Here is a 109,913-nt window from a genome sequence, read left to right as displayed (position 1 = left end):
AACCCCGGCGGGCACCGCATCGACAAGCGCCATTGCGATCCGTCCTCCCCCGAGAAGGCGTTCAAAGTCGGGGTCTTTCGCTGGCACTCCACCGTTGGCGCCCGCCATCTGCGCATTTCCGATGAGAACGAGTCGGTTGCCAAGAAGCGCGCGGCGCGTGCCCTCAACGATGAGCCCCTTGTCCTCCAGACGATCCATCCATGTCATATTGGCCGAGATAAACACATCTGCCGGAGCCCCCTGTTCGATCTGCCGAGCGAGCGCCGAAGATCCCGCATAACTCAGCACCACGTCGGTAGAGGTCCGGTCTTCATAGAGAACTTCAATCTCATCAAGTGCGGATTTCAAACTCGCCGCCGCGAAAATGACCGCTCCTTCGCCACCGGCATTCGCCGCCGAAGTGGTCGAGGGCGTGATCGTAAGGAACACGATAGACACAGACGCCACGCGTCTGGCTTGCGTGAACACGCCTCGCATAGCTGCAATCGCTTCAGTTAGGCCCATAGGATTGTCTCTTCGCGGATGAAGTAATCGAAAATTAAGAATGCTTTGCGCGAACATAACAAGAGCTGCGCTGCCTCCGAAAGGCACAAATCACGACACCGCAAACGCTCGAATCGTCATCGTCTCAAAACCCGACAAAAACCTTCCACCTCTGCATTGCAGCAATTCGCATGTCAGAAAAGTAGACAAAGCGGACGTTATCGCCCAGAAAATAAGCGCGTTAGCGCCACACACCCCCGACATCCATAAAATCTTCATGTGAATTCCTCGTGTAATCAGGTTACGTTGCGGCAAGTGCACAGTTGAGAACGAAGGCAATGTTTCGCTTTGCTCGCGTCTGGTTTTGAGTGGTAGGGGTTCAATCAGGAGCCTCGTGTTGAGAGTAAATCCGGGTTTGGAGACCTAATTATATGACGTACACATCGAGATCTTTCCCCACGGATTCTAAGCGGATTTCAGCGCCTGTTACGAAAAAGTCCGGACTGTATCGCGATTTTGGGAAGCGTATCTTAGACATCCTTCTCGTGATTGCTTCTCTCCCCATCACATTGCCCGTCATCGCCATCGTCGCTTTGTTGGTCAAAATGGATGGCGGTCCCGCTTTCTATTCACAGCGCCGTATCGGCAAAAACGGTGAGAGCTTTGAGTTCTACAAACTGCGGTCGATGCATGTGAACGCAGACGCGATCTTGATCAAAATGTGTCAGGAAGATCCTGAGATTGCCCATGAATGGACGACCTATCAAAAGCTCCGCAACGACCCGCGGATTACGAAAGTCGGCAACTTCATCCGCAAGACATCGATTGACGAACTTCCTCAACTTCTGAATGTCTTCCGTGGTCAGATGAGCATTGTCGGCCCCCGCCCGTTTCTCCCGAGCCAACAGTTGCTGTATGAAACCGCCAATGGGTCCGCATATTTCGAAATGCGCCCGGGCCTGACCGGTCCCTGGCAGGTCTCCGGACGTGGTGAGACAAGCTTTGTCGAGCGTGTGAACTTTGACAACGAGTATTACCACAAGATGGGCCTCTGGGCAGACTTCACACTCATTTTCCAAACCGTCTGGGTCGTCGTAAAACCGAACGGCCACTGAGCCCCCGCGACTGCTGAAAGCAGCGCCAAACCAGATACAAAAACGTCCCCAGTCCGCACACTGGGGGCGTTTCTCCATTCAGTCGCATGGGAACGCAACGACCGTCAGGAATGCGTGTCCTCGCGAGGCGGTTTGACGAGGGATTCGAGGGTGTAGACCAGAATCGCCATGCCGATTGCGCCCATAGTCGCAACACCAAGGAACACGATGAGGTCCACGGCTCCGCCGATGTCGGAAATGCCGGAATGCGTCATGGTCATCACGAACCACACGGCGAGAACCGCACCGACAGGCATGGAGACTTGCGCCCAAAGGAATTTGCGCCAACTCACAGAACGATCTCGGATCAGCACAAAGGCGTAGGCGAGCGTCACAAGCGCCGCCACCACGACCATCGCCCAGAAGAGACCTCGCCCGAAGATTTCCTCGAAAACAGCGATCAATGTTTCAAATGTCATGTCTTTCATCGGTGTTCCTCCTCAAGCCTTGCCACGCAACATGGCGTTATACGTCGCCTTGAGAGCGACCTCTTTCATCAGCCAAGAAATCCACAACTCTTCGAGTGGCGGTATGATGCCGGGGAAGGAGGGGGTCAGGTTGTTCTGATAATCAAACTCGACGAGCATCGCGCGGCCGATCTTTGTGATCATCGGACAGGAGGTGTAGCCGTTGTAGGTTTCCGAAGGCGACTTGCCCGCGATGGCGGAAACGATCTGGTCTTCGACCACGGGCACCTGCCATTTCACAGAGGCCGCCGTTTTCCCCTTTGGAACCCCTGCCACATCGCCAAGCGCCCAAACCTCCGGATAGCGGAGGTGCTGTAGCGTGGACATGTCGCATTCGACCCATCCCTGATCCGTCCACTTATCCGCCCAGGAGAGACCCGACTGACGGATCACCTCGGGCGCACGTTGGGGCGGGATGAGGTGGATGTAATCATAGTCCATTTCCTGATCGCCGTCAGGCGACGCGAAGGTCACACGTTTCGCGCCCGCGTCAATGGATTTCACTGTCTGACAGTAGATCGGATCAATGCCGCGATCCCCGAAGAGCATGCGCACCTTCTCAGAGACAATCGGCACGCCGAAAAGCGAGGTCTGCGGTGCGACATAGCTGATTTCCGCTTTGCCGCGGGTGCCTGCACGCCGCAGGCGATCATCAATCAGAAAGGTGTGTTTGAGTGGCGCGCCGGCGCACTTCATTTCGGTCGCCGGACGGGTGAACACGCCGTGACCGCCCTCCTCAATAAATTTCGACGCGGCTTTCCAAGTCGCGGCGGCATATTGCGGTCCGGCGTAGAGCGCTCCGATCCCATTGTTGCCGACCATATCGAGTGAGAAACCGTCAATCGCATCATGGTCCAGAACCAGCCCCGGGGCCACGACGAGGAAATCGTAGGAGAGCGTCTGGCCACTCTCTGTCGCTACGGTTTTCGCGACGGGGTCGATGGCAGCGGCCTTCTCCTGAATGAGCGCAACGCCTTTCGGCAGCCAGTCAGTCGTGGCGGACAGCACATAGTCAGCGGGCTTCAGACCAGCAGCGACCAAGGTCAGCCCTGGTTGGTAGAGATGCTCTTTTCGCGGATCAATGAGCGTGATCTGCGCACCTTCGAGGCGATCCATCAACCGGTTCGCGAGGGCCGTCCCCCCTGCGCCCGCGCCGATGATAACAATCTTCGCGTTGGTCTTGAGGCCCGCTGCCTGAACCGCGCTGGACGTCGCCGCAAGCGCCGTTGCACCCGCTGCGAGGCCGAGAAATCCGCGGCGACCGATGGTCGGGGGATTGGGTGAATTCATGTCTTCCTCCATATATTATTATGCATATTTTTGCATATATTTAGGTAGATTTACCCGCGCGAATACCGGCGGACAAAGGTTGGAAATGAGGGCTTCGGAGATGCGGAACTGTCTCCCCGAAGCCCGAGCACCTGAAGGGACTCAGAGCAGGTTTACGGCGCACGTGGTCGAATGGTGCCGCAAACCGGAGTGATCAGGCGGTGTCGTCGTGCTCATCCGTGAGACGCGCGTCCTCACGCATCTCGAGCCACATGGCGTTCAGAACGGCGAACATGGCCGCGAGTGGAAGGCCGAGAAGCCAGGCAAAATACCACATTGTGACCTCCTTTCTTTAGTAGCTGTTGGCGTTCTTGCTGATGTCGTCCTCGGTGACCTTGCCCCAGAGCACTTTGTAGACCCATGAGGTGTAGGCGAGGATGAGCGGCATGAAGATCACGGCACAGACCAGCATAATGAACAGCGTCAGGTGAGAGCTGGAGCTATCCCAAACTGTCAGCGAGCTATTCGGATCGACTGTCGACGGCAGGATGAACGGGAACATCGTCAGGCCGACCGAGGAGATGATCCCAGTGATGCCGAGTTTGGACCACAGGAGCGTGGAAACTTCACGCCCTACGCGCAGCCCTCTCACAGCCATTGCGATCCCGACAAATGCCATGACCGGCGCGATTGCGATCCAAGGACGGTCGCCGTAGGCCGACAGCCACGAGCCGCCGCGCATCACGTCGGAATAGAGCGGGTTGCTCGGTCCGTCTTTCACGATCTCGCCCACGATCTGATACCCGTCGATCCCGAGCGCGAGCCAGAGACCAGCGAGCGCATAGCCACCTGCGGCCACCAGACCGGCGGTCGTGCCGATCTTACGAGCACGTGCCTGAATCGCCCCCTCGGTTTTCAGACCGAGCCACGCGGCACCGTGCATCAGGAGCATGGAGAGTGATACGACACCCGCGAGCAGAGCGAAGGGATTGAGTAGAAGCAGAAGCTTCATGATCGCGTTCCCATCATAGCGCGGCATGAGCATGTCCGGCGTCAGGTGGAATGGCACGCCTTGGAGCACGTTGCCAACAGCCACACCAAAGACGAGCGCCGGAACCGCACCGCCCACAAAGAGCGCCCAGTCCCAGTTCCGCCGCCACCGCGCGCCTTCGCGTTTGGAGCGGTATTTGAACCCGACCGGACGCAGGATCAGCGCGGCGAGCACAAGGAACATAGCGAGGTAAAAGCCGGAGAACGACACCGCGTAAAGTGGTGGCCACGCAGCAAAGATCGCGCCGCCCCCGAGAATGAACCACACCTGGTTCCCTTCCCAGACCGGCCCAATGGTGTTGATCACCACGCGGCGCTCCGTATCGGTTTTTCCGACAAAGGGAAGGAGCGCCCCTACCCCCATGTCAAACCCGTCGGTGAGGGCGAACCCGATGAGCAGCACACCAAGGAGCAACCACCAGATCACACGCAGGATTTCGAAGCTGATAAGTTCATGCAAGATCATGTCAGTTACTCCGCAGGTTCGGCCGCAAAGGGCCCTTTGCCGTCATGGGTGCGCAGGCGGTGGGAATGGCGCTCCATCCATGTGTCCGTTTCCTCGACGTCCATGTAGGGGCCCTTTTTGATGTATTTGATCATCAGACCCATCTCGACGATGAAGAGCACGGTGTAGAAGATCACGAAGCCCGCGAGCGTGATCAGAAGATCGGTGATCGAGAGATGCGATGCCGAAAGCGCCGTCGGAAGCACGCCGTCGACTGTCCAAGGCTGACGTCCGAATTCGGCGACAAACCAGCCGAGTTCTGCGGCAATCCAGGGGGCCGGAATGATGATCACCGCCGCCCGCAATGCCCAGCGCGGGAACTGCATTCCTTTGAACGAGGCGCGGTAGAAGAAGTAGACCATCACCGCGATAAAGCTGAACCCGAGACCGACCATGATCCGGAATGCCCAGAAGAGCGGACCGACGCCCGGGATCGTGTCCTCGGCAGCCATTGCGATCTGCTCTTCGGTCGCGTCACGCGGATCTTCCACATAGCGCTTGAGCAGCATGGCAAAACCGAGATCTTCGGAGTGATCCTCAAACGTCGCGCGCACGTCGGCAGACGTTGCATCACGTTGTTCGCGGATCGTCATGAGCGCGTCATAAGCGATGATGCCAGACCGTATACGGTCATCGGCCTCTGCAACCAGATCCTCAATTCCGGGGATTTCCTGCGTGAGAGAGCGCGTGCCGATCAGCCCCATGACATAAGGGATGTGCACGGCATAGTGCGTCTCGCGGGCTTCCTTGTCTGGAATACCGACGAGCGTGAACGAAGCAGGTGCTTCGTGCGTTTCCCACATGCCCTCGATGGCGGCGAGTTTCATCCGCTGCGTGTGCGAGGCGGAGTAGCCGCTTTCGTCACCGAGGATGACAACAGAGAGGGCGGAGGCGAGACCGAAGGCCGACGCAATCGCGATCGAGCGCCGCGCCAACTCGATATGTCGGCCTTTCAGGAGATACCAAGCGGAGACACCCAGAACGAACACAGACGCCGTCACGTAACCGGCAGACACAGTGTGAACGAATTTGGCCTGCGCGACCTCGTTGAAAACCACTTCAAAAAAGTTCGTCATCTCCATACGCATGGTGTCCGGATTGAATTCAGCCCCCACAGGGTTCTGCATCCACCCGTTCGCGATCAAAATCCAAAGCGCCGAAAAGTTCGATCCGATGGCGACCAGCCACGTGACGATTAGGTGGGCGACGCGTGAGAGTTTGTCCCACCCGAAGAACATGAGGCCTACGAACGTCGCCTCCATGAAGAAGGCCATCAAACCCTCAATGGCGAGCGGCGCGCCGAAGATGTCTCCGACGTAGTGGCTATAGTAGGACCAGTTCATCCCGAACTGGAATTCCATCGTGATCCCGGTGGCGACACCGAGCACAAAGTTGATCCCGAACAGGGTGGCCCAGAATTTCGTCATCTGCCGCCAGATCGGGCGGCCAGTCATGACATAGACTGTCTCCATGATCGCGACGATGATCGACAGACCAAGCGTCAGCGGCACGAAGAGGAAATGGTACATGGCTGTCATTGCGAATTGCAGACGCGACAGCTCGACTACTCCGAATTCCATTTTCCTTTTGCTCCAGTTGCGCGAAAACATATTTCGCAAATGTATGTTTTGGTCAGATAGCGCGTGCGAAACGCGCGCACTTTGACCGAAATCAATAAAAGATATATTTCAGATAAGTCTTATTTGGATTGCGACATGACGTCCCTTTCGAGGACGTAGCAATCACTTGCCCGTGATAGCTATGCGCCGAGCGTCACGATCCGGTCCGCAGCGCCGTGTTCTTCCGCCCGATGTGCGGCCATCAGCACCGCGGTTGAGGGTAGTGCAGAGCGCAGTCCCGCCAACACCTTGGCCGCCGTCCCGTGATCCAGCCCCTCTGTTGGCTCATCGAGCAAGAGAACCTTTGGCTGCATCAGAATCGCCCGTGCGAGTACCAGTCGACGTGCCTCGCCACCCGAGAGCCCTGCCCCGCGTGGACCGAGCTTTGCCGCGAGACCGCCTTTTGCCTCAAGCACCTCGTGCAAACTTACAGCCTCCAGCGCCGCCCAAAGCGCGGCATCTTCGGCTTCCGGCGCGGCGAGACGCAGGTTCTCTGCGACAGTTCCCTGAATGAGAGAGGCGCGCTGGCTCACGAGTGCGAGTGTGCCTTGCGGGTAAGACGTCACGTCCTGATCATTCAGCCTTACGGTTCCTTCGATGGGCAACAAAGCCCCAGTCGCGAGCAAAAGGACTGTACTTTTGCCGACGCCGGACGGCCCCTTGAGAGCGACCCACTCGCCCTGTTCGATGTTCAGATCAAATGCGCTGAGCACAGGCTGCGCCCGCCCGGTCCGAGAAAAGCTAACCTGATCGAAGGAGAGCCGCGCAGGCTCCGTCAACGCACTGTGCCTTACCTCCTGCGGAACCTCATCTCCGAGCATCTCCTCCACACGCCGTGCCGCGCCAGACATGCGACCGATCTCGGAGACGGCCCGCCGCAGGGGCGCGAGCGTTTCCATCAATGCCAGAGCCGCAAAGAACCCGATGGCTGCACGTGCAGGCGTCAACGACCCAGACTCCACCATCGCGCCCCCGATCCAAAGGGCAGCCGTCGCGGCGATCGCGCTGACTGCCATCATCAACGCACCAACTTCGCGCTCAATACGATCCGTCAGTCGCGCAAACGCCTGCCGCCGGACCTCCGCCTCGGCCACCATGGCCTTTTGGGTCGAGAGCACACCGTAGACGGAAAGATCCTCTCGCGCGCTCACCAGATCGATGAACCGGCTCTTGAACGCCTGCCCCGCAGCCTCGGTCTTCCGCGACGTTTCCGCCGCGCGCCGTACGCCCCAGAGAAACACACCACCGCCGCCCACGACAAAGATCAGGAAAACTGCGACACCTACGGCAGGCGCGACCAGCCAAGACAGGAAGATCAGTGCCAAAACTTGCGTCGCAAGGCCCGCGATCAAAGGAATGAACAGCCGGATGGGCACTCCGTCGAGCGCGTCGACATCGGCGATGATCCGGTTTAGGGCCTGCGCGCCCCGCAGTCGCAAAAGGCGATCATGGCTGCGTCCGGACAGGCCGGACAGCAACCCGACGCGCAGTTTTGTCAACGCTCGTAAAGTCGCGTCATGCGTTAAAAGGCGTTCACCATACCGCGTTGCAGTGCGCCCGATGGCGAGGAACCGCACCATCGCGGAGGGCCGAAACACGTCGAACACGGCGCCGACGCCCGCCAGTCCGGCAGCAGAGGCCGCGACGATGAACCAGCCGGACAGCCCCAAAAGAGCGGCTCCCATCGCCAGCACGAACATCGAGAGACCCAAGCCTCGCAACAGCGCCACGCGCTCCCCCTCGACCATCCTTCGGAATATTCGCCAGAGCCGCGTCATGGGCTCACCTCAATGACTTGGTCCATATGCGCGATCAGGTCGGGATCATGTGTCGCGATGATAAGTGTCGTGCCTTGGTTCGAAAGTTGTAACAGACCGTCAGTGACGAGCTGTGCCGTCTCCCGATCAAGGTCCGCCGTCGGCTCATCCGCGAGCAGGACATCAGGCCGCGCCGCGAGTGCGCGCGCGAGCATCACACGCCGCGCTTCCCCTCCGGAAATCCCGCCGCCCGTTTCACCGAGCAGGGTGAGATCGCCTTTTGGCAATCCCTCCAGAACGGGACCAAGTGCGGCGGCATCAATCACATCCGAAGACAGATCCTCGCCAAACGCCACATTGTATCGAAGAGATCGCCCTAGAAACATCGGAGCCTGCGGCATCCAACCGAGCCGCGCGCGCCACGCGTCTGCCGTGTCCTCCGAGAGCCCCTGCCCAGCGACCTGAATCGTGCCGGAGGAAGGCAAATCCAAGCCTGCCAAAAGTCGAAGCAACGACGTCTTCCCAGCACCGGAGGGTCCGACGAGCGCAACCTTCGCACCTGCATCAATCTGTGCGTCAGGGTAGCCTATCTCGCGCATACCCCGCTGCACCGCCAATCCCTGCCACGCGAAAGTCGCCGCGCCAGGCAGAACTGGCGCAGGCGCGCCAGAACCCAGCATGGTTTGCCGTTCTTCGGCATCCCAGTCTGCGAGCTCTCCGACGACTGCGAGTGCCGACGCCTTGTCGTGCCACGCGGCCGACAGATCCCGAAGCGGTTGGAAATAGTCGGGGGCAAGAAGAAGGAGAAAGATGCCTGCCCACGGCGTGATGGCGCCACCATAGGCGCCCCAAGACAGCTCACCCAAAAGCGAGAACCCGACCCAGACCGCGACCATCGCCACCCCAAGCGCGGCAAAGAGTTCGAGCACGGTGGAGGACAGGAACGCAATTTTCAGGACCGCCATGGTGCGCGCGCTCAAGTCATCCGCCGCCGTTTCAAACTGTGCGACCAAGCGTGGGGCCGCGCCGAGAAGCTTGATGTCAGCAAGTGCCGCAAGCCGGTCCACAAGCAAATCCCCAAGCGAACCGATCTCTTTCATCTGGCGCTCCGAGGCGTCTTTCGCGGCAAAGCCCACCAAAGCCATGAACAGCGGGATAAGCGGCCCTGCAATGAGAAACACCACCCCGACGGCCCAAGAGTGCCAGAACGCGAGAAACAGGATCACGAACGGCACCGTTTTCACCCGCATCATCGCGGGAGCATAGCGCGTCAGATACGGCAAAAGAGAATCAAGCTTTTCGCCCGCGAGCGCCGCGAGTGCACCGGGTCCGCCTATGGCAGACGTGCCGAGCGCCACAGCTTCCCGTTCCAGAATGTCTGTGCGGGTCTGCGTGATGATCGACTGACCCGCGCGGAACAAAAGTCCTTCGGAGATCGTGTTCAGACCGATACGCAGCAACGCGAAGGCAAGAAAGCTCAGCGCCGTGAGCGGGATGGTAAACGCCCCATCTCCGGTGAGCAGGCGCGCAAAGCCAGCGGCGACACAGGCGGCCTGAGGCACCCACAAAAGCGCGGACAAAGCAGAGAACCAAGATGCCAAGCGAATAGCACGCCTTTCCCGCGACAAAAGCGTCTCCAGCATCCGCTTCTCTGCCGATGGCTCTTTTTTCGTCCTGTTTGTCATACGCGCGTTATCCGGCAGTGATCTACCAACTTGGGGTTTAGCTGGCATGCCGATCCCGTCTTTTCAATCCAAGGCGCCCAAAGAGTGCGTCCCTGCGTCGGGGTGTCGCGCAGCTCCCCTCAACAAACAGAAAGAATTCGGAGCAGGCAAAACATTCTCTTGGCGCGCTATTAAATTTCGAGTATTCGCGAATTATGGAATTAAATAAGTTCGACTCAGACATCGCCACCACGGCATTTGCCGCCCTCGGGCACCCCGGTCGCCTTTCGGTCTTCCGGCTCCTGATGCGGTTCGCCCCGCGCCCCGTGCGGCCCTCCGAGATTGCGGATGCGCTCGGACTAAAGCCGAACACCCTTTCGGGCTATCTCGCGGACCTGAACGCGGCGGGACTCATCTCTGCCTCGCGTGACGGGCGTTCGCTCTATTACAAGGTGGAACTGCGCACGGCTGAAGGCTTGGTCGGGTATCTCGTCAACGACTGCTGCCGTGGTCGCCCAGAGGTGTGCGCGCCTCTCGCGGCACGCGGCGACGGACCGACCCGCCCCTACCGCGTGCTCTTCCTCTGCTCCGGCAACTCCGCACGCTCCATCATCGCAGAGGCCCTCCTGCGCGATCTTGGCGGCGAGAAATTCATCGCCGCGTCGGCAGGCACCCGTCCGGCGGGCGAGCTGAATGCACGCGCGCGCAGCCTGCTCGAACGCGAAGGACACGACACGCTCGGTCTCTGGTCGAAAGACATCGATCAGGTCAAAGCCCTCCACCCGAACGGCTTCGATTTCGTGTTCACGGTCTGCGACACGGCAGCCCAGGAAGACTGCGCGACATGGGCTGGCCCTGCCTTCTCTGCGCATTGGGGCCTCCCCGACCCCGTCGCTGTCGAAGGCAGCGAATCCGAAAAGGCGCTCGCCTTCGCCAAGACCTATGACGGCCTGCGCCGCCGGATCGAAACCCTGACCGCGCTGCCCGTCGATCAACTCGACCGTCTCGCGGTTCAAACCGAAATTGACACGCTCTCTACGATCTAAAAGGACCTCCCATGCCTAAAATCGCCCTCAACGGCCTCGGCCGCATCGGAAAACTCGCGCTACGCGACCTCTTTGACCGCGGACTGGGCGAGCAGATCGTCTTGATCAACGACCTCGCAGGTGATGCGGAGCAGCATGCACTCCTGCTTGAGTTTGACTCCGTGCATGGCAAGTGGGCGGCAGATATTTCGCATGACGCAGACAGCCTGACGGTCAACGGCACCAAGATGGCCCTGACCCGTCAGTCCAAGATCGAAGACCTCCCCCTCGCCGAGATGGGTGTCGACATGGTCATCGACTGCACGGGCGTCTTCAAAACCGAAGCAAAAATCGCCCCATATTATGCCGCAGGCGTGAAAAAGGTCGTGGTGTCTGCCCCCGTGAAAGACGGCGGCGCGCTCAACCTCGTCTACGGGGTAAACCACGATCTCTATGATGCGTCCGAACATGATCTCGTGACGGCAGCGTCCTGCACCACAAACTGCCTCGCGCCTGTGGTGAAGGTGATCCACGAGAACCTCGGGATCAAGCATGGCTCGATCACGACAATCCACGACATTACCAACACCCAGACCATTGTGGACCGCCCGTCGAAAGACATGCGTCGCGCGCGTGCCGCGTCGATGAACCTGATCCCGACGACGACCGGTTCGGCCACGGCAATCACGCTGATCTATCCGGAACTCAAAGGCCGGTTGAACGGTCATGCCGTCCGCGTGCCGCTCCTGAACGCGTCCATCACCGACTGCGTGTTCGAAGTGGAGCGCCCGACCACCGCCGAAGAGGTCAACGCACTCTTCAAAGCCGCGTCCGAAGGCGAGCTTTCTGGCATCCTCGGTTATGAGACCCGTCCGCTCGTCTCCACCGACTACGTGAATGATCCACGCAGCTCCATCATTGACGCGCAATCCACCATGGTGATCAACGACACGCAGGTGAAAATCTACGCATGGTATGACAACGAGTGGGGCTACTCCTGCCGCTTCGCTGACATCGCCCGCATGGTCGCAGGGCAAATGTGATGACCTCGCCAGCTACGCCAGACGCACCGGCCGGAAACCCGCTCCGCGCCTATATGGCCGTGACCGCCGCCTATTGGGCCTTCATGCTCTCGGACGGCGCGTTGCGGATGTTGGTGCTGCTGCACTTCAACGGCCTCGGGTTTTCCCCGTTGCAACTGGCGTGGCTGTTCCTGCTCTATGAGATTGCGGGCATCGTGACGAACCTCTCGGCCGGATGGCTCGCAGCGCGGTTCGGTCTCGCCTCCACGCTCTTTGGCGGGTTGGGGATACAAATCGTTGCGCTCATTGCCCTGTCCCAACTCGATCCCGCATGGTCCGTCGGGGCATCGGTTGTCTACGTCATGGCGGTGCAAGGCGCGTCCGGCGTGGCCAAAGACCTCGCGAAGATGTCGTCGAAGTCCGCCGTCAAACTCCTCGCCCCGAAAGGCGACGGGACTTTGTTCAAGTGGGTTGCAGTGCTCACAGGTTCAAAGAACGCAATCAAAGGCCTCGGCTTCTTCATCGGTGCGGCGCTCCTCGCGCTCGCGGGGTTCAAGGCGGCGGTCTGGGGCATGGCCATTGTGCTCGCGGCGATCTTCATTGCAGTCGCGCTCTTCCTGCCCAAAGGCCTGCCGACCGGCAAAAAAGGCACAAAGTTCTCTGCCGTCATCTCCAAAGACCCGCGGATCAACAAACTGAGCCTCGCGCGCATGTTCCTTTTCGGGGCACGGGATGTCTGGTTCGTCGTCGGCCTCCCGATCTATTTCGAGCATGTGCTCTCTGACGGAACACCCGAGGGCGCGCGTCAGGCGTTCTTTTTGACCGGTGGCTTCATGGCGCTCTGGATCATGGCCTATGGATTGGTGCAGGGTCTCGCGCCGAAGCTCCTCAAATCGAAGACTACGGACGAGCACGCCACCGTCCGTGTCGCGAGCCGCTGGGCCGGATATCTCACGCCAATCCCCTTCGTCCTCGCCGCGCTGTCGCTCATCGCGGGTGATCCTGCGCTTTGGCTCACGCTGTCGCTCGTCGCGGGGCTCTTACTCTTTGGATTTGTGTTTGCGGTGAACTCCTCCGTGCACTCCTATCTCATCCTCGCCTTCGCGGGCGCGGAGCGCGTGACGCTTGATGTCGGCTTCTACTACATGGCCAATGCGGCGGGGAGATTGCTCGGGACTTTGCTCTCCGGACTGTCCTACCAAATTGGCGGATTGAGCCTCTGTTTGGCCACCGCAGGCGTTATGGCGGGTCTCAGCCTGTTCTCAGTCAGAAGACTTCAAACCTGACCAAAAGGTCTATAAAATAAGGGAAATTCGCAAATTTCTTTGCAATCTGAGCCCGTTGCCCCCGAGGTTTGAAAACTTTCCGGTGCCGTTTTGCAAAAACCCGTACGAAAGTCTCGAAACTTTGCGGGAAAAGGGCTTTACCAGACGCGGAACACATGTCTATCAAACCCCTCACAACCAAAGCCCAACAAGGGCCGCACAACTCGAGGGACTACTCATGACCACGCGCGATATCGTTCTCATTGCCCTATTTACCGCACTCACTGCCGTTTTGGCGGTCGTTCCGCCCATCACTTTTCCGGTCCTTCCCGTGCCAATTACGGCGCAATCCCTCGGCGTTATGCTCGCTGGTGGCATCCTCGGCGCGAAACGTGGCGCACTGTCTCTGATCCTCCTGCTCGTCCTCGTCGCAATCGGCCTGCCGCTTCTTGCCGGTGGTCGTGGCGGTTTCTCCGTCTTCTTCGGCGCAACGGCCGGCTTCCTGTTCGGTTGGGTTATCGCCGCATTCGCAATCGGCTGGATGACCGAGAAATTCTGGAACGGCCTGTCCTTCGTCTCCGCGACTCTCATCTGTGTCGCAGGCGGCATTGTGGTCATGTACGCCATCGGCATTCCGTGGATCACCTTCTCCGCAGGCGTTCCGATCGGCAAAGCCTTCATCGGTTCCGTGACCTACATTCCGGGTGACATCGTAAAGGCCCTGATCGCCGCAGGCGTGATGGTCACGGTGAAGCGCACCTACCCGATCATCGGCCAAGCTGCCTGATCGCCATGACAATGATCTTTGACAAGGTAAGTGTTACGCGCGGGGGACGAGATGTCCTCCGCGAGATTTCCCTCACCTTGTCAGAGCATCGCATCGGCATCATTGGCGACAACGGGTCCGGCAAAAGCACCCTGTTGCGCCTCTTTAACGGCCTTCAAAAACCGAACACCGGAAGCGTTCGTTTCAAAGATCACACCGACGATCTGCGCCACCACGTTGGCTTTGTGTTTCAAAATCCAGACAATCAGATCGTCTATCCGATGGTCGAGGAAGACCTCGCCTTCGGCCTCAAATCCAGAAAGCTGTCGAAAGACGATACGGATGCGCGCATTCAGGCCGTTCTCGAAGAACTGGGCATCGGCCACCTGCGCACACGCTTGACGCATGAGCTGTCCGGTGGCGAGAAACAGCTTGTCGCGCTCGCGGGCGTTCTCGTGACCCAGCCCGAGTTGATTGTGTTCGACGAACCGACCACCCTTCTCGATCTGCGCAACAAGACCCGCTTTATGCGGCTCCTTGGAACGCTCTCGCAACCGGCTGTTGTCGTATCCCACGATCTTGACTTGCTCATGGGATTTGACCGCGTTCTACTGATTGAAGACGGGTGCATTTCCCAAGACGGGTCGCCGGACATGGTCATCCCGGCCTATCGCGCGGCGCGCGAATGCTGACAGAACTCTACATCCCCGGAGACAGCCCGCTCCATAGCGCGAGACCCGCTTGGAAACTTGCGGCACTTTTCGCCTTTTGCTCCACGGTCTTTATTGTCGCGCACCCGCTCACGCTCGTCATCGCCTTGGTACTTGCTGCTGTCGGATACATGATGGCGGGGCTTAACGCGTCTCATGCCTTCGCAGCGATCCGCCCTGCGCTCTTCGTGCTGGCGATCATTTTCGCCGTTCAGATTTGGCTCGCGGATCTTGGGACCGCGACCTACGTCACACTGCGCTTTGTCGCGCTTTTGGCAGCAGCGGGTCTCGTCACCTACACCACAACAGCGAGCGCCTTCACAGACGGCATCCTTGCCCTACTCTCGAAAGCCCCCGCGTGGGTGCCCCGCGACAAAATCGCGCTCGCGATGTCGTTGGTGTGGCGGTTCATTCCGATGATCCGGAGCCAGTTCGAAGAGGTCAGAGAAGCCCAGCGTGCGCGCGGGCTGGACCGGAATATGGTCGCCCTTCTCGTGCCACTCATCGTCCGCATTCTCAAAAACGCCGACGAAATCGCAGAGGCGATCGAGGCCCGCTCGCTCGATTAAAGCATCCGCTTCAATCCGGATTGAACGGTGAGGAGCTTGGGCAGATACGCCTGAACGAGCGCCTCGGGATCATCTTGAGTGGCAGCCATGCCTGTATTGAGCGCCGCAACAATGTTCCCGCGCCCGTCGGTGAGAGGCACGGCAATCGACCGCAGTCCAATCTCAACCTCTTGATCAATGATTGCATAGCCATTCGTGCGCGCATCTTCGACCTTCTGCATGATCGCGTCCGGGTCGGTCACGCTGTATTTCGTCCGCGGACTGAGATCGGACTCTTCCAAGATCGCGCGCGCCTCATCCGGAGCCAGCGCCCCGAGCAGGACACGCCCCATGGACGTGCAATGCGCGGGTAGCCGCGAGCCAGGCATGAGGCCGATGGACATCACCCGCTTTTGCGCCGCGCGGGCGAGGTAGACGATCTCTGTGCCGTCAAGGATGGAGACAGAACAGCTCTGTCCGATCTGCTCGGTCAGTTGATCGAGCCACGGCTGGACAATCTGCGGCAGGGGCAACGAGGCAATCGCCCCCATTCCGAGGCGCATCGCGCGAGGAGTCAGCGTAAAGAACTTTCCGTCATAATCGGCGTATCCGGCGTGATGCAGCGTGAGCAGGCAACGCCGCGCGGTCGCACGATCCAGACCAGTCATCTGCGCCGCATCTGTGATGGTGAGTTTCGGAGTGCCCGCACCGAAACATTCCAGAACCCGAAGGCCCTTTACCATCGAAGACATGACATCCGACGACCTGCCCACCATCAACTTTCCCCTCACAATTCGAACAATCGTCACAATACGGACAAGTCGCGCGAAAGCTAGGGAAAATCAGCTCCGAAAGCGGATCAATAGGCGAGACCGCCAGCCTTCACTCTTTCAGGATAAGCGGTGCGCGCGAGAGCGTATTTCCGACTTCCGCAGCTTTCGCTGCGAGGCGTAGGAATTCTTTCTGCTCGTCAGAATCAAGGCCGGACAGGATTTCGCCCTGAAACTGACGCACGAGCGGGGCGAGTTCATCGAGCACGCTTTCACCCGTCGCCGTAAGTGTGACCGTCTTCGCGCGACGATCCTGTTCGCTGACCCGTCGTTCGACGTAGCCTTTTCCTTCCAGACGATCGACCACTCCGCCGATGGTCGCGCGGTCGTAAGCGATCATTCCCGCCAACCGCGCCTGATCGATGCCGGGGTTGGCTCGAATCGCATTCATGGCCGCAAATTGCACTGAGGTGATCGAATAGCCTGCCGCTTTCGTGCGCTCCTGAAAGACCGACAGCGAAATCTGGTTGAGGCGTCGGATCAGGTGGCCGGCCATGTTATGTATTTCTAGTTTCGCCATTTTTCCCTCACGTGCACGCTCCCACCATGCGCGCAAACTTTGCCCTATTGGCAAGGTTTCATGAGGTGCGTCAATAATAAGTATGCTTACCAGATTGACATAGATCAATAGTAAGCATACTCATTATGAGGCGCAACGGGAGTGCGCCCATGACATAAGAGGAGGAGCTCACATGTTCTTTAAACCGAATTTCACACGCGCCAAGCTGCTCGGCACCATTGCTGCCGCATCCATCGTTTCCGCCACATCCGCATTTGCTCAGGACGTCACGCTGATCATGCACCACTTCCTGCCGCCGGTCGCGAACGCGCATAAAGTGATGCTTGAGCCATGGGCCGAAAAAGTGATGGCCGACAGCGACGGCCGCATCGACGTCCAGATTTATCCGGCCATGTCCATGGGTGGCAAACCCGGCGAGCTTTACAGCCAAGCGCGCGACGGTACCGCTGACATCGTGTGGACCCTGCTTGGCTACACCCCCGGCGTTTTCCCGCGGACCGAAGTTTTTGAGCTGCCGAGCGTCCACAAAGGCTCCGCAACGGACACAACGATCGCTCTCAACGCATCGCTCGACATGCTCGCGGAAGATTTCAAGGACATCCACATCCTCTTTCTGCATTCCAATGACGGCAACCTGATCCATTCCGGCAACAAAGAGGTCACGACCTTTGAAGACCTAGCTGGCATGAAGCTCCGCACACCGTCCCGCACTGGCGCATGGCTCATCGAGAGCCTCGGCGCTGAGCCGGTAAGCCTCCCTGTTCCCGCCGTTCCGGAAGCTATGGCCAAGGGCGTGATCGACGGCGCGATGACCACCTACGAAATCGTGCCCGCGCTCAAACTTCAGGAACTCGACAAATTCACCGCAGAACTTCCGGACGGTGACCGCTTCGGCACCGCTGTCTTCATGCTTGCCATGAACAAAGACGTCTACGAAGACATGCCGGATGACCTGAAAGCCGTCATAGACGCGAACTCGACCGTTAATGTGTCCGCCGAAATCGGCGCCATGTGGGAAGCCTTCGAAGACGGCGGCATCAACGCGCTCGACGGCGCCGGTGTGACGCGTCACGTCTTCTCCGCCGAAGAAGCCGCGAAATTCGAGGCCGTCAGCGAAGAAGTTGTCGCCCGCTGGGTCGGTGAGGTGACGGAAAAAGGCATCGATGGTGCCGGCCTTGTCGAGAAAGCCCGCGCGGCCGTCGCCGCCGCACACGGCGGGTAATCTCACAGGATACTCCCACGGTGGCGGAGACCGCTCCGCCACCGAAATATAAGAACCCCCTAACGCACCCAAACCGGGAGGCATGCTATGCACGCTCATGTGACGCGCTTGGCAGACGTATTCGCTATGCTTGGAGGCGCGATCCTCTTTGTCATCGTGATGGTCACCACCACCAACACCGGCGCTTTCATTCTCGATCGTATTGTTGGCCTGTTCGGCCTCAACGTCTCTGGCCTCCCCGGCTATGAAGATTTCGTTCAGCTCGCCATTTCCGGCGCGGCCCTCATGTTCTTCCCTTACACGCAGGCCTCGCGCGGCCACGTTGCCGTCGATCTGTTCGTGGCAAACGCACCGATGCCGGTCAAACGTGTGCTTGATCACATGTGGCTGACCCTGACTGCGGCGATTGCCCTGTTCCTCGCCTATTGGATGTTCCACGGAATGCTCGAGTCCCGTTCTGATGCCGCAGAAGCCGGTGTCCTCGGCTGGCCCATCTGGCCCTTCTACCTCCCCGGCATCGCGTCCATGGTCCTCTGGGCCGTGGTCTCCGTCAGCCAGATTTTCGGAGACACGCGCTATGCTTGATCCCATCACAATCGGGGTGATCGGCCTCGTTGTTCTCTTCCTGCTTCTAATGCTGCGCATGCCTGTCGGCATCGCGATGATCCTCGTCGGCATCGGCGGCACCTACGCTCTGTCTTTGGCACTGCCCTATGTGCGGTTCGTGCCCTACCTGCGCCAGTTCAAATCGCTCCTTTGGGAGAACGTCGCGAACTATGACCTCTCGGTCGTTCCGCTCTTCGTTCTCATGGGTTACATCGCCGCCGAAGCCCGCCTGTCGTCGGACCTCTTCAAAGGCCTTGAAGCCCTCCTCTCGCGCTTGCGCGGCGGGGTGGCGATGGCAGCGATCGCGGCCTGTGGCGGCTTCGGCGCGGTCTGCGGTTCGTCCCTCGCGACAGCAGCGACCATGGGCAAAGTGGCTCTGCCGGAACTCAAAAAACTCGGCTATGCAGACCGTCTCTCTGCAGGTGCACTCGCAGCAGGTGGCACGCTCGGCATCCTGATCCCGCCGTCGGTTGCGCTCGTGATCTACGCGATCATCGTTGAGGGCTCGATCCTCAAGATGTTCCAGGCCGCTGTGATCCCCGGCCTGCTCGCCGTCTTGTCCTTCATCCTCGTGATTGCCGTTCTGGTGCGCATCAACCCGAGCCTCGCCCCGGAACCGCGTCCGATGCCGCGTGAAGAACGCAACATCGCGCTCAAACGTCTATTCCCGGTGATCGTGATCTTCGGCGCGATCATCCTCGGCCTTGGCTTCGGTCTCTTCACGCCGACCCCTGCCGCGTCCATCGGCGTGTTCCTCATCGGTGCCTACGGTTTCGCGCTGCGCGCCATGACCGGCGAAGGTCTCAACATGGCCGGCTTGCGCCGTGCGTTGCAGGCGACTGCGATCACCTCCGGTATGATCTACCTGATCCTGTTCGGCGCAGAGGTGCTCAAGGGCTTCTTCACCCGCTCCGGTCTCCCGCAGGCCCTCTCTGAGTGGGCCGCGACCTCCGGCATGGATCCGATGCTCGTCCTGATTATCATGCTCATCGCCTTCGTGATCCTCGGCTGTTTCATGGAGAGCCTCGCGATGATCCTTGTTGTGGTGCCGTTCTTCTGGCCGACGCTGATCGCGCTCAATGGCGGCGACTACGTGACGGCAGACGCCGCAGCCTTCGGGATGAACAACGAAGACCTGAAAATCTGGTTCGGCATTCTCGCGCTGATCGTGGTCGAACTCGGGCTGATTACACCGCCCGTTGGCCTCAACGTGTTCATCATTTCCTCGCTCGCCAAAGACACGCCCATGTCGACGGTCTTTCGCGGTGTCATGCCCTTCCTCGGCTCCGAGGTCATCCGTGTGGGCCTCATCCTCATGATCCCCGCACTCACACTCACCATTCCACGCCTCATTGGCGGCTGAGACTGAAAAAGGAGACTACCATGTCTGATCTTCCCATCATCATCGCCGGTGGCGGCATTGGCGGCCTCGCCGCAGCCTGTGGCCTCGCCCGCAAAGGTCATCGCTCCATCGTCGTCGAACAGGCCCCGGCCCTCGGTGAAATCGGCGCAGGCATCCAGATCGGCCCGAACGCCTTTCACTGCTTCGACTATCTGGGCGTCGGCGACGAAGCCCGCGAGAAAGCTGTCTACATCGACAAGCTGCGTCTCATGGATGCGCAAACCGCCGAGGACATCACCTCCATCCCGCTCGATGAACCGTTCCGTGAGCGTTTCAAGAACCCGTACGCAGTTGTGCACCGCGCCGATCTGCATGGTGTTCTGCTGAAGTACTGCGAGGACAGCCCGCTCGTCGATATCCGCACCTCCCATGTTGTGGAAGGCTATGAGCAGGACGGCACATCCGTGACGCTCAAGGTTAAAGACCGCGATCCGATCAAAGGCTCCTTCCTGATTGGCGCCGAGGGCCTGCGTTCCCCGATCCGTGGCCAGATGATTGGCGACGGCGAGCCGCGCATTTCCGGCCACACCACCTACCGCTCCGTCATCCCGACCGAGCAAATGCCGGAAGACCTCCGCTGGAACGCGGCGACGCTCTGGGCCGGCCCGAAGTGTCACATCGTCCACTACCCGCTCAAAGGCTGGAAGGTCTTCAACCTCGTCGTGACCTACCACCGCGACGTGAAGGAAGCGATTGCCGGTCGTCCAGTGTCCAAAGAGGAAGTCGCGCAAGGCTTCGAGCACATCCACCCGAAAGCCCGTCAGGTCATCGAACATGGCTCTGACTGGAAACTCTGGGTGCTCTGCGACCGTGATCCGATCTCCAACTGGGTCGACAACCGCGTGGCGCTTTTGGGCGATGCCGCCCACCCGATGCTGCAATACTTTGCGCAGGGTGCGTGTATGGCCATGGAAGACGCCGTCGCCCTGTCGCACTGCATCGAACACTACGGCGAGAATGTCGAGCGCGCGCTACAAATCTATCAGGAAATGCGCAAGGTCCGCACCGCCCGCGTTCAGATGAACTCCCGGCTCATCGGCGAATACATCTACCACCCGGACGACGCGAAAGCCGCTGTGCGCAACCACGTGATGTCCAACATGTCTCAGGACGAATGGTACGACCAACTGTCCTGGCTCTACGGCTCCACAGGTCTCGACGACACGACCGTGAATGCCGCGCTCAAAACCGCCGCTGAATAACTCCTCCTCAAGAAACGCAAAAAAGGACAAACCCTATGGCATATGTCTTCCCCCCTGCTCCGCAGGCCACTGTCGCCGTCGATGGCACGGATGATCGCCTCCCGGTGCGCCGCATCTTCTGTGTCGGTCGCAACTACGCCGCTCACGCCCGTGAAATGGGCAAGGATCCGGATCGTGATCCGCCGTTCTTCTTCACCAAACCGGCAGATGCCGTGGTCGAAACCGGTGAAACCGTCGCCTACCCGCCGCAGACCGAAAACTTCCACTACGAGGCCGAACTCGTCGCCGTAATCGGCAAAGCGGGTAAGAACATCGCGGAAGAGGACAGCCTCTCCCACGTGTGGGGCTACGCCGTCGGCAATGACCTCACCCGCCGCGATCTGCAGCTCGTTGCCCGCGAACAGGGCCGTCCGTGGGACTGGGGCAAGGCATTCGACCGCTCCGCCGTGATCGGTCCGGTGTTCCCCGTCGAGAAAGTCGGCCATCCGGACAAAGGCTCCATCAAACTCACCGTGAATGGTGAAGTGAAACAGGACGCTGATCTGGCGGAACTCATCTGGTCCGTGCCGGAAGTCATCTCGATCCTGTCCCACTCCATCGCGCTCGAACCGGGCGACCTGATCATGACCGGCACGCCTGCTGGCGTTGGTGCGATGGTGCCGGGCGATGTCTGCGTCGTGTCCATCGAAGGTCTCGGCTCCATCGAGACCCCGATCGGTCCGCGTGAGGCCTGATCCATGACCATGAAGTTGCACAACTTCTTCCGGTCCTCGACCTCAACGCGGCTGCGTGCCGCGTTGAACCTCAAGGGGTTGGACTACGACTACGTGCCTTACGTTCTACGTGATGGGGAAACTCGGACGCCGGAGTATCTCGCGAAGAACCCGCAGGGCCTCGTTCCCACGCTTGAGAAAGAAGACGGAAGCTTTCTGACGCAATCTCTCGCCATCATGGAATGGCTGGAGGAGACCCATCCGGAACCGGCCCTCTTGCCTGCGGATCCCGATGGCCGCGCCCGCGTGCGTGGGCTGTCCTACATGATCGCCTGCGAAATCCATCCGCTCAACAACCTGCGCGTTTTGTTCCGCATTCGCGATCAGTTCGGCGCGGACGAAGAGGCGCAAAAAGAGTGGTTCACCCATTGGGTCACAATCACCTTCGACGCCCTAGAAGCGGAGCTTTCCACGTCGAAAGACACCGGCATCTACTGTCACGGCGACACGCCGACCATGGCCGACTGCTGTCTCTATGCGCAGGTGTGGAACAACAAACGCTTTGCCGTTGCCCTCGACGCATGGCCCACGATTTCGCGCATCTACGCGGAACTCGACAAATTGCCCGCCTTCACCAAAGCGGCCCCGCCCAATCAGCCCGACGCAGCCTGACGCGTCCAATCCAGACGGGCGCAGCGTGACGCGCCCCGACTTTACGGAGGAGAATACCGATGTTGACCGACGAGCGTAGCCACGAGAGCGTGGAACACGGCATGCAGCCCGAGGACACCCCGGAACTGCGCGAGCTCTATAAAGGGTTCGAAGAGAACAACCTGCTGCCGCTCTGGACGCAGCTTGGCGATCTGATGCCGATGACGCCGAAATCGAAAGCCGTGCCGCACGTTTGGCGCTGGTCCGATCTGCTGCCGCTCGCGGAAAAATCGGGTGAGCTGGTGCCTGTCGGTCGTGGCGGGGAACGCCGCGCGATCGGCCTCGCGAACCCGGGCCTCGGCGGCAACGCCTATGTCACCCCGACGCTCTGGGCCGCCATCCAATATCTCTGCCCGGGTGAGAACGCACCGGAACACCGTCACTCTCAAAACGCGTTCCGTTTTGTGGTTGAGGGCGAAGGCGTCTGGACCGTTGTGAACGGTGATCCCGTCCGCATGTCGCGCGGGGATCTCTTGCTCACGCCGGGTTGGAACTTCCACGGTCACCACAACATCGCGAACGAGCCGATGGCATGGATCGACGGTCTCGACATTCCGTTCAGCCAGCAGATGGATGTGGGCTTCTTCGAGTTCGGTGCAGACCGCGTGACCGACAACGCAACGCCGGACTATTCCCGTGGTGAGCGGCTCTGGTGCCATCCGGGTCTGCGTCCCCTGTCGCAGCTCCAGAACACGGTCTCCTCGCCCATCGGGGCCTACCGTTGGGAATTCACAGACCGCGCATTGACCGAGCAGCTTTTGCTCGAGGACGAGGGCCAGCCCGCAACCGTCGAACAGGGCCACGCCGCCATCCGCTATGTGAACCCGACCACCGGCGGCGACGTGATGCCCACAATCCGCTGCGAATTCCACCGCCTGCGTGCAGGCACCCAAACCGCGACCCGCAATGAGGTCGGCTCCACTGTGTTCCAAGTGTTCGAGGGCAAAGGCGCGGTTGTGTTGAACGGCGTCGAGCACAAGCTCGAAAAAGGCGACATGTTCGTCGTGCCGAGCTGGGTCCCGTGGTCCCTGCAAGCCGAGACACAGTTCGATCTGTTCCGCTTCTCGGACGCGCCGATCATGGAACGTCTGGGCTTTATGCGCACGATGATCGAGGGGCAGGAGTAATGTCCCTCACAGAGACGGATATTGCCGCCCAAGAGGCGCTCAAGGCCCGTCTAGGCAAGGGGGCGCGGTTCGACGCCCCCAACGCGCCTGCTGAGGACCTGCTCCTCGCGCGGCGGGGCACGGCCTTTTTTGCGCGAAAGCTCATGGAGCTGTCGGATGAGGCGCTCTTTGAACCGTCTGCCATCACCGGTCTAACCCGCGCGCATATTCTCGCACGGGTGTGCTACGAAGCACGGTATCAGGCGCTCGCGCTCGAGGCTTTGGATAAGGGCGAAACGCTCGAAATTCCGGAGGAACTCCCGTCTCTGGAACTGGCGGCAACCCTTCCGGCGCGGGCACTGCGATCCCTTTTCCAGCATTCCGAAGTGCACCTGAACGTCTGTTGGCGCGATCTCTCTGAGGAAAAGTGGGACGCGGAGATCACCCTCGTGGACGGCACGAAAACCACGCCACGCGCGCTTCCCATGATGCGTGCGAAAGGCATCTGGCAAGGTGCACTCGATCTAGGCTGCGGCGCACGGATGGCCGATCTGCCGCCAAGCCTGCGTCACTAAACCCTCCCCCGCGCCATCGGCGCGGCGGGATTATTCCTCGAGCAGATGCTCGTAGCGCGCGTCTGTCAGCGTTTTCATGAACGCGACGAGCGCATCAACTTCGCGGTCTTCCAACGCGGGACCGGTCGTCAATTCTTCCATCGACAAGTTTTCCGGCACTTCCGGCGCGGCAAAAGGCTCTTCCGTTTCAGGGTTGATCTTCCGCGCCTCGGATTTCGTGTTGTAGGTGTTGTAGAAGAGCACAACGGTCCGCAGATCCTCAAACACACCGTTGTGCATATAGGGACCGGTCACGGCGATGTTGCGAAGCGTGGGCACCTTGTGACGTCCAGACAGGTGCGGCTGTTTGTTGACCCCGCCGAGTCCGCGGTCTTTCTCCAAAACGCCATTCAGCGCCCGAAGGTCCGTATTTTCCGGCACGCCGATATTGTGGAATTCATAGTTCGTAAACACCTCGCCCTCTGACGCCGGGCGCGGATTCAGTTGGTGGCAGATGTTGCAGTTGGTGAACTGCTGCGAAAAGAACAGCGTCTCTCCGAGCATTTCCTCGCGCGAGAGTTCCGCCTCACCCCGCAAGTAACGATCATATTTGCTGTCGAACGGCGCAAACTCATCGGTGCGCTCAAACGCTGCAATGGCACGCGTCATCGCGGAATAGGCTGCGTCCGTGTCGTCAAACACGTCCGCTCCGAACAGGGACGTCATCGCCGCGACGTAATCCGGATTTTCCTCCAGACGCGCCACAACCGCGGCGGCGTCGGGCATTGCCATTTCAATGGGGTTAAGCGGAGGACCACCTGCCTGTTCTTCGAGCGTCGCAGCGCGGCCATCGTGGAACTGACCACCGGCAAAGACGCCTTCCGCGATCTCGCTGAATTCTGGCGAGAACATCGCATACATCGCCGTCGGCGCGTTGCGGTCGCCAATTGACTCCCCGTCGTCCCCGATGGACGCAAAGCCACCGCGAGCATCCGTAAACGCGCGCTCCGGATCATGGCAGGTCGCGCAGGCCTGCGTGCGGTTCTTCGACAGGTTGGTGTCGAAAAACAGGGCCTCGCCTAGGGCTTCGAGTGACGTAATCTCATCGGCTGCGAGCGGCGCAGCAAGCAGCGTGGCGGCGAGAGCGAGGCTAAGAGCTTTGAACGGCATGATGGCTTTCGATCTTTCGGTGTCTCTGCTCGGGGTTTCTCCACGGCAGGGCGACATTTATCCGAGCTTTTCACTCAGAAAATTGACCCGTGTCAAGTCGGGCGCACACTGCTGCGACCACGGCGCGCTTAAATCAGCACCCCACCGAGAATAAAGCCGACCACCAAGAGACCACAGATACGCGAAATCCTGTCTTTCACCGCAAAGATGATCGGATCGTCATGCATTTCGCCACGGTGGGTCTTCATCACGATCCAACTCACCCAGAACAACAGGACGAGGCAAATCCCCCAGAGGATTTCGGGGTTCGGATACATCAGAACGACCTGATCGGAGTTCATGTAGAGCGCGAGCACGAGAACAGAAATATAGCCGGCTCCAATCGCCATTTGCGAAATGATCGCGAGGTCTTCGACGTGATACCCGCGCCCCGTTGGTCCCAATTTGCCCTCTTTCATGTTGTCCACAAGCTCCGCCTGACGTTTCACGGCCGCGAGCGCAAAGAACAGGAAGATCGAGAAAGCCAATAGCCACATCGACAGAGGGATTGCCGCGGCGACCCCGCCAGCGACAATCCGCATCGTGTAGAGCCCTGCGAGAACGCAGATGTCGATCACCATGCGGCGCTTGAAATAAAAGGAATACGCAGTCGTCATGGCGTAGTAGCTCAGAAGGACGAAGAGAAAGGCCGGTCCTGCCAGCAGTGACAGTATCAAACCGCCCCCGAACAACCCGGCCGCGAGGAATGACCCGTGCGCAATTGGCAGACTACCCGCGGCGAAGGGGCGCTTGCACTTGCGCGGGTGTGCACGGTCGGCTGACAGGTCGAGTAGATCGTTAAGAACATAGACCGACGAGGCGACAAGCGAGAACGCAACAAAAGCCAGCAGTGACACCGCGACGGTCGCCAAGGTGAATTGTTGGGCGAGCATCATCGGCAGAAACACCAGAATATTCTTCAGCCACTGATGCGGGCGCAGAGCCTTCAAATATGGCGCATACTCACGTTGTGAGGAGCCGAGGTGCTCGACCGGCACACCAAGCGTCGCGGCTTTTTCCCGAAGGGCCTCGGGCGCATTCACCGTGACGGCGCTCAAACCTCTCGGCCAAACCGCGAGATCGGCTTCATGGTCGCCCATGTAGACGAACCCTCCCTCCCCGTAGGTCTCCACGAGGAAAGCGGCCTTTTTGTCGCCTTTGAGGTTGCGCTGCCCATCCGATCCATAGACCGCGTCGAACACACCGAGATGCGCGGCGATCCTGTCCGCGATGTCCTGATCCGTTGCCGTAACGAGCGCGACTTGCCCGCCCTCCGCACGATGGTTGGCGATGTAGGCGAGAACCTCCGCATTATAGGGAAGCGTCTCCACATCGACCGGCGCGCTCTGGGCCAGAGCGCGTTTGAGGGCGGCTTTTCCGTCAGCAAGCGCCGTTACAGCCCGCAGAGCCGAGCGCCAATTCTGGGAGGCCGCGCTCCAGAAGCTTTCATACAACATGTCAGACTTCAAAAGCGTACCGTCGAGGTCAACGGCCAGAATCGCGGAAGTTTTCTCAGGTTCGCTCACGTCGCGTCCCTTCACCTGTGTTTGGAAAGCCTGTCGGGCTCACTCTGCATATGGGTCACAAACTCGCTTTGAAGAACAGAAAGCGCAAGACCTATGGGAGCAAAGCAGGTGCGCATGAAAAAGACGGGGCAAATCCGCCACTAAGATGTGCTTCGGCGTCTTGACGCCCCCCAGAGCATCGCCTACATACGGTGCTCACGAGCGCGGGCGTTGTGTAGTGGTAAGACCTTAGCCTTCCAAGCTAATGACGCGGGTTCGATTCCCGCCGCCCGCTCCAAATCTTTCTGACATCAGAGATTTTTGATCGAACGCCTCTCTTGTGGCGCGCTTAGTCGATTTTCGGTCATCAAGACGAAAACGGGGCCCCGAAGGACCCCGCATCACTCAAGCTTTCGCCTGCGCTCACTTCTCAAATGCACAGCCGGCCGGAACGCCGAGTTTGGCCATGACCTTTGCAGCCGGACACCAGCCGGTGAAAGACGACTGGATCATGTTGGCACCGATGAACACGGTGAACCACATGAAGGCGGGGTGAACGAATTGGGTGAGCAGCACGCTGATGAGAACCATCGTGCCTGCGAAGCGGAACATAGCGCGGTCAAGTGTCATGGTGGACTCCAAGAGATGTGTTTGACAGACATATATCAAACCTCTCCGCCTCATTCAAGATAATGAATATGTTTGTTTGTCGAATTATCGAGACCGCATTTTGAACGCGCCTGACGCGGTGGCGATGAGTTCGCCCGTCTCGTCCGTAATTTTACCTTCGGCAAAAAAGGTCTTGGCCCCGCCGCCGACCCGCTTTCCTTCCGCGATCAGAGTTTTTCCTTTTGGACGAGAGAGATAGTTCACCGTCAGGGTCAAAGTCAGGTTGTTTTGCCGGACCTCGGGATCCCCCGTAAAGGCCCCCGAATACCCCATCGCCGTATCGAGAAGCATCGCATAAATGCCGCCATGCGGAATGCCGTGCCGGTTGAGGTGCTGTGGTCCGATAGGCAACTCCAAACGCGCTTCGCCCTCGACCCAATACGTAAAAATGAGGCCGATATGCTCGGAGGCCCCCGCCATTTTCTCCCACGTGTGCGCGTTCAAATCCGCGGTCATCAGTCGATCTCCTCGATCAGATCGGGGCCTTGCGCCCGATTGGAGTTCACAGCGGTTCCGACCCTGTGAAACGTCAATGTCTCATCTGCCGCTGCCGTCATCAGGCGCGCGGCTCCGCGACCTTCTTCACCGAGCCATTTTGCCCAGTTCTCGGCCTGTAGGATCACCGGAATCCGGTGATGGATTTCCGCCATATGCCCCGTTGCCTCGGTCGTGACAATGGCACAGCTCGAAATCCTGTCCTCACTAGCCCCCCACTCTTGCCAAATGCCTGCAAAGACCATCGGGCCCTCGTCAGCGGGCTGAATGAACCACGGGAGTTTATCCCCACCCTCGGGCCGAAACCATTCATAGAACCCGTCTGCGGGTATGAGACAGCGTCGCTGACGGCAAGCCTCACGGAAAGCCGGCTTTTCGGCGATCGTCTCCGCGCGTGCATTAATCAGGAGCGGCCCGTCCGTCGGTGTCTTGTACCAACGAGGCACAAAGCCCCAGCGCATTGGCACAAGCCTGCGGCCATTGTCTTCCCGAAAGACCACATGTATTTGCGTCGTCGGGCAGACGTTGTAATTCGGGATATCAGGTAAATTGTTGGCTGGCGCGGCCTCAAAAAGGCGCGCCATCGCATCCGAGGCGTGAGTTATCGCAAATCGTCCACACATGGCACACAGTTTAAACGCTCAGACAGCGGGGACCAGCGCTGATCGTGCGTGTGGGCCATTCACGAGGGGATGACAGGTCGCACTCGCGATACACCGGCGGAATGGCTTTGCGTCCTTGTCTCCTCACATCGTTACTTGCGGATCGCCACCCAGTTTCCCTCGCAATTATTGATTCCGTCAAAGCTCCCCTCGAGACGATCCCCGACCAGTCGCCCCGTGAGATGTCCCTGTGGCTGCTGCTGATAAATGAATTCAGCTTGCAAAAAGAGGTCGTCGAAAACACGTCCTGAGACCTGATAGGACGCGCCGTAAGGATTGCTGGCTTCTCCGGAAACGACGCCGTTCATGATCACCAACCCGCCGTAGCCGTCAGAACACTCCTGGCCAACTGGACCATCGACATTTCGTGAGTGATAGGACCCGAGCCATTCGCCATCAAGCGGCGTCGGCTGCCCCACGGGTTCGTTGGACACACATGCAGTGACCACAAACAAAAGCGGCGCCACGCGACCCACAAATTTCATCAGTTCCATGATAACCCCTCCTCCCCAGAAACGGTCTTATTATGTTAAAGATTGAAAAACAGGAGGGGCCATGACCTGCGTCATTGCATCGCTTGCGCCGACCATTTCTGGTGCGCACATTCTGGCTCAACTCTTCCGACGTGGCACGATGAGGGTGACGGACGGGGTTAGCGATGCGCTTTTCGCGCGATGTCGATCTTTGCTTCCATCATCGACATTTCTTTCATGATCTTGTGGCGCTCGGTCCTATCACCAGTATCGCGCAGCTCCGCGCGGAGCTTTTCTAGCTCACGTGTCAGGGAGACGAATTCCGGCACACCGCCGTTTTCCTTAATCACCCGATTGAGCAGCGCATTTTCCGGATCGTTCTCGTGCGGGAGCGGTTTGCCTGCGCCGGACAGGTTTTCGAACTCCCCGTTGCGCTCGGCTTCCGCGATCTTCTGGTTGATCAGGTCAATGAGGGGGTGGTCCATTTACGCGCCCCTTGCTGCTTTGAACCGTGCAAGGCTCTGCTCGGACCAAACCTCTTTCGGCTTGTAAAACGCCTCGAACACTTGCGCGCCTTCCGGCAATACGACCCACGGCAGTTTGGTCGTCGTGAAAATGTGGACATCGGGCACGATCTCTGCGCGTTCTTCCAAAGTCCCGCAACGCACGAAAGCAAACGCATCCCCAGACCCCGCATAATGCGACCAGAGCGCAACCTTACACGACGGACATCTGGCAATCGTTTGACCGTGGCCCGAGTTGGAAGGCGTCACCACCATTTCCGGCTCCCCCTTCGTGACCTTAACGACCGAGGTCTCCACATAGGCGTTGAGCGCAAAGGCAGAGCCCGTTTCCCGCTGACACCAGGTGCAGTGACAGCAGTGCACGATCATCGGATCGGCCGTGACCTCGAATTCCACCTCTGAACATGTGCAGCGTCCGTGGATCATTTCTCTGCCCTCCCAAGCAAAAAGCCCCCGCATGATCGCGAGGGCTTTCCAATTTGTCTATATCCTACCGCTTATTTCACGGTGATACGGCCATCGGTGTAAGGCTGATAAGGCGCGTTCTCGATCATGTACTCTGCGAGCACGTCTGCGAGGTCCGGACCGAAGTCATACACGTTCATCGCATCGACGAACATTTTGTAACCGTCGCCGCCGTTGCGGACGTAGTTGTTGGACACAACGCCGTAGACCTTGTCCATCTCGATCGGTGCGCCGCCGACCATCACGTCGGAGATGCGGGATCCGGCCTCTGCGGACGGATCGACGGTGAAGGACATACCAGCCACCTGCGGGAAGCGGCCTGCGCCCTCTTCCATCTGGGACACACCGTTTTCAAGCGCGGACACCATGGTTTCGCCGGTCACTTCAAAGGTTGCGAGCGTGTTCTGGAACGGCAGAACCGTGAGAACGTCGCCCATAGTCACCATGCCGCCCGGGATGGACGCGCGCACACCGCCACCGTTCTGGATAGCGATCTCTACGCCTTGATCCTTCACACGGTCGAGCATTGCGTCAGCCACGAGAGTGCCCATCTGACATTCCACAGCGCGGCAGGTGTCACGGGAGCCGTCAATATCAGCCGCGGTTTCAGCGACGATTTTCGCCTTCATCTCCGCAATCGGCCCAGCGAGCTCGGCCACGCGCGCTTTGATTTCGGCATCTTCTTCGACAGACGCGTCGAGCAGGATGGTATCGCCGGTGGCGGCCGTCACATTGCCCTCGTCGTCAAAGGTCAGCTCAAGATGACCGACATATTTTGAATACGCATAGGCCTGAACCACCGGAACACCCCCCACCATAGTCGGGTAGGCATAGGCGCCTTCTTCGGTGTTCGAGAACTTCGTATGGGAGTGACCGCCCACGACCGCATCGAGACCGGACACCTTCTCAGCGATATCCATGTCTTTGGTGACACCAACGTGGTTCAGTGCGATAATTTTCGTCACGCCTGCCTCGGTCAGCATATCCACATCGTGTTGCAGGTTTTCGATCTCGTCAGAAAAGATCACCGCAGCAGACGGGCTGGACGTTTCGACGGTGTCCGTCGCCAGGGCAGAAACGATGCCGATTTTTTCGCCGCCCACTTCGAGGATGACGTGATCCTGAAGCTTACCAGCCAGAATGTTGGACTGGGACACATCGAGGTTGCCGGAAAGGACCGGGAACTTGGCACCATCGAGCAGTTTCAGAAGACCTTCATCACCATCGTCGAACTCGTGGTTCCCAACGGCCATGGCGTCAAAGCCGATCTTGTTCATGAACTCGATTTCCACGTCACCCTTGTAGGTCGTGTACATAAGAGAGCCCTGATACTGGTCGCCAGCGTCGAGCACAATGACGTTTTCGCCATCAAGTTCCCCACGCAACTGATTAATCATGGTTGCAACGCGTGCGACCCCACCGAAGCATTTGCCCTCGGCATTGTCCTCTTCGCCGCAGGTGGAGTCGTACTTGCTAATCGGTTCGATCCGGCTGTGCAGATCATTTATGTGAATAATATGCAGAGTGTATTCGGCATGGGCCGCGCCAGCCAGAAGAGCCATAGCGGCGGACGTGGAAAGAACTTTTCTGAGCATGAAGTGCCCCCTGTTGAAACATTTACTGACCTGAGCCTGACGTTTCTTGATCAATGAGTCAAAGCCTGTCAGCGGATAGGCGCTACATCCGTAGCGTAAAGTTTTTGCGTCGCTGAAATCACAGGCAGGCGAATTCGATGAATTTCGGGCATCACCGCGCTTCAAAACGCATGTTCTCTCACTTGGTCACGTGCCTGCTTTCACCCTGAAATGCACATCACCTTGCACAAGCGGACACAGACTTGAACCTTCCACAGAACCGCATTTTTCCTCATACTTTCGAAAAAGCACACCGTCTTCAAGGACACCCCGCATGACTGCCACACCCCGCAAACCGAGCCGGATTAGACTGTCTGTCTTCGTCTTTCTCGCTGTCTACCCGCTTGTGACCGCCCTCCTCTACCTGTCCCTTCCGCTCACACCGGACTGGCCGATTTGGCAGAGAAACCTCGTCATCGTTCCGATGATCGTCCTGTCGATGGTTTTTCTGATTATCCCGACGATCCACAAACGCTGCCACCGCTGGCTTTGAGCGCGTAAAACTGCCCCATTGACCCCGCATCGGAATAGGGGCATCTCAGCTACATGCTGATTTACAAGATTTTCCGCGCGCCTGAATGGGCTGCACTGCAAGAAGCAGGTCAAACTGACGGGGCTCCCGTCGATCTGGCCGACGGTTACATCCATTTCTCGACCGGTGAGCAGGCCGCTGAAACGGCGGCGAAATGGTTCGCGCAGGAGGATGGTCTCTATCTGCTCGCTCTGGAGAGCGAGACACTCGGCCCGGAGCTGAAATGGGAGCCGTCGCGCGGCGGACAACTCTTCCCCCATCTCTACCGCACCCTGACGATGGACGACATCGAGTGGGCCAAACCGCTTCCCCTCGGCCCGAACGGCCATGAATTTCCGGAGGACCTCTGATGTCGCTTTTTGAACAGCTCGGCATGATCGCCCTGCGTCGGTTCGATCCGGAGAAATCCCACCACCTTGCCCTGACGGCATTGCGCGCCGGTCTCGCAAGCCTGCCGGGGCCTGTCACCTCACCGCGTCTGAAAACGACCTTTGCCGGCATCGATATGCCCAACCCCGTCGGCCTCGCAGCAGGGTTCGACAAAAACGCGGAAGCCATCCCGCAGCTCTCGCGCGCGGGCTTCGGCTTCATCGAAGTCGGTGCCGTGACCCCGCGCCCGCAGCCGGGCAACCCGAAACCGCGTCTCTTCCGCCTCACCGAAGATCGTGCGGTGATCAACCGCTTTGGCTTCAACAATGACGGGATGGAAGAGGCCTGCAACCGCCTCGCGCGCTGCCGACACTCGAACCACCGCACCGAAATTCCGATCGGTCTGAACCTAGGCGCGAATAAAGATAGCGAAGATCGTGCGGCTGACTTCGCGAAGGTCTTGGCGCACTGCGGCAATTTCATTGATTTCGCCACCGTGAACGTCTCTAGCCCGAACACCGAAAAGCTCCGCGACCTGCAGGGGCCGGAAGCGCTCGAGGCGCTGCTCGCAGGTGTGCTCGATGCACGCAAGGGTCTGGATCACAATGTACCTGTCCTCTTGAAAATCGCGCCCGATTTGTCGGAGACCGAGATCCAAGAGATTGCAGAAGTCGCGCGCAAATCCGGCATTGACGGCGTCATCGCCACCAACACCACCCTGTCGCGTGATGGTTTGAAATCTTCACATAAAGCGGAGGCTGGCGGCCTATCAGGGCGCCCGTTGTTCGAAAAGTCCACTCGCGTGCTCGCGCAACTGTCACGCGGTTTGGGCGACGAAGTGCCTCTGGTGGGCGTTGGCGGAATTTCCTCCGCGCTCGACGCCTACACGAAAATCTGCGCCGGTGCGTCGATTGTGCAAATCTATTCCGCGATGGTGTATCAGGGCCTTTCACTCGCCCCGCGCATCGCGCGCGGCCTCGATGACTTGCTCGAAAAGGACGGGTTTGAGAGCGTCTCGGAAGCTGTCGGGACAAAGCGCAGCGACTGGCTCTAAGGTCTCAGGTCGTCTCGACAGACGCCTCCAACGCCGGGTATTTCCACAAGAGGCTGGCGCAGCGCGCGACGTAGCTGATCAACATCGCGGCCCAGAGGCCATGGTTGCCGAAGATCGGGATCAGTGTGAGCACCGCAACACTGTAGACGGCGACCGTGACGAACATCATGTTGCGCATGTCTCGCGTCCGCGTCGCACCGATGAAGATGCCGTCGAGCATATAGGCTCCGAAAGCCATGAGCGGGGTCACGGCCATCCACGGCAGGTAGCTTCGCGCCTCAGCACGCACATCGACAGCGGTCGTCATCACATCGATGCCCCACCCACCGAAAGCTGCGAAGACAAGCGTCATGAACACGGCGGCGATGCCCCCCCAGAGAGATGCCAAAAGAGCCCCCCGACGGAACGCGCTACGAGACCGTGCACCGAGAGCGTGTCCGACGATGGCCTCAGCAGCAAAGGCGAACCCGTCCAACGCATAGGCCGTGATCTCGACAAACTGCATAAGGATCTGGTTCGCCGCGAGTGTCAAATCGTCAAATCCCGCACTCAGGAAAGTAAATGACACAATAATCACCAAGAGCAGGACCGAACGGATCAGGATATCTGTGTTGACCTTCGCCATATGGATGAGACGCACCCGATCAAAAACGCAGTGCCATGCGCGCCACTCCGGTGTCCGGAGGATGTCGCGACAAAGCCAAAAGCCCAGCGCAGCACCACTCGTCTCTGCAAGAACGGTCGCGAGAGCAACGCCCTGAACACCCCAACCAAGTCCGATGACAAACCAGAGATCGAGGAGAATGTTCAGCCCGTTCATCCAGAGTTGAAGCACCAGAACGCCGCGCGTGCGCTCCTGTGCGATGAGCCATCCCGTGATGCCAAAGAGTGCAATCGCGAAGGGAGCTGACCAAATCCGGATTGCGATGTAGCCACGGGCGAGGCTTTCAACTTCCTGCGTGGCCGGAGAAATTTGAAACGCGGCCCACAAGAGCGGCATTTGCAACATGATGAGGATCACGCCGCTGGTGAGCCCGATCATTAAGGCTCGGGTCAAGAGCGCGGCGACCTCGCCGTCATCTCGTGCCCCGCGCGCCTGTGACACGAGGCCAGTTGTTCCCATCCGCAAAAAGCTGAAAACCCAATAAAACGAGGCGAGGATAATAGCCCCAATCCCGACGGCTCCGATCGGCGCAGCGGCTCCCATTTGCCCGACAACGCCCGTATCGACCGCACCCAAAATCGGAACGGTCGCATTGGACAGGACAATCGGAAGCGCGATTTTGAGCACGCGCCGATGGCTCAGAGCGACGGGAAGCGTCTCCATCTCAGGTGTCCGAGGCCCCGTCCGGCATCAAGAAATGGCCGGTCGCCTGCACGATCGGCCGCGCGCGGTTGTCTTGCCATGCCTCGACCTGGACGGATGCATAACGGCGACCGGCGCGGGTAATCTCGGCACGCGCATAGGCGTCGCGCGGCAGGCCGGACCGAAGATAGTCGATCGTCAGATCAATGGTTTTCGGGAACTTCGGCAGAACGCCCGTGGTCTCACCGGACTCGATCTTTGGCCACACCAGCGTCCATGACAGGGAAATCAACGCCGTCACTTCCAAAAACGCAGCGAGCGCCCCGCCGTGAAGTGCGGGCAATGCGGGGTTTCCGATAAGGTCGGGGCGGTAAGGCATCACAGCCGTCAGTTCGTCACCTCGACGTTCGAATTCAAACCCCATGAAAGAGATGTAGGGAACACGCGCGACCAGTTCGGAAAGCGCAGCATCACGGCGTTCTTTGACGACTTGGACAGGCTCAGGTGCACGACGGTTCATTTCGAGCCTCTCTCAACAGCAAACGCCCCTGACGCCGCAGCAACGGGCACGTCAGACGACCCGTCATGCGCCGACACCCGCACGAAGGCAACGGAACGGGTCATATGATAACAAATCGCATGGGCCGTAATCGTCGCGCCCGGTTTGGCCGCGCGCATGTAATCTATCCGCAGATCGAGCGTCGCGGTCGCGTAGCCCGCTTCAGGATGGCTCATCACCGCCGCACCGGCGCAGGTGTCCATGAGTGCAGACACGGCCCCTCCATGGATCACGCCCGTATCGGGATCGCCAATCAGCTTTTCCGCATATGGCATCGCGATCTCCGCTTCGCCTTGCCCGATGCTCTGAAGGGCCATTCCCAAAGCCTGACAATGTGGCAAAGTCTCGACAAAGGTGCGGGCGCGTTCGGTTTTATTTTCCAAGTCCGCGGTCATACAGGGCCTCTCTGGGGTGGCAGCGCCCTATATTTCGCAGCGCGCCACGCGAGCGGCAAGGGCAAAATCTTGAATTGGCGGCCCTCCCAAAAGTTACGCGACGGCACGCCAAGGTTTTGTTTCCTTGATCAGGCGCCGCGGAGTTGACTAAGGTTCGCGCATACAGGGAAGGCCATTTGCCAAACTGAACCAAACAGTTTAGATGAGGCGCGAGGAGAGAGAATACATGCCCGATCAACGTCTCACGTTTAAGGAGATGTGCGCAGAGTTCGATGTGACCCCGCGCACGCTCAGGTACTACGAATATATCGAATTGCTGGCCCCTGAAAAGGAAGGCCGTTCGCGGTTCTACACGCCACGCGAAGTGGCACGCATGACGCTCATATTGCGCGGTCGGAAATACGGGTTTTCTCTCGAAGAGATGCGCCAGTGGCTCCTGATCTACGAGGAAGAGGGCACCAAAGCCCAGGCCGAAGCCTTCGTGAAACTTGCAGACCGCCAACTCGTCGCGCTCGAAGCACAAAAGGTCGAGCTTGAAAAAGCAATTGCCGAACTTCAGGAACTGCGCGAACAGACAGTTCGCAACATCGAGTCTGGCGAAGCACAGCCAGCGCTTCGGGAAACGTCGTAACGTCACGCGCCCCCCCATTCTCTTTGCGCCGCGCCGCTAATCCCTTCGGAGAACCGGCGTGGCGTGACGCCCCGCGTTCACATTCAAGTGCAACGCTCGTCTAAAATGATGCCTTTAAAGCAGCATCAGATCCGACATAAAGTCATAAAAATCAGCAACTAATGGTACAAATCACCTCTTCTGACGTGAAACTCTGTTTTTTCACGCCTCAACGCTTGCGCATCTTGCCGTCGGCAAATATCCACCTAAATCCGTAAGGTAATAATTAACATTTTTCGGGACAAACTGCGCGACACATCGTGACGCCACGTTTTGAATGAACTGTTTCCTGCGTTCTGATTAGGGTGATTGGGAAGGCGCGACCTCCGCACCCCTTGGATAGCGACACCTGCTCCGATAAAGCAGGCCGTCTTGAAGGTTAAGAGGAAGTGTCGAAGTGACAACCAATGAGGTGATGACCATCCGCGAAATGTGCGATACCTTCGAGGTAACACCACGCACACTGCGCTTTTACGAAGCTAAAGAACTGCTTAACCCCCAACGTCAGGGGCAGAAGCGGCTCTTCACGCGTCGTGACAGAGCGCGGCTCACGCTGATCCTGAAGGGCAAGAGATACGGGTTCGCTCTGGAGGAAATCCGACAAGTCCTCAATCTCTATACCGAAAAGGACCGCGGCGAAGAGCAGATGCGTGCAACTTTGAAGGCTTATCAGGACAAACTCGCAGAGATGCAGGCGGAACAAGCCGAACGCGCCAGGGTCATGGCCGAGTTGGAGGACGAAATCCGGTTTGTCGATGAACAAATCGCTGAAGTGACGCGCGGGGACTAAGCAGTCCTTTCTCCCCGCGCACTGCAAAGGGAGAAACGCCATGCCGAGTTACACGGCTCCTGTGAAAGATATCCAATATGTTCTGCACGATCTGCTGAAGGTCTCGCAGAGCGACATCCCCGGTTACGCCGACCTTGAGCCCGAATTTACCGAGGCGATCCTCGAGGCTGCAGGGCAACTCGCCTCGGAAGTTGTCGCCCCTCTGAACACCGTCGGCGACAAAGAGGGTTGCACCTTCGAAAACGGTGTCATCACCACACCGACCGGTTTCAAAGAAGCCTTCGAAGAGGTTAAAGAGGGCGGCTGGACCGGTCTCGACTTGCCCGCGGAATATGGCGGCCAAGGCATGCCCTACCTGATGGGCACCGCCGTTGGCGAAATGCTCTCCGGCGCGAACCAAGCGTTCACCATGTATCAGGGCCTGACCCACGGTGCGGCCTCTGCGATCCTCGCGCACGGCACCGATGAGCAAAAGTCGACCTACTTGCCCAAAATGACGTCCTGCGAATGGACGGGCACCATGAACCTCACAGAACCGCATTGCGGCACCGATCTGGGCCTCATGCGCACGAAAGCCGAGCCGCAAGCAGACGGCAGCTACAAGATCACCGGCCAGAAGATCTTTATCTCCGCAGGCGATCACGATCTTTCGTCGAACGTCATCCACCTCGTCCTCGCCAAAATCGCAGGCGGCCCCGAGGGGATCAAAGGCGTCTCCCTCTTCATCGTGCCGAAGTTCCTCGTGAAAGAAGACGGCAGCGTTGGCGCCCGCAACGGTGTCTCCGTAGGCTCCATCGAAGAAAAGATGGGCATCCACGGCAACTCCACCTGCGTGATGAACTACGACGATGCGACCGGCTACCTCTTGGGCACGGAACACAAGGGCATGCGCGCGATGTTCACCATGATGAACGAGGCCCGTCTCGGCGTCGGCATGCAGGGTCTCGCACAGGCCGAAGCCGCCTATCAGAACGCGGTGATCTACGCCAAGGACCGTTTGCAAGGCCGTGCGGTGACGGGTGCCGAAAACCCCGACGGCCCCGCCGACCCGCTGATCGTGCATCCCGACATCCGCCGCAATTTGATGGATCAGAAGAGTTTTATCGAAGGCGCGCGCGCCTTCATGCTCTGGGGGGCGCAGCTCATCGATCAGTCGCACCGCTCCAAAGATGCGGACGCCGATGGTCTCATCTCACTTATGACTCCCGTGCTCAAAGGCTTCCTGACCGACAAAGGCTATGAGGCCACAGTGAATGCGCAACAGGTCTATGGCGGCCATGGCTATATCGAAGAATGGGGCATGTCCCAATTCACCCGCGACGCACGTATTGCGATGATCTATGAGGGTGCAAACGGCGTGCAGGCGCTCGATCTCGTGGGCCGCAAACTCGCGACCGATGGCGGCAAGCACGTCATGGCGTTCTTTGAACTGGTCAAAGGCTTCTGCAAAGAAAACGGCGACGGGGATATGGCCGAGTTCACCGGTCCGCTGAAACAAGCCTCCAAAGACCTTCAGGGCGCAGGCATGTTCTTCATGCAGAACGGAATGAAGAACCCGAACGCGGCGCTGTCAGGTTCGTATGACTTCATGCATCTGTTCGGCTACGTCTGCCTCGGCCTGATGTGGGCGCGGATGGCAAAAGTCTCGCTTGAGGCGCTTGCGAATGGCACCGCCGATCCGGAATTCCACCAGAACAAGCTCACGACGGCCCGCTATTTTATGGCGCGTCAGCTTCCGATGACGGGTACGCTCCTGAAACGCATCGAGTCCGGTGCCGATCCGGTGATGACCCTGCCCGCAGACGCGTTCTAAGGCGCATTCCAAAACACTTGATAGGCCCCAATCACGAACACGGGGCCTATCGCCAACCTGTCATATACACAGAATAAACTGACGGGACGTCACAGAATGCACCTGCTCTGGAATGACGCGGCGTTCTACTGTTTCATTGTGAGAAGACAGGTATCTTAGACTCGAACGTCACGCACGGATGACACGGGCCGCACACAGACCTCTCACTAGAGGGACACGCCCCATCCGTCGCGGACCTGAGGAGGATTGAATGACCGAAGCTTATATTTACGACGCCCTGCGCAGCCCGCGCGGCAAGGGCCGCAAGGACGGGAGCCTGCATGAGGTGACCTCCGCCGCGCTCTCTGCGCAGATGCTCAATGCTGTCAAAGACCGCAATGGCCTCGAAGGGCACGCAGTTGAGGATGTGATCTGGGGCAACGTGACCCAAGTCGGGGAACAAGGCGGCTGTCTCGCACGCACCGCCGTGCTCGCGTCGGAGCTGGATCAATCCATTCCCGGCCTCGCGATCAACCGCTTCTGCGCCTCCGGTATGGAAGCCGTGAACCTCGCTGCCAACCAAGTCAAAGGTGGCGCAGGCATGGCTTATATCGCAGGCGGCGTGGAGATGATGGGTCGTGTCGCTATGGGCTCTGACGGGGCGGCAATTGCCGTGGATCCGTCGATTGCCATGAAGACCTACTTCGTGCCGCAGGGCATCTCCGCTGACATCATTGCGACCGAATACGGGTTCACCCGCGAGGAGGCCGACGCACTCGCCGTCGAGAGCCAGAACCGCGCCGCTGCCGCGTGGCAGGACAACCGATTTGCGAAGTCCATCGTGCCGGTGAAAGACATCAACGGGCTGACCATTCTCGACCGTGACGAATACATGCGTCCGGGCACGACCGTGGACGCGCTCGGCCAACTCAAGGCGTCCTTCAAAGACATGGGCGAAGTCATGCCCGGATTTGATAAAATCGCCCTGATGAAATACCCGCATCTGGAGCGGATCGAACACATCCACCACGCGGGCAACTCGTCCGGCATTGTAGATGGCGCTGCGGCCGTCCTCATTGGCAACAAGGAATTCGGCGAGAAATACGGCCTCAAACCCCGCGCCCGCATTCGCGCCACTGCAAAGATCGGCACGGACCCGACCATCATGCTTACCGGTCCAGTGCCCGTGACCCAGAAAATCCTCGCAGACAGTGGCATGTCGATCAACGACATCGACCTCTTTGAGGTGAACGAGGCCTTTGCCTCCGTCGTCATGCGCTTCATGCAGGCGTTCGACGTCGATAGCTCCAAAGTCAACGTCAACGGCGGCTCCATCGCCATGGGGCACCCCCTCGGCGCAACGGGCGCGATCATCATCGGCACGCTTCTGGACGAGTTGGAGCGCAGCGGCAAAGGCGTCGGCCTCGCCACGCTCTGCATCGCTTCCGGCATGGGTGCCGCCACCATCATCGAACGCGTGTAAGGGAGGGAACGCTATGACTGATTTTCATTACTCCGTAGACGCGGATGGCGTCGCCTTCATCACTTGGGACATCCCGAACAAGTCCATGAACGTGCTCTCGATGGAGGGCATCGCGGAACTCGACGCCTGCATCGACAAGGCGCTCGGCGACGAGGCTGTCAAAGGCGTAATCATCACCTCCGGCAAAGACACTTTTGCGGGCGGGATGGACCTTAACATCATCGCCAAGATGAAGGACGCGGCGGGCGACAACCCTGCGCAGGGTCTCTTTGACGGGCTGATGAACATGCACGGCATCTTGCGCAAACTCGAACGCGCTGGCATGGACCCGAAGACCAACAAAGGCGGCAAACCAGTTGCGGCCGCCCTGCCCGGCACGGCGCTTGGCATCGGGCTCGAACTCCCCCTCGCCTGTCACCGCATCTTCGCGGCGGACAATCCGAAGGCCAAGATCGGCCTGCCGGAGATCAAGGTCGGCATTTTCCCCGGCATGGGCGGCACGACCCGCGTGTCCCGCATGGTTGGCGCGATGGCCGCGGCTCCGGTCCTGCTCGAAGGCAAGATGCTCAACCCGAAGCAGGCCAAAGGATCGGGCATCATCCAAGAGGTCGTCGCACCGGAAGAGTTGCTCGCCAAAGCGAAGGAATGGGTGCTCTCCGCAACAGACGCGGACATCGTGAAACCATGGGATGCGAAGGGCTGGAAAATGCCCGGCGGCGCGCCGTATCATCCGGCTGGCTTCATGACCTTTGTCGGGGCGTCCGCCATGGTCAACGGCAACACGATGGGCGTGTATCCGGCGGCGAAAGCACTTCTGTCCGCGGTCTACGAAGGCGCGATGGTGCCGTTTGATACTGCGCTCAAAATCGAAGCGCGCTGGTTCACCAACGTGCTGATGAACCCGTCGTCCTCTGCGATGATCAGGTCCCTTTTCATCAACAAGGAAGCGCTCGAGAAAGGCGCGAACCGTCCTGCGGTCGCGGACCAGACCGTCAAGAAAGTCGGCGTCCTTGGCGCAGGGATGATGGGCGCAGGCATCGCCTATGTGTCGGCCAATGCGGGCATCGAGGTCGTGTTGATCGACATGAAGCAAGAGGCCGCGGACAAAGGCAAAGCCTATTCTGAAACCATCCTCGACAAGGGCATCAGCCGCAAAAAGGTGACGCCGGAGAAAAAAGAACAGGTTCTCGCCCGCATCAACGCGACGACCGATCTGGAGGCTTTGAAAGGATGCGACCTGATCGTTGAGGCTGTGTTTGAAGATATCAGCGTGAAAGCGGAAATGACGAAGAAGGTTGAGGCCATCGTCGGCGAAGACTGCATCTTTGCCTCAAACACCTCGACCCTGCCGATCACGCAACTCGCGAAGGCGTCCGTGCGTCCGGAACAGTTCATCGGCATCCACTACTTTAGTCCAGTGGACAAGATGCTCCTCGTGGAGATCATCAAGGGCAAGGAAACCGGTGATGTGGCCGTAGCCAAAGCGCTCGACTACGTACGCCAGATCCGCAAGACGCCGATCGTCGTGAATGACGCGCGCTTCTTCTACGCCAACCGCTGCATCATCCCCTACATCAACGAGGGTGTGCGTATGGCGGCCGAGGGCGTGGATCTGCCGCTGATCGAGAATGCTGCGAAGCTTCTGGGCTTCCCGCTCGGGCCGCTTCAGCTCATTGACGAGACTTCCATCGATCTCGGCGTAAAGATCGCAAAGGCAACGAAGGCCGCCATGGGCGACGCCTATCCGGACGAAGCCGTGGATGAGGTTGTGTTCTGGATGTTCGATCAGGGGCGTCTTGGGAAAAAAGCAAACGCGGGCTTCTATGACTATGATGAAAAGGGCAAGCGCGGGTTGCTTTGGGAGGGCTTCAACGCCGAGTTCCCGACAGCCGACGCCCAGCCCGATCTCGATGAGGTCCAGCACCGCCTGATGATGGCACAGGTTCTCGAGGCCGTCCGCGCGCTCGAAGAAGGTGTGCTCGAAGACATCCGCGAGGGAGATGTCGGCGCAATCCTCGGCTGGGGCTTTGCCCCGTGGTCCGGCGGTCCGTTCAGCTGGCTCGACATCATCGGTGCCGCGAAAGCGGTCGAAATTTGCGACAACCTCACCGCAACGCATGGCCCGCGCTTCGAGACGCCGAAGCTCCTACGTGAGATGGCGGCCTCGGGCGAGACGTTCTACGGTCGGTTTGGCACAGGCGTGGATAGCAAGGCGGCCTAACCTATGCGCCGATAGAAATCAGGCCCTCCCCTCGCGGGAGGGCTTTTTCTCAGGCGTCCTTTTTCGCGAGTTCAGCAAACATCTGCTGACCCTGAATTTGCGGCGCCATGGTGCACCAGCGGTCTTCGACCTGCACATAGTGTGCGTCCATTTCTTCGGCGTGGACGATGATCCGCCCCGGCTCGGTGGTGACGGGGGCGACGATCATATTTAGGAAGAGGGCAAGCGCCTCTGCAGAGATACACATAATGGGCTCCGTTTGGTTCAACTTGGCCTTCGCGCCTCCCAACACGAGGATGCATCGACACTACACGCCGCAGCCTCCCACATCCAAAACTCTCGCTGCAGCGCAGCAATTGAGTCCGAATTGTGGCGAAAACCTTCGCCACATTTATAGCTTTTGATTATTTCTTGGGCGCTATGGGATCATCAAACCCGTACCCGAACCGCGCAATGTCAGTCGCGCAAATGCGCGCAATGAGCTCTGCATCTGCTGCCGAGTAGTAGCCGCGATAGTCGCTATCCCGTACTGAGGCGTTCGCTTGAGGGATCGGTGACAGATCGAAGCCCAGATGCTCCCATAGAGGCACGAGGTCAGTTTCCAGCGCTTCAATTCTCGCAAAATGCGTTCCGCGCTCCTGCCCTTCCCCATCCCGGAGATAGGACCCATAGGGCACCCCGAGCGCTTCCCTCGTCTCCGGTGCATTCAGGAAATCGGAAAATGTATGCACCTTCGCCAATCGCACGGCATCGTGGTCCCACGTCTGATCACGAAGCCAATGATAATAAGACACGGCCCGATCCCACGGATTACGAACGAGTGTAAAGATGAAGAAGTCGTCGAAATCCTCACGCGGCACGAGACCTTCGATGTCGCGCAGAGTGGAGTGCTTCCACAGGCGTCCAGCAGCGGAGAGGGACTTCACCCGTTCACGCCTGCGGATTGCCTTGGGCGTGTCACCAATCAGGATGTCATCTGCTTTCGCACGGGTTTCCAGTGCCGCCGAAAGCGCGGTTCCGCCCGTCTTAGGAATGTGGACGAAAATGTAACGACGACCCGAAGAAATAATCATATCTCGCAGATTAGCCCCTGTCGCACTGATTGTCGCCCCCGCCATTTCAGGGTAAGTTGTCGCAAACACAACCACAAACGAGCAGACCGCGCATGATCGCGCTGACCAATTACGACCGGATCGAAGCTACCGGCCTTTGGCTCCCCGAGGGGGAAAGTCAAAGACGCTCTGTCGTTGTCTCTATTGGTGAAGCGACTCTGACACTTTCGGAGACACGCGAAGACGGACATGCCCTCGCGCATTGGTCGCTGCCGGCCATTGAGTTGATCACTCCTGAGGGCGAATTGCCGGCACGCTTCCGTCCGGGTCCGGACGCCACCGAAGAGCTCGAACTCGATGACGACATTATCGTTGATGCCATCTCAAAAATCCGACGTGCCATCGACAAGCGCCGACCGCGCCCCGGGCGTCTACGGAGTGCGATCTACGGCGTCGGCGCAGCATGTGCAATCGGCTTGGGCGTGTTCTGGCTTCCTGGCGCTCTGATCCGGCAAGCGGTGCATATTGTTCCAACCGTGACGCGCGCGGAAATCGGTCAGGAATTGCTCGGGCGTATCCGCCGCCTGTCGGGCCTCCCCTGTGACACCGTTCACGGCGCCCGTGCGCTAGAACGTCTGAAAACACGCCTCTTTCCCGAGGGCGGGGGCCAAATCATCGTTCTGGCGAGCGGCGTGAATATCTCTGAGAACCTTCCGGGCAAGATCGTCCTATTGAACCGAAGTCTTGTTGAAGACCATGAGGACCCCGCCGTTGTTGCCGGATATGTCCTCGCGGAACTTGAACGCGCTCAAGAGGAAGATCCGCTCGAACGCTTGCTTCGGTCTGCGGGCCTCATGACATCGATCCGCCTTTTGACGACTGGACATGTGCCTGCAGATATTCTCGACGATTATGCAGAGAGCCTTCTGACGGCCCCACAGGCCGAGGTGGAGACAGAGGCCCTGATCCAACGTTTCGCAAACGCACAAGTCCCGAGCACGCCCTACGCGCTCGCATTGGACATCACTGGCGAAACGGTGCTCCCGCTGATCGAGGCAGACGGCGTGCAAATTCCGGAGACTCGCCCCGTGCTTCAGGACGGAGACTGGGTCGCACTTCAGGGCGTCTGCGGCGCATGACCGCGCGACGGGCCACAAAAGAAGACCCCCGCCGACTGCGGGGGTTCTTTTTTATTGTTCTGCCTCGGTAACTCAACGCGACTAAGCGTGCGGATGCGTCCAACACAAACCCCAAAAAAGAGGTCTAAACGGGCGCTGCCTGCCCGGGCCGAGCATGTGACCGGCCAGAACCTTTCTCAACGCCTTTCGGATCATGCGTGAGCCGAAAGACAGCCATCCTGTGGGGGCGCCGAACTACGACCCGAAACTCTTTCCGAACACGAAATAAAGCGGCCCGACACAAGATATTGTATCGAGCCTAGCTCAGAACCGAATCGGTGTTAAGAGAAATTTTAACTTATTTTGTCCCGAACAGACGATCGCCTGCATCACCAAGGCCAGGAACAATGTAGCCCTTCTCATTCAGGCGCTCATCCAGCGCTGCCGTCACGATCGGCACGTCAGGATGCGCTTCTTCCATCCGCTTGACCCCTTCGGGCGCCGCCAGAAGGCAGAGGAACCGGATGTTAGTCGCGCCGGCCTCTTTGAGTTTATCGATAGCCGCAACAGAAGAGTTGCCGGTTGCAAGCATCGGATCAACGGCGATGACGAGACGATCTCCGAGATCTTCGGGAACCTTGAAGTAGTATTCGACCGGCTGGAGCGTCTCCTCGTCGCGATAGAGTCCAACAAAGCCTACGCGCGCGGATGGCACCAGTTCGAGGATACCGTCGAGGAAACCGTTCCCTGCCCGCAGAATAGAAATCAGCGCGAGTTTCTTCCCGTCGAGGGTCGGCGCCTCCATTGTTTGCAGCGGCGTCTCGACGGTTTTTAACGTCATGTCGAGATCACGTGTAACCTCGTAGGCCAGCAGCAGAGAAATCTCGCGCAGCAACTGACGGAACCCCGCCGTAGAGGTCTCCTTGTCACGCATAATGGTCAGCTTGTGTTGGACAAGCGGGTGTTTAACAACGGTCAGATGATCAAGCATCGGCAGGCTCCAGTTTCTTCGCGACCTCCCCACGGGTCGCCTCATCACAAAAGGCCGCATCAAGTGCGGTCTTATTCAACTCCATAAAGTCTTCGACCTCCCAGCCAAAGGTTTCCGCGAGGCGGTCAAACTCTTGTCGCATCGTGGAATGGAAAAACGGCGGGTCGTCGGTCGACACGGTCACTTTCACACCGCGTTCGCGCAGCTTGGCAATCGGATGGTCGGACCACTTCGGATAGACCTGAAGCGCGATGTTCGAGCCGGGGCAGACTTCGAGAACGATACCTGCCTCCGCAATCTCATCGACGAGGGCAAGATCTTCGATTGCGCGCACGCCATGACCGATCCGCTCTACTTTCAAATCGCGAATGGCGTCACGGACGCTCTCCGGCCCGCCCCATTCGCCCGCGTGAGAGGTCAGACGCAACTCGGCCTCCCGCGCCATATCAAAAGCGTAGGCAAAATCGCCCTGTTTCCCCATAGCTTCATCGCCACCCATGCCGAAACCGGTGACAAACGCACCAGCCGTCTCGGCAGCGCACCGTGCGGTTTTCTTCGCCTGATCCGGTCCAAAATGGCGCACACAGGTCGGGATTGCGCGCATAACGATGCCTTCTTCCGCCTCCATCTCATCCGCCGCCTGCTTGATCGCAGCAAGGTAGTCGCGCCACGCCGACACATCGCCACCTCCGCAAAAATCGGGGGCGAGAAAGCTCTCTGTGTAGACGACATTGGACGAAACACTTTCCTCCAACACAGCCCGCGTCAGGCGATAATAGTCCTGCGGCGTCTTGAGAACGGAGGTTGCGGCCTCATAGACCTTCAGAAAATCCCAGAAATCTTTGTATTTGTAAGCTCCACGCTCATCGAAGATGCCCGTCAGATCGACTTTCTTCTCGGCAGCGAGCCCACGAATGAAGGACGGCGGCGCAGCGCCTTCGAGGTGCATGTGTAGTTCGATTTTGGGGAGGTCGGTGATGCTCAAAGAAAACTCCTTCCGGGGCCTTGTGCCTCAAGACCAAGGTGTTCGGCAATAGACGCAGCCACATCGGCAAACGCGACGCGTCCGATGGGCTTCGGCCCGAGACCATACCCGAGCACCGGCACCATTTCACGGGTGTGATCCGTTCCCGTCCACGTCGGGTCATTGCCGTGGTCGGCGGTAAAAATCAAAAGGTCACCCTCTTTGACGCGCTCATAAAGGCGGGCAATCTGTGCATCGAACCATTCGAGGTGCCGCGCATAACCGGAGACATCGCGGCGATGGCCATAGAGGCTATCGAATTCCACAAAGTTGGCGAAAACGAAGGACCCATCAGGCGCTTCGTCCATCACGTCGCAGAGATGGTCGAAAAGGACAGCGTCCGTTCCCTTGCGCACCTCATCAATCCCCTGCATCGAGAAAATGTCACCAATTTTGCCAACCGCATAGACGGCGCGCCCACCGGCCTTCGCCCAATCACAGATCGTCGGCGCGGGCGGGGCGATGGCGTAATCGTGGCGGTTGCCTGTGCGCGTAAAGCCTTCTTCGGGTGAGCCAACAAACGGCCGCGCGATCACGCGCCCGATTTTCATCTCGTGAAGCGTCGGCGCAATGTCTTCGCAGAGCTTCAAAAGCCGCTCGAGACCGAAATGCTCTTCATGCGCGGCAATCTGAAAAACGCTGTCGGCGGAGGTGTAGCAGATCGGCCAGCCGGTCTCGATGTGCTTGGCTCCCCATTCTGCGATGACCGTTGTGCCCGAGGCGTGGCAATTGGCGAGCGTACCGCCCGCACCGCAGGTATCGGCAACTTGCCTCATCAACTCTTCTGGAAAGGCCGGCGTCTCTTTCGGGAAATACCCCCACTCCCAAGGAACCGGCACTCCGGCGAGTTCCCAATGGCCTGACGGCGTATCCTTGCCCCGGCTGACTTCAGCCGCGACCCCGTAAAGCCCCATCGGCTCAGCCGTTAGCCCCGGCGCAGGATCGGACGTAGCATGTCCCATAGCCGCCCCGAGGCCCAAAGCATCAAGATGCGGCAAGTTGAGCGGGCCGGACCGCCCGTTCTCAGCCTCTCCATTTGCACAGGCCTGCGCAATGTGCGCGATGGTGTTCGCGCCCGTATCCGGCTTGTCCTCGTTAAAAAACTCGTCCGCATCCGGCGCGCCGCCGAGGCCAACAGAGTCCATAACGATCAAGAATGCTCTCGGCATTATTGCACCTTCTCAAAAATCAGCGGCGTCTCGACTGGCGCGTGATCAGCAACTTGCACGGCTGCTCTGAACGCGGCTTCTGCCCGATCTGCCTCCTCCGGCGAACTCGCGTGGATCGTCGCCATGAGGCTATCAGCATCGAGATATTCGCCGATCATGCAACAATTCGAAATCCCGACAGCCGGATCAATCTTTTCGCCGCCCTTCAAACGACCGCCGCCAAGATGCACAACAGCCATCCCGAGCGCATGCCCGTCCATCGCGGAGACGTAGCCCGCCTGATCTGCGGACACATCGCGCACCACCGGCGCAGAGGGCAAACGATCCCGCCAGTAATCGACGAAATCGGCCGGACCGCCCAGTTCATAAATCATCTTGCCGAGCCGCTCAGCGGCAGACCCATCGGTCAGCGTATCCCGCACAGCCCATGTCGCCTGATCGAGATCATCGGAGAGGCCCGCGAGCACCATCAATTCGCCTCCCAAAGCACAGGTGACATCGCAGAGGATATTATCCACCTCGCCCGTCGTGAGGGCCTCCATGACACTCATGATCTCCAGCGCGTTTCCGATCGACGGGCATAGCGGTTGGTTCATGTCGGTAATGAGCGCGGAGGTTTTGCATCCCGCACCGTTCGCCGTCGTCACGAGGCTCTGAGCCAAGGCTTTTGCCTCCTCAGGCGTAGTCATAAACGCCCCAGACCCGCATTTGACGTCGAGAACCAACGCCTCCAACCCCGCCGCGAGTTTTTTTGAGAGGATCGATGCAGTGATCAGGTCGATGCTCTCCACCGTGCCTGTCACATCACGGATCGCATAGAGCCGTTTATCTGCAGGCGCGATTGAGCCAGTGGCCGAGACAATCGCGCAGCCCACTTGCTCAACGATCTGGTGAAAACGGGCGTCAGAGACTTCGGTTTTGAGGCCCGGAATGGCTTCGAGCTTGTCGAGCGTCCCGCCCGTATGCCCGAGCCCCCGACCGGACACCATCGGCACATAGGCCCCAAGCGCGGCCAAAGCGGGTGCAAGCAGGAGCGACACGCAATCCCCGACACCACCCGTCGAATGTTTATCAATCGCAGGCGCTGGAAGATCCCATTGCATCACGTCGCCACTGTCGCGCATGGCGAGCGTGAGGGCCACACGTTCCGGATCGGACATCCCATTCAATAGCGCAGCCATCGCAAAGGCCCCCGCCTGCGCGTCCGTCACTGCCCCCGTCGCGAGACCCTGCGCAAAGAGCATGATCTCGTCCTCGCTTAGCGTGCGTTTGTCTCTTAGCTTTTCGATGATCTGCCGGACATCCATGATCAGGCCCCTACCCGTCTGCCAGTTAGTCCATATGCTCGGTCGTGAACGCGCCAGGCAGCAGCTCGCCAACGGTCATTGTCAAAACTTTACCTGTGCGAGACATCATGGACACTTTGACCTCGGGGGACGCGAACTCGCGAAGTTTCTGGCGGCATCCGCCACATGGCGGGACCGGATCATCGCTGTCGCCAATCACGGCGACCTCTGCAATTTTGGTCTCTCCACCCAAAACCATTGCCGCAATTGCCCCCGCCTCTGCGCAGGTGCCCTCTGGATAGGCGGCGTTCTCGACATTCACCCCCGTGTAAATATCGCCCTTCTCGGTCCGGATCGCCGCACCAACCCGAAAATTGGAATAAGGAGCATAGGCTTTGACCTGAGCCTTCGCGGCTTCATCGAGCAGAGACATGTGGAGAAACCTCATTTTTGACTATCTGGTCGAGTCTGCGCCGCACATCCCGAATATGCAAGCAGGATGCATGCCTTCCGCGCGGTTCAACGCCCTAAATTTGCATCCTGAAAAATTTCGCGCAATGATTGCGCTAACATCACAAATCTCTGAGACACCGACCGCCCTGCCCCCTTGCACCCCGCCCGCAGAGAGGCGTAGAGCCACAAGCAAATGCACGACGTGAACTCTGAGAAAAAATAGTTTAACACTAAACTTATTCAGAATCGCCTCACGAGACTGACTCACACAGGGAGGCCAGAAATGGCAACGGACAAGCGCAATGAGAGCCTGAGACAAGCCGCTCTCGATTATCATGAGTTCCCGAAACCCGGTAAGCTTGAGATCAGAGCAACCAAGCCAATGGCAAACGGCCGCGACCTCGCGCGCGCCTACAGCCCGGGCGTTGCTGAAGCCTGCCTTGAGATCAAAGACGATCCCACAACTGCGAGCCGCTACACCGCGCGTGGCAACCTCGTCGCCGTTGTCACGAACGGCTCGGCTGTGCTCGGCCTCGGAAACATCGGCGCAGCGGCCTCCAAACCCGTGATGGAAGGCAAAGCCGTCCTGTTCAAGAAATTCGCGAACATCGACTGTTTCGACATCGAGGTGAACGAGAGCGATCCAGCGAAGCTCGCTGAAATCGTTTGCGCGCTGGAGCCGACGTTCGGCGCGATCAACCTCGAGGACATCAAGGCACCGGATTGCTTCATCGTTGAACAAATGTGCCGCGAGAAGATGAACATCCCCGTCTTCCACGACGACCAGCACGGCACAGCCATCGTTGTGGGCGCCGCCGCGACCAACGCGATGCGCGTCACGGGCAAATCTTTCGAAGACATCAAAGTCGTCTCCACCGGCGGCGGCGCAGCTGGCATTGCCTGCCTCAACATGCTGCTGAAACTCGGCGTGAAGCGCGAGAACGTCTGGCTCTGCGACATTCACGGCCTCGTCTATGAGGGCCGCGAAGAGGACATGAATCCGCAAAAGGCCGCCTATGCTCAGGCGTCCGATCTTCGCGAACTGTCTGAGGTGATCGACGGCGCCGACATGTTCCTCGGCCTCTCCGGTCCGGGCGTCCTCAAGCCCGATATGATCAAGAAAATGAAGAAGCAACCGATCATCTTCGCCCTCGCCAACCCGACGCCGGAGATCATGCCGGATGAGGTCAAGAAGGTCGCGCCGGACGCTATCATCGCGACCGGCCGTTCGGATTACCCGAACCAGGTGAACAACGTGCTCTGCTTCCCGTTCATCTTCCGCGGCGCGCTCGACGTTGGCGCGACCGAGATCAACGACGAGATGCAGCTCGGCTGTATCGAAGGAATTGCCGCCCTCGCCCGCGCCACCACGAGCGCCGAAGCCGCGGCCGCCTATCAGGACGAGCGCATGGAGTTCGGACCGGAATACCTCATCCCGAAACCGTTCGACCCGCGCCTGATGGGTGTCGTGGCCTCCGCCGTGGCGAAAGCCGCGATGGAGAGCGGCGTGGCGACGAAGCCGCTCACTGATATGAAGGCGTACAAAGACGCGCTCGATCACTCTGTCTTCAAATCCGCGCTTATCATGCGTCCGGTCTTTGCCGCTGCGAGTCAGGCCGAGCGCCGCATCGCCTTCGCAGAAGGTGAGGACGAACGCGTTCTACGCGCCGCTCAAGCGATGATCGAAGAAACGACCGACAAACCGATCCTCATCGGCCGCCCCGAAGTCATCGCAATGCGTGCCGATCGCGCCGGCGTCAAAATCCGTCCGGGCATCGATTTCGAAGTTGTGAACCCGGAAAACGACAGCCGCTACAAACAATACTGGCAGGCGTATCATAGCTTGATGGAGCGCAAGGGCGTGACGCCTGACCTCGCAAAAGCGATCATGCGCACGAACACCACCGCCATTGGCGCGATCATGGTTCAACAGGACCACGCAGACAGCATGATCTGCGGCACGTTCGGGCAGTATCTCTGGCACCTCAACTACATCACCCAGATCCTCGGCACAAAAGAGCACCAGCCTGTCGGCGCCCTGTCCCTGATGATCCAAGAGGACGGCCCGCTCTTCATTGCGGACACGCACGTTCACACGGAGCCCACGCCGGAGCAGATTGCAAACACTGTCATCGCAACCGCGCGTCACGTCCGTCGATTTGGCATTGAGCCGAACATCGCGCTCTGTTCGCACAGCGAGTTCGGCAACCTGAACTGCCTGACGGGTCGCAAGATGCGGGCCGCAATTGAGATCCTCGACTCGGAGCCGCGTGATTTCTGCTACGAGGGCGAGATGCACATCGACAGCGCACTCACCCCAGACCTACGCAACCGGAACTTCCCGCACTCGCGCCTTGAAGGCCCCGCAAATGCCTTGGTCTTTGCAATTGCAGATGCGGCCTCCGGTGTCCGGAACATTCTCAAGACGAAAGGTGGCGGCCTCGAAGTCGGGCCGATCCTGATGGGCATGGCCAACCGCGCGCATATCGTGACCCCGTCGATCACGTCGCGCGGCCTTCTCAACATGTCTGCAATCGCGGGCACACCGGTCGCCCACTACGGCTGAGGCCCTCAAAGCCCCACGCATCGCCAGAAACTCCAAGCGCCCTCGCCTCGCGGGGGCGCTTTTGTTTGCAATACAGGCTGCAAAAACAAGAGTTTGCAAACTGCTTTTCTGCATGTGTTTGCGAATTTTTTATAAACTTTTTGAACGCACCCTGATAACAAAGATGCCGGAGAGGGCGTTGGCCCGCGTGACTAGGCGCGTGACATTCCATCGCAGTATAGCAGCCTTTGATGGAATCACCCGCGCGGCCGATCACGCATTGATTAGCGAGGAGGACGCGAAGCGTGGCATACAAAGACGTATATGAGGCCTGGAAAGCCGACCCGGATGGTTTCTGGATGCAAGCTGCCGAGGAGGTGCATTGGTATAAGAAACCTTCCAAAGCCCTGTTTGACGAGAAAGCACCGATCTACGAGTGGTTTTCCGACGGGCTGACGAACACCTGCTACAACGCGGTGGACCGTCACGTTGAGGCCGGTCGCGGCGATGAAATCGCCATCATGCACGAAAGCCCGATCACCCACTCGACCAAGGGCATCACCTACAAAGAGCTTCAGGACCGCGTGTCCTCTCTCGCCGGCGCGCTCAAAATGCGCGGCGTGGAAAAAGGCGACCGCGTCATCATCTACATGCCGATGATCCCCGAAGCGCTCGAAGCCATGCTCGCCTGTGCCCGCATCGGCGCCGTCCACTCCGTCGTCTTCGGCGGTTTTGCTGCCAACGAATTGGCCGTCCGCATCGACGACTGCACCCCGAAAGCAATCATCGCGGCGTCCTGTGGTCTCGAGCCGAACCGCGTGGTCCACTACAAACCGCTTCTTGATGAAGCCATTGAAATCGCCGACCACAAGCCGGAGTTCTGCGTAATTTTCCAGCGTGAGCAGGAAGTCGCGAAACTCATCGAAGGCCGCGACTTTAGCTGGCACGGCTTCCAGTACGGTGTGAAACCGGCGGAATGTGTGCCGGTCGAGGGCAACCATCCTGCCTACATCCTCTACACCTCCGGCACCACCGGTGCGCCGAAAGGTGTCGTGCGCTCCACGGGCGGGCATCTCGTGGCTCTGCACTGGACCATGAAGAACATCTACAACATCGACGTGGGCGACCGTTTCTGGGCTGCGTCTGACGTGGGCTGGGTCGTGGGTCACAGCTACATCTGCTACGGCCCGCTGATCAAAGGCGCGCAGACCATCGTGTTTGAGGGCAAGCCGGTCGGCACCCCGCACGCAGGTGTCTTCTGGCGCATCATCCAGAACCAGCGCGTCAAATCCTTCTTCACCGCCCCGACCGCCCTTCGCGCGATCAAGCGTGAGGACCCGACAGGTGAGTGGATCAAGCGCTACAAACTCCATGACCTACAGGCGATCTTCCTCGCCGGTGAGCGTGCGGACCCTGACACGATCAAATGGGCTCAGGAAAAATTCGGCGTGCCGGTGATTGACCACTGGTGGCAGACAGAGACCGGTTGGGCAATTGCCGCCAACCCGCTCGGCATCGAGGAGCTTCCGGTCAAGATCGGTTCGCCCTCAGTCGCCATGCCCGGCTATGACATCGACATCCTCGACGAGACCGGCCATCCGGTCCCAGCGGGCGAACTGGGCGCCATTGCGATCAAGCTGCCGCTGCCCCCGGGCACTTTGCAAACGCTGTGGAACGCTGAAGAGCGCTACAAGAAGAGCTATCTGACCACCTTCCCCGGCTACTACGAGACAGGCGACGCGGGCATCAAGGATGAGGACGGCTACGTCTACATCATGGCGCGCACCGATGACGTGATTAACGTCGCGGGCCACCGCCTCTCCACCGGCGCAATGGAAGAAGTCCTCTCCGCCCACCCCGACGTCGCGGAATGCGCCGTGATTGGTGTCGCAGATGCGCTCAAAGGCCAATCCCCGCTCGGTTTCCTCTGCCTCAACGCAGGGTGCGAGCGTGACCACGCCGAGATCGTCAAGGAAGTCGTACGCGACGTCCGGAACGAGATCGGCCCGGTTGCGGCCTTCAAACTGGCATGTGTCGTTGATCGCCTTCCTAAAACCCGCTCCGGCAAAATCCTGCGTGGGACGATGGTGAAGATCGCGGACAATCAGGAATACAAGATGCCCGCAACGATTGATGATCCGGCGATCCTCGACGAGATCAAGGTTGCCCTGCAGGGGCTCGGCTACGCCAAGGGCTAATCCGGCCTCGCCATTAAGAGAATGAAAACGCGGCCTGAGAGGGCCGCGTTTTTTCTTAGACGAACTGTTCTCTGAGCAGCCTTTCTTCGAGGCCATGCCCCGGATCAAACAGAATACGATGCTTCACATCCGGCTCGGAGGCGATTTCCACCCAGAGCACATTGCCCGCGTGGCGGCTATCCGCATCGGCCATCACCGGCCGTTTTTCAGGCTCCAGCACATCAAAACGCACCTTTGCCGCACTCGGAAGCAGTGCACCACGCCAGCGACGGGGCCGGAACGCGGCCATTGCTGTCAGCGCCAGAACATCGGACCCGATCGGCAGGATCGGACCGCGAGCGGAATAGTTATAGGCGGTGGAGCCAGCAGGCGTGGACACGAGCACACCGTCACAAACCAGTTCCTCCATCCGGACCTTGCCATCAATCGACACGCGCAGCTTTGCCGCCTGCGGCCCCGCGCGCAGCAGAGACACCTCGTTGATCGCGAGCGCGTGACGCATCCGACCCGTCTCGCTCGCGGCCTGCATCGAGAGCGGGTTGATCACTTCCTCTTCGGCCTCAGAGAGCCGCTCAATCAGGTCCTCTTCACGGAATTCGTTCATCAGGAACCCGATGGTCCCGCAGTTCATCCCGTAGACTGGCGTGTCGAGAGCCATCGTGCCGTGCAGGGTCTGAAGCATGAACCCGTCGCCACCAAGCGCAACGATCACTTCTGCTTCGGACAAGGGGACAGACCGATAGCGGGATTTGAGGCTTGCGAGAGATGACTGGGCGATTTCGGCATCACTGGCCAGAAAAGCAATTTTGACCATACCGGGTCCCTCTTCCTGTCGTTCGGCGCCTCATTATGGTCTCTCGACCAAACACCGCGATTTTCTCAACGCTTAGCAAAGCTTTCTGCGGATTTCACGCCTTTTCAGTGCGGCCTCCTCGCCCCACTCCTGTGCACAAATGGATCAGACGGTCGCGCATCGGAAACATTTGCGCTTCTGACCGCAGGTTTCAACGGCAGATTCAACATGATTATGCAGCGGATGAGGGTTTTCGAACTGTCACATTCTAGGTAAGAAGCGCGCAATACTCCCACGCTGCCAAGGAGCAAAGCATGTCGACCAACGTCCGCGACGCCGGTTTCTTCACCGAGTCCCTCTCCTCCCGTGACCCTGAATTGTTTGCCTCGATCACCGATGAGCTGGGCCGCCAGCGTCACGAGATCGAACTCATCGCCTCGGAGAACATCGTCTCCTCGGCCGTGATGGAAGCTCAAGGCTCCGTCATGACCAACAAATACGCCGAGGGCTATCCGGGACGCCGTTACTACGGTGGTTGCGAATACGTTGACGTGGCCGAGAACCTCGCCCGCGACCGCGCGAAAGAACTCTTTGGCTGCGAATTCGTCAACGTTCAGCCGAACTCCGGCTCTCAGGCGAACCAAGGTGTCTTCACCGCGCTCCTGCAGCCGGGTGACACCATCCTCGGCATGTCCCTCGACGCCGGTGGTCACCTCACCCACGGCGCCAAGCCGAACCAGTCCGGCAAATGGTTCAACGCGATCCAGTACGGCGTTCGCAAGCAAGACCAGCGCATCGACTACGATCAGGTGCAGGAACTCGCCACCGAGCACAAACCGAAGCTGATCATCGCCGGTGGCTCCGCGATCCCGCGTCAGGTGGACTTCGCAAAAATGCGCGAAATCGCTGACTCCGTGGGCGCTTACCTCATGGTCGACATGGCACACTTTGCAGGTCTCGTAGCAGGTGGCCAGCACCCGTCGCCGTTCCCGTACGCGGACGTCGCCACCACGACGACCCACAAAACCCTGCGCGGCCCGCGCGGCGGCATGATCCTCACCAACAACGCGGACATCGCGAAAAAGGTGAACTCCGCGATCTTCCCGGGCATTCAGGGCGGTCCGCTCATGCACGTCATCGCCGCGAAAGCCGTGGCGTTCGGCGAAGCTCTGCGTCCGGAGTTCAAAGAATACACCAAGCAGGTGATCGTGAACGCGCAGGCGCTCTCTGACCAGCTCATGAAAGGTGGCCTCGACATCGTCACCGGCGGCACCGACACCCACGTCCTGCTCGTCGACCTGCGCCCCAAAGGTGTGAACGGTAAGATCACCGAAGCCGCCCTCGGCCGCGCGCACATCACCTGCAACAAGAACGGCATCCCGTTCGATCCGGAGCCGCCGATGGTCACCTCCGGCGTGCGTCTCGGCACCCCCGCCGGCACCACCCGCGGCTTTGGCGAAGCAGAATTCCGTCAGATCGCAGACTGGATCGTCGAAGTGGTCGATGGCCTCGCGCAGAACGGCGAAGAAGGCAACGCGGAAGTCGAAGCCAAGGTGAAAGCCGAAGTGGAAGCCCTCTGCGAGAAATTCCCGCTCTACCCGAACTTGTAAGTTCAGGGCATTAACGACAGTTTAGAGGGGCCTTCGGGCCCCTTTTCTTTTGTAGTTTAATGAGTTGCTCCATGTCTCAACCCACTTCACTGGAACGCCGCCTCGGAGACTGGCTCCGTGCCCGCCTGCCCCATGCGTTGACCGAACTGGTGATGTTCATCGTCAAAATGGGCTGGGCATCGCTCTTTGGCGGCCTGCTCTTGATCGCAATGATGGTCACACACGCGTTCTGGCAGGAGGACTGGGCCTTCGCGCGCTACGATGCTCTCTTGCTCTACGCTTTGAGCCTGCAAGTGCTGTTTCTGATCTTCCGCATGGAGACAATCGGTGAGGCGAAAGTCATCCTTCTGTTTCACCTCACGGGCACCATCATGGAGATTTTCAAACTCCATATGGGAAGTTGGGATTACCCTGGCGCGGGGCTCATCAAAATCGGTGGCGTGCCCCTCTTTTCCGGCTTCATGTATGCCTCTGTCGGGAGCTTCATGGCGCGGGCCATTCGCCTCTTTGACATGCGGTTTGCGCCCTACCCGCCCTACTGGGCGAGCCTCGTCTTCGCTTGCGCCATCTATCTGAATTTTTTCACACATCATTTCGGCCCCGACATCCGCATTGCCCTCTTCGCGGCCTCACTGCTGCTCTACGCCCGCACCCGTGTGTGGTATCGGATCGGCCAGTGGCACTGGATGCCGATGCCCGTCGCAAGCGTGCTCTCCGCCTTTTTTCTCTGGGTCGCGGAGAACGTCGGAACCACCACGCGGATCTGGCTCTACAAGGGGCAGATTTCGGGTGAGATGGTCAGTCTCTCGAAGATGGGGTCATGGTATCTCTTGCTCTACGTGAGCTTTGTGACCGTGACACTGGTGCAGCGAGAGGCGCTTTGCCCGCGCTCATTCACACCAGACCGCGCCAGACCATAACAGCCAAGACGAGCGCGATCGTCACGAAGATGACAAACGCAATCGCAGCCACGAGATCGAGCAACCTATTCTTGCGGCGGGTCGCGACGTCCTGACGCTCAAGGAAATACCGCAATTCCTTCAGCGCCTTATTGGTCTTCTTGTGGTTCACCTGCTGCGCCAGTTTCGGGTGCGCCTCAAGCGCCATAGCATCAACAATCACCGCAGATTTCTTGCGCGCCCAACGGGGCAGACGGCGGCCAGCGTGGCGCACTTTGGCCTCAAACCCCTCCCCCAGACGCACGCCGAGATTGTCCCGCAGGAGCGTGGCGAGGGCGTCGGATTGGTCGGTCACAGATTGGCTCATAACCGACATTTAGGGCCTTTGCTGCGCTGCGCCAAGGCGCTAAATGTGGTGCATGCTCAATACCCTCCTCAACGGTCAGCCGACCGACCGCGCACCGCTCCTGATCGTCCATGGCCTCTTCGGGTCCGCCCGCAACTGGGGCGTGATCTCGAAACGGCTTTCCGATCAACGCCTTGTGGCCTCTGTGGACCAGCGCAACCACGGCGAGTCCCCGCGGGGTCAGACGCAGAGCTACTGGGATATGGCGGCGGATCTGGCGGAGGTGTTGGAACCGTTGGTGGCGGAGCACGGGCCAATGCATGTCATGGGGCATTCTATGGGCGGGAAGGCTGTGATGGTGCTCGCGCTCCAGCGCCCCGACCTGATCAAGTCCTTGATTATCGCGGATATTTCTCCCGTCTCTTACAGCCACGACAACACGCCGCTCATTGACGCGATGCGCAAGGTTGACCTGTCGACCGTTGAAAAACGCTCGGATGCAGATCGGCAACTCGCCCATGATGTCCTCGACGCTGGCGTGCGGGCGTTTCTATTGCAAAGCCTTGTTGTGAAAGAGAAAAAGTGGCTTCTGAACCTCGACGTGCTCGAAGAGGAAATGCCGAAAATCACCGCTTTCCCCGAGGTGTCGGGCCAGTATGACGGACCCGTGTTTTTCCTCTCCGGCGGGGAGAGCACCTATGTGGAACGGGACCATCGGGAACGGTCTAAGGCATTGTTCCCAAATGCGAAATTTGCGTCCATTCCGGGCACGGGCCACTGGCTCCATGCCGAAAAGCCGCGGGAGTTCGAGGCGGCGATGCGGGCGTGGATGGAGGCGGTGGACGCGAAGGGCTAAACCCGCTTAGCCACCCGCGTCACGCCGCGCTCACATCCGCTCCCCCAAACGCGTGGAATGCGTCAGGAGAACTCTTCCGTAATCCGCTTCGACACGAACCAAGTCACTGGAATCGCAACAACAAATCCAATCGCCGCGGCGATCAGGATCGGTTGAAGCGTGTCCTTACCCATGGTCAGAGCGACCACAACAAAGGTGCCCATCAGGGTGGTGGAAATCAGTGAAAACAGGATACCGGCGAGGCGGTTCATGGGGTCTCTCCATTACATTCAGTCGCGCGCATATATTCATAAGGCGATTCCAGAATATAACTTTGATCCGCGTCAAATCGGCGGTCGGCAAAGCGTCTGACATGTGTCGGACAAGTGTCGGACCCCGCGAACGCTCCGGCGGCCCTTCGCGCAACACCCGCCCGACCAAAGCCGCGCCATATTGCCCCCTCCCCCGAACGGCGCTACGAAATGAAAGACGATATTTTCCGGAGACACTCCCATGAAACGCAGCCTTCTGATCGGCCTCGCCCTCTTCGCCCTCGCCGCCTGTGAAACCATCGAAGGCGCAGGCCGCGATATCTCCACCGCAGGTCAAGCCATCTCCAGCGCAAGCCGCGACGTCCAGTCGAGCCTCTGAGCCCTCAGGGAACCAGACCGCCCCCGCCCGCGTTGTCCCTCCAAACGCAAAGACTGGAGTGTGACATGAAACGTGTAATCCTGATGGGCGCCGTCCTCTTTTCCCTCGCCGCCTGCGAAACCATCGAAGGCGCTGGCCAAGACATCTCCACCGCCGGCGGCTACATCGCCCAAGAAAGCCGCGAGGTCCAAAGCGGGATGTGATGCGGTAGCGTCACGAGCGAATTCGGAAGCGCCTGCCCTTTGGGTGGGCGTTTTTTGTTTTCTTGCCGAGAAATGTCTCGAAATCTTAAAAATGCGGGCACCGAATTTTCCGAGTTGATGTAGTCTATGTTCATTCAAAGTTTATTAAGTGGCCTGCGTTGGAAAAATACGAGTTATTATTCACAATCTTTCTACCCGCTGCGTTGTTCTTCTGCGGTTTTAACTATGTGCAGTCATATTACGCATTTTTCGAGGTTAGCACTGCAGAGCTAGGACTGGAGTTTCAGTCGATACTTGCTCATTCGGTAAAAGCGTTAGTGCTCTTAATGACACCGATGGTTACCGTAATTTGGTGCGTTCTCGCAATTTTGACCTCTCTAGCTGCCTGTGCAGTTAAGAAATTTCTATGCAAAAACGTTGAGAAGACGGCGCTTGAACTGACATTGCGCTACGCACCACCGAGTTTTGCACTCTTTGTAATAGCTCACCTTTTGGCTGTCTCCGGTGACTTAGGGAGGGATGAAGCTCGGAACGATGTAAAAGATCTCCCGGCTCTCTTTCTTCAAAACATTTCTCAGAAAGAAGGTGCAGCCAAGCATTATGCATTTATGACTGAGCAAAAGAACCTACGTTTCCTAGCCACATCAGCGACCCACACAATCGCGGTTCAGGTCTATCCCGCTGACGGCACATCAGCATTGGAAATTGTTACTATCAGAATTCCCCACGACACCGGATTAATTACAAACGTTAGGGATTATAAATGAGTAAGTTTTATCGGCTCATTCCGCTGAGCTTCATGTGTCTTTTTAGCGTCGATGGTCTGATTGCCCAAGACAGCGCAGGCATCGCATCTGGAACAAAGGCAGTAATCGAAACCACATACATTTATCTCTGGGAAGCGAATGGGCGCTATCCACCTCCTGTTGCAGAACTAAAAAGCGTCATTAAAGGGAAAAATGATAATGGTCTTTCAATTGTAGAAGCAGTTGCGTGCGGTGAAACTGAGGTCAAACAGTATCAAGTCACAACAATCGATATAAGTAACGAGAATTGTGCTCCAGGCGAGAGCATGAGAGGCCCGTTTTCAATCGAAGTCCTCTATGAGAGGTCGAACAACATCGAACAAATTTTGACTTCGAACGACGGGCAGATTGCAGTCTTCGCGAACAAAACGGACCCTGTCTCGTATAAATTTTCGAATGACGGCGAGGAGATTACGTTCGATTTTCGAGCTAAATTGAATGGCAAGTATGAGCCACTTTCCCTAGAGGTTCAGAGTGTATTGGAAGCCTCAGACGGGATGTTATCGATCGTGGTTGAGCCCCCAAGTTTCGCATTGGAATAGCGACATTGGGATTTGGTTAACTAAACGAAACAAAAAAGCCCCGCTCTCGCGGGGCCTTTTTTAATCGTCCATCTTGAGCGCAGAAATAAACGCTTCTTGCGGGATTTCTACTTTCCCGAACTGGCGCATCCGTTTCTTACCGGCTTTCTGCTTCTCCAACAGTTTCTTCTTCCGCGTGGCGTCGCCGCCGTAGCATTTGGCGGTCACGTCTTTGCGCATGGCGGAGAGGGTTTCGCGGGCGATGACCTTGCCGCCGATGGCCGCTTGGATCGGGATTTTGAACATGTGGCGCGGGATCAGGTCTTTGAGCTTTTCGCACATGGCGCGGCCCCGCATTTCGGCGCGGTCGCGGTGAACCATCATGGAGAGCGCATCGACCGGCTCTTCGTTCACGAGGATCTGCATTTTGACGAGGTTGTCCTGACGATACTCGGTGAACTGGTAGTCAAAGGAGGCGTAGCCTTTGGTGACCGATTTCAGGCGATCATAGAAGTCGAACACCACCTCGTTGAGCGGCAGGTCATAGACGGCCATGGCGCGGGTGCCGGCGTAGGTCAGGTCGAGCTGAATGCCACGGCGGTCCTGACAGAGTTTGAGCACGTCGCCCAAGTATTCGTCGGGGACCATGATCGTCGCCTTGATGCGCGGCTCTTCGACGTGGTCGATGAGGGTCGGGTCGGGCATGTCGGCGGGGTTGTGGAGGTCTTCGACCGTGCCGTCCTTCATGTGGATTTTGTAGACCACGGAGGGGGCGGTGGTGATGAGGTCGAGGTCATACTCGCGCTCGAGACGGTCGCGGATCACTTCGAGGTGCAAAAGCCCGAGGAAGCCACAGCGGAAGCCGAAGCCCAGCGCGGCGGAGGTCTCCATCTCGGCGCTGAAAGACGCGTCGTTGAGCTGGAGTTTCTCGATGGCGGCGCGGAGGTCTTCGAAGTCGTTGGCATCTACGGGGAAGAGGCCACAGAACACCACGGGGATGGACGGTTTAAAGCCCGGCAGCGGTTTGTCGCACTGCTTTTTCTCGTGGGTGATGGTGTCGCCGACCTTCGTGTCGCGGACCTGTTTGATAGACGCGGTGAAGACGCCGATCTCGCCCGGCCCAAGCTCCGGCCAGTCGGTCATTTTGGGTTTGAGCACGGCGAGCTTGTCGATCTTGTAGGTCGCCTTGGTCTGCATCATGCGGATCTGGTCGCCCTTTTTGACGACGCCGTCGATCACGCGGATCATCACGACCACGCCGAGATAGGGGTCATACCAGCTATCCACGAGCATCGCCTTGAGCGGCGCGTCGCGCTCGCCCTCGGGGGCGGGCAGACGGGTGACGATGGCTTCCAGCACGTCGGGGATGCCGAGGCCGGTTTTGGCGGAAATCTCGATGGCCTCGGAGGCGTCGATCCCGATCACGTCCTCGATCTGCTCACAGACGCGCTCCGGCTCTGCGGCAGGCAGGTCGATCTTGTTGAGCACGGGCACGATGTCATGGTCAGCGTCAATCGCGGTGTAGACGTTGGCGAGCGTCTGCGCCTCAACCCCCTGCGTTGCGTCCACCACGAGGAGCGAGCCTTCAACCGCCTGCATCGACCGGGAGACCTCATAGGCAAAGTCCACGTGGCCGGGGGTGTCGATCAGGTTCAACACGTAATCCTGCCCGTCGTTGGCCTTGTAATCAATGCGCACAGAGTTCGCCTTGATCGTGATCCCGCGCTCGCGCTCAATGTCCATGCTGTCGAGCAACTGCGCCTGCATATCGCGATCGGACACGGTGTTCGTCGACTGGATCAACCGGTCGGCCAGCGTCGATTTCCCGTGGTCGATGTGGGCCACGATGGAGAAGTTGCGGATGTTTTTCAGCTCGGTCATGACAGGCCTTTAGCGCGTGAAGGTTTGGCTGAGTTCTATGCTGTGAAAGGGGGGAAATGGCAAGGGGGTTGAGTGCAATCTTGGGGTGCTCTCATTGACGAACGGGGGTTTATCTGCGTTCGCCCTCGGCACCCCTCCGCCGACCCTCTCCCTGCGACAAACTCCGCGATTGAAAGCTGGCCTCGGTTTTGGCACACTTCCCCTCATACTTCATGGCGACGGAACCCTGCGGAGACGGGGCGCGCTTTGGATCAATGAGGCAGAGAGATGACACATTCCTTGAAAGCTCGGACGGTAAAGACTTTGGCTGCAACTGCGGTTCTGGTTGCGGCGACCCTGTCGCCCCTGACCGCATCGGCGCGGACGATTGAAAAGGCCTGCATGGCCTCCGACCGTGCGGCGAACAATGTGGCGCTGTGTGGTTGCATTCAGCAAGTGGCGGACATGACGCTCACCAACAGTGATCAACGGCAGGCGGCGAAGTTCTTTGAAGACCCACAAAAAGCGCAGGACATTCGCCAATCGGACAAGGAGAGCCATGAGGCCTTCTGGCTGCGCTACAAAGAGTTCGGAAACGTCGCCGCCGAGTATTGCGGCTGACCCCCGTCAGGGCATTCTGCGCGGACTACGCGTCGAGCGCGGCGAGGAGACCGTCGGAGGCGGCTTCGATCAGGTCGAGCGTTTCATCGAAATCGCGCGTGTAATAGGGATCCGGCACGGATTTCTCTCCGGTCTGCGGCGCATATTGCATCATCATGGTGACGGGTGTGTCCGAGCCGGGCTTGCCCGCCTTGGGGCGCAGGCGTTCGACATCACGCAGGTTGTTGCCGTCCATGGCCACGATCAGATCAAAGCCTTTGAAATCGTCAACCTTGATCTGTCGGGCACGCAGGTCGGACATATCGTAACCACGCGCGCGGGCCGCGTCCTGCATCGGAGGATACGGAGGCTCGCCCACATGCCAGTCCCCGGTTCCGGCGCTGTCGACCATGACGGATTTCCCCGCAGTTGCGGCTTTGGCAGCAAACACTGCTTCAGCAGAAGGCGAACGGCAAATATTGCCGAGACAGACAAAAAGAATTTTCTGCATAGGCGCTCCTTTCGGCACTCGCAAACCTTGCAGGAATGAATGACTGCGATCAGGTTAGTCTCCGAAACCCCATCCGACAACAGGAGGTCCGAATGTCAGGCGGAATTTTTATACTTTCTGGTGCAGGTCTGTCTGCGGAAAGCGGATTGCGCACATTTCGGGCAGAGGATGGTCTCTGGGAAGATCACCGTGTTGAGGATGTCGCAACACCGGAGGCCTTTGCCCGCGATCCAGAACTGGTCCAGCGGTTCTACAACATGCGACGCGCGCAGGCGGCTGAGGCTGCACCGAACGCCGCGCATGTGGCGCTCGCACGGTTGCAGGAGGAGCACGACGGGCCGGTCCACCTCGTGACGCAGAACGTCGATGACCTGTTGGAACGTGGCGGCGCGAAAGAGGTGATCCATATGCACGGCGCCCTCAGGGACGCGCTCTGTGCGGCGTGTGAACACCGCTGGCCCGCACCTATGGAAATGGCCGTGCCCGACCCCTGCCCCGCCTGCGGCGCGCCCGCGACACGTCCGGACATCGTCTGGTTCGGCGAAATCCCCTATCACATGGAGCGCATTCAGGACGCCCTCGAAGAGAGCGGCCTTTTCGTTGCGATCGGGACCTCGGGTGTCGTCTATCCCGCCGCTGGCTTTAGCCAGATGGCCCGCGCCTATGGGATCAAGACGATGGAACTCAACCTGGAGGCCTCGGGCGGGCGCTTTGACGAGATCCGCGAAGGCCCCGCGACGGAGATTGTGCCTGCATGGGTGGCGGAGATTCTTGGTGGCTGAACACGGCCTGAGTATTTTGGCCAAGAAGAAGACAGCGGCCTCAACCGGATAGTAACCAGTCGCACCCTACCCTCCTCTCGCGGAACAGGCGGGAGCGCCGATGGCCGCCCAAGGAGAAGACGCGCCGTTTCGTGTGGCTGAAACCCCTTCCGAACGTCCGTCACGGTGCGGAGCATCGGCAACCGGCGCGCACCCTTCTGCTTCTTCTTGGTTTAAATACTCACATTAGCGGAACGCCGGTCCATGGACCCAAGTGGAGAGTGAGTAGCGTTCGCCCGAGGTCACGGGCGTCACACGGTGGAGCACGAAGGACGGAAACAGGATGGCAGAGCCTTTGGCGCGGTCTGCTTCGCGGATGTTCGCGTCGGGCTGTAGCTCCAATGCGCCGCCTTGATAGTCGGAGGGTTCGGAAAGCTGCACCACCATTGTGAGTTTGCGACGGGAGGCGAGCGCGCCCTCACCCACGTCGGAATGCCAAACGAAATGCCCCTCTCGCTCCGCGCCGTAGCGGGCGACCTGCGGGCTTTCGCCGAACTCGGTCAGGGCGAAGTCGAAGTGACTTCGGTTGGCTTCGGCCACCAGCGCCATGATCCGCTCCATGATCCATTCGCCCCCTTCGCGCTCGTCGAGCCAGGCGAGATCGGCGCGGCGCAGGTTATGGTCCGACCGGTTTTTCACAAGACCAGCGTCCGCGAGGTCTTCCTCACGGGCCAGCGAAATAATTGCATCACACTCGGCGGGCGAAAACGCCGCCTCGAACGCATAGACACTCAGCATCTCTCGGGACTCTTCAATTGTAGAGAAAGCGCGCAATGAGGGCCGAAATTTCCCGCATCACGATGGAGCGTCATTTACGCTGATTTTTGAGTCGCGCAAGAAAAAAGGCACGCCGCGAAGACGTGCCTTTCACAGAAATGATGCGTGGCCTCAGTTGCTCATCTGGCCGTTTTTCATGCCCGTGCCGTCCATGGGCATCGTGCCTTCGACGCGCTCCATATCGACGGGGATGTCTACCGTGATATCACCTGCCTTCTCGAAGGTGAGCGTGACGGTGATGATATCGCCCTGCGCCATCGGCTTGAGCAGCCCCATGAACATGACGTGGTCCCCGCCACGGGCGAGCGCATGGGTGCCGTGGGCGGGGATGGTGAAGCCTTCGGGCACGTGCATCATCTTCATGATGCCGTCGCCCATCTCTTTGTGGGTGTGGAGTTCGGTGATCTTGGAGATGTTGCCTTTGGCATCAATGAGTTGATCATCCTCGTCGCCGCTGTTTTCAATCGTGAAAAACGCCGCGCCGGTCTTGGCCATCATGCCGGAGGAGCGCGCATAGGGGTCGACGATGGTGATCTCTGCAAAGGCCGGAATCGCGAGGGTGCAGGCGGTGAGGCCCGCCAGAAGAGTGGTTTTGAAAGTCATAATTGGTCCTTGGATGTCTTGAGAGCGTTTGGAAGTCTCAGACAACCGGCGGCGCGCGGGCGCGTGCTTGGGGCAGGACGTTCTCATGCGTATCGAGCGCCAGAGCCAGCGGAGCAAATCGCGTCACGGTCTGTTCGGGCGGAAGCAGGTCGAATGCTTCCGTCACCCCCGCGATCACGGAGAGCGCACAATCGGGACAAATGTGGCTCGGGCCGATCGGCTGGCCGTCGGCGTCTGTGAGCACAGTCACGGGACCGGTGCCTGTGCAGAGCACAACAGAGCCTGTCGCATCGCGCATGGTTCCACGCGCCACGGCCATGGATTGGGACGTGACGATCAGCAGGAACGCGACCAGAAGGGCCTTTATGGTGCGAGTGAGACGCATAGTGTCCGGCACATTAGCGGGAGGCGTGCGAAAGCGAAAGAGACCGAATGCCGCAGAAATAGCGTGACGGCAGTGCGCGCAAGACGGGCGCAAAAAGAGAAACCCCGCAACGGGTACTCCATTGCGGGGTCAATCTCTGAAGAAATCAGAAAAGATTAAGCGGCAGCTTGGGCTTTCGCGATGTCTTTTTTGATTTTCAGTGCGTTGTCCGACAGCTCTGTGTCCTTTGCTTTCGCAAGGAACGCGTCGAGACCACCACGGTGGTCAACGGAGCGCAGAGCAGCAGCGGAGATTCGCAGCTTGAAGGAGCGGCCGAGGGTTTCCGAAATCAGCGTCACATCGTTGAGGTTCGGAAGGAAACGGCGGCGGGTTCTGTTTTTGGCGTGGCTGACATTGTTGCCAGTCATCGGGCCTTTACCGGTCAGTTCGCAACGACGCGACATGGGTTCATCCTCGTTTCTACTTTCGAAAGCGAATGCTCTCGTAGTTTAAAAGACTCATATTCTGTCTTGATCGGCCCCCTTTTACGCGCACGCGTTCCGGACGCAAGTCCGAAAAGCCTTTTGCGATACGTGAAAAGACCGATTTCCAACAGAATATAGACACCGCCCGAGGGACAGCGTCCGAAATTCAGTGGGCGGTGCTTAAGCGATAGTTAGAGAATCGTCAAGCCCTAGCGCACGTTCTTCGGCACCCTAGCCATGTTGAAGCGCACTCAGGACATCTGCCGCCGCATGCCCCGGTGTCATCTCGCCAGCGGCGACCCGTCCAGCGAGGCCTGTAATCATGGATTTGAGCGGTTCTTTCTCCAGCTGCCCCAAGAGTCCATGACGGATTTCCTGCCCGAACCAGTATTCGGCCTGCTCGGAGCGGCGTTTGTCGAAGAAACCGTTCTCGCGCCGCCACTCGATGAGCGTATTCATCTCGCCCCAGGCTTCTTTGAGGCCCTTCTCTTCGATGGCGGAGACGGTCATGGCCTTGGGGAAATCCGTCGGGTCTTGCGGGCGTTTGCGGATCAGGCGGAGCGCGCCGGCATAATCGGCACAGGTGCGTTGCGCGGCGGGTTTGAGGTCGCCGTCGGCTTTGTTCACGAGGATCAGGTCCGCCATTTCCATGATGCCGCGTTTGACGCCCTGCAATTCGTCGCCGCCCGCAGGGGCGAGGAGCAGGAGGAACAGATCGGACATTTCGGAAACCACGGTTTCTGATTGGCCCACACCCACCGTTTCGATGAGGATCAGGTCATAGCCTGCGGCCTCACACAGGGCGACGGCCTCTCGCGTGCGGCGGGCGACGCCGCCAAGTTCGGATTGCGACGGAGACGGGCGGATAAAGGCGTTGCGCTCGCGTGACAGCAGTTCCATCCGCGTTTTATCCCCGAGGATAGAGCCACCGGAGCGCGACGACGACGGATCGACGGCGAGCACGGCGACCTTCAGCCCTTCTTTGATGAGCATCATGCCGAAGCTCTCGATAAAGGTGGATTTGCCAACGCCCGGCGTGCCGGAGAGGCCGAGGCGGAGCGCTTGGCGACCGGATTTTCCGACCTCTTCCATGAGCGCGATCGCCTGTTCGCGGTGATCTGCACGGGCGCTTTCGACCAAGGTGATGGCGCGCGCCAACGCACGGCGGTTTCCGGCGATGACCTGTTCGGCAAGCTCTTTGATGTCCATCGTCTCCCCCGGCGTTCTCTCACTCGCTCGCGTTTTTTCCCGCAGCCGCGCGCGATTGTCCACCCCTGCCCTCTTTTCGGGACTAGTGCTTTCGACCATAAGAGGCGCATGTTCACACCGCGCCTTCCGATTGATGATGTCTTAGACGAGCTGACCACCGCCATTCGTGCGGAGGGGCGGGCCGTTCTCATGGCGCCTCCGGGGGCGGGCAAGACGACGCGCGTTCCGCTCGCGCTGCTGCCGCATGTCGAAGGGCGGATTGTGATGCTGGAGCCTCGACGGCTCGCGGCGCGGTCTGCGGCGGAACGTATGGCGGAGACGCTCGGGGAAACCACGGGAGAGACTGTGGGCTACCGCATTCGCGGAGAGGCGAAGGTGTCGAAAGCCACGCGGATCGAGGTTGTGACCGAAGGCATTCTGACACGAATGCTACAATCGGACCCCGAATTGAGTGGCATCGGGGCCGTAATCTTTGACGAATTCCACGAAAGGTCGCTGAACGCCGATTTGGGCCTCGCGCTGACGTGGGAAGTCTGTCAGGCGCTGCGCGATGATCTCGTGCTGGTGGTGATGTCCGCGACGCTAGACGCCGATCCGGTGGCTGCGCTGCTCGACGGGGCACCCATTGTGCGCTCCGAGGGCCGCGCCTATCCGGTGGAGACCCGATGGCTCGATGCACCCATGCGCAAGGGGCAGCGGTTGGAGCAGGCGGTCGCGGACCTCGTGATCGAGGCGGTGACGCAGGAGGCTGGATCGGCGCTCGTGTTCCTGCCCGGCGAAGGAGAAATCCGTCGGGCGCAGGCGGCGCTTGAGGGGCGTGTACCAGCGGATTGCGTGATCCGGCCCTTGTTTGGCGCGATGAAATTTGCAGAGCAACGCGCGGCGATTGCGCCTGTGAAAGAGGGGCGGAAGATCGTGCTCGCCACCTCTATCGCGGAGACCTCTCTGACCATCGAGGACGTGCGAATTGTCGTGGACGCCGGACGCGCGCGGCGGGCGCGGTTTGATCCGGCGTCGGGCATGTCGCGCCTTGTGACGGAACGGGTGTCAAAGGCCGAGGCCGAACAAAGGCGCGGGCGTGCGGGCCGTGTGTCGGAGGGGACGTGTTTCCGGCTCTGGACGAAGGGCGAGGAAGGTGCGCTCTCTGCCTTTGCGCCGGCCGAGATCGAGACGGCGGACCTCGCGGGATTTGCGCTCGAACTGGCGATGTGGGGGGCAACGGAGGACGATCTAGCGTTTCTGACGCCGCCGCCTGCGGGGCCACTGGCGGAGGCGCGTGCGCTGCTGGTGAGCCTCGGGGCGTTAGACGCGGACGGGCATATTACGGCGCACGGAAAGGCGCTCGCGGCAAAACCGCTACATCCGCGGCTTGCACATATGCTGCAAATCGCGGGCAGCAATGCGGCGGAATTGGCCGCTCTATTGAACGAACGCGATCCTTTACGGGGCGCTGGCGTTGATCTGTCTCTCAGGACCCGCGCGATCCGGTCGCCCGGCAATGCGGACCGTGGGGTGATCGAACGGGTGAAGCAAGAAGCCAAGCGCCTGCGCAGCGGGTTGCCTCAAGGCGACGACCTGAGCCTCGGAGAGATGGCGGCGCTGGCCTATCCGGACCGTGTGGGCTTGCGGCGTCCGGGGGATCAGCCGCGGTATCTTTTGTCCGGTGGCAAAGGCGCTGTGATGCCGGAAGGGGACGACCTCGCCAGCGCGCGCTTGATCGTTGTGACCGACACCGACGGCGCGCCAAGGGACGCGAGAATCCGACAGGCGGCGCAGATCAGTGAGAGCGAGCTACGCGCGCTCTACGGCGGTCAGATCGCGTGGCATGATGTCTGCGATTGGGACAAGCGGGAAAAGCGCGTCGTCGCACGGCGGCGGGAGATGTTTGGCGCGCTCGCGCTCGACGACCGTCAATGGAAGGACGCGCCGAAAGAGGCAATTGCGCGCGGGGCGCTGGTCGGGTTGCGCCAGATCGGGCTGCCATGGACGGATGCGGCGAAGCGGTTTGCGGCGCGGGTGGCCCTGATGGGCGACGACTATCCGGAGATGGCAGACGCGGCGCTGATGGAGACGCTTGAAGACTGGCTCCTGCCCTATCTCAAGGGGGCAAAGACGGAGGCGCAGTTGCGCAACCTCGACATCACGTACGCGCTCAGAGCGATGCTCGACTGGGATCAGATGAGCCGCCTTGATCGCGAAGTGCCTGCGCATTTCGAGAGCCCTGTAGGGCGCAAGCTGCCGATTGATTATTCGGGTGAGGCACCGGAGGTGACGGGGCGGATTCAGGAGTTTTTCGGCACGACGGTTCACCCGACGGTGGGGCCGAAGCGTGTGCCTTTGAAAGTGGTTCTGACGTCGCCGGGGCATCGTCCGGTGCAGGTCACCATGGATTTGCCGAATTTCTGGAAGACGTCTTACGCCGATGTGCGCAAGGACATGCGCGGGCGCTATCCGAAGCACCCGTGGCCGGAGGACCCGACAGAGGCCGATCCGACGCTACGGGCGAAACCGCGAAAACGCTGACGCGCAAACCCGTCTTTAGAGTTGTGCAGCGCTATGGGCCGTTGTGCCCCCCCATGGACCGTGATGGCCTGCGCCACCGTCGGTGCGTTCGAACCCGTGCGCACCGAAGAAGTCGCGTTGCGCCTGAACGAGATCGGTGGTGCCGCGGCCTTGGCGGAGCGTATCGAAATAGGCAAGCGCATTGGCGAAGGCCGGGATCGGCAGACCTGTGATGGCAGCATAGGACACGACGCGGCGGAGTGCGCGGACGCCGGTCTTCACGAGGTCTGCGAAGCGCGGCGCGAAGAGGAGCTGGCCATGCGGCAACCCTTCGCGGATGGCGGAAGCCATGTCATCGAGGAGCGCGGAGCGGATGATGCAGCCTTCGCGCCAGACTTCGGCAGCGACGGCGAGATCGGTGTTCCACTCATAGGCCTCGGACGCGGCGGCGAGGAGTTTGAAGCCCTGATCGTAGGCAATGATTTTGGCGGCGAGGAGCGCGGCTTCGAGATCCTCGACGGGCGGGATCGGCGCGGCCTCTGCAGGTGTCTCGGCAAAGAGCGCTTCACCGGCAAGGCGCGTTTCTTTTTCCGAGGACCAAGAGCGTGCGGCAACGGCGGCCTCGATGGTCGAGGGCGATTGGCCGAGTGTGATGGCCTCAATCGCGGTCCAGCGGCCGGTGCCCTTCTGGCCGGCCTTATCGACGATCACATCGACCATGGGCTGACCGGTTTTGGGATCGGATTCTTGGAGCACTTTCGCGGTGATCTCGACGAGATAGGATTCAAGCGTGCCTTTGTTCCATTGCTCGAACAGAGCACCGATTTCGGCAGGCGCGTGGCCAGCGCCGTCGCGCAGGAGGCCGTAGACCTCTGCGATCATCTGCATGTCGGCGTATTCGATGCCGTTGTGCACGGTTTTGACGAAGTGACCGGCGCCATCAGGACCGAAATGCGCGGCACAGGGCGTGTCGCCGTGTTTGGCGGAGATGGCCTCAACGATATCGCGGATCACCTCATAGGACGACGCATCGCCGCCGACCATGATCGACGGGCCGTGCCGCGCGCCCTCTTCACCACCGGAGACGCCCATGCCGAAGAACTTGAGCCCCTTCTCGCTAAGAGCTGCCTCACGGCGGCGGGTGTCGTGGAAATTGGCGTTGCCGGCGTCGATGATCATGTCACCTTCATCAAGGAGCGGCGTAAGACTCTCGATCACTGCATCCACGGGACCGCCTGCTTTCACGAGGATAATGATGGCGCGCGGGGTCGTCAGGCTCGCCACAAGCTCTTCGTAGGATTTCGTCCCAACCACATTGGAAGCGAGGTCGCCCGCGCTCGCGATGAAGTCATCTGTGATGGAGGTAGTCCGGTTGTAAACCGCGATGGGAAAACCGTTTTCAGCGATATTGAGCGAAAGATTGGCGCCCATGACGCCGAGCCCTACGAGTCCGATCCGTGCTTGTGACATAGGTCTGAGACCTCCTTGGTCATTTCCTGAACAGCCTTTGAAAACGTCTTCACCGCGCGGATTGCGACAAAAGACAGCGCTAACACTACATATATCAACATGGGACAGAGGCAAGGGCGATACCGCAATGCAGAAAGAAACTTGCTTTTTCGATTCGGCGGAATTATGTATATACGTCAGATAGACAAAAAACGACGAGCACACGCATCATATGCCACCACTTTTGAAATCCGCATGGGCAGGGGTTATCGACCCGCTGCTGCGCCGCCCCAACCATGTGCAGTCCGCTGCGCTCTGTTGGCGTGACGGCAAGCGTGGCAAGGAAGTGCTGCTCATCACCTCACGCGACTCAGGCCGTTGGATCATCCCGAAGGGCTGGCCCATTGACGGATTGGACGGTGCGGGCACGGCCGCTCAGGAAGCCTGGGAAGAAGCCGGTGTGAAGCCTGTCAAAGTGAGCCGCAAGCCGCTCGGCCTCTATCACTATGTAAAGAAGCTCAACAACGGGGTGATGGCCCCTGTTGAGGCGACGGTTTACTCGATCAAAGTCGATCACCTGGAAAAAGACTTTCCGGAAAAGGACGAACGCACACGCCGCTGGGTCACGCCGAAACAGGCTGCGGCGCTCGTCGAGGAGCCGGAACTGAAGGACCTGCTGCGCGACTTCTGAGACGCGCAAACCGTATTTTCCCCATATTTCATGGCGCGAACCGGCGTTTTGTCGGGGCAACACTTGAAATGAGGCCTCTCGCGCGGTAGCGACACCCCCGAATGTAACGCTTTTGCGACACATAAGGGACAACGCGACCGATGGCCGGACCAGACAACTCCAAAAAACAGTGGCACACGCTCGATAAAGATCTCAACCGGATCAATCGGGTTGAGCAGGCGACCTTCCATGTTGCCCGTCCGATGGTGGGGCTCGGGGTTGCGCTCGCGTTCATCATCGTCGCGGGACTTGCTGCGGCTGTGCTCTTTGGCGGGCAACAGGGGTCCGCGGTCGTGATCGCGGCGGCGGCGCTCGGCGCCTACATGGCGATCAACATCGGGGCGAACGACGTTGCCAACAACATGGGGCCTGCCGTTGGTGCGAATGCGCTGACCATGGGCGGGGCCATTGTGATTGCGGCACTTTGTGAGAGCGCAGGCGCGCTTCTCGCTGGCGGCGACGTGGTATCCACGATCTCGAAGGGCATCATTGATCCGTCCTCGATGGCGGACAGCAGAATTTTCATCTGGGCAATGATGGCCGCCCTGCTCTCCTCTGCGCTTTGGGTGAACCTCGCCACATGGATCGGCGCGCCGGTGTCCACCACGCACTCCGTTGTCGGCGGCGTCATGGGCGCAGGGATCGCGGCGGCAGGCTTTGCCACGGTGAATTGGGCCTCGATGGGCATGATCGCGCTGAGCTGGGTCATCTCCCCTCTGCTCGGCGGCGTGATCGCAGCCGGCTTTCTGTGGTTCATCAAAGCGCGGATCATGTATCAGCCGGACAAAATCGCAGCTGCACGTCGCTGGGTGCCGGTTCTGATCGGGATCATGATGGGAACTTTTGCGACCTATCTGTCTGTGAAAGGCCTGAAAAAGATCGTCTCCATCGACCTGCCCACCGCTCTTCTGATCGGGGTCATCGTCGGTGCACTTTGCTACATCGGCTCTGCGCCTCTGATCCGGCGTCAATCCGAAGGCCTCGAGAACCGCAACAAGTCTCTGAAAGTGCTGTTTGGCCTGCCGCTCGTAATCTCCGCCGCCCTTCTGTCCTTTGCGCATGGCGCGAACGACGTGGCGAACGCTGTTGGTCCGCTCGCCGCCATTGTCCACGCGAACGCCTTCGGGGAGTTTGCAGGCAAGGTGAACATCCCGCTTTGGGTGATGGTGATTGGTGCTTTCGGCATTTCGTTCGGCCTCATCCTGTTCGGCCCGAAACTCATCCGCATGGTCGGCAGCCAGATCACCAAGCTCAACCCGATGCGCGCCTATTGCGTCGCGCTCTCTGCCGCGATCACTGTGATTGTCGCAAGCTGGCTCGGCCTGCCCGTGTCTTCGACGCATATCGCCGTCGGCGGTGTGTTTGGCGTCGGGTTCTTCCGCGAGTGGTATCATGAGAAACGCGTGGGCGAGACGGCACGGGCGAAAGCCTCTACACGGATCGCCGCCGAAGAGCGTCGCCGCCGCAAACTCGTGCGTCGCAGCCACTTCATGACGATCGTTGCGGCATGGGTGATTACTGTTCCGGCAGCCGCGCTCATTTCCGGTGGCGTGTTCTACCTCCTGTCCCATTTGCTCACCTAAGAACGCAAGATCAGCGCCGTTCCGCGCACCTGTCGAAAAGTCAGGGCACGTAATCGCGCCAATCTGTGCTAGAATGGGTCATTCGGCAGCCATGGGGGAGGGCATGCCAATGACACCCGAGACTTTGCTCAACGCCGCGGAAAGCTTCGCAGAGCGCTATGATCGCGTGATGGTACCGGTCATATTCCGGCCGTGGGCGCAGGAACTTCTTAGATCGCTCGCACCCGGGAGCCGGGACCGTGTTCTCGATTTGGGCTGCGGAACTGGCGCTGTGTCTCGGACGATCATGGCAGAGGGCTACGCCCCGAAAACTCTCACCGGCGTCGATATGAACGCGGAGATGCTCGACGTCGCAGAGTTGCGCGCGCGTGACCAGGGCATTTCAGTCGATTGGCGAGAGGCGGAGGCGAGCGCCCTGCCCTTTGAGGCCGGTCAATTCGATATCGCGTATTGCCAACAAGCGCTGCAGTTTTTCCCTGACAAGACTGCTGCGCTTTCTGAGCTGCGCCGCGTTTTGCGGCCAGAAGGGCGTGTCGCCTTTTGCGTTTCTCGCCAGCTTTCAGAGAACCCCCTACTGGAAGCTCAGGCGCACGCCCTTGCATCTCATGTCGGACCGGACTCAGCGGCTGCGGTCGAGGCGATTTGCAGCCTCTATGATCCGGACGAGATTGCTCGCCATTTCGACAACGCGGGCTTCTCAAGCATCCGCATCACGCGCGTTAGCTTGACGTTGCACCATCCGGACGGTCGGGTCTATGCAGACGGAGCGATGGCTGGGATGCATACGGGGGACAAGCTCTCAGCGCTCTCTGAGCGCGCGCGCGAGGCCTGTATTGATACGTTCCTGCAGGGGCTCGGGGAGTATTTTGACGGGCAGGCCATCACCTTTCCGCATGTTTCCAACGTCATCACGGCACACGCCTGATTGCTGGAACCTAAAAAAGAAACGGCCTCACACCCGAAGGCGGAGGCCGTTTTATTCGGTCATATCGTAAGGATTAGCTCTCAACGCACCAGCGCATGATCGACTTTTGCGCATGCAGACGGTTCTCTGCCTCGTCAAAGATCACGGACTGCGGACCATCCATTACGTTGTTGGTGACTTCATCGCCACGGTGAGCCGGCAAGCAGTGCATGAAGAGTGCATCAGGTTTCGCAAACGACATGAGTTTGCGGTCGACGCGGTAGGGGCGCAGTTGATTGTGGCGACGCTCACGGGCAGAGGCCGGATCGTGCATCGACACCCATGTGTCGGTCACAACGAGATCGGCGCCGGAAACAGCCTCTTCGGCATCGCGGGTGATCTCGATGTTGGAGCCTTTCGCACGCGCGCCTTCGACGAATTCCATTTCCGGGTCGAGCGGCTGGGGACCTGCGAAGGTCATATCAAAGCCGAACTGGCCAGCGGCGTGCAGGAAGGACGCGCAGACGTTGTTGCCGTCGCCGAGCCACACGACTTTCTTGCCTTTGATGGAGCCACGGTGCTCTTCGTAGGTGAGGATGTCGGCCATGATCTGACAGGGGTGGGTGCGGTTTGTCAGGCCGTTGATGACGGGCACAGAGGCGTATTCAGCCATCTCGAGGAGCGTCTGCTCTTCAAAGGTCCGGATCATGATCATGTCGACGTAGCGAGACAGAACGCGCGCGGTGTCTGCGATGGTTTCGCCGTGGCCAAGCTGCATGTCGGCGCCAGACAGCACCATGGTCTGGCCACCCATCTGACGCACGCCCACATCGAACGACACGCGGGTCCGGGTGGACGGCTTTTCAAAGATCAGCGCGACCATTTTGTCTTTGAGCGGCAGCTCGGCATCGAGCGCGGCCTTCGGCTTGTCGTGGCGCGCATTCTTCGTGAGCTTCGCGGTCTCGATGATGCGGTGCAGCTCTTTTGCGTCGGTCGTATGGATGTCGAGGAAGTGTTTCATCTTTCTCACTCTCTTCTTATTGCATTTCGAGGGCGGATGCGGCGGCGTCGATACGCGCCACGGCCTCGGAAATGTCTTCATCGGAAATGTTGAGCGCAGGCAGGATACGCACAACGTTATCGGCGGCAGGCACGGTCAAAACGCCCTGCTCATAGCCTTTGGCGACGAGATCAGCAGGCGCGACCTTGCACTTGAGACCGAGCATGAGGCCCTCGCCGCGCACGGCTTCGAATACGTCGGGGTGATCGGCCACGAGGCCTTCGAGCTTCTGGCTGAAAAGCCCCGCTTTGCGGTTCACCTCTGCGAGAAACTCCGGATCGGAGACCGTTTCCATGACTTTGAGGCCAATAGCACAGCCGAGCGGGTTGCCGCCATAGGTGGAGCCGTGGGTGCCTGCGACCATGCCGGACGCAGCTTCTTCGGTCGCGAGCACAGCGCCGAGCGGGAAGCCCCCGCCGATGCCTTTCGCGACCATCATGATGTCCGGCGTGACGCCAGCGTATTCATGGGCAAAGAGTTTGCCGGTCCGCGCGACGCCACATTGCACCTCGTCAAAGATGATCAGGCAGCCCTTCTCGTCCGCGATCTGGCGCAGGAGTTTGAGCGCCTCGTCAGGAACGACGCGGATACCGCCCTCGCCTTGCACCGGCTCGATCATGATCGCGGCAGTTTTGTCGGTGACGTGATCGGCCACGGCGTCCCAGTCACCATAAGGCAGCGTCATAAAGCCCGGCATTAGCGGGCCAAAACCTTTGACCATCTTCTCGGAACCGGACGCCGCAATCGCGCCGGTCGAACGGCCGTGGAAACAGCCCTCGAAGGTGATGATCTCGATCTTCTCCGGCTGGCCTTTCTCATACCAGTATTTGCGCGCCATCTTGATGGCGAGCTCGGCGGCCTCGGTGCCGGAGTTGGTAAAGAAGCATGTGTCGGCAAAAGTCGTCTCGACGAGTTTGTCGGCGAGCGCCTGTTGGGCCGGAATTTTGTAGAGGTTGGAGACATGCCAGAGCGTGTCGGCCTGATCCTTGAGGACCTGCGCAAGCTCCGGGTTCGCGTGACCAAGGGTGTTCACGGCGATGCCTGCCCCGAGGTCGAGGAAACGTCGGCCATCCGCCTCAAAAAGCCAGGAGCCTTCACCCTTCACGAACGAAAGCGGTGCCCGGTTGTAGGTCGGCAGAATGGTCGAAATCATCGAAGTCATGTCCTCTGAATTAGGGAGGCCCAATGGGTGGCGAAAGGCCACGGGCCTGTCAACGGTCTGGAAGGGGTTTTTCGGGGTATTTGCGCGATATTCGCGCGATTTGCGCCGCTTTGGGCGCGAATGAACGGACGTCTGACGCAATTAGCGTCGACGTCGGGACTCAGTGGCGTATGTGCGGGTCATGTTCATAGGTCCGCGAAATAGGGTTCTAACAGATTTCTGTCAAAGGAATTTTGATTGCTGGTCGCGAATTTCGGCGCCGCTCAGGCAAATCAGTCCGGGCTGAGGAATTTGGAATTGCCCACGGAGGTGTTGCTCCCGCCGACAGTGATGCGTTTGGTCGCGGCTTTGGGTGTTTCGACCGTCGTCGCCCCAACGGCCAACTGCCGCTTCAGCGCAGCGATCTTGTCTGTGATGGCACCGCCCACACCGAGCTTTTTCTCGTCATAGAGCACCATGGCAGAGACGACAGAAACGATGGAGAGCCGTCCCCCGTCATTGGCGAAGACAGGCGCCCCCGAGGAGCCGTAGGTGATGTCGCAGTCGAAACCGTAAACGTCGTCGCGCACATCAACGAGATGGCATTCGCGTTGAATGGAGAGCGCGCTGTTGCGGCCCTGACCGTAGGAGGCTGCGGTCAGATTCCCCTCCGGCACCCCGCCGCGATGGATGAGAAACGGCTTCGCCAAGGCGGACGGGATTGGAGAGGCCAGTTTGATGAGGGCCACGTCATTGCGGATATTATGCTCCGTCACGCCTTTGCGCATATCGTAGGACGGAGATGCGGCGACGGCGATGCCCGCAGACGAGGCAACAAACTTGCCGTTTCTGAGCCCCGCACGGAAGAGGAAGCTCTCTGCGGGATAGGGCCTGTTCGCCTCATCCAGAACGCAATGGGCGGCGGTCAGCACAATATCGGACGAGATCAGAACACCGGTGCAGGTTCCCGTGCCGATCATATCAACGCGCCCGATCGCCTCCCACCCGATCAACTCCGCGCGGCGATCTGCGCGGTCGAGTTCGGTGGGCAGACTATCGGCCGCAAAACCGAGAGACGGAAAGAGCGCAATGATCAGGCAAATGAGACGCCGCATAATATCCTCGTGCCAACAGTCAGAAGCACGATGTCCCAAATACGGCGCCGATGCCATCACGATTTGAGTTTTGTTCCGTTCTTGAAGAACCGCCAGTTGATCACGATCACGACAGCAGTCACGGACGACATCACAAGCAGACCGAGCCACGGGGAACTGTCAGATGTGCCGATGATACCGTAACGCACGCCGTCGATCAGGTAGAACACCGGATTGAGGTGGGTGAGGACTTTGAACCACTGCGGCAGGGTTTCGACGGAATAGAAGGTGCCTGACAGGAACGACAGCGGCGTGATGATGAAGTTCGTGATCGCGGCCATGTGGTCGAACTTCTGACTGACGATACCGGCGAGCACGCCAAGACCACCGATGAAGAGCGCGCCGAGCAGCACGAAGGCGATGGCAAAGAGCGGATGGTGCAGCGGCAGACCAACGAAGATCGCCATGACGAGCCAGATTGCGACCGCCACGATCATCCCGCGCGTTGCGCCGCCCGCGAGGTAGCCAACGACAAGTTCCGTCGGAGAAAGCGGCGGCATCAGCGTATCAACGATGTTGCCCTGCACTTTCGAGATCATGATCGACGAAGAGGTGTTCGCGAAGGCGTTCTGGATCACCGTCATGGTGAGAATGCCGGGGGCGAGAAAGTGGACGAAGGGCACGCCCATCACGTCACCGCGCGAGGGGCCGATCGCCAGCGTAAAGATGGTCAGGAACAGGCCTGCTGTCACCAAAGGCGCCAGAAGCGTCTGGGTCCAAACTGCGAGGAAGCGAAAAACCTCCCGCTTTGCGAGAGTCGCCAAACCGAGCCAGTTGACACGGCCAAATCGACGCACACCCATTTTCAACTCACCTTGAGCCATTTCCATTGCCTCATTCTATTGCTATAAAGCAGTCTTTCCGGAATATCGGCCGGATATTTCCCGCCCGCGCCCGCTTGTAACCGCGTCCGTGGTGCTTAAAATAGGGGAAAGAGCAAATTCTCAAGCGGCCTTGCACGCAAAACACTTGTGCACGGTCGTTTTTGGCTGGCCTATGCGGCCAGTAGATTAACGAAGGAAGCATCCATGTCCTGGACTGATGAGCGCGTCGAACTTCTGAAGAAAATGTGGGGCGAAGGCCAATCCGCCTCCCAGATCGCCAAGGAACTTGGCGGCGTGACGCGCAATGCCGTGATCGGCAAGGTGCACCGTCTTGGCCTTTCCAACCGCGCAGGGTCCGGCGCTGCGGCGAAACCTGCTGCCGCACCGAAAGCGAAACCCGCGCCGAAGCCCAAGGTCGAGGCCAAGCCGAAGCCTGCGCCAAAGCCGGCTGCACAACCGGTTGAAGCCGAAGCTGCGGAAGCACCTGCACCGCGCCCGACCCCGCCGGCTCGCCGCCAAATTATTCCCGCAGGCCAGCCCCTGCCGCCGCAGCCGTCGACCAACGAGATCCCTGCCGAGGCCCTCGCCAAGGTGAACGAGGTCGAGAAGAAGGCAAAGAAGATCTCCGTGATGGAACTCACCGAGAAGACCTGCAAATGGCCGATCGGTGATCCGGCAACAGAGGACTTCTGGTTCTGCGGCCTGCCGTCTCAGGCTGGCAAGCCCTACTGCGAAGCCCACGTCGGCGTCGCGTTCCAACCGATGTCTTCGCGCCGCGACCGTCGCCGCTAAGTTTTAGGTTGATAACCAGAAAATTTTGAAAGGCCGCCCCACGGGTGGCCTTTCGCGTTTATGGCTCGCGAGTTCGTGAGGTCGGCGCGAATCCGCCATCTGTTCTGCGCGAAAGCGCACAGAATTTGTTTGAAGGCGTGGAATGTTTGAAAGCGTGGAGAGGCATTAGCTTCGGGGTGTCTAGAAACGCAACACTATGCCAAAGAGAGCTTTGACATCATGAAAAACTTCCTCCTCACCTCCGCACTGGTGATCGGCGCGACTGCCGCAACTGCTGAACCGGTCAAATACGCACTGGACCCGTCGCACAGCCAGATCGTGTTCACCTACAACCACCTCGGTTACTCCACCACCACTGGCATGTACTCCGGCTTTGACGGCACCATCATGTTCGACAAAGAAGATGCTGCTGCCTCCTCCGTCGAAGTATCCTTCCCGACCGACAGCCTCTACACCGGCTTCGCCGAGCGCACCGCACACTTCCTGACCGGCGACTTCTTCGGCGCAGAAGAAAACCCGACGATCTCCTTCGTGTCCACCGGTATCGAAGTCACCGGCGAGACCTCCGGCCTCATCACCGGCGACCTGACCATCAACGGCATCACCAAGCCGGTCGTGCTCGACGCAGTGCTGACCCAAGACATGCTTCACCCGATGGCAAACGCTCCGTGGGTTGGCTTTGACGCCACCACCACCGTGCTGCGTTCCGACTTCGACATGGGCATGTTTGCACCGTACGTGTCTGACGAAGTGGAAGTCATGATCTCTATCGAGGCTACCCCGGCCGAGTAATCGACCAGACATTCGAACGACGAAGGCCGCCGGAGAAATCCGGCGGCCTTTTTATATTGAGCTTTTGGGGAAGAAGGTTCGGCCCGTTGCGAGGGCCGAACAGAAGTTATTGAAGCGTCGCGGTCAGAGCGGTGGCAACTTCGACGGAGTAGCCGACCGTGCTTTCGTCCTCATAGCCGGAGCCAATACCGTAGTCCCGACGGTCGAGCGACGTAGCCCCCACCATCGTAGCGGTGTCTCCGTCAATCGTGAGATCGAACGTCAGCGTGACAGGCACTTCCTGACCAACGAGCGTCAAGGTTCCGACGGCTTCGTGCGCGGTGCCGTCAACGCGGGTGATGTCGCCCGCGAACGTCGCAGAGGCAAACGCCCCGGTATTGAAGAATTCAGGACCTTTTGCCTGTTCGGTCACCGTGCCGAGGGACAGAGAGGTCGTGTCGATCATCACCGAGACTTCTCCCGCTCCGCTTTTCGGATCATAGGCGATCTGAGCGTTCCAGTTCGCAAAGCTGCCTTCGACTGGCGCGCCCATCTGAGCGACAGTGATCCCGAGCGAGCCTTCCTCGACGGTCCAGATCGGCAGATCACTCTGCATCTCCGGCGAGGTTTCTGGCACGACAGAGGCTTCACGCTCCACTTCTTCGGTCTCAACCGTCGGTTCAGGCGGCTCAGGCAGGGTCAGCGGCATAGCGATGCCAGCGCCCCAAAGGAGCACGGCAGCGAGCGGGATAACGCGCGAGGCGTGAACACGACCGCCAGCCTCACCTGCGTCTCGGCCTTTCAGCATTCGGGCGAGGAGGCCATCACGGTCGATGATTGCGTGTTTGAGCGCGCCAGCAACGTGCAGGCCGACGGTGATGTAGATGATCCACGCGGACAACCCGTGCACCGCACCGGCGGCGTGGGCCACAGATTCGGACTTCGGGACGAAGGGAAGCCCCTGCCCGAAGGGCCAGAGGATCGGCGCGAAACCGGATTCTGCGGCATGCGTGATCCAGCCGGAAAGCGGCATAACGAAGATCGCGCCGTAAAGTGCCCAGTGGACGAATTCCGCGAGGTGGGTTTCTGCCTTGCGGTCCGGATGAAGCGGCACGGGTTTGGGCTGGGTCATCGCCCAAATCACGCGGAGGATTGCAAGGAAAAGCACGGTGACGCCAAGCGTCTTGTGCACGGAGTAAATCGTTTGCAGCCGTGCCACAGTGTCCGCGTTGCGCGGTGTGGCTTCACCGATCAGGCCGAGAGCGAGATCGAACAAAATCAAAAGCGCGATGGCCCAATGGAAAAAACGGGCGGCCGCGCCGTAGCGGGTCGGGGTATTGGTCAGCATGAGCCGGGTCCTTAGAGTGCGTTTTCCCTAGACCTAAACATTTTTGCGGATTCTGTAGTCTGGGCAGACCACACAGTCTCTGTGCGCCGATTGACGAAAGCTATGGAGCCCTTGCACAGAATTAGGGCGCCCGAAGGGGCGCCCTGCACGGCCAAGGGGGGAGGGCCGAATTTCAGAAAGTGCGCGTCCACCCGACGGAGGCAGAAATCTGGCTCATGTAGAGCTCGACGTCGCCGCCACCCATCGTGATATCGACAGGCCCTGTCACAGTGTTTTCAGGCACATAGGAAACAGAGAAATCGATCGTGTCACGGTCGTTGAGTTTTTTGGACCCGCCAACAGCAAAGTGATGTTCGACGATACCTGGGGCCAGAACACCGAGCGCCACATCCGCGCTCGAAATCGGGTTGGTGGCGTAGGCATAGCCGGCCCGCCACGTCATTGTATCAGACGCCACCCATTCGACGCCCACGCGAAGAACCTCGACATCATCCCAGCCAAAGCCCGGGCCACCATTTGTTCCGAACGGCGTTCCGTTCATCGCATTGCTCACCGCCGGGACACCCGAATAGAAGATTTTCTGATAGTCGAGCATCAGCGTAACCGCAGGCGAGGTCTCATAGGCGAGGCCGAGCGTCACGGAGGCAGGAATATCGAAGTCGCCACCACCTTCGAAAAGGCCCGCATATTTGTCGAATTCGCTCATGTCGAACTTCGTTTGCGCTGCGAAACCGAGCGTGAGTTGATCGGTCACATCATACTGAACCCCGAACTTGAGACCGACGCCATAGGAGAAATCGTGGCCGTTGTCAGAGAAGTGTGCAGGATCAATGGAGTTCGCGGACAGAGCCGAGAGACCGGTCGCTTCGAAGGCTTGCACGGCAACGGTCGGAGAAAGGCCGTAGGAGAGGCGACCGACTTTGTTGGCGAAGGTCACGGACAGGAACATCTGGGTGAGATCGACGCCGGCGTCACCCGCACAGAAGACACCGCTTAGGCAATTCGGGTTCGCGACGTTCTCGTAGGTCGTGTTCATCCCGCCGTTGCCGTAGGCCGCAAAGTTCAGCACGGCACCGTTGGCCAGCGGCTTGTTATAGGCGAAGTTCGGAACAGGAAAGTAATCGGACCCGGATTCCCATGTGCCCGGCGCGATAAAGCCGGTGCCGGTGCCGGTGTAGCCGCGCTCCGGCGAAAAGATCTGGAGGCCAAGGGATAGTTCTTCGCCAAGCTCGGCGACGCTTGCGGGATTGGTGGCGACGGACATGGCATCCTGCGTGGCGGCAACGCCTGCCCCTGCAACACCGCGTGCGGCAGGACTATAGCCGAGCGCGAAATAGCCCTCGGTCGCCTGCGCCACCATCGGCAGGGAGATTGCCGCACAGGTCAGCCCCATGCGGAGAATACGGTTGGTGTGTTGAGAGTTCATTCTCGGCCTCCAAATTCCAGAGGGCAGGCGTCCCCCGCCCGGCGTCATGTCAACGCGCGTTTCGCGCGCGCCGCCATAGACACTGGAAATCACTTAATCGCCAGCACAAACGTGATCGAGATCAAGTCATTGTCACATTTCGATAAATGCATACCAGAACTGTCAAAAAAGCCGGAAACCTTCTTTCCACTAGCGACGCAAAACTGTCCGATCCCCGATTTTCAGACCCATCTCAGCCAACACCAACACACATGCGCCGTGCCTTTCCCGAACGCCCAATCGCGTGTATGAGCCTCTTATGAGCACAAACCCACCGAATCTCCGCCCCGATCTGGCCCCCAAAGCCATGTTTGACGACACCCGCCGCGCCGGTCAGCCGACGATTGGCATGGTCTCGCTTGGTTGCCCGAAGGCGCTCGTCGACAGCGAACGCATTCTGACGCGCCTGCGCGCCGAAGGGTATCAGATCAGCGCCGACTACGCGGGCGCGGATGCGGTGGTGGTGAACACCTGCGGTTTTCTCGATTCCGCGAAGGCAGAGAGCCTTGAGGCCATCGGTGAGGCGCTTCAGGAAAACGGCAAGGTGATCGTCACCGGCTGTCTCGGCGCAGAGCCGGAATATATCACCGGCGTCCACCCCAAGGTCCTCGCCGTCACCGGTCCGCACCAATACGAACAGGTGCTCGATGCGGTGCATGGCGCCGTGCCACCCTCGCCTGATCCGTTTATCGACCTGCTGCCCGCGACCGGTGTGAGCCTCACGCCACGCCATTTCAGCTACCTCAAGATTTCCGAGGGCTGCAATCACGCCTGCAAGTTCTGCATCATCCCCGACATGCGCGGCAAACTCCAGTCGCGCCCTGTCCACGCCATTCTGCGTGAGGCGGAAAAGCTCGTGGACGCGGGTGTCAAGGAACTGCTCGTCATCTCGCAGGACACCTCCGCCTACGGCCTCGACCGCCGCTATGACACCCACCCGTGGAAAGACCGCGAGGTCCGCAGCCACATCACCGACCTCGCGCGCGAGCTGGGTCAACTGGGCGCGGCGGATGATCTCTGGGTGCGGCTCCACTACGTCTACCCCTACCCCCATGTGCGCGACCTGATCCCGCTCATGGCGGACACGTCGAACGCGGTCCTGCCCTACCTCGATATCCCGTTCCAGCACGGCCACCCCGACGTCCTCAAACGCATGGCACGTCCGGCGGCCTCGGCCAAAGTGCTCGACGAAATCGCAGCCTGGCGCGACATCTGCCCCGACATCACCCTGCGCTCGACCTTCATCGTCGGCTACCCGGGGGAGACGGAGGCGGAATTCCAATACCTTCTCGACTGGATGGACGAAGCCCAACTCGACCGCGTTGGCTGCTTCCAATACGAAAACGTCGACGGCGCACGCTCAAACGCCCTGCCCGATCACGTCCCTGCGGAAGTCAAACAAGAACGCTGGGAACGGTTTATGGAAAAGGCGCAGGCCATTTCCGAAGCCAAGTTGGAGGCCAAAGTCGGCACGATCCAGCAAGCCATCGTGGACGACATCGACGAAGACGGCATCGCCACCTGCCGCACCAAAGCCGACGCGCCGGAAATCGACGGAAACCTCTTTATTGACGAGGGGACCGAGGGGTTGAGTGTTGGGGATTTGGTTTTTGTTGAAGTTGATGAGGCGGGTGAATACGATCTGTGGGGTAAGCTTACTTAAAGAGAATTATTTAATGTCGAATGATATTATCGAAATTGGTGAAAACCAACTAGACTTCAAAACCCTGCAAGAGCTTTATAACGACCTAACTGGAAAGACTGAAGCAAACAGCATTCAACTCGATTATGCCGTCACTGTAAGGATGTCTGACCTCGAGCAAGTGAACTACACCATTAAGCAGTGCGCAGTCTCGCATGGGGCGATATTGAACAATTGCTCTGTAACGGTCTTCCATTCTAACAAAAGCAAAGAACAGTTCAGCAGCTTTGACCGCTTTAAGCTCTACAATAAAGGAAATTCATCTCCGATAGAAAATATCTATCTCGAATACAATTACTTGATAAGAAATGCTTCGAGCGGAAAAGCCGCAGCGTATAAGATCGGGCTTCATACTTCTTCGACGCTTGCTATCGCAGAGGGTGAAAATCGTCTGCCGATCTCTTCAATGAGGATTAGAAGGTTTTTTTCGCTCTCGCCGATACGATGCAAAGTAAATTTTGTCGATTATGTCGTTGGACGATCCTTTCTTCAGGCTGTGCAAGAATGGGCTGACGGCCTCGACCGCAAAATGGATAATAAGGTTGTTGAAACTGCTCAAAAACACAGTCACTGGGCAAATCCAATATTCGCGTTTGGCTCGACTGCATTGTTTTTATATTTTTCCGGCGCTGCATTCGCGCGCAGTAGTATTGACACGTTGACTGGGCTCGCGTCACAGCTTCTGTACGTGACAGCCGCTGGGCTTCTCGTATGGTTACTGGGCTCTTTTCTCGGTCGAATTGTCGAACTAGGGATCGATCGTTTTCAGAACTTTTCGATTATACTTCTTAATAAGGGAGATGATCGCTGCCATAGCAAGTTTAGCAAAAACAACCGAACTGCAGCCATCCAATCTGTTTTGGGCATCGGGTCTGTAGTCGGCTTGAACATTCTATCCAATTATCTTTCAAAATTGCTCTTTAGCGCCTGACCATAGGGTGGGGGCTGAAAGCGCCCTCTCACTCTTGATTGCACACCTTCGGCGTGACGCGGAAACTCGGGCGCTCGCGATGCGTTGCATCGCGCGGGTTGGTCTAAAGCCGAACGGTGCCGATCAAGAGAGAAGCGTCTGCTCACCCCATCCCGCTCGAATTGTTCCCCCGCTTCGCAGCCCGCCGTTTGTCATCCCTCCAGCTGATCACAGAGATCAAGCCCCACGAACCGAGGTAGACCGCGCCCAGCGCCAAGAGCCAGCCGCCGTGGACGGGGCCGATGGCGGCGCGGGCGTAGAGGTCGTCGACGGATGTGAGTGGCGTCGGGTGGACGAGGAGTTTGCCGAGGTAGGCCACCGTCTGGATCAGCAAAATCCAGAAGTAATTCCGGCGGATGCGGCGGCCGATTGCGACGCGAAGCGGCACGTGATAGGCGGGATAGAGGTAGTCTTTCGCCAGCACCTTTTGCCAGTCGGTTTCACAGGTGACGGCCTCGCGGTCCAGCATGGGCACGAAGAAATGCGTCTCCATCCACCTACACCGCGCGCGCCAGACGTTGAAATAGCGATAGCGCCTCGCCTCCAACATCAGAAAGAAGATGATAAGAATCCCCACGAGCAGCAAAGGCAGCGGAGAGGCCGAGGGTGTGGCAAAGGCGATGGACAGGGCGATGCCCAGCGTCACAACCGCCCAGTTAGTCGATGTGTCGAGCCGCGTGCGCCAGAGCGTGGAGCGGTAGACCTCTCCCCGATACAGGTGCGCGAATGCCGTAATTTCGGCATCCGAGAGCGCGGTATACGCTTTCGGTTGATGGTCTTGCATGTCTCCTCCTGTCCCAACTCTGCACAGCGCACGGGGCGGTGGCAAGTCTCTTGACGTTCGGCCCTCCACTGCCCACTCTGCGCCCAAAGGGAGGCGCATATGCTCAAGAATTACAAAGACCTGCTCGCCGCGGCCCATCAGATGATCGAAACGATCCCGACCGAGACCGCGATCGGCATGATGAAGGAAGACGGTGTGCAATTCGTTGACTTGCGCGACCGTCGCGAGTTGGAGCGTGAGGGCCGTATTCCGGGGGCGTTTCATTGCCCGCGCGGGATGCTCGAATTCTGGATCGACCCAGAAAGCCCGTATTACAAGCCGGTCTTTGGCGAGGACAAAAAGTTCGTCTTCTATTGCGCGTCAGCGTGGCGCTCGGCGCTTGCCACCAAAACCTGTGTGGAGATGGGGTTTGATCGCGTGGCCCATGTGGCGGGCGGATTTACGGCGTGGAAGATGCACGGCGGGCCGGTCGAGGCCGTGGCGCACAAATAAAGGTTAGTCGAGTTCGGAGGCTTCGCGCGTCTCGGGCGTCTCGTCGCGCTCATATGTGCGGAAGGCGCCTTCCATGAGAAGCCGCGCATAAAGGCCGCGAATGTCGTCGAAGACTTTGCCGTTCTCGTCACTCAGTCGGTTCTGCGGCCCGAGTTGGAGCCAATCCTGCCTGCCCGTGAGAACGGCGTCGTCCTGATCGGGCACGAGCACCTCTGCGAAATCCGTCAGAGTGCCCTCGCGTGGCGTGCCGGCGTCTTTGGGACAGGGTGACTGAAGATAGACGCCTTCGAGATAGACCGGACGACGCGAAACGATGCGGCGGTCGATGAGGCGTTCGTGAAACATCGGCCTGAGAGCGCGCAATTGTGGAAGCGAATATTCAGCCATGTGCCAACTCCGCATGATCAAGATAATGGCGCACCGCATCCTGCACATGGCGAAAGCGGTCGCCGCCCAAATGTTTACCGCCATACCAGCGGGTCACAACAACGATTTGGCCCGTTACACCCTCTCGTTCAAGCATACGCAGGATCACCATTCCGGCACCGCTCTCGCCATCGTCGTTTTTGAGAGGCGTGCCATCGGGAAGGATAACGCCCCATGTATTGTGCGTGGCTTTCGCAAATTTCTTTTTACGGCAAAGTTCTTTGATGAATGCTTTTGCCTCCGCCTCGGACTGACAGGCGCCGCCGGATACGGCGTATTTCGATCCTCGGTCAGAGATGATGCCATCGTAAATCTGCATGCAGACTGATTACACCGCTCAACCGATGAGCACCACCACCCATGCGACGCCAGCGGCGATGGCGGTCATGGTCACTGCGGCGGAGCCCGCGTCCTTAGCCGACTTTGCGAGCGGATGGATTTCCTCGGAGATGTGATCCACCGCGTCTTCGATAGCGGTGTTGAAGAGTTCCGCCGCCAAAACGAGGATGCCCAGCGCGAGGATGAGTGCTCTTTCTCCGGTGGTCATATCAATCACAAATGCAGCAATGGCCGAGACGAGGTTCGCATAGACCCAACTTCGAAATGAATCTTCCGATGTCCAGGCGTAGCGCAATCCAGCGATGCTCCAGAGCGTCCGCCAGACAAGGTGTTTCAACGCAAAACCGATCTTGTTGACCATGCGACCCCTCCCCCTCCTGATGATTTCAGAATGGCGGAGTGAAAAAACTGTTTCAAGTCCTGCAATTTTCGCGACGGAGAGCAGCGGGATCTGCGTTTAACGAGTAACCGAGACGAAAAGACGTAAGGAAAATTCAAATGTTACGCAAATGGGCCACACCACTGACGATTGCGAGTTTCACGATTGTCGGAATTACTGGTGTGCTTTGGTATTTCCACCAGGTGACGGGGATTGCACGTTGGATGCATGAGATTATCGGCCTCGCGATGGTTCTGATCGTCGCGTTCCATGTTGTCCTCAACTGGCGCCCGTTCAAACTCTATTTCAAACGCCCTGTCGGCCTCGCCGTGATTGCGCTGGGCGTCGTCTTGACAGTTGGCGCCTATGCATGGCCGGAAGCAGAAGGTCGCGCAGGGGGCCCGCCGAACTTTGCAGCCTTTGGGGCCTTCGCGGATGAAACGCTCGGTACACTCGCACCAATCTTTGACACCGACACCGGCACACTTATCGCGCGGCTGGATGCCGCAGGGTATGCGGGCGCCTCCGCTGAGACCACCGTGGAGGATCTCGCTGGGTCGAACACCCGCGCTCAGATGACCGTCTTCTCCGCGATGGTCGTCGATGCGGCAAATGCCGGACAGGGTGCAGGCGGCATGGGTATCGGCGCAGGTGCCCAAGGCAACTGATCGCAGTCGATATCAACGCAGACAAAAAAGGACCCCACGGGGTCCTTTTTCTCTCTCAGCCTCATGCAAACCGGAAAGGGAAACGGTCTACGCTTTGGCCTCGATCTGTTGATTTTGGACAGCGCGCAGATAGCCGAGTTCCTGCGTATTCAGACAGTAGTCCGGCGCAAAGTCCTGTGCGCCCTGATGCTCCAGAAGCCAGAGAATGCAGGCGTCATGCTGTGTGCAATTCCCGCAGCGCGCCTCCATCGCGGCGACTTCTTTCTCGGAGAGGGCACCTGAGGACGCTGCGCGCGTGACATCCGCGCCCAAGCGCTCAGCCATACCATGCATAAGGCAGGCGGTTCCCGGGCGGAGTTCCGTGTCAGTCGTCATAGATCTGTCCTTTCAAAATCGTCTGTGCGTTACGAGGAGCCGTCGGCGAGGCCCTGTAGTTCGGCCCGGTTGCGGCAATAGGGCGGTGCTTCTGCCGCCGTCACGTCAAGATCCCGATGCAGGTCGAGAAAGCGCGTGCAAAGCTCCGGCTCTGTGCAACTCATGCAGCGATAGACGCGCTCGACCGCATGTTCTTCACTCGGTTCTTCCCCGCGCTGCGCGCGCTCCTCAAGGTCTACACCAAGCGTTGTCGCCATGCGTTCCACCAAGCGCGCATGGGTCTCAAAGGTCCCGAACCGTTTCATAGCAGTCTCCCAGCAAGCAGTTTCAACATCCCACCGAAAAGGAAACAGACGCCCCCGCCCCGAACATTGATATGTATCAAAGCGGACCCTTTCGGCTCTGATTGGCGTGATTTGGTTGATGAATGCGAAAAAATGGTGCGCAATTTTCAGAAAATTCGAAACTGATCCGGCGCGCACCCAAAAGACAGACGAGCACAAAACGAATCTGATCGGTGGTTTTCTGGGGAATTTAGGTCAGATCACAGAACAGAATTCCGCGCGGCGGAGCACGATCCGTGTTGCATTTGCGCGGGAGAGGGATAGCATCGAATTATGTTTACAATCGAACACGAATTTGACGCGACGGTCGTCACCCTCGTAGACGAAGGCGAAAGCGTCCTTCAGGAGGATGTGACCATTTCCGCTTTCGACGAATGTGTCACGGTCGAACAACTCGATCCGCGCACGGATACGGTCCAGAAGATCACCTTCTCGATGCAGCAGTTGCGTGACCTCGGAGCCGCGCTGGATCTACCGGAGGGGGCCTATCGGCTCACGAATTTGGCAGACTGAGCCGTCAACTGACGCGAAACACCTTGTCCCGTGAGGTTTCGCCCCGCACGAGCACAAGCGCTGATTTCGGGCACCCCATACTCTTGGCCAAGAGCTTGACGACGTCTTTCGTCGCTTTGCCGCCCTCCGGCACTGTGGTGACGTAGACGCGCACCAGCCCGCCTTCGACAACCACCGCATTTCGCGAAGCTTTCGGCGTGACGCGCACGGCAAGCAGATCACCGTCTAAGGCCGCTTCAAGCGCTGCTTTGAGTTCTTCTTTATTCATGTTGCGCTAACTAACACGGAGCGGTTGAATTTGCGCGCAAAAACACCGACATCTTCGGGGAAACGCAGTTCACAGAAAGCCCGACATGCCTGAACAGAACCAACCCGTTCTCGACTTCCTGCTCTCTCGCCGCTCCCGTCCGGCCAAAACGCTCAAAGGTCCGGTGCCCGACCGATCGGAACTCATGACCATCTTGACCGCAGCGGCGCGCACACCGGATCACGGGAAGCTGGAGCCTTGGCGCTTTATCGTGCTTGAAAAGGCGGCTCTGACCCGTCTGGCCGATATGATCCCCCCTCTGGGTGAGACGCTCGGCGTCGAACCGGAGAAGATCGAAAAGCAACGCCGTCAGTATGCGGATGCCGACCTCGCTGTCGCAGTTGTCTTTTCCCCCAAAGAAAGCCCCAAAGTCCCGCACATCGAACAGGTCTATTCAGCCGGTGCCGTGTGCCTCGCGACGCTGAACGCCGCACTTGCGTCCGGCTGGGGCGCAAACTGGCTCTCCGGGTGGGCATCACACAATCCTTCCTTCTGCGAAGAGGGTCTCGGTCTGGAACCGCATGAATCCATCGCGGGCCTTATCCACATCGGCACGGAAACTTCCGCCCCGCCGGAGCGCCCGCGTCCGGACCTCGACGTCATCGTGAGCTGGGTCTCCGAGTAATGTTCGGAGACTTCGCGAAAGCGATTGGCCAGCTTGGCGACAAGCGATTTCAATCGGTTCTACTGAAGGGCGTGGGGCTCAGCCTCGCGCTCCTCATTGCGATCTATCTCGCCTTCGTCTGGGTCATTGGCATCTTCGTCCCCGACACACTCACCCTGCCCTTGATCGGAGAGGTGTCCTGGATCGACAACGCACTCTCCATCGGATCGGCGTTTTTCATGATCCTGCTGTCGGTTTTTCTGATGGTGCCGGTTGCGTCGGCCTTCACCGGCATTTTTCTCGAAGAAGTGTCCGAAGCCGTAGAAGATCGCCACTACCCCGACCTTCCCGAAGTGCCGCGTCAGTCGCTCACGGACATGGTCATGGACAGTCTCGGATTTCTCGGCGTGATCATCGTCGCGAACCTGGTCGCCCTCGTCCTCTACCTGCTCCTGAACATCGCCGCGCCGATCATCTTCTGGGCGCTAAACGGCTTCTTGCTCGGGCGGGAGTATTATCAGATGGTCGCCATGCGGCGCTTGGGACGTGAGGGCGCAAAAGCCGCGCGTCGACGTCATATGCCGAAAATCTGGCTCGCAGGGGCGCTGATGGCCATTCCGCTCACCATCCCACTCGTGAACCTGCTCATCCCGGTGCTCGGCGCGGCCACCTTTACGCATATGTTCATGCGCCTAGAAGGCAGCCGCCTCTGAAGATCAGCTATCCGCGACAGACGGCAGTTTTGCGGTCCAATCGAGATCGTGCCACGTGATCCAACCGGACAGGATAATCGTCACAAGCACCGCCCAGATCACAGTCGCAAAAAGCGTAACCCAAAGCGCCTTGCGCTTCGGGTTGTAGTTCGCCGGCGCACCGTCATGCGTCCCGTCCACCTTCTCACCCATGTCACCCTGTGTCTTCAGGCCGATGGGCAAGGCAACGAGCATGGTCATGAACCATGTGACAGCATAGAGAACGATCGCGGACGTAATGGCCATGGGATCAGACCTGTTCCAGCTCGATCAGGCAGCCGTTGAAGTCCTTCGGGTGAAGGAAGAGAACGGGTTTGCCATGCGCGCCGATTTTCGGCTCGCCAGTGCCGAGAACACGGGCGCCTTCGGCTTTAAGCTTGTCACGGGCGACGATGATGTCATCGACTTCGTAGCAGATGTGGTGGATGCCACCGGCAGGGTTCTTATCGAGGAAACCCTGAATAGGAGAGCCCTCGCCAAGCGGATACAGAAGCTCGATCTTCGTGTTCGGCAGCTCGATGAATACAACGGTCACACCATGATCCGGCTCGTCCTGCGGCGGATTCACTTTTGCACCAAGGGTGTTTGCGTATTGTGCGCTTGCCGCTTCCAGATCAGGGACAGCAATAGCAACGTGATTGAGACGACCGATCATCTAGTTTCTCCTCCAAAACTCGCTCGCACCGCTTATCGCGTCTGATCCGCGCGCTCGCAAGCCCTAAGGGGCGATCTGCGACCAACGGCGCACTTCGGCAAACGCTCGGTTAACGCCTCTTTCACCAATTTCATCCCTAATGGTCAGCAAATCCGGATGGAGCCGAGAGATGACAGTGAAAGACAAACCACTCGATATGATGCCGACCGCCACGGCGCAGCGCCCCCTCGCGGGCCTGACCGTTCTCGTGGTTGAGGACAGCCGCTTCGCCTCTGAGGCATTGCGTCTCTTATGCCTGCGATCGGGTGCCCGCATCAGACGGGCGGACACGCTCCACGCCGCCCATCGCCACCTGAAGGTTTACAGGCCAAATGTGGTCATCGTCGATCTCGGCCTTCCTGACGGCTCGGGAACGGACCTGATCGCGGAACTCAACAACGCCCGACCACGCGTCGATGTGATCCTCGGGATGTCTGGGGATAGCGGTGCGGAACCGCTCTCGGAGGCGGCGGGTGCTGACGGGTTTATCGAAAAGCCGATCTCAAACCTCGGGGCGTTTCAGGAATGCGTCCTCTCTTGCCTGCCCGATGACTTCCGCCCCAGCGGACTGCATACAGTCAACGACACGGATATCGCCCCCGATCCCGAAACTCTCAGAGATGACTTCACCCATATCGCAGAGATTTTGACGGCGGACCATGGAGAGAACATGCTTGATTACATCGCGCAGTTTCTCTCGGGCATCGCGCGTTCTTCGGGTGACACCGAGATGGAAAGCGCCGCCCAGTCCCTCGCCTTTGATCGGGAGCAGGGCCTGCCCTTCCAGACGGCCCTGGCCCGTATCGAGAACCTGCTGCGAAACCGGATCGAGCCGCGCAAAGCGGGGTGAGACGCCAGCACGCCAAGAAAAAAGGCACCGTGATAATCACGGTGCCTTTTTGTCATTCTGTTCCGAATTTCACTCTTCGCGCGGTAGAACCCGAAGGTGCAATTCGCGGAGCTGTTCGTTGGTCGGCTCCGACGGTGCATTCATCATGAGATCTTCTGCGCGCTGGTTCATCGGGAAGAGCATCACTTCGCGGATGTTTTCCTGATCGGCGAGGATCATCACTGCACGGTCGATGCCGAGAGCACAGCCACCGTGCGGCGGTGCGCCGTATTGGAAGGCGTTAACGAGGGCGCCAAAGCGCTTCTCGACTTCGTCCTTGCCGTAGCCAGCGAGTTCGAACGCCTTGAACATGATCTCCGGCTTGTGGTTCCGGATTGCGCCGGACACGAGTTCATAGCCGTTACACGCGAGGTCATACTGATAGCCAAGCACGTCGAGCGGGTTGCCTTCGAGCGCGTCCATCCCGCCTTGCGGCATGGAGAACGGGTTGTGTTCGAAATCAATGTCGCCGGTCTCTTCATCCTGCTCGTAGATCGGGAAGTCCACGATCCAAGCGAATTTGAACTGATCGCGCCAGTTTTCGTCTTCCGGTGCCTTCGGGGTTTCTTCCCAAACGGTCATGCGGGCTTTGCCGGCAACACGCTCAAACGCCTTCGGCTTGCCGCCGAGGAAGAACGCCGCATCGCCCACACCAAGACCGAGCTGCTGACGGATGGCTTCCGTGCGTTCTGGGCCGATGTTTTTCGCGAGCGGACCAGCTGCTTCCATGCCTTCGCCCTGATCGCGCCAGAAGATGTAACCCATCCCCGGCAGCCCCTCTTGCTGGGCAAACTTGTTCATGCGGTCGCAGAACTTGCGGGAGCCGCCTTTCGGGGCCGGAATAGCGCGAACAACGTTGCCTTCCTGCTCCAGAAGCTTGGCGAAGATCGCAAAACCGGAGCCGCGGAAGTGTTCGGACACGTCCTGAATTTTGAGCGGGTTGCGCAGGTCCGGCTTGTCGGTGCCGTACCACAGAGCCGCATCACGATAGGAAATTTGCGGCCAATCGCGGTTCGACTTACGGCCTTTGCCGAATTTGTCGAACATGTCGGCGATCACCGGCTCCATCACATCAAAGATGTCCTGCTGGGTGACAAAGGACATTTCCATGTCGAGCTGGTAGAAGTCGGTCGGCGAGCGGTCCGCACGCGGGTCTTCGTCGCGGAAGCACGGTGCGATCTGGAAATATTTGTCGAAGCCGGACACCATCAGAAGCTGTTTGAACTGCTGCGGGGCCTGCGGCAGGGCGTAGAATTTGCCCGGGTGCAGACGGGACGGCACGAGGAAGTCGCGCGCACCTTCCGGCGAAGAGGCCGTGATGATCGGCGTCTGGAATTCGTTAAAGTTGTTCGCCCACATCCGCTGACGCAGGTCGGCGACGACTTGGGAACGCATGATCATGTTGCGCTGCATCTGTTCGCGGCGCAGATCGAGGTAGCGGTACTTGAGACGGGTCTCTTCCGGATACTCCTGATCGCCAAAGACCATGAGCGGCAATTCGGCTGCTGCGCCGAGGACCTCGAGGTCGCGCACGAACACTTCGATCTCACCGGTCGGCAGTTTCGGGTTCACGAGTTCCGGATCACGCGCTTTCACGGTTCCGTCGATGCGGATACACCATTCCGAACGGACCTTTTCCATCTCGGAGAACACCGGACTATCCGGATCGCAGAGCACCTGAGTGATCCCATAATGGTCGCGCAAGTCGACAAACAGGATGCCGCCGTGGTCGCGGATGCGGTGCACCCAGCCGGACAGACGAACGGTATCGCCCACGTTAGATTGGTTCAGATCGGCGCAGGTGTGGCTGCGATAAAGGTGCATGTTCAGGTCCCTTTGGTATTTTGGGCGGCGTTTCGGCGGTCGTACATCGCTCGAGGTGATACACTCGTCTCAGAGGGGAAAGTCAAGCCTCCGCCCCGGTCAGGACGTGACTAATCTTGCTTGTAAAGCATCGCTCTGCCAAAAACGGGCGAATTCTTTCAAGCGATCGAGAAGTTGGAACTTTGTTCACCCTTAAAACCACTCCCACTCCGCAAGAGCGACAGCCCCTCGATGTATTCTCTAAAATCGTATTGGCCCTCGGCGCCGTTGCGTTCATGGCTTGGGCCTTCAATACGTTCTGGGGAGGTTGGGCACCCGATTTGTCCGCACTTTATATCGCCGGCCATGCCTACGACATCGGAGCACCCGATCTCGTCTACCAGCCGGCCTCCGATCCCCGCGACAATTCCACGCCGATCGCATGGAAACAATTACTGCAGGAGCTCGGAGAAGCGGATCAGGTAGCCTATCCCTATCTCTACCCGCCGATGCTTGCGAAGATCGCGGCACCATTGACCGGCCTGATCAGCCCGAGGGATTTCTTCAAGATTTTCTTGGTGGCGCAGGTGACGATGCTTGCGAGCATGCCTTGGCTCGGATGGCGGCTCGCCGCGCCAAAAAACGTATCACCAGGATTACTCTTCCTGATCGGCTATCTGTTCCTCTTCACTTCTATCGCGAGCTACACGGCTCTCGTGCACAATCAATTGCAGATCACCATAAGCTTTCTGATCCTGCTGACATTCAACCTGTACCGCCGCGGTTTTCTGATAACGGCGGGTGTCCTTCTTGCGCTGGCCGCCTCCCTCAAACTGTCCCCTGCTATCTTTGGCATTCTGTTTCTCAAAGACCGCGCTTGGAAAGCTGCGGTCGCGGCGGTTTCGAGCGGCGCTGTATTCTTGGCGGTCTCTGTCTCTGTCGCCGGTTGGGACATGCATTTGGCCTGGCTCTCCCTGTTGGATTGGGCCGATCACCTGACGATCATTTCGAAAATCAACTTTTCGCTTGAAGTGCTTCTTTATCAGAGCTGGCACACACTCAGCGGTGCGACGTCACTCGGCATCGGACTGGATAGTCCCGCTTGGACAGCCATTGCACCAAAGATCATTCTCGGTCTGGTTCTGATTTCCGTAGCTTCTAGGCAGAAGACGCCCCTGCCGCTGGCACTTCTGACCGTCGCATTGGCCACAGCACTTTTCGGACCACTGGGTTGGGCGCACTACTTCATCCTGCCGCTGGTGCTGTTACCCGCATTGTTTCTCAGGTTCTCCAACATCGAGGCGGGTCTATGGATCATCGCGTATCTGATCACATTCAGCTACTCCTCGTACCAACACCTTTCCGACTTTGAACGCCCGCTCACGGCTACAACTTGGGTCCCGACACTTGTGGCGCTCGGGCTCTTGATTCGCCTCGTTTTGCGTTCATTCTCCTCGTCGGAGTCGGCATCGGACATGTAGACCGGAAAGCGGTGGCTCAGGACAACCCCATTGGCGTAGGGAAAAATCCCGAGAATCCTGCAAGGGGCCTTGCACCCAATCGCGTCATGGCTATAACCCACGACAATTTGCGCGCACCCTGCTAAGGGGTGTCCGAAGCTGCACAAACATAGCCTGAGGTCTGCCATGCCGAAGAGAACCGATATTTCCTCCATCATGATTATTGGTGCGGGGCCGATCATCATCGGGCAAGCCTGTGAATTCGACTATTCCGGTGCGCAAGCCTGTAAAGCGCTCAAGGAAGAGGGCTACCGCGTCATTCTCGTGAACTCGAACCCCGCAACGATCATGACCGACCCGGGCATGGCGGATGCGACCTACATCGAGCCGATCACGCCGGAAGTCGTTGCCAAGATCATTGAGAAAGAACGCCCCGACGCGCTCCTTCCGACGATGGGTGGTCAAACGGGCCTCAACACCTCGCTCGCGCTCGCCGACATGGGTGTGCTCGACAAGTTCAACGTAGAACTGATCGGCGCGAAACGCGAAGCCATTGAAATGGCAGAAGATCGTAAACTCTTCCGCGAAGCGATGGATCGCCTCGGCATCGAAAACCCGAAAGCCGACATCGTTGCCGCGCCGAAGCGCGAAGACGGCTCCTTTGACATCGCGGCGGGCATGAAGATCGCCATGGGCGCTCTGGAGCACATCGGCCTTCCGGCGATTATCCGTCCGGCCTTTACTCTCGGCGGCACTGGCGGCGGCGTTGCGTATAACCGCGACGACTATGAGAAAATCTGCCGCTCCGGTCTTGAGGCCTCTCCGGTGGCTCAGATCCTCGTCGATGAATCCCTTCTCGGCTGGAAAGAATACGAGATGGAAGTTGTGCGCGACAAAGCCGACAACGCCATCATCGTCTGCTCCATCGAAAACGTGGACCCGATGGGCGTTCACACCGGCGACTCGGTCACGGTTGCTCCGGCACTGACGCTCACCGACAAAGAATACCAGATCATGCGTACCCACTCGATCAACGTTCTGCGTGAGATCGGCGTGGAAACCGGCGGTTCCAACGTGCAGTGGGCTGTGAACCCTGCCGATGGCCGTATGGTCGTGATTGAGATGAACCCGCGCGTGTCGCGCTCGTCCGCTCTGGCGTCCAAAGCGACCGGTTTCCCGATTGCGAAAATCGCTGCCAAACTCGCCGTGGGCTACACGCTCGACGAACTCGACAACGACATCACCAAAGTGACACCTGCGTCCTTTGAGCCGACCATCGACTATGTCGTCACCAAGATCCCGAAATTCGCCTTTGAGAAATTCCCGGGCTCCGAGCCGAACCTGACCACCGCGATGAAATCCGTGGGTGAGGTCATGGCCATTGGCCGCACGTTCCACGAGTCGATGCAGAAAGCCCTCGCCTCCATGGAATCCGGCCTCACCGGTTTTGACGAGATCGAACTGCCGGAAATGCCGAAGGCTTCCGACATCGTCGAAGCAGACGGCAATGAGACCACCCTGCCCCGCATCCTTCTCGGCGCAAACGAAGCCGCCCAGCAGAAGATCGACAAGAGCGTCACCCGCGAGCTTGCGAAAGCAACGCCGGATCGTCTTCGCGTGATCGCTCAAGCCATGCGTTTCGGGTTCACCGACGAGGAAATTCAGGAGATCAACTCTTTCGATCCGTGGTTCCTCGCCCGTATCCGCGAAATCATGATTGCGGAAACCGAAGTCAAAAAAGACGGCCTGCCGGTCACCGAAGAAGGCCTGCGCGCCCTCAAGATGATGGGCTTCACCGACGCACGTCTCGCCAAACTGACTGGCCGCGACGAAGCCAATGTGCGCCGTGCGCGTCAGAACCTCGGCGTCAAAGCCGTGTTCAAGCGCATCGACACCTGCGCCGCAGAGTTCGAAGCACAAACGCCCTACATGTACTCCACCTACGAAGCCCCGATGATGGGCGAAGTCGAGTGTGAGGCACGTCCGTCCGACCGCAAGAAAGTCGTCATCCTCGGCGGTGGTCCGAACCGGATCGGTCAGGGCATCGAGTTCGACTACTGCTGCTGTCACGCCTGTTTCTCGCTCACGGAGCAGGGATACGAGACCATCATGGTCAACTGTAACCCGGAAACCGTGTCCACCGACTACGACACCTCCGACCGTCTCTATTTCGAGCCGCTGACCTTTGAACACGTGATGGAAATCTTGCGCGTGGAACTGGACAACGGCACGCTGCACGGTGTGATCGTTCAGTTCGGCGGCCAGACACCGCTCAAACTCGCGAACGCGCTCGAAGCCGAAGGCATTCCGATCCTCGGCACCTCGCCGGACGCAATCGACCTCGCAGAAGACCGCGAGCGTTTCCAGGATCTCGTGAACCGTCTCGATCTTAAGCAACCGACCAACGGCATCGCATCGACCGACGCGGAAGCGATTGAAATCGCTGCTGGCATCGGCTTCCCGCTCGTGATCCGTCCGTCCTACGTGCTCGGCGGCCGCGCGATGGAAATCGTCCGCGACATGGATCAGCTGAAACGCTACATCTCCTCCGCTGTGGTCGTTTCCGGCGACAGCCCAGTTCTGCTCGACCACTACCTGTCGGGTGCAACCGAGGTGGACGTTGATGCGCTCTGTGACGGTGAAAAGGTTCACGTGGCGGGCATCATGCAGCACATCGAAGAAGCCGGTGTTCACTCCGGTGACTCCGCCTGTTCGCTGCCGCCCTACTCGCTCAAGCCTGAGATCATCGAAGAGCTGAAACGTCAGACCGAAGCACTCGCGCTCTCGCTGAACGTGGTTGGCCTCATGAACGTGCAGTTCGCTGTGAAAGACGATGTGATCTACCTCATCGAGGTGAACCCGCGTGCCTCCCGTACCGTGCCGTTCGTCGCGAAAGCCGTGAACAGCCCGATCGCCTCAATCGCTGCGCGCGTTATGGCGGGTGAGAAACTCGACACCTTCGACCTCGTCGCTCCTGAGGGCACCGGTCGCTACGCCGTCAAAGAGGCCGTTCTGCCTTTCGCCCGCTTCCCAGGTGTGGACACGATCCTCGGGCCGGAAATGCGTTCCACTGGTGAGGTCATGGGGGCAGACAAAACCTTCGCGCGAGCCTTCCTCAAGGCGCAAATGGGCGCAGGCACCGATCTCCCGCGCTCCGGCAAGGTCTTCCTGTCCGTCAAGAACTACGACAAGAAACCGAAAATGGTCGAAGCGATGCAAACGCTCGTTGATCTCGGGTTCGAAATCGTGGCGACCCGCGGCACCGCGAAGTTCCTCAAGGAGCACGGCATCGCGAGCACCATCGTGAACAAGGTCTATGAGGGCCGCCCGAACATCGTCGACATGATGAAGAACGGCGAAATCTCTCTGGTTCTGAACACGACGGAAGGCAGCCAAGCGCTTGAAGACTCGCGCGAAATCCGCTCCGTCGCGCTCTACGACAAGATCCCGTATTTCACCACCGCCGCTGCCTCCCACGCAGCCGCAATGGCGATCAAGGCGCGCCTCGAGGGTGAAGTCGAGGTTCTGAGCCTCCAAGACGTTTGAGCGACATTCGCCTTACAGAATTGAGAAACGCCCTGCATTTCGCGGGGCGTTTCTTTTTGCGGCGCGGCGAAAAATCTTGACTTATGCCCCGCCCTGCCCCATTTGACGCTCAACCGACACCCCATGCTGCCGCGTGAGCAGCTGCGCCGAGAGGGCGCTTCAGGTGGCGGAGACGGGCCAATGGCCCACAGGTTCCCATATCACGCAGGGGTCCGGCGGAAAGACGGGGTGCGCATATGGCCATCTCCGGTGACCTTTTCCGCGACCAACCAAGCGTTCGCTCCGGCGGGCGTGTCATCGCGTGTGGGCCCGCCCACCAAAGGACATATATGACTGATTTTTCCATGCTCGGCCTCAAGCCGAAGCTTCTCGATGTGCTGAAAGACATTGGCATCGATACCCCGACCCCGATTCAGGCGCGCGCCATTCCCGAAGTGATGAATGGCCGCGACGTGATGGGCCTCGCCCAGACTGGCACCGGCAAGACGCTGGCCTTCGGCCTTCCGCTCATGCACATGGCCTACTCCGACGGATCGAAGCCCGCGCCAAAAACAGTGCGCGCACTCATCCTCGCGCCGACCCGTGAGCTCGTGAACCAGATCGCAGATGGTCTGTTCCCGTTCATCAAAGGCAGCCACCTGAAACTCAACCGCGTTGTTGGCGGCGTCTCGATCAACGCCCAGATCAACCGCCTCGATCGCGGCACTGATATTCTCGTGGCAACGCCGGGTCGTCTCATGGACCTGATCGACCGCAAGGCTGTGCGCCTTGACGAGACCACCTTCCTCGTGCTCGATGAAGCCGACCAGATGCTCGACATGGGCTTCATCCATGCGCTGCGCAAACTCGTCCCGATGCTCGCACAAGAACGTCAGACGATGCTCTTTTCCGCGACCATGAGCAAAGAGATGAACGAGATCGCGAAAAGCTATCTCAAGTCTCCTGTTCGTATCGAGGTCTCTCCTCCGGGCAAAGCCGCGGACAAGATCGAGCAGGAAGTCCACTTCGTGCCGCAGCCGGAGAAATACGAGCTGCTCAAAGAGCTGCTCTGCGATCACGCAGACGAACTTGCGCTCGTCTTCGCCCGTACGAAACATGGCGCAGAGCGTCTCGCGAAGAACCTCGTCCGCGATGGTTTTGAGGCTGGCGCAATCCACGGCAACAAATCTCAGGGCCAACGCGAGCGCACGCTCGCCGCAGCGAAGAGCGGCAAGCTCAAAGTGCTCGTCGCCACCGATGTCGCCGCGCGTGGTATCGACATTCCGGCGGTGCGTCACGTTTACAACTTCGAACTTCCGAACGTGCCTGAGAACTTCGTGCACCGTATCGGTCGGACGGCGCGTGCCGGGCGCGACGGCAAAGCGGTCGCTTTCTGTGCACCGACCGAGCTCGACGATTTCCGTGCAATCCAGAAGGTTATGAAGATCAAGATTCCAGTGGCAACATCTGCCTCTTGGGCCGCTGATGACCAACCGGCGGCACCGAAACCCAAGCCGCAACGTCGCGGTCGTGGTGGAGGTCAACCGGGCCAAGGCAAAGCGCGGGCCGGCGGAGGTGGCAAACCGAATGCGCGCCGTGGTGGCGGCAAGGGCCAGGGCAAACCCGCCAACGGGCGCCCCCAGCGCCAGCGGTCGCGCGCATAAGTTAGAAACACAAAAGGCGGCTCACCGGCCGCCTTTTTCTATGCTCACGTTGCGAGTGGAGTGGATCAAGTCGCTTCCTGTTCGAGGTGCAGCTTCATGTTGATCAATACCTGCTGCAATTCGAGCGTCTCGCGAAGAAGGCGCTTCGCTTCGTTGAATGTGATGATCCCGTCTTCGATCGCGTCGGAATATTCCCCCATCAAGATCGCAAACCGCTGCGACAGCGCGACAACGTCGGTGTTCACGCCGCCCGGATGCGGGTTGTTGGTGCGGGATGCATCATAGGACAGGGTGATCCCTTTCAACTCCGCCAACGCGGAGGTGACGTGCGGATAGCTTGCTGCAGCTTCAAGCTGGGCCACGGCATCCGCTGGAATAAACCTGTCCGCATGTTCCGCAGCCGTTGAGTAGTAACGCCCGAGAGTGGCCTTAGATTTGCCCGTCAAAGCACATGCCGCCTCAAGACCCACGTCTTTCACGAGGGCTTCGGTGTGCTTTTTCAAATAATTTCCCGCAGCATTCATGGCTCACGCCCTATCTGAATAATAAAATTGCGTGATCCCTGATGGGGAATTCGCCGATTCATTTCCCATTAATTTGACGATTTTATTATGACACACAAGTCGGGTTACCGCGTTCGTCGGAATCAAAAAGAATTCGGTGCAGAGATGCATCGGATCGGGTGGAAGCCTCAACAGGGGGGGAAAACGTTAACAAGTACCTTTGTCTAGCTCCTCATCCCCAAGCCTTCGGGCGCGCTGGACATGTTTTATGGTAAACCCCGTTTTTATGGTTTCCACCCGTCAATATCAGGCACGGGTCACCTTTGGTGGCCCGTTTCTGTTTTTCAGGTAACAGACCGCATTCTGCCCCTTGATCCTGCGGCCCCGTGTCTGGCACATGATCGGCATGGCAAAGCTCTATTTTCATTACTCGACCATGAATGCGGGCAAATCGACGCTCCTGCTTCAAGCATCCCACAACTACCGTGAACGCGGGATGGAGACCTACCTCATCACGGCGCGGTTTGATAACCGTGCGGGCGAAGGCCGGATCGGGAGTCGCATCGGGATCGGGACAGATGCAGATACCTTCGAGGAAGGTGAAGACCTCTTTGCCAAGATCAACGCCCGTTTGGCGGACGGCCCCGTCACCTGCATTTTCGTCGATGAAGCTCAGTTCCTGACCGAAGAGCAGGTTTGGCAACTCGCGCGCGTCGTTGACGATTTGAAAGTGCCCGTGATGTGCTACGGGTTGCGCGTCGATTTTCAGGGGCATCTTTTCCCGGGGTCGGCGGCGCTCTTGGCGCTTGCTGACGAGATGCGCGAAGTCCGCACGATCTGCCACTGCGGAAAGAAAGCGACCATGGTGGTGCGGATGTCTGAGACTGGCGAGGTACTCACCGAGGGCGCACAAGTCGAGATCGGCGGCAACGAGCGCTACGTGTCCCTCTGCCGCCGCCATTGGCGTGAGGCGGTCGGAGACCACCCCACCTGAGCTTCAGTGCAGGCGCCCGCCTTTCGGAACGTCCAAAGACGGCTGAGCCAAAACGACGTCGCCGTTCTCATCAGGGAAGCCGAGTACGAGAACCTCGGACATGAACCGCCCGATCTGACGCGGCGGGAAATTCACAACGGCCATCACCTGCTGCCCTACGAGCGTCTCCGGCGCATAATGCACCGTGATTTGCGCCGAGGATTTCTTTTCACCGATCTCCTCACCGAAATCGATCCAGAGCTTGATCGCGGGCTTGCGCGCCTCCGGATAGGGTTCTGCCCGCAAGATGGTGCCGACGCGCACTTCAACCTTCAGGAAGTCATCAAAGCTAATCTGGTCGCTCATGCGAGTTCCTCGTCGCGTTTGATTGCGGCTGCAACGGCACGCTCCATAAGAACCGGAAAGCCGGTTTCCTCATCCATGAGCACACGCAGGGCTTCCGCAGTGACGCCACCTGGTGAGGTCACATTAACACGCAGTTGCGCCGGATCTTCGTCAGACGCTTCGGCCAATTGCCCTGCCCCGCCAACGGTTGCCTTGGCGAGTTGCATCGCCATTTCGGCAGACAAGCCAGCCTTTTCGCCCGCAGCGGCCATGACCTCGATCAGGTGGAAGACATAGGCCGGACCGCAGCCGGAGATTGCAGTCAGCGGACGGATTTGGGCCTCGGTTTCGAGACGCACGACCTGACCGACGGCTTTGAGCAACTCTTCCGCGAGGTCGATATCTTCGGCGGAGGCGACAGCGTTGCCGACAATCCCCGTGATCCCGCGACCAATCGCAGCCGGTGTGTTCGGCATTGCACGGATGATCGGGGTCTTTTCGCCGAGCATCTCCTCGTATGTGGCAATGCTGATACCAGCGGCGACGGACAGGAAAACGGTCGACCCGTTCCCAAGTGCCTGAAGGGTCGGGAGCGCATCGCCCATCATCTGCGGCTTCACTGCGATCAGAACGATGGCGGGGTTTTCCGGAAGGTCCGTGTTCAGGTTCACCCCTGTGGCCTGCAGCCACTCCGACGGATACGGATCGAGCACAGTGACAGAAGACGCAGGCAAGCCACCATCGAGCCAACCCTTGAGCATGGCCGAGCCCATTTTACCGCAGCCCAAGAGAACCAATCCGCGTGTTTTCAGATCATCCATTTTTTCGCCTCACTCAAAAGAAATACCCCCGAAGGATTCGGGGGCACTCTATCAATCATGCCCAAACGTGCAACGCAGGCTGGGTCTTGCAAATTTGTGGCAGCTTACGCGCGCCCGTAGGCCTCGTGGATCGCGACACTCATGGCCTCTTCCGGCGTTTGGTCGGACCAAGCAACGAGTTGGAAGGCCGGATAGAAGCGCTCGGACGCTGCGACGGCAGAGCCGATCAACCGGTCGACCTGCTCCGGATTGGCGATCTGACCACCGGAGAGCACGAGACCGTAGCGATAGACCATGATCTTTTGCTCATCCCAGTAGGTGAAGGCACCGGTCCAGATCTGGTCATTCGCGCGATTGAGCACTTCGAAGAGTTGCGGCAGCTTCTCCTCCGGCGGCTCCATTTCAAAGGTGCAGATGAGGCGCAGAGTCTCGTCATAATCGGACCATGCGAGCGTGATGGAGTATGTGCGCCACTGACCCTCGACCGCCATGGCGATCTGATCCTCAGCAACCCGATCAAATTCCCACTCATTGTACTCGCACAAGTGCTCGCACAGGTCGATCGGATGGATTTCGGTGGAGAATTCTTGCTCAATAAGCGACATATGCAGCCTCGTCTGTTATGCGTCAGAGTGGCGTCGCGACATCCCCATGCGCGTCCGTAGAAGGCGGCCACTATGACTTGGTGCCTGCTCTAAGGGTCGGTTTGTTTTCCGCTTCCCTTACTAGATATGGTGTGATGAAAGCACCGAACCTGTAAAGCGAAATATTTGCGTTATCCCCACCAAACGCCCGCGCTCCACAGGATGCCTATTTTTTCCACAGGGGCTGTGGATAGCTTGTGGATAAGAAAAACCTATAAAAAAAGGCCCCCTACAGGGAGCCTCCAATCCGTAAAAACCACCGCGTAAAGCTTAGGCTTTTTTCTCAGCTTCAAGTGCATCAAGGCGCTTCTTGAGCGCTTCATTCTCTTCGCGGGCCTTCTGAGCCATGGCGCGCACCGCGTCGAACTCTTCTCGGGTGACGAAATCGCGGTCCGCGAGCCAACGATCTACGAGGCCTTTAAGCGCGGTATCAGCTTCGTCCTTCGCGCCTTGAGCCACGCCCATGGCATTGGTCATCAACTGGGAAATATCGTCGAGGATCTTGTTGCGGGTCTGCATGGCTGTCTCCGTCCAGCGAATTCTTGAAAGGTTGTGATCTATATGGGCCGGTCCGAGACAAATCACAAGGTTGACTTCCCCTTTGCGGTTACGACAGTTGCGGTCATGTTGACTCTGCCTGCTGTAATCGCATTTCCCGACCTCTCGCCCGTGATCTTCGAAATTGATCTCGGGTTCTTCGTCTTTGCGCTGCATTGGTACGCGCTGGCCTATATCGGCGGCTTTCTGATCGGATGGGTGCTGATCCTGCGAGCGCTGAAAACTGAGCGCCTCTGGAGCAATGGTGTGCCCCTGACACGCGAAGAGTTCGAGGATTTGCTCACGTGGCTGATTGCAGGCGTCATCCTCGGCGGGCGTCTCGGCTATGTGCTATTCTACAAACCCGCCTACTATTTCTCGAATCCGGTCGAAATCCCGATGGTTTGGCAAGGGGGCATGGCCTTTCACGGCGGCTTTCTCGGTGTCATCGTTGGCGCAGGCATCTGGGGCCTAAAACATAAGAAGCCACTTCTATCCCTTGGCGACCTGCTCGCGATGGCAACGCCGACAGGATTGCTCCTCGGGCGGATCGCGAATTTTGTGAATGCCGAACTTTGGGGCAAACCGTGGGATGGGCCGTGGGCTGTGGTCTTCCCTGGCCCCGCCGCGCAATCCTGCCAAAACGTCGGCATGCTCTGCGCGCGACATCCCTCCCAGCTCTATGAAGCAGGTATGGAGGGGCTGATCCTCGGCACCCTCATCCTGTCGCTCGTGTGGTTTGGCGGCGCTCTGAAGCGTCCCGGCTTCATCATGGGGCTGTTCTTTGCGGGCTATGGCCTCTCGCGTTTTATCGTGGAATTCTTCCGGCAGGCCGATGCACAGTTCATCACTGCCGCCAATCCCTCCGGCGCCGTCTTTCTCGGGATGCAGATGGGACAACTTCTGTCCCTTCCGATGATCCTGATCGGCCTCTTCTTTATGCTGCGGGCCAAATGGACATGACCGCGCTCAAAGACATTCTGATCCGCCGCATTCGTCAGACAGGGCCGATCACTCTCGCGGACTACATGGCCGAATGCCTGCTCCACCCTGAGCATGGCTACTACACCACGCGCGATCCGCTCGGCGCGACAGGGGATTTCACGACGGCACCGGAGATCAGCCAGATGTTCGGTGAGTTGCTCGGCCTCGCCCTTGCGCAGAGCTGGCTCGATCAAGGCGCTCCGGATAGTTTTATCCTCGCCGAACTCGGTCCCGGACGTGGAACACTGATGGCGGACATCCTGCGCGCCACCCGCGCTGTGAAAGGCTTTCATGAGGCCTGCAACGTTCATCTCGTCGAGGCCTCCCCGATACTCCGCAATGCACAGCGCGCGGCAATGCCGGACAGAGAGATCACATGGTGCGACCAGATCACCGATCTCCCCGATGCGCCGCTCTGGCTCGTCGCGAACGAGTTTTTTGACGCACTTCCCATTCGCCAGTTCACCCGCAAAGGCGGAGGCTGGGCTGAAACTCAGGTCGGCTTTAAGGATGACGCCCTGGCCCTCGGGTTGTCTGCGGCCTCACCGCTCTCCGACTTGCGTCACCGCCTTGCCGACACGACCGACGGGAACATCGTCGAACTCTGCCCCGCCGCCGCGCCGATCACAGACGAGATCGCGACGCGCATTGCAACACATGGCGGCGCCGCGATCATTGTCGACTACGGGGATTGGCACTCTCTTGGCGACACATTTCAGGCGCTCGAAGCGCATGAGATGGTCGATCCCCTCGCCCGCCCCGGGCAGGCCGACCTCACCGCCCACGTCGATTTCGAACCGATCGCTATTGCCGCGATCCGCACCGGTGCCGCCGCATCGAAAATGATCGAGCAAGGGCACCTGCTTGCCCGCCTCGGCATCCAACAGCGCGCCGAACGGCTCGCGGAACGGCTCGACGGAAAAGCGCTCGAAAGCCACATCCGCGCATTTGAACGGTTGACCTCTCCCACAGAAATGGGAACGCTTTTTAAAGCTGTGGCCATCGCGCCCGCTCCACACTTGCTGCCTCCGGGGTTTGACGCATGACGCTTGATATCATCCGATCTGACGCACTGAACGGGTTCCAGCACGGCTTTTTCACACGAAAGGGCGGTGCATCTTCAGGCGTTTTTGACGGCCTGAATTGCGGCCTCGCTTCGTCCGATCAGTCAAACATTGTAGCAATAAACCGCAGCCGTGCAGCGGCAGCGCTCGACCTGACACCAGCTGATTTGTTCCCGGCCTATCAAATTCACTCTGCTGATGTCGCGACCGTCACCGGACCCGCATCAGGCCCCGCCCCCAAAGCAGACGGATTGGTCACGGCGACGCCAGGAATTGGTTTGGTCGTCCTGACCGCTGACTGCCAGCCCGTTCTGTTTGCAGATCGTGAGGCAGGCGTTGTGGGAGCGGCCCACGCAGGTTGGAAAGGCGCGATTGGTGGCGTTCTGGAAGCCACGGTCGACGCGATGGTAGCCCTCGGCGCGACGCGCGAGAACATCAGCGCAGTCATTGGCCCGACGATTTCACAACGAGCCTATGAAGTCGGCCCTGAATTCTTTGACGATTTCATGCAGGATGATCCCGACAACGCACGCTTCTTCGCGAACGGAGAGGGAGACCGTTATCTGTTCGACCTGCCCGCCTTCGGCCTACACCGCCTGCGATCTGCGGGGGTCGGACACGCGGAATGGACACGCCATTGCACCTATTCTGATCCGTCGCGCTTCTATTCCTACCGCAGATCATGCCACCAGAAGGAGGCGGATTATGGCCGCCTGATCACCTTGATCCGCCTATGACGAACGGTCGCGCCGGCATGTGTCACCAACCTCAGCCCGCAACGAATCACCTGTACTGATTTTATGCGCACGAACCATGTGCGCAAAAACACAAAGCATCAGCCGCCGCACCGGGATTTTTTGTTCAAACCTTCATCAGTTTGCGCGAGATAATGGCGAAAAATTGGAAACAAAGAATAAAATTT

The 109,913-nt window shown here is 59.1% G+C and carries 117 protein-coding genes and 1 tRNA gene (1 of these 118 running past the window's edge); 57 read left to right on the top strand and 61 right to left on the bottom strand.

Annotated elements, in window-relative coordinates:
* On the bottom strand, positions 1 to 504 hold the 5' portion of the coding sequence (gene modA / locus LA304_RS05315; protein ID WP_224502080.1) for a molybdate ABC transporter substrate-binding protein. 330 nt of this gene lie to the left of the window's left edge; the window shows 504 of its 834 coding nt (coding positions 1–504); its start codon is at positions 502 to 504; its stop codon lies beyond the left edge, outside the window.
* Between the two features lie 410 nt (positions 505 to 914).
* Here modA and LA304_RS05310 point away from each other — a divergent pair, with 410 nt between their 5' ends.
* On the top strand, positions 915 to 1,598 hold the full coding sequence (locus LA304_RS05310; RefSeq protein ID WP_224502079.1) for a sugar transferase: 684 nt from the start codon (positions 915 to 917) through the stop codon (positions 1,596 to 1,598).
* Positions 1,599 to 1,702: 104 nt separating this feature from the next.
* On the opposite strand, the gene LA304_RS05305 is transcribed toward LA304_RS05310, so the two are convergent.
* The 7 genes from LA304_RS05305 to cydD all read right to left on the bottom strand — a co-directional run bounded on the left by LA304_RS05305 (position 1,703) and on the right by cydD (position 9,947).
* On the bottom strand, positions 1,703 to 2,065 hold the full coding sequence (locus LA304_RS05305; RefSeq protein ID WP_224502078.1) for a DUF5368 domain-containing protein: 363 nt from the start codon (positions 2,063 to 2,065) through the stop codon (positions 1,703 to 1,705).
* A gap of 12 nt (positions 2,066 to 2,077) precedes the next feature.
* On the bottom strand, positions 2,078 to 3,394 hold the full coding sequence (locus LA304_RS05300; RefSeq protein WP_224502077.1) for an NAD(P)/FAD-dependent oxidoreductase: 1,317 nt from the start codon (positions 3,392 to 3,394) through the stop codon (positions 2,078 to 2,080).
* A 193-nt stretch (positions 3,395 to 3,587) separates the two neighbouring features.
* The gene (gene cydX, locus LA304_RS05295) at positions 3,588 to 3,710 is read right to left on the bottom strand and encodes a cytochrome bd-I oxidase subunit CydX (protein ID WP_224502076.1); all 123 of its coding nucleotides are present in this window, start codon (positions 3,708 to 3,710) and stop codon (positions 3,588 to 3,590) included.
* A 15-nt stretch (positions 3,711 to 3,725) separates the two neighbouring features.
* Positions 3,726 to 4,889, bottom strand: a complete 1,164-nt coding sequence (gene cydB, locus LA304_RS05290) for a cytochrome d ubiquinol oxidase subunit II (protein ID WP_224502075.1) — start codon at positions 4,887 to 4,889, stop codon at positions 3,726 to 3,728.
* Between the two features lie 5 nt (positions 4,890 to 4,894).
* A complete protein-coding gene (locus tag LA304_RS05285) occupies positions 4,895 to 6,508 on the bottom strand; it encodes a cytochrome ubiquinol oxidase subunit I (RefSeq protein ID WP_224502074.1) in 1,614 nt (537 codons plus the stop codon).
* A 179-nt stretch (positions 6,509 to 6,687) separates the two neighbouring features.
* Positions 6,688 to 8,295 carry a thiol reductant ABC exporter subunit CydC gene (gene cydC / locus LA304_RS05280; protein WP_224502482.1) on the bottom strand — a complete coding sequence of 536 codons (1,608 nt, stop codon included), beginning with the start codon at positions 8,293 to 8,295 and terminating at the stop codon, positions 6,688 to 6,690.
* A gap of 26 nt (positions 8,296 to 8,321) precedes the next feature.
* The gene (cydD, locus tag LA304_RS05275; RefSeq protein ID WP_224502481.1) at positions 8,322 to 9,947 is read right to left on the bottom strand and encodes a thiol reductant ABC exporter subunit CydD; all 1,626 of its coding nucleotides are present in this window, start codon (positions 9,945 to 9,947) and stop codon (positions 8,322 to 8,324) included.
* 236 nt (positions 9,948 to 10,183) lie between these two features.
* Here cydD and LA304_RS05270 point away from each other — a divergent pair, with 236 nt between their 5' ends.
* From LA304_RS05270 to LA304_RS05245, 6 genes are all read left to right on the top strand, one after another.
* Positions 10,184 to 11,014, top strand: coding sequence for an arsenate reductase/protein-tyrosine-phosphatase family protein (locus LA304_RS05270; RefSeq protein ID WP_224502073.1), 831 nt, complete (start codon positions 10,184 to 10,186; stop codon positions 11,012 to 11,014).
* 11 nt (positions 11,015 to 11,025) lie between these two features.
* Positions 11,026 to 12,036 (top strand): ArsJ-associated glyceraldehyde-3-phosphate dehydrogenase, encoded by a 1,011-nt coding sequence (locus tag LA304_RS05265; RefSeq protein WP_224502072.1) that lies wholly within the window; start codon positions 11,026 to 11,028, stop codon positions 12,034 to 12,036.
* Positions 12,036 to 13,301, top strand: a complete 1,266-nt coding sequence (gene arsJ, locus LA304_RS05260) for an organoarsenical effux MFS transporter ArsJ (RefSeq protein WP_224502071.1) — start codon at positions 12,036 to 12,038, stop codon at positions 13,299 to 13,301. Before LA304_RS05265 ends, arsJ begins: the two co-directional genes overlap by 1 nt.
* 217 nt (positions 13,302 to 13,518) lie before the next feature.
* Positions 13,519 to 14,067 (top strand): biotin transporter BioY, encoded by a 549-nt coding sequence (locus LA304_RS05255; RefSeq protein ID WP_224502070.1) that lies wholly within the window; start codon positions 13,519 to 13,521, stop codon positions 14,065 to 14,067.
* 11 nt (positions 14,068 to 14,078) lie between these two features.
* Positions 14,079 to 14,738 (top strand): energy-coupling factor ABC transporter ATP-binding protein, encoded by a 660-nt coding sequence (locus tag LA304_RS05250; protein WP_224502069.1) that lies wholly within the window; start codon positions 14,079 to 14,081, stop codon positions 14,736 to 14,738.
* The gene (locus LA304_RS05245; protein WP_224502068.1) at positions 14,732 to 15,325 is read left to right on the top strand and encodes an energy-coupling factor transporter transmembrane component T family protein; all 594 of its coding nucleotides are present in this window, start codon (positions 14,732 to 14,734) and stop codon (positions 15,323 to 15,325) included. Before LA304_RS05250 ends, LA304_RS05245 begins: the two co-directional genes overlap by 7 nt.
* Here the strand turns inward: LA304_RS05245 and LA304_RS05240 are convergent.
* Entirely contained in the window at positions 15,322 to 16,080 is a 759-nt protein-coding gene (locus LA304_RS05240; protein WP_224502067.1) for an IclR family transcriptional regulator domain-containing protein, read from the bottom strand. The two genes, LA304_RS05245 and LA304_RS05240, sit on opposite strands and share 4 nt — an antisense overlap.
* 106 nt (positions 16,081 to 16,186) lie before the next feature.
* Positions 16,187 to 16,654, bottom strand: coding sequence for a MarR family winged helix-turn-helix transcriptional regulator (locus LA304_RS05235; protein WP_224502066.1), 468 nt, complete (start codon positions 16,652 to 16,654; stop codon positions 16,187 to 16,189).
* Positions 16,655 to 16,826: 172 nt separating this feature from the next.
* On the opposite strand from LA304_RS05235, the gene LA304_RS05230 reads away from it, so the two are divergent.
* The 8 genes from LA304_RS05230 (at position 16,827) to LA304_RS05195 (ending at position 24,191) form a co-directional block, all read left to right on the top strand.
* On the top strand, positions 16,827 to 17,876 hold the full coding sequence (locus tag LA304_RS05230) for a TRAP transporter substrate-binding protein (RefSeq protein ID WP_224502065.1): 1,050 nt from the start codon (positions 16,827 to 16,829) through the stop codon (positions 17,874 to 17,876).
* 87 nt (positions 17,877 to 17,963) lie between these two features.
* Positions 17,964 to 18,461: a TRAP transporter small permease gene (locus LA304_RS05225; protein WP_224502064.1), complete on the top strand. Its 498-nt coding sequence runs from the start codon at positions 17,964 to 17,966 to the stop codon at positions 18,459 to 18,461.
* Complete coding sequence (locus LA304_RS05220; RefSeq protein ID WP_224502063.1) at positions 18,454 to 19,845, top strand: TRAP transporter large permease; 1,392 nt, start codon at positions 18,454 to 18,456, stop codon at positions 19,843 to 19,845. Before LA304_RS05225 ends, LA304_RS05220 begins: the two co-directional genes overlap by 8 nt.
* Before the next feature lie 20 nt (positions 19,846 to 19,865).
* A complete protein-coding gene (locus LA304_RS05215; protein WP_224502062.1) occupies positions 19,866 to 21,086 on the top strand; it encodes a 3-hydroxybenzoate 6-monooxygenase in 1,221 nt (406 codons plus the stop codon).
* Positions 21,087 to 21,121: 35 nt separating this feature from the next.
* Positions 21,122 to 21,820, top strand: a complete 699-nt coding sequence (locus LA304_RS05210) for a fumarylacetoacetate hydrolase family protein (protein WP_224502061.1) — start codon at positions 21,122 to 21,124, stop codon at positions 21,818 to 21,820.
* Positions 21,821 to 21,823: 3 nt separating this feature from the next.
* Positions 21,824 to 22,471: a maleylacetoacetate isomerase gene (maiA, locus tag LA304_RS05205; protein ID WP_224502060.1), complete on the top strand. Its 648-nt coding sequence runs from the start codon at positions 21,824 to 21,826 to the stop codon at positions 22,469 to 22,471.
* A gap of 59 nt (positions 22,472 to 22,530) precedes the next feature.
* Positions 22,531 to 23,637, top strand: coding sequence for a cupin domain-containing protein (locus LA304_RS05200; protein WP_224502059.1), 1,107 nt, complete (start codon positions 22,531 to 22,533; stop codon positions 23,635 to 23,637).
* Positions 23,637 to 24,191: a maleylpyruvate isomerase N-terminal domain-containing protein gene (locus LA304_RS05195; protein WP_224502058.1), complete on the top strand. Its 555-nt coding sequence runs from the start codon at positions 23,637 to 23,639 to the stop codon at positions 24,189 to 24,191. Before LA304_RS05200 ends, LA304_RS05195 begins: the two co-directional genes overlap by 1 nt.
* A gap of 30 nt (positions 24,192 to 24,221) precedes the next feature.
* Here the strand turns inward: LA304_RS05195 and LA304_RS05190 are convergent, their stop codons facing one another.
* Together LA304_RS05190 and LA304_RS05185 are read right to left on the bottom strand one after the other, a co-directional pair.
* Positions 24,222 to 25,340, bottom strand: coding sequence for a cytochrome-c peroxidase (locus LA304_RS05190; RefSeq protein WP_224502057.1), 1,119 nt, complete (start codon positions 25,338 to 25,340; stop codon positions 24,222 to 24,224).
* Between the two features lie 128 nt (positions 25,341 to 25,468).
* Entirely contained in the window at positions 25,469 to 26,905 is a 1,437-nt protein-coding gene (locus tag LA304_RS05185) for a UbiA family prenyltransferase (protein ID WP_224502056.1), read from the bottom strand.
* Positions 26,906 to 27,108: 203 nt separating this feature from the next.
* On the opposite strand from LA304_RS05185, the gene LA304_RS05180 reads away from it, so the two are divergent.
* Positions 27,109 to 27,182: transfer RNA gene (locus tag LA304_RS05180), tRNA-Gly, on the top strand.
* Between the two features lie 125 nt (positions 27,183 to 27,307).
* Here LA304_RS05180 and LA304_RS05175 read toward each other — a convergent pair.
* From LA304_RS05175 to LA304_RS05145, 7 genes are all read right to left on the bottom strand, one after another.
* Complete coding sequence (locus LA304_RS05175; protein ID WP_224502055.1) at positions 27,308 to 27,514, bottom strand: YgaP family membrane protein; 207 nt, start codon at positions 27,512 to 27,514, stop codon at positions 27,308 to 27,310.
* Between the two features lie 84 nt (positions 27,515 to 27,598).
* Entirely contained in the window at positions 27,599 to 28,009 is a 411-nt protein-coding gene (locus tag LA304_RS05170; protein ID WP_224502054.1) for a PaaI family thioesterase, read from the bottom strand.
* Positions 28,009 to 28,671, bottom strand: a complete 663-nt coding sequence (locus LA304_RS05165) for an SOS response-associated peptidase (protein WP_224502053.1) — start codon at positions 28,669 to 28,671, stop codon at positions 28,009 to 28,011. The genes LA304_RS05170 and LA304_RS05165 overlap by 1 nt, the downstream gene beginning before the upstream one ends.
* Positions 28,672 to 28,802: 131 nt before the next feature.
* Positions 28,803 to 29,204, bottom strand: coding sequence for a hypothetical protein (locus LA304_RS05160; RefSeq protein WP_224502052.1), 402 nt, complete (start codon positions 29,202 to 29,204; stop codon positions 28,803 to 28,805).
* Positions 29,205 to 29,362: 158 nt separating this feature from the next.
* The gene (locus LA304_RS05155) at positions 29,363 to 29,668 is read right to left on the bottom strand and encodes a DnaJ family domain-containing protein (protein ID WP_224502051.1); all 306 of its coding nucleotides are present in this window, start codon (positions 29,666 to 29,668) and stop codon (positions 29,363 to 29,365) included.
* Positions 29,669 to 30,130 (bottom strand): GFA family protein, encoded by a 462-nt coding sequence (locus LA304_RS05150; protein ID WP_224502480.1) that lies wholly within the window; start codon positions 30,128 to 30,130, stop codon positions 29,669 to 29,671. It abuts the gene before it with no gap.
* A gap of 74 nt (positions 30,131 to 30,204) precedes the next feature.
* Positions 30,205 to 31,767: a bifunctional metallophosphatase/5'-nucleotidase gene (locus tag LA304_RS05145; RefSeq protein ID WP_224502050.1), complete on the bottom strand. Its 1,563-nt coding sequence runs from the start codon at positions 31,765 to 31,767 to the stop codon at positions 30,205 to 30,207.
* A 313-nt stretch (positions 31,768 to 32,080) separates the two neighbouring features.
* Here LA304_RS05145 and LA304_RS05140 point away from each other — a divergent pair, with 313 nt between their 5' ends.
* From LA304_RS05140 to LA304_RS05130, 3 genes are read left to right on the top strand one after another with little or no spacing between them, the layout of a single operon-like run.
* Complete coding sequence (locus tag LA304_RS05140; protein ID WP_224502049.1) at positions 32,081 to 32,299, top strand: hypothetical protein; 219 nt, start codon at positions 32,081 to 32,083, stop codon at positions 32,297 to 32,299.
* A gap of 53 nt (positions 32,300 to 32,352) precedes the next feature.
* Positions 32,353 to 32,688, top strand: coding sequence for a DUF952 domain-containing protein (locus LA304_RS05135; RefSeq protein WP_224502048.1), 336 nt, complete (start codon positions 32,353 to 32,355; stop codon positions 32,686 to 32,688).
* Positions 32,688 to 33,761, top strand: a complete 1,074-nt coding sequence (locus LA304_RS05130) for a quinone-dependent dihydroorotate dehydrogenase (RefSeq protein ID WP_224502047.1) — start codon at positions 32,688 to 32,690, stop codon at positions 33,759 to 33,761. The genes LA304_RS05135 and LA304_RS05130 overlap by 1 nt, the downstream gene beginning before the upstream one ends.
* A gap of 4 nt (positions 33,762 to 33,765) precedes the next feature.
* Here LA304_RS05130 and LA304_RS05125 read toward each other — a convergent pair whose 3' ends face one another.
* The 3 genes from LA304_RS05125 to LA304_RS05115 are packed head-to-tail and all read right to left on the bottom strand — an operon-like array spanning position 33,766 to position 36,021.
* A complete protein-coding gene (locus LA304_RS05125; RefSeq protein WP_224502046.1) occupies positions 33,766 to 35,088 on the bottom strand; it encodes an MATE family efflux transporter in 1,323 nt (440 codons plus the stop codon).
* Position 35,089: 1 nt separating this feature from the next.
* Entirely contained in the window at positions 35,090 to 35,587 is a 498-nt protein-coding gene (locus tag LA304_RS05120; RefSeq protein ID WP_224502045.1) for a PaaI family thioesterase, read from the bottom strand.
* Complete coding sequence (locus LA304_RS05115; protein WP_224502044.1) at positions 35,584 to 36,021, bottom strand: PaaI family thioesterase; 438 nt, start codon at positions 36,019 to 36,021, stop codon at positions 35,584 to 35,586. The genes LA304_RS05120 and LA304_RS05115 overlap by 4 nt, the downstream gene beginning before the upstream one ends.
* A 226-nt stretch (positions 36,022 to 36,247) precedes the next feature.
* Here LA304_RS05115 and LA304_RS05110 point away from each other — a divergent pair, with 226 nt between their 5' ends.
* From LA304_RS05110 to LA304_RS05090, 5 genes are all read left to right on the top strand, one after another.
* The gene (locus LA304_RS05110) at positions 36,248 to 36,652 is read left to right on the top strand and encodes a MerR family transcriptional regulator (protein ID WP_224502043.1); all 405 of its coding nucleotides are present in this window, start codon (positions 36,248 to 36,250) and stop codon (positions 36,650 to 36,652) included.
* Between the two features lie 454 nt (positions 36,653 to 37,106).
* Positions 37,107 to 37,481, top strand: a complete 375-nt coding sequence (locus tag LA304_RS05105; protein ID WP_224502479.1) for a MerR family transcriptional regulator — start codon at positions 37,107 to 37,109, stop codon at positions 37,479 to 37,481.
* A gap of 40 nt (positions 37,482 to 37,521) precedes the next feature.
* On the top strand, positions 37,522 to 39,294 hold the full coding sequence (locus LA304_RS05100) for an acyl-CoA dehydrogenase C-terminal domain-containing protein (protein WP_224502042.1): 1,773 nt from the start codon (positions 37,522 to 37,524) through the stop codon (positions 39,292 to 39,294).
* Positions 39,295 to 39,544: 250 nt separating this feature from the next.
* On the top strand, positions 39,545 to 40,756 hold the full coding sequence (locus LA304_RS05095; RefSeq protein WP_224502041.1) for an acetyl-CoA C-acetyltransferase: 1,212 nt from the start codon (positions 39,545 to 39,547) through the stop codon (positions 40,754 to 40,756).
* A gap of 13 nt (positions 40,757 to 40,769) precedes the next feature.
* On the top strand, positions 40,770 to 42,977 hold the full coding sequence (locus LA304_RS05090; RefSeq protein ID WP_224502040.1) for a 3-hydroxyacyl-CoA dehydrogenase NAD-binding domain-containing protein: 2,208 nt from the start codon (positions 40,770 to 40,772) through the stop codon (positions 42,975 to 42,977).
* A 49-nt stretch (positions 42,978 to 43,026) separates the two neighbouring features.
* Here the strand turns inward: LA304_RS05090 and LA304_RS05085 are convergent, their stop codons facing one another.
* Positions 43,027 to 43,224 (bottom strand): hypothetical protein, encoded by a 198-nt coding sequence (locus LA304_RS05085; protein WP_224502039.1) that lies wholly within the window; start codon positions 43,222 to 43,224, stop codon positions 43,027 to 43,029.
* Positions 43,225 to 43,381: 157 nt separating this feature from the next.
* Positions 43,382 to 44,050 (bottom strand): sulfotransferase family 2 domain-containing protein, encoded by a 669-nt coding sequence (locus LA304_RS05080; RefSeq protein ID WP_224502038.1) that lies wholly within the window; start codon positions 44,048 to 44,050, stop codon positions 43,382 to 43,384.
* A gap of 92 nt (positions 44,051 to 44,142) precedes the next feature.
* Between LA304_RS05080 and LA304_RS05075 the strand changes: the two genes are divergently transcribed.
* Positions 44,143 to 45,168, top strand: a complete 1,026-nt coding sequence (locus tag LA304_RS05075; RefSeq protein ID WP_224502037.1) for a hypothetical protein — start codon at positions 44,143 to 44,145, stop codon at positions 45,166 to 45,168.
* Positions 45,169 to 45,505: 337 nt separating this feature from the next.
* Here the strand turns inward: LA304_RS05075 and upp are convergent, their stop codons facing one another.
* The 5 genes from upp to LA304_RS05050 are packed head-to-tail and all read right to left on the bottom strand — an operon-like array spanning position 45,506 to position 50,050.
* A complete protein-coding gene (gene upp / locus LA304_RS05070) occupies positions 45,506 to 46,138 on the bottom strand; it encodes a uracil phosphoribosyltransferase (RefSeq protein ID WP_224502036.1) in 633 nt (210 codons plus the stop codon).
* Positions 46,131 to 47,123 (bottom strand): adenosine deaminase, encoded by a 993-nt coding sequence (locus LA304_RS05065; RefSeq protein WP_224502035.1) that lies wholly within the window; start codon positions 47,121 to 47,123, stop codon positions 46,131 to 46,133. Before LA304_RS05065 ends, upp begins: the two co-directional genes overlap by 8 nt.
* Positions 47,120 to 48,331, bottom strand: a complete 1,212-nt coding sequence (locus tag LA304_RS05060) for a phosphopentomutase (protein ID WP_224502034.1) — start codon at positions 48,329 to 48,331, stop codon at positions 47,120 to 47,122. Before LA304_RS05060 ends, LA304_RS05065 begins: the two co-directional genes overlap by 4 nt.
* On the bottom strand, positions 48,331 to 49,638 hold the full coding sequence (locus tag LA304_RS05055; protein ID WP_224502033.1) for a thymidine phosphorylase: 1,308 nt from the start codon (positions 49,636 to 49,638) through the stop codon (positions 48,331 to 48,333). Before LA304_RS05055 ends, LA304_RS05060 begins: the two co-directional genes overlap by 1 nt.
* A 25-nt stretch (positions 49,639 to 49,663) precedes the next feature.
* Entirely contained in the window at positions 49,664 to 50,050 is a 387-nt protein-coding gene (locus tag LA304_RS05050) for a cytidine deaminase (RefSeq protein WP_224502032.1), read from the bottom strand.
* Positions 50,051 to 50,353: 303 nt separating this feature from the next.
* On the opposite strand from LA304_RS05050, the gene LA304_RS05045 reads away from it, so the two are divergent.
* Together LA304_RS05045 and LA304_RS05040 are read left to right on the top strand one after the other, a co-directional pair.
* The gene (locus tag LA304_RS05045) at positions 50,354 to 52,636 is read left to right on the top strand and encodes an NADP-dependent malic enzyme (protein ID WP_224502031.1); all 2,283 of its coding nucleotides are present in this window, start codon (positions 50,354 to 50,356) and stop codon (positions 52,634 to 52,636) included.
* A 284-nt stretch (positions 52,637 to 52,920) separates the two neighbouring features.
* Positions 52,921 to 54,813 (top strand): propionyl-CoA synthetase, encoded by a 1,893-nt coding sequence (locus tag LA304_RS05040; RefSeq protein WP_224502030.1) that lies wholly within the window; start codon positions 52,921 to 52,923, stop codon positions 54,811 to 54,813.
* Positions 54,814 to 54,868: 55 nt separating this feature from the next.
* Here LA304_RS05040 and LA304_RS05035 read toward each other — a convergent pair whose 3' ends face one another.
* Positions 54,869 to 55,627, bottom strand: coding sequence for an NAD kinase (locus LA304_RS05035; protein WP_224502029.1), 759 nt, complete (start codon positions 55,625 to 55,627; stop codon positions 54,869 to 54,871).
* A gap of 293 nt (positions 55,628 to 55,920) precedes the next feature.
* On the opposite strand from LA304_RS05035, the gene glyA reads away from it, so the two are divergent.
* Both glyA and LA304_RS05025 read left to right on the top strand, forming a co-directional pair.
* Entirely contained in the window at positions 55,921 to 57,216 is a 1,296-nt protein-coding gene (gene glyA / locus LA304_RS05030; protein ID WP_224502028.1) for a serine hydroxymethyltransferase, read from the top strand.
* 71 nt (positions 57,217 to 57,287) lie between these two features.
* Positions 57,288 to 58,136 (top strand): DUF817 domain-containing protein, encoded by an 849-nt coding sequence (locus LA304_RS05025; protein ID WP_224502027.1) that lies wholly within the window; start codon positions 57,288 to 57,290, stop codon positions 58,134 to 58,136.
* Here the strand turns inward: LA304_RS05025 and LA304_RS05020 are convergent.
* Entirely contained in the window at positions 58,111 to 58,470 is a 360-nt protein-coding gene (locus LA304_RS05020; RefSeq protein WP_224502026.1) for a hypothetical protein, read from the bottom strand. The genes LA304_RS05025 and LA304_RS05020 overlap by 26 nt on opposite strands.
* Positions 58,471 to 58,534: 64 nt before the next feature.
* Between LA304_RS05020 and LA304_RS05015 the strand changes: the two genes are divergently transcribed.
* Positions 58,535 to 59,317: an alpha/beta fold hydrolase gene (locus LA304_RS05015; RefSeq protein ID WP_224502025.1), complete on the top strand. Its 783-nt coding sequence runs from the start codon at positions 58,535 to 58,537 to the stop codon at positions 59,315 to 59,317.
* A gap of 62 nt (positions 59,318 to 59,379) precedes the next feature.
* Here LA304_RS05015 and LA304_RS05010 read toward each other — a convergent pair whose 3' ends face one another.
* Positions 59,380 to 59,568 (bottom strand): CTP synthetase, encoded by a 189-nt coding sequence (locus tag LA304_RS05010; RefSeq protein ID WP_224502024.1) that lies wholly within the window; start codon positions 59,566 to 59,568, stop codon positions 59,380 to 59,382.
* Positions 59,569 to 59,809: 241 nt separating this feature from the next.
* Between LA304_RS05010 and LA304_RS05005 the strand changes: the two genes are divergently transcribed.
* From LA304_RS05005 to LA304_RS04990, 4 genes are all read left to right on the top strand, one after another.
* Positions 59,810 to 59,947, top strand: coding sequence for an entericidin A/B family lipoprotein (locus LA304_RS05005; RefSeq protein ID WP_224502023.1), 138 nt, complete (start codon positions 59,810 to 59,812; stop codon positions 59,945 to 59,947).
* Positions 59,948 to 60,012: 65 nt separating this feature from the next.
* Complete coding sequence (locus LA304_RS05000; protein WP_224502022.1) at positions 60,013 to 60,150, top strand: entericidin, EcnA/B family; 138 nt, start codon at positions 60,013 to 60,015, stop codon at positions 60,148 to 60,150.
* A gap of 158 nt (positions 60,151 to 60,308) precedes the next feature.
* Positions 60,309 to 60,917: a hypothetical protein gene (locus LA304_RS04995; RefSeq protein ID WP_224502021.1), complete on the top strand. Its 609-nt coding sequence runs from the start codon at positions 60,309 to 60,311 to the stop codon at positions 60,915 to 60,917.
* Positions 60,914 to 61,498 carry a hypothetical protein gene (locus LA304_RS04990; RefSeq protein WP_224502020.1) on the top strand — a complete coding sequence of 195 codons (585 nt, stop codon included), beginning with the start codon at positions 60,914 to 60,916 and terminating at the stop codon, positions 61,496 to 61,498. The genes LA304_RS04995 and LA304_RS04990 overlap by 4 nt, the downstream gene beginning before the upstream one ends.
* Positions 61,499 to 61,558: 60 nt before the next feature.
* Here LA304_RS04990 and lepA read toward each other — a convergent pair whose 3' ends face one another.
* Positions 61,559 to 63,358 (bottom strand): translation elongation factor 4, encoded by a 1,800-nt coding sequence (gene lepA / locus LA304_RS04985; RefSeq protein WP_224502019.1) that lies wholly within the window; start codon positions 63,356 to 63,358, stop codon positions 61,559 to 61,561.
* Between the two features lie 267 nt (positions 63,359 to 63,625).
* On the opposite strand from lepA, the gene LA304_RS04980 reads away from it, so the two are divergent.
* Entirely contained in the window at positions 63,626 to 63,958 is a 333-nt protein-coding gene (locus LA304_RS04980) for a hypothetical protein (RefSeq protein ID WP_224502018.1), read from the top strand.
* A 25-nt stretch (positions 63,959 to 63,983) separates the two neighbouring features.
* Here LA304_RS04980 and LA304_RS04975 read toward each other — a convergent pair whose 3' ends face one another.
* Positions 63,984 to 64,448, bottom strand: coding sequence for a low molecular weight protein-tyrosine-phosphatase (locus LA304_RS04975; protein WP_224502017.1), 465 nt, complete (start codon positions 64,446 to 64,448; stop codon positions 63,984 to 63,986).
* A 92-nt stretch (positions 64,449 to 64,540) separates the two neighbouring features.
* Here LA304_RS04975 and LA304_RS04970 point away from each other — a divergent pair, with 92 nt between their 5' ends.
* Positions 64,541 to 65,230, top strand: a complete 690-nt coding sequence (locus LA304_RS04970) for an NAD-dependent deacylase (RefSeq protein WP_224502016.1) — start codon at positions 64,541 to 64,543, stop codon at positions 65,228 to 65,230.
* Between the two features lie 225 nt (positions 65,231 to 65,455).
* Here the strand turns inward: LA304_RS04970 and LA304_RS04965 are convergent, their stop codons facing one another.
* The 5 genes from LA304_RS04965 to meaB all read right to left on the bottom strand — a co-directional run bounded on the left by LA304_RS04965 (position 65,456) and on the right by meaB (position 68,707).
* Complete coding sequence (locus tag LA304_RS04965) at positions 65,456 to 66,007, bottom strand: 2OG-Fe(II) oxygenase (RefSeq protein WP_224502015.1); 552 nt, start codon at positions 66,005 to 66,007, stop codon at positions 65,456 to 65,458.
* 150 nt (positions 66,008 to 66,157) lie between these two features.
* The gene (locus LA304_RS04960) at positions 66,158 to 66,649 is read right to left on the bottom strand and encodes a copper chaperone PCu(A)C (RefSeq protein ID WP_224502014.1); all 492 of its coding nucleotides are present in this window, start codon (positions 66,647 to 66,649) and stop codon (positions 66,158 to 66,160) included.
* 37 nt (positions 66,650 to 66,686) lie between these two features.
* Entirely contained in the window at positions 66,687 to 67,034 is a 348-nt protein-coding gene (locus LA304_RS04955) for a DUF2946 family protein (protein WP_224502013.1), read from the bottom strand.
* Positions 67,035 to 67,189: 155 nt separating this feature from the next.
* Complete coding sequence (rpmB, locus tag LA304_RS04950; RefSeq protein WP_224502012.1) at positions 67,190 to 67,477, bottom strand: 50S ribosomal protein L28; 288 nt, start codon at positions 67,475 to 67,477, stop codon at positions 67,190 to 67,192.
* 252 nt (positions 67,478 to 67,729) lie between these two features.
* Positions 67,730 to 68,707 carry a methylmalonyl Co-A mutase-associated GTPase MeaB gene (meaB, locus tag LA304_RS04945; RefSeq protein WP_224502011.1) on the bottom strand — a complete coding sequence of 326 codons (978 nt, stop codon included), beginning with the start codon at positions 68,705 to 68,707 and terminating at the stop codon, positions 67,730 to 67,732.
* 108 nt (positions 68,708 to 68,815) lie between these two features.
* Here meaB and hrpB point away from each other — a divergent pair, with 108 nt between their 5' ends.
* Positions 68,816 to 71,230: an ATP-dependent helicase HrpB gene (gene hrpB, locus LA304_RS04940; RefSeq protein WP_224502010.1), complete on the top strand. Its 2,415-nt coding sequence runs from the start codon at positions 68,816 to 68,818 to the stop codon at positions 71,228 to 71,230.
* A gap of 15 nt (positions 71,231 to 71,245) precedes the next feature.
* Here hrpB and gndA read toward each other — a convergent pair whose 3' ends face one another.
* Positions 71,246 to 72,679, bottom strand: coding sequence for an NADP-dependent phosphogluconate dehydrogenase (gene gndA, locus LA304_RS04935; protein ID WP_224502009.1), 1,434 nt, complete (start codon positions 72,677 to 72,679; stop codon positions 71,246 to 71,248).
* A gap of 211 nt (positions 72,680 to 72,890) precedes the next feature.
* On the opposite strand from gndA, the gene LA304_RS04930 reads away from it, so the two are divergent.
* The 3 genes from LA304_RS04930 (at position 72,891) to LA304_RS04920 (ending at position 75,896) form a co-directional block, all read left to right on the top strand.
* Entirely contained in the window at positions 72,891 to 73,349 is a 459-nt protein-coding gene (locus LA304_RS04930) for an NUDIX hydrolase (RefSeq protein WP_224502008.1), read from the top strand.
* Between the two features lie 140 nt (positions 73,350 to 73,489).
* On the top strand, positions 73,490 to 74,971 hold the full coding sequence (locus tag LA304_RS04925) for an inorganic phosphate transporter (protein ID WP_224502007.1): 1,482 nt from the start codon (positions 73,490 to 73,492) through the stop codon (positions 74,969 to 74,971).
* A gap of 109 nt (positions 74,972 to 75,080) precedes the next feature.
* On the top strand, positions 75,081 to 75,896 hold the full coding sequence (locus tag LA304_RS04920) for a class I SAM-dependent methyltransferase (protein ID WP_224502006.1): 816 nt from the start codon (positions 75,081 to 75,083) through the stop codon (positions 75,894 to 75,896).
* Positions 75,897 to 75,969: 73 nt separating this feature from the next.
* Here the strand turns inward: LA304_RS04920 and argF are convergent, their stop codons facing one another.
* The 4 genes from argF to LA304_RS04900 all read right to left on the bottom strand — a co-directional run bounded on the left by argF (position 75,970) and on the right by LA304_RS04900 (position 80,060).
* Positions 75,970 to 76,896 carry an ornithine carbamoyltransferase gene (gene argF / locus LA304_RS04915; RefSeq protein WP_224502005.1) on the bottom strand — a complete coding sequence of 309 codons (927 nt, stop codon included), beginning with the start codon at positions 76,894 to 76,896 and terminating at the stop codon, positions 75,970 to 75,972.
* A 16-nt stretch (positions 76,897 to 76,912) separates the two neighbouring features.
* Complete coding sequence (locus LA304_RS04910) at positions 76,913 to 78,088, bottom strand: aspartate aminotransferase family protein (RefSeq protein ID WP_224502478.1); 1,176 nt, start codon at positions 78,086 to 78,088, stop codon at positions 76,913 to 76,915.
* A 281-nt stretch (positions 78,089 to 78,369) separates the two neighbouring features.
* On the bottom strand, positions 78,370 to 79,191 hold the full coding sequence (locus tag LA304_RS04905) for a trypsin-like serine peptidase (protein ID WP_224502004.1): 822 nt from the start codon (positions 79,189 to 79,191) through the stop codon (positions 78,370 to 78,372).
* A 56-nt stretch (positions 79,192 to 79,247) separates the two neighbouring features.
* Entirely contained in the window at positions 79,248 to 80,060 is an 813-nt protein-coding gene (locus LA304_RS04900) for an ABC transporter permease (RefSeq protein ID WP_224502003.1), read from the bottom strand.
* Positions 80,061 to 80,258: 198 nt separating this feature from the next.
* On the opposite strand from LA304_RS04900, the gene LA304_RS04895 reads away from it, so the two are divergent.
* The gene (locus LA304_RS04895; protein WP_224502002.1) at positions 80,259 to 80,846 is read left to right on the top strand and encodes a GcrA family cell cycle regulator; all 588 of its coding nucleotides are present in this window, start codon (positions 80,259 to 80,261) and stop codon (positions 80,844 to 80,846) included.
* Positions 80,847 to 81,065: 219 nt separating this feature from the next.
* Positions 81,066 to 81,638 (top strand): YceI family protein, encoded by a 573-nt coding sequence (locus tag LA304_RS04890; protein WP_224502001.1) that lies wholly within the window; start codon positions 81,066 to 81,068, stop codon positions 81,636 to 81,638.
* 106 nt (positions 81,639 to 81,744) lie between these two features.
* Here the strand turns inward: LA304_RS04890 and LA304_RS04885 are convergent, their stop codons facing one another.
* Complete coding sequence (locus tag LA304_RS04885; RefSeq protein ID WP_224502000.1) at positions 81,745 to 82,965, bottom strand: cytochrome b/b6 domain-containing protein; 1,221 nt, start codon at positions 82,963 to 82,965, stop codon at positions 81,745 to 81,747.
* Positions 82,966 to 83,137: 172 nt separating this feature from the next.
* On the bottom strand, positions 83,138 to 84,391 hold the full coding sequence (locus tag LA304_RS04880; protein WP_224501999.1) for an OmpP1/FadL family transporter: 1,254 nt from the start codon (positions 84,389 to 84,391) through the stop codon (positions 83,138 to 83,140).
* A gap of 298 nt (positions 84,392 to 84,689) precedes the next feature.
* Between LA304_RS04880 and rimO the strand changes: the two genes are divergently transcribed.
* Complete coding sequence (gene rimO, locus LA304_RS04875) at positions 84,690 to 86,093, top strand: 30S ribosomal protein S12 methylthiotransferase RimO (protein WP_224501998.1); 1,404 nt, start codon at positions 84,690 to 84,692, stop codon at positions 86,091 to 86,093.
* 13 nt (positions 86,094 to 86,106) lie between these two features.
* Complete coding sequence (locus LA304_RS04870) at positions 86,107 to 87,063, top strand: hypothetical protein (protein WP_224501997.1); 957 nt, start codon at positions 86,107 to 86,109, stop codon at positions 87,061 to 87,063.
* 142 nt (positions 87,064 to 87,205) lie between these two features.
* Here the strand turns inward: LA304_RS04870 and LA304_RS04865 are convergent, their stop codons facing one another.
* On the bottom strand, positions 87,206 to 87,886 hold the full coding sequence (locus tag LA304_RS04865; protein WP_224501996.1) for a DUF2270 domain-containing protein: 681 nt from the start codon (positions 87,884 to 87,886) through the stop codon (positions 87,206 to 87,208).
* A 99-nt stretch (positions 87,887 to 87,985) separates the two neighbouring features.
* On the opposite strand from LA304_RS04865, the gene LA304_RS04860 reads away from it, so the two are divergent.
* The gene (locus tag LA304_RS04860; RefSeq protein WP_224501995.1) at positions 87,986 to 88,378 is read left to right on the top strand and encodes a rhodanese-like domain-containing protein; all 393 of its coding nucleotides are present in this window, start codon (positions 87,986 to 87,988) and stop codon (positions 88,376 to 88,378) included.
* Between the two features lie 3 nt (positions 88,379 to 88,381).
* On the opposite strand, the gene LA304_RS04855 is transcribed toward LA304_RS04860, so the two are convergent.
* The 3 genes from LA304_RS04855 to LA304_RS04845 are packed head-to-tail and all read right to left on the bottom strand — an operon-like array spanning position 88,382 to position 89,504.
* On the bottom strand, positions 88,382 to 88,765 hold the full coding sequence (locus tag LA304_RS04855) for a hypothetical protein (protein WP_224501994.1): 384 nt from the start codon (positions 88,763 to 88,765) through the stop codon (positions 88,382 to 88,384).
* Entirely contained in the window at positions 88,758 to 89,123 is a 366-nt protein-coding gene (locus LA304_RS04850) for a YigZ family protein (RefSeq protein WP_224501993.1), read from the bottom strand. The genes LA304_RS04855 and LA304_RS04850 overlap by 8 nt, the downstream gene beginning before the upstream one ends.
* Before the next feature lie 18 nt (positions 89,124 to 89,141).
* Positions 89,142 to 89,504: a diacylglycerol kinase gene (locus LA304_RS04845; RefSeq protein ID WP_224501992.1), complete on the bottom strand. Its 363-nt coding sequence runs from the start codon at positions 89,502 to 89,504 to the stop codon at positions 89,142 to 89,144.
* A gap of 137 nt (positions 89,505 to 89,641) precedes the next feature.
* On the opposite strand from LA304_RS04845, the gene LA304_RS04840 reads away from it, so the two are divergent.
* The gene (locus LA304_RS04840) at positions 89,642 to 90,190 is read left to right on the top strand and encodes a DUF4405 domain-containing protein (protein ID WP_224501991.1); all 549 of its coding nucleotides are present in this window, start codon (positions 89,642 to 89,644) and stop codon (positions 90,188 to 90,190) included.
* 87 nt (positions 90,191 to 90,277) lie between these two features.
* Here LA304_RS04840 and LA304_RS04835 read toward each other — a convergent pair whose 3' ends face one another.
* Positions 90,278 to 90,565, bottom strand: a complete 288-nt coding sequence (locus LA304_RS04835) for a DUF6455 family protein (protein ID WP_224501990.1) — start codon at positions 90,563 to 90,565, stop codon at positions 90,278 to 90,280.
* Between the two features lie 29 nt (positions 90,566 to 90,594).
* Positions 90,595 to 90,870, bottom strand: a complete 276-nt coding sequence (locus LA304_RS04830) for a DUF6455 family protein (protein WP_224501989.1) — start codon at positions 90,868 to 90,870, stop codon at positions 90,595 to 90,597.
* A 312-nt stretch (positions 90,871 to 91,182) separates the two neighbouring features.
* Between LA304_RS04830 and LA304_RS04825 the strand changes: the two genes are divergently transcribed.
* Positions 91,183 to 91,422: a hypothetical protein gene (locus tag LA304_RS04825; protein WP_224501988.1), complete on the top strand. Its 240-nt coding sequence runs from the start codon at positions 91,183 to 91,185 to the stop codon at positions 91,420 to 91,422.
* Between the two features lie 4 nt (positions 91,423 to 91,426).
* On the opposite strand, the gene LA304_RS04820 is transcribed toward LA304_RS04825, so the two are convergent.
* Entirely contained in the window at positions 91,427 to 91,690 is a 264-nt protein-coding gene (locus tag LA304_RS04820) for a DUF167 domain-containing protein (RefSeq protein WP_224501987.1), read from the bottom strand.
* 85 nt (positions 91,691 to 91,775) lie between these two features.
* Between LA304_RS04820 and LA304_RS04815 the strand changes: the two genes are divergently transcribed.
* Positions 91,776 to 92,354, top strand: coding sequence for a nitroreductase family protein (locus tag LA304_RS04815; protein ID WP_224501986.1), 579 nt, complete (start codon positions 91,776 to 91,778; stop codon positions 92,352 to 92,354).
* Entirely contained in the window at positions 92,354 to 93,046 is a 693-nt protein-coding gene (locus LA304_RS04810) for an EI24 domain-containing protein (protein ID WP_224501985.1), read from the top strand. Before LA304_RS04815 ends, LA304_RS04810 begins: the two co-directional genes overlap by 1 nt.
* Before the next feature lie 3 nt (positions 93,047 to 93,049).
* Here LA304_RS04810 and LA304_RS04805 read toward each other — a convergent pair whose 3' ends face one another.
* Positions 93,050 to 93,331 (bottom strand): DUF1467 family protein, encoded by a 282-nt coding sequence (locus LA304_RS04805; RefSeq protein ID WP_224501984.1) that lies wholly within the window; start codon positions 93,329 to 93,331, stop codon positions 93,050 to 93,052.
* Between the two features lie 4 nt (positions 93,332 to 93,335).
* A complete protein-coding gene (gene mce, locus LA304_RS04800; protein WP_224501983.1) occupies positions 93,336 to 93,740 on the bottom strand; it encodes a methylmalonyl-CoA epimerase in 405 nt (134 codons plus the stop codon).
* A gap of 169 nt (positions 93,741 to 93,909) precedes the next feature.
* Between mce and LA304_RS04795 the strand changes: the two genes are divergently transcribed.
* Entirely contained in the window at positions 93,910 to 94,629 is a 720-nt protein-coding gene (locus LA304_RS04795; RefSeq protein ID WP_224501982.1) for a response regulator, read from the top strand.
* A 69-nt stretch (positions 94,630 to 94,698) separates the two neighbouring features.
* On the opposite strand, the gene aspS is transcribed toward LA304_RS04795, so the two are convergent.
* Positions 94,699 to 96,492: an aspartate--tRNA ligase gene (aspS, locus tag LA304_RS04790; protein WP_224501981.1), complete on the bottom strand. Its 1,794-nt coding sequence runs from the start codon at positions 96,490 to 96,492 to the stop codon at positions 94,699 to 94,701.
* A gap of 251 nt (positions 96,493 to 96,743) precedes the next feature.
* Here aspS and LA304_RS04785 point away from each other — a divergent pair, with 251 nt between their 5' ends.
* The 3 genes from LA304_RS04785 (at position 96,744) to LA304_RS04775 (ending at position 103,120) form a co-directional block, all read left to right on the top strand.
* Positions 96,744 to 97,952 (top strand): glycosyltransferase family 87 protein, encoded by a 1,209-nt coding sequence (locus tag LA304_RS04785; protein WP_224501980.1) that lies wholly within the window; start codon positions 96,744 to 96,746, stop codon positions 97,950 to 97,952.
* A gap of 165 nt (positions 97,953 to 98,117) precedes the next feature.
* Complete coding sequence (gene carB, locus LA304_RS04780; RefSeq protein ID WP_224501979.1) at positions 98,118 to 101,477, top strand: carbamoyl-phosphate synthase large subunit; 3,360 nt, start codon at positions 98,118 to 98,120, stop codon at positions 101,475 to 101,477.
* Positions 101,478 to 101,806: 329 nt separating this feature from the next.
* A complete protein-coding gene (locus LA304_RS04775) occupies positions 101,807 to 103,120 on the top strand; it encodes a DEAD/DEAH box helicase (RefSeq protein ID WP_224501978.1) in 1,314 nt (437 codons plus the stop codon).
* Positions 103,121 to 103,185: 65 nt separating this feature from the next.
* Here the strand turns inward: LA304_RS04775 and LA304_RS04770 are convergent, their stop codons facing one another.
* Complete coding sequence (locus LA304_RS04770) at positions 103,186 to 103,644, bottom strand: hypothetical protein (RefSeq protein WP_224501977.1); 459 nt, start codon at positions 103,642 to 103,644, stop codon at positions 103,186 to 103,188.
* 385 nt (positions 103,645 to 104,029) lie between these two features.
* Between LA304_RS04770 and LA304_RS04765 the strand changes: the two genes are divergently transcribed.
* Positions 104,030 to 104,617 carry a thymidine kinase gene (locus LA304_RS04765; RefSeq protein WP_224502477.1) on the top strand — a complete coding sequence of 196 codons (588 nt, stop codon included), beginning with the start codon at positions 104,030 to 104,032 and terminating at the stop codon, positions 104,615 to 104,617.
* 3 nt (positions 104,618 to 104,620) lie between these two features.
* Here the strand turns inward: LA304_RS04765 and LA304_RS04760 are convergent, their stop codons facing one another.
* The 4 genes from LA304_RS04760 to LA304_RS04745 all read right to left on the bottom strand — a co-directional run bounded on the left by LA304_RS04760 (position 104,621) and on the right by LA304_RS04745 (position 106,925).
* Complete coding sequence (locus tag LA304_RS04760; protein ID WP_224501976.1) at positions 104,621 to 104,962, bottom strand: tRNA-binding protein; 342 nt, start codon at positions 104,960 to 104,962, stop codon at positions 104,621 to 104,623.
* Entirely contained in the window at positions 104,959 to 105,762 is an 804-nt protein-coding gene (gene proC / locus LA304_RS04755; RefSeq protein ID WP_224501975.1) for a pyrroline-5-carboxylate reductase, read from the bottom strand. Before proC ends, LA304_RS04760 begins: the two co-directional genes overlap by 4 nt.
* A gap of 104 nt (positions 105,763 to 105,866) precedes the next feature.
* Positions 105,867 to 106,367: a type III secretion system chaperone family protein gene (locus tag LA304_RS04750; RefSeq protein WP_224501974.1), complete on the bottom strand. Its 501-nt coding sequence runs from the start codon at positions 106,365 to 106,367 to the stop codon at positions 105,867 to 105,869.
* 309 nt (positions 106,368 to 106,676) lie between these two features.
* Positions 106,677 to 106,925, bottom strand: coding sequence for an accessory factor UbiK family protein (locus tag LA304_RS04745; RefSeq protein ID WP_224501973.1), 249 nt, complete (start codon positions 106,923 to 106,925; stop codon positions 106,677 to 106,679).
* 114 nt (positions 106,926 to 107,039) lie between these two features.
* Between LA304_RS04745 and lgt the strand changes: the two genes are divergently transcribed.
* Genes lgt through pgeF form a run of 3 tightly spaced genes read left to right on the top strand, consistent with a single transcriptional unit; the run spans position 107,040 to position 109,728 of the window.
* Positions 107,040 to 107,906: a prolipoprotein diacylglyceryl transferase gene (gene lgt / locus LA304_RS04740; RefSeq protein WP_224502476.1), complete on the top strand. Its 867-nt coding sequence runs from the start codon at positions 107,040 to 107,042 to the stop codon at positions 107,904 to 107,906.
* Positions 107,903 to 108,973, top strand: a complete 1,071-nt coding sequence (locus LA304_RS04735) for a class I SAM-dependent methyltransferase (protein ID WP_224501972.1) — start codon at positions 107,903 to 107,905, stop codon at positions 108,971 to 108,973. The genes lgt and LA304_RS04735 overlap by 4 nt, the downstream gene beginning before the upstream one ends.
* Positions 108,970 to 109,728, top strand: coding sequence for a peptidoglycan editing factor PgeF (gene pgeF / locus LA304_RS04730; RefSeq protein WP_224501971.1), 759 nt, complete (start codon positions 108,970 to 108,972; stop codon positions 109,726 to 109,728). Before LA304_RS04735 ends, pgeF begins: the two co-directional genes overlap by 4 nt.
* Positions 109,729 to 109,913 lie beyond the last annotated feature (185 nt).

Origin of the sequence: Celeribacter litoreus (genome assembly GCF_020165855.1) — a bacterium.
Classification (GTDB): domain Bacteria; phylum Pseudomonadota; class Alphaproteobacteria; order Rhodobacterales; family Rhodobacteraceae; genus Celeribacter; species Celeribacter litoreus.
Note: the sequence above shows the minus strand (reverse complement) of the source record. Positions and strands in the feature narration are given on the sequence as shown.

What these genes read in the sequence shown, in the direction of transcription:
- LA304_RS04805 (WP_224501984.1), bottom strand. Translation starts at nt 93,331, where the DNA reads ATGGCCATTACGTCCGCGATCGTTCTCTATGCTGTCACATGGTTCATG.
- LA304_RS05080 (WP_224502038.1), bottom strand. Translation starts at nt 44,050, where the DNA reads ATGATTATTTCTTCGGGTCGTCGTTACATTTTCGTCCACATTCCTAAG.
- LA304_RS05010 (WP_224502024.1), bottom strand. Translation starts at nt 59,568, where the DNA reads ATGAACCGCCTCGCCGGTATCCTGTTTTCACTGATTTCCACCACCCTG.
- LA304_RS04845 (WP_224501992.1), bottom strand. Translation starts at nt 89,504, where the DNA reads ATGGTCAACAAGATCGGTTTTGCGTTGAAACACCTTGTCTGGCGGACG.
- LA304_RS05250 (WP_224502069.1), top strand. Translation starts at nt 14,079, where the DNA reads ATGATCTTTGACAAGGTAAGTGTTACGCGCGGGGGACGAGATGTCCTC.
- LA304_RS04905 (WP_224502004.1), bottom strand. Translation starts at nt 79,191, where the DNA reads ATGCGGCGTCTCATTTGCCTGATCATTGCGCTCTTTCCGTCTCTCGGT.
- LA304_RS05050 (WP_224502032.1), bottom strand. Translation starts at nt 50,050, where the DNA reads ATGTCTCTGCTCGATGAAGCCGCGAAGGCTCAGGTCAAAGCCTATGCT.
- upp (WP_224502036.1), bottom strand. Translation starts at nt 46,138, where the DNA reads ATGCTTGATCATCTGACCGTTGTTAAACACCCGCTTGTCCAACACAAG.
- LA304_RS05170 (WP_224502054.1), bottom strand. Translation starts at nt 28,009, where the DNA reads ATGACCGCGGATTTGAACGCGCACACGTGGGAGAAAATGGCGGGGGCC.
- LA304_RS05235 (WP_224502066.1), bottom strand. Translation starts at nt 16,654, where the DNA reads ATGGCGAAACTAGAAATACATAACATGGCCGGCCACCTGATCCGACGC.
- arsJ (WP_224502071.1), top strand. Translation starts at nt 12,036, where the DNA reads ATGACCTCGCCAGCTACGCCAGACGCACCGGCCGGAAACCCGCTCCGC.
- LA304_RS04745 (WP_224501973.1), bottom strand. Translation starts at nt 106,925, where the DNA reads ATGCAGACCCGCAACAAGATCCTCGACGATATTTCCCAGTTGATGACC.
- LA304_RS04795 (WP_224501982.1), top strand. Translation starts at nt 93,910, where the DNA reads ATGACAGTGAAAGACAAACCACTCGATATGATGCCGACCGCCACGGCG.
- argF (WP_224502005.1), bottom strand. Translation starts at nt 76,896, where the DNA reads ATGAAACACTTCCTCGACATCCATACGACCGACGCAAAAGAGCTGCAC.
- LA304_RS05215 (WP_224502062.1), top strand. Translation starts at nt 19,866, where the DNA reads ATGTCTGATCTTCCCATCATCATCGCCGGTGGCGGCATTGGCGGCCTC.
- LA304_RS04955 (WP_224502013.1), bottom strand. Translation starts at nt 67,034, where the DNA reads ATGCGTCTCACTCGCACCATAAAGGCCCTTCTGGTCGCGTTCCTGCTG.
- LA304_RS04770 (WP_224501977.1), bottom strand. Translation starts at nt 103,644, where the DNA reads ATGAATGCTGCGGGAAATTATTTGAAAAAGCACACCGAAGCCCTCGTG.
- LA304_RS05000 (WP_224502022.1), top strand. Translation starts at nt 60,013, where the DNA reads ATGAAACGTGTAATCCTGATGGGCGCCGTCCTCTTTTCCCTCGCCGCC.
- LA304_RS05130 (WP_224502047.1), top strand. Translation starts at nt 32,688, where the DNA reads ATGTCGCTTTTTGAACAGCTCGGCATGATCGCCCTGCGTCGGTTCGAT.
- LA304_RS05245 (WP_224502068.1), top strand. Translation starts at nt 14,732, where the DNA reads ATGCTGACAGAACTCTACATCCCCGGAGACAGCCCGCTCCATAGCGCG.
- maiA (WP_224502060.1), top strand. Translation starts at nt 21,824, where the DNA reads ATGACCATGAAGTTGCACAACTTCTTCCGGTCCTCGACCTCAACGCGG.
- LA304_RS04980 (WP_224502018.1), top strand. Translation starts at nt 63,626, where the DNA reads ATGACACATTCCTTGAAAGCTCGGACGGTAAAGACTTTGGCTGCAACT.
- cydC (WP_224502482.1), bottom strand. Translation starts at nt 8,295, where the DNA reads ATGGTCGAGGGGGAGCGCGTGGCGCTGTTGCGAGGCTTGGGTCTCTCG.
- LA304_RS04765 (WP_224502477.1), top strand. Translation starts at nt 104,030, where the DNA reads ATGGCAAAGCTCTATTTTCATTACTCGACCATGAATGCGGGCAAATCG.
- LA304_RS04890 (WP_224502001.1), top strand. Translation starts at nt 81,066, where the DNA reads ATGAAAAACTTCCTCCTCACCTCCGCACTGGTGATCGGCGCGACTGCC.
- LA304_RS04750 (WP_224501974.1), bottom strand. Translation starts at nt 106,367, where the DNA reads ATGTCGCTTATTGAGCAAGAATTCTCCACCGAAATCCATCCGATCGAC.
- LA304_RS04810 (WP_224501985.1), top strand. Translation starts at nt 92,354, where the DNA reads ATGTTCGGAGACTTCGCGAAAGCGATTGGCCAGCTTGGCGACAAGCGA.
- LA304_RS05005 (WP_224502023.1), top strand. Translation starts at nt 59,810, where the DNA reads ATGAAACGCAGCCTTCTGATCGGCCTCGCCCTCTTCGCCCTCGCCGCC.
- LA304_RS04910 (WP_224502478.1), bottom strand. Translation starts at nt 78,088, where the DNA reads ATGATTTCGACCATTCTGCCGACCTACAACCGGGCACCGCTTTCGTTC.
- LA304_RS05085 (WP_224502039.1), bottom strand. Translation starts at nt 43,224, where the DNA reads ATGTGTATCTCTGCAGAGGCGCTTGCCCTCTTCCTAAATATGATCGTC.
- LA304_RS05160 (WP_224502052.1), bottom strand. Translation starts at nt 29,204, where the DNA reads ATGGAACTGATGAAATTTGTGGGTCGCGTGGCGCCGCTTTTGTTTGTG.
- LA304_RS04855 (WP_224501994.1), bottom strand. Translation starts at nt 88,765, where the DNA reads ATGGCTGAATATTCGCTTCCACAATTGCGCGCTCTCAGGCCGATGTTT.
- LA304_RS05265 (WP_224502072.1), top strand. Translation starts at nt 11,026, where the DNA reads ATGCCTAAAATCGCCCTCAACGGCCTCGGCCGCATCGGAAAACTCGCG.
- LA304_RS05270 (WP_224502073.1), top strand. Translation starts at nt 10,184, where the DNA reads ATGGAATTAAATAAGTTCGACTCAGACATCGCCACCACGGCATTTGCC.
- LA304_RS04835 (WP_224501990.1), bottom strand. Translation starts at nt 90,565, where the DNA reads ATGACGACTGACACGGAACTCCGCCCGGGAACCGCCTGCCTTATGCAT.
- LA304_RS04850 (WP_224501993.1), bottom strand. Translation starts at nt 89,123, where the DNA reads ATGCAGATTTACGATGGCATCATCTCTGACCGAGGATCGAAATACGCC.
- meaB (WP_224502011.1), bottom strand. Translation starts at nt 68,707, where the DNA reads ATGGACATCAAAGAGCTTGCCGAACAGGTCATCGCCGGAAACCGCCGT.
- LA304_RS04895 (WP_224502002.1), top strand. Translation starts at nt 80,259, where the DNA reads ATGTCCTGGACTGATGAGCGCGTCGAACTTCTGAAGAAAATGTGGGGC.
- LA304_RS04865 (WP_224501996.1), bottom strand. Translation starts at nt 87,886, where the DNA reads ATGCAAGACCATCAACCGAAAGCGTATACCGCGCTCTCGGATGCCGAA.
- cydB (WP_224502075.1), bottom strand. Translation starts at nt 4,889, where the DNA reads ATGATCTTGCATGAACTTATCAGCTTCGAAATCCTGCGTGTGATCTGG.
- LA304_RS04925 (WP_224502007.1), top strand. Translation starts at nt 73,490, where the DNA reads ATGGCCGGACCAGACAACTCCAAAAAACAGTGGCACACGCTCGATAAA.
- cydX (WP_224502076.1), bottom strand. Translation starts at nt 3,710, where the DNA reads ATGTGGTATTTTGCCTGGCTTCTCGGCCTTCCACTCGCGGCCATGTTC.
- LA304_RS05305 (WP_224502078.1), bottom strand. Translation starts at nt 2,065, where the DNA reads ATGAAAGACATGACATTTGAAACATTGATCGCTGTTTTCGAGGAAATC.
- LA304_RS05125 (WP_224502046.1), bottom strand. Translation starts at nt 35,088, where the DNA reads ATGGAGACGCTTCCCGTCGCTCTGAGCCATCGGCGCGTGCTCAAAATC.
- LA304_RS05090 (WP_224502040.1), top strand. Translation starts at nt 40,770, where the DNA reads ATGACTGATTTTCATTACTCCGTAGACGCGGATGGCGTCGCCTTCATC.
- LA304_RS05225 (WP_224502064.1), top strand. Translation starts at nt 17,964, where the DNA reads ATGCACGCTCATGTGACGCGCTTGGCAGACGTATTCGCTATGCTTGGA.
- LA304_RS05255 (WP_224502070.1), top strand. Translation starts at nt 13,519, where the DNA reads ATGACCACGCGCGATATCGTTCTCATTGCCCTATTTACCGCACTCACT.
- proC (WP_224501975.1), bottom strand. Translation starts at nt 105,762, where the DNA reads ATGGATGATCTGAAAACACGCGGATTGGTTCTCTTGGGCTGCGGTAAA.
- LA304_RS04825 (WP_224501988.1), top strand. Translation starts at nt 91,183, where the DNA reads ATGTTTACAATCGAACACGAATTTGACGCGACGGTCGTCACCCTCGTA.
- LA304_RS05165 (WP_224502053.1), bottom strand. Translation starts at nt 28,671, where the DNA reads ATGTGTGGACGATTTGCGATAACTCACGCCTCGGATGCGATGGCGCGC.
- LA304_RS05110 (WP_224502043.1), top strand. Translation starts at nt 36,248, where the DNA reads ATGCCCGATCAACGTCTCACGTTTAAGGAGATGTGCGCAGAGTTCGAT.
- LA304_RS04735 (WP_224501972.1), top strand. Translation starts at nt 107,903, where the DNA reads ATGACCGCGCTCAAAGACATTCTGATCCGCCGCATTCGTCAGACAGGG.
- LA304_RS04885 (WP_224502000.1), bottom strand. Translation starts at nt 82,965, where the DNA reads ATGCTGACCAATACCCCGACCCGCTACGGCGCGGCCGCCCGTTTTTTC.
- LA304_RS04900 (WP_224502003.1), bottom strand. Translation starts at nt 80,060, where the DNA reads ATGGAAATGGCTCAAGGTGAGTTGAAAATGGGTGTGCGTCGATTTGGC.
- LA304_RS05220 (WP_224502063.1), top strand. Translation starts at nt 18,454, where the DNA reads ATGCTTGATCCCATCACAATCGGGGTGATCGGCCTCGTTGTTCTCTTC.
- lepA (WP_224502019.1), bottom strand. Translation starts at nt 63,358, where the DNA reads ATGACCGAGCTGAAAAACATCCGCAACTTCTCCATCGTGGCCCACATC.
- LA304_RS04760 (WP_224501976.1), bottom strand. Translation starts at nt 104,962, where the DNA reads ATGAGCGACCAGATTAGCTTTGATGACTTCCTGAAGGTTGAAGTGCGC.
- LA304_RS05285 (WP_224502074.1), bottom strand. Translation starts at nt 6,508, where the DNA reads ATGGAATTCGGAGTAGTCGAGCTGTCGCGTCTGCAATTCGCAATGACA.
- LA304_RS05190 (WP_224502057.1), bottom strand. Translation starts at nt 25,340, where the DNA reads ATGCCGTTCAAAGCTCTTAGCCTCGCTCTCGCCGCCACGCTGCTTGCT.
- LA304_RS04775 (WP_224501978.1), top strand. Translation starts at nt 101,807, where the DNA reads ATGACTGATTTTTCCATGCTCGGCCTCAAGCCGAAGCTTCTCGATGTG.
- LA304_RS05195 (WP_224502058.1), top strand. Translation starts at nt 23,637, where the DNA reads ATGTCCCTCACAGAGACGGATATTGCCGCCCAAGAGGCGCTCAAGGCC.
- LA304_RS05200 (WP_224502059.1), top strand. Translation starts at nt 22,531, where the DNA reads ATGTTGACCGACGAGCGTAGCCACGAGAGCGTGGAACACGGCATGCAG.
- hrpB (WP_224502010.1), top strand. Translation starts at nt 68,816, where the DNA reads ATGTTCACACCGCGCCTTCCGATTGATGATGTCTTAGACGAGCTGACC.
- LA304_RS05145 (WP_224502050.1), bottom strand. Translation starts at nt 31,767, where the DNA reads ATGCTCAGAAAAGTTCTTTCCACGTCCGCCGCTATGGCTCTTCTGGCT.
- LA304_RS05135 (WP_224502048.1), top strand. Translation starts at nt 32,353, where the DNA reads ATGCTGATTTACAAGATTTTCCGCGCGCCTGAATGGGCTGCACTGCAA.
- LA304_RS05060 (WP_224502034.1), bottom strand. Translation starts at nt 48,331, where the DNA reads ATGCCGAGAGCATTCTTGATCGTTATGGACTCTGTTGGCCTCGGCGGC.
- LA304_RS05105 (WP_224502479.1), top strand. Translation starts at nt 37,107, where the DNA reads ATGACCATCCGCGAAATGTGCGATACCTTCGAGGTAACACCACGCACA.
- LA304_RS04840 (WP_224501991.1), top strand. Translation starts at nt 89,642, where the DNA reads ATGTTACGCAAATGGGCCACACCACTGACGATTGCGAGTTTCACGATT.
- LA304_RS05035 (WP_224502029.1), bottom strand. Translation starts at nt 55,627, where the DNA reads ATGGTCAAAATTGCTTTTCTGGCCAGTGATGCCGAAATCGCCCAGTCA.
- LA304_RS05120 (WP_224502045.1), bottom strand. Translation starts at nt 35,587, where the DNA reads ATGAACCGTCGTGCACCTGAGCCTGTCCAAGTCGTCAAAGAACGCCGT.
- cydD (WP_224502481.1), bottom strand. Translation starts at nt 9,947, where the DNA reads ATGCTGGAGACGCTTTTGTCGCGGGAAAGGCGTGCTATTCGCTTGGCA.
- carB (WP_224501979.1), top strand. Translation starts at nt 98,118, where the DNA reads ATGCCGAAGAGAACCGATATTTCCTCCATCATGATTATTGGTGCGGGG.
- LA304_RS05045 (WP_224502031.1), top strand. Translation starts at nt 50,354, where the DNA reads ATGGCAACGGACAAGCGCAATGAGAGCCTGAGACAAGCCGCTCTCGAT.
- LA304_RS04975 (WP_224502017.1), bottom strand. Translation starts at nt 64,448, where the DNA reads ATGCAGAAAATTCTTTTTGTCTGTCTCGGCAATATTTGCCGTTCGCCT.
- LA304_RS05115 (WP_224502044.1), bottom strand. Translation starts at nt 36,021, where the DNA reads ATGACCGCGGACTTGGAAAATAAAACCGAACGCGCCCGCACCTTTGTC.
- LA304_RS04880 (WP_224501999.1), bottom strand. Translation starts at nt 84,391, where the DNA reads ATGAACTCTCAACACACCAACCGTATTCTCCGCATGGGGCTGACCTGT.
- LA304_RS04815 (WP_224501986.1), top strand. Translation starts at nt 91,776, where the DNA reads ATGCCTGAACAGAACCAACCCGTTCTCGACTTCCTGCTCTCTCGCCGC.
- LA304_RS04960 (WP_224502014.1), bottom strand. Translation starts at nt 66,649, where the DNA reads ATGACTTTCAAAACCACTCTTCTGGCGGGCCTCACCGCCTGCACCCTC.
- LA304_RS04860 (WP_224501995.1), top strand. Translation starts at nt 87,986, where the DNA reads ATGCTCAAGAATTACAAAGACCTGCTCGCCGCGGCCCATCAGATGATC.
- aspS (WP_224501981.1), bottom strand. Translation starts at nt 96,492, where the DNA reads ATGCACCTTTATCGCAGCCACACCTGCGCCGATCTGAACCAATCTAAC.
- LA304_RS05025 (WP_224502027.1), top strand. Translation starts at nt 57,288, where the DNA reads ATGTCTCAACCCACTTCACTGGAACGCCGCCTCGGAGACTGGCTCCGT.
- glyA (WP_224502028.1), top strand. Translation starts at nt 55,921, where the DNA reads ATGTCGACCAACGTCCGCGACGCCGGTTTCTTCACCGAGTCCCTCTCC.
- LA304_RS05310 (WP_224502079.1), top strand. Translation starts at nt 915, where the DNA reads ATGACGTACACATCGAGATCTTTCCCCACGGATTCTAAGCGGATTTCA.
- pgeF (WP_224501971.1), top strand. Translation starts at nt 108,970, where the DNA reads ATGACGCTTGATATCATCCGATCTGACGCACTGAACGGGTTCCAGCAC.
- mce (WP_224501983.1), bottom strand. Translation starts at nt 93,740, where the DNA reads ATGATCGGTCGTCTCAATCACGTTGCTATTGCTGTCCCTGATCTGGAA.
- LA304_RS05015 (WP_224502025.1), top strand. Translation starts at nt 58,535, where the DNA reads ATGCTCAATACCCTCCTCAACGGTCAGCCGACCGACCGCGCACCGCTC.
- LA304_RS04965 (WP_224502015.1), bottom strand. Translation starts at nt 66,007, where the DNA reads ATGCTGAGTGTCTATGCGTTCGAGGCGGCGTTTTCGCCCGCCGAGTGT.
- LA304_RS05155 (WP_224502051.1), bottom strand. Translation starts at nt 29,668, where the DNA reads ATGGACCACCCCCTCATTGACCTGATCAACCAGAAGATCGCGGAAGCC.
- rpmB (WP_224502012.1), bottom strand. Translation starts at nt 67,477, where the DNA reads ATGTCGCGTCGTTGCGAACTGACCGGTAAAGGCCCGATGACTGGCAAC.
- LA304_RS04920 (WP_224502006.1), top strand. Translation starts at nt 75,081, where the DNA reads ATGACACCCGAGACTTTGCTCAACGCCGCGGAAAGCTTCGCAGAGCGC.
- LA304_RS04970 (WP_224502016.1), top strand. Translation starts at nt 64,541, where the DNA reads ATGTCAGGCGGAATTTTTATACTTTCTGGTGCAGGTCTGTCTGCGGAA.
- LA304_RS05095 (WP_224502041.1), top strand. Translation starts at nt 39,545, where the DNA reads ATGACCGAAGCTTATATTTACGACGCCCTGCGCAGCCCGCGCGGCAAG.
- LA304_RS05175 (WP_224502055.1), bottom strand. Translation starts at nt 27,514, where the DNA reads ATGACACTTGACCGCGCTATGTTCCGCTTCGCAGGCACGATGGTTCTC.
- LA304_RS05230 (WP_224502065.1), top strand. Translation starts at nt 16,827, where the DNA reads ATGTTCTTTAAACCGAATTTCACACGCGCCAAGCTGCTCGGCACCATT.
- LA304_RS05300 (WP_224502077.1), bottom strand. Translation starts at nt 3,394, where the DNA reads ATGAATTCACCCAATCCCCCGACCATCGGTCGCCGCGGATTTCTCGGC.
- LA304_RS04820 (WP_224501987.1), bottom strand. Translation starts at nt 91,690, where the DNA reads ATGAATAAAGAAGAACTCAAAGCAGCGCTTGAAGCGGCCTTAGACGGT.
- LA304_RS05075 (WP_224502037.1), top strand. Translation starts at nt 44,143, where the DNA reads ATGATCGCGCTGACCAATTACGACCGGATCGAAGCTACCGGCCTTTGG.
- LA304_RS05100 (WP_224502042.1), top strand. Translation starts at nt 37,522, where the DNA reads ATGCCGAGTTACACGGCTCCTGTGAAAGATATCCAATATGTTCTGCAC.
- LA304_RS04930 (WP_224502008.1), top strand. Translation starts at nt 72,891, where the DNA reads ATGCCACCACTTTTGAAATCCGCATGGGCAGGGGTTATCGACCCGCTG.
- LA304_RS05140 (WP_224502049.1), top strand. Translation starts at nt 32,081, where the DNA reads ATGACTGCCACACCCCGCAAACCGAGCCGGATTAGACTGTCTGTCTTC.
- LA304_RS04990 (WP_224502020.1), top strand. Translation starts at nt 60,914, where the DNA reads ATGAGTAAGTTTTATCGGCTCATTCCGCTGAGCTTCATGTGTCTTTTT.
- LA304_RS04870 (WP_224501997.1), top strand. Translation starts at nt 86,107, where the DNA reads ATGTCGAATGATATTATCGAAATTGGTGAAAACCAACTAGACTTCAAA.
- LA304_RS05055 (WP_224502033.1), bottom strand. Translation starts at nt 49,638, where the DNA reads ATGGATGTCCGGCAGATCATCGAAAAGCTAAGAGACAAACGCACGCTA.
- rimO (WP_224501998.1), top strand. Translation starts at nt 84,690, where the DNA reads ATGAGCACAAACCCACCGAATCTCCGCCCCGATCTGGCCCCCAAAGCC.
- LA304_RS04830 (WP_224501989.1), bottom strand. Translation starts at nt 90,870, where the DNA reads ATGAAACGGTTCGGGACCTTTGAGACCCATGCGCGCTTGGTGGAACGC.
- gndA (WP_224502009.1), bottom strand. Translation starts at nt 72,679, where the DNA reads ATGTCACAAGCACGGATCGGACTCGTAGGGCTCGGCGTCATGGGCGCC.
- LA304_RS05210 (WP_224502061.1), top strand. Translation starts at nt 21,122, where the DNA reads ATGGCATATGTCTTCCCCCCTGCTCCGCAGGCCACTGTCGCCGTCGAT.
- LA304_RS05240 (WP_224502067.1), bottom strand. Translation starts at nt 16,080, where the DNA reads ATGGTGGGCAGGTCGTCGGATGTCATGTCTTCGATGGTAAAGGGCCTT.